Annotated in this window: 114 protein-coding genes (1 of these 114 cut by a window edge); 45 read left to right on the forward strand and 69 right to left on the reverse strand. The window is 69.0% G+C overall.

What is annotated here, in order from left to right; genetic code table 11:
* Positions 1-313 precede the first annotated feature (313 nt).
* The 3 genes from FNM00_RS11105 to cobT are packed head-to-tail and all read left to right on the forward strand — an operon-like array spanning position 314 to position 2,308.
* A complete protein-coding gene (locus tag FNM00_RS11105) occupies positions 314-526 on the forward strand; it encodes a CbtB domain-containing protein (RefSeq protein ID WP_143913612.1) in 213 nt (70 codons plus the stop codon).
* Between the two features lie 10 nt (positions 527-536).
* Positions 537-1,301 (forward strand): CbtA family protein, encoded by a 765-nt coding sequence (locus tag FNM00_RS11110; protein WP_143913613.1) that lies wholly within the window; start codon positions 537-539, stop codon positions 1,299-1,301.
* Entirely contained in the window at positions 1,298-2,308 is a 1,011-nt protein-coding gene (gene cobT, locus FNM00_RS11115; RefSeq protein ID WP_143913614.1) for a nicotinate-nucleotide--dimethylbenzimidazole phosphoribosyltransferase, read from the forward strand. Before FNM00_RS11110 ends, cobT begins: the two co-directional genes overlap by 4 nt.
* Positions 2,309-2,449: 141 nt before the next feature.
* Here the strand turns inward: cobT and FNM00_RS11120 are convergent, their stop codons facing one another.
* Positions 2,450-2,965 (reverse strand): bifunctional adenosylcobinamide kinase/adenosylcobinamide-phosphate guanylyltransferase, encoded by a 516-nt coding sequence (locus FNM00_RS11120; RefSeq protein ID WP_143913615.1) that lies wholly within the window; start codon positions 2,963-2,965, stop codon positions 2,450-2,452.
* 29 nt (positions 2,966-2,994) lie between these two features.
* Between FNM00_RS11120 and FNM00_RS11125 the strand changes: the two genes are divergently transcribed.
* Positions 2,995-3,927 (forward strand): cobalamin biosynthesis protein, encoded by a 933-nt coding sequence (locus FNM00_RS11125; protein WP_143913727.1) that lies wholly within the window; start codon positions 2,995-2,997, stop codon positions 3,925-3,927.
* A gap of 80 nt (positions 3,928-4,007) precedes the next feature.
* On the opposite strand, the gene FNM00_RS18835 is transcribed toward FNM00_RS11125, so the two are convergent.
* Positions 4,008-4,160 carry a hypothetical protein gene (locus FNM00_RS18835; RefSeq protein WP_185973099.1) on the reverse strand — a complete coding sequence of 51 codons (153 nt, stop codon included), beginning with the start codon at positions 4,158-4,160 and terminating at the stop codon, positions 4,008-4,010.
* Between the two features lie 103 nt (positions 4,161-4,263).
* Positions 4,264-5,394: a Gfo/Idh/MocA family protein gene (locus FNM00_RS11130; protein ID WP_143913616.1), complete on the reverse strand. Its 1,131-nt coding sequence runs from the start codon at positions 5,392-5,394 to the stop codon at positions 4,264-4,266.
* A 215-nt stretch (positions 5,395-5,609) separates the two neighbouring features.
* On the opposite strand from FNM00_RS11130, the gene FNM00_RS11135 reads away from it, so the two are divergent.
* Positions 5,610-7,502 carry an acyl-CoA dehydrogenase family protein gene (locus FNM00_RS11135; RefSeq protein WP_143913617.1) on the forward strand — a complete coding sequence of 631 codons (1,893 nt, stop codon included), beginning with the start codon at positions 5,610-5,612 and terminating at the stop codon, positions 7,500-7,502.
* A 107-nt stretch (positions 7,503-7,609) separates the two neighbouring features.
* Here FNM00_RS11135 and trhO read toward each other — a convergent pair whose 3' ends face one another.
* On the reverse strand, positions 7,610-8,497 hold the full coding sequence (gene trhO / locus FNM00_RS11140) for an oxygen-dependent tRNA uridine(34) hydroxylase TrhO (protein WP_143913618.1): 888 nt from the start codon (positions 8,495-8,497) through the stop codon (positions 7,610-7,612).
* A 130-nt stretch (positions 8,498-8,627) separates the two neighbouring features.
* On the opposite strand from trhO, the gene FNM00_RS11145 reads away from it, so the two are divergent.
* Together FNM00_RS11145 and FNM00_RS11150 are read left to right on the forward strand one after the other, a co-directional pair.
* On the forward strand, positions 8,628-9,185 hold the full coding sequence (locus FNM00_RS11145; protein ID WP_143913619.1) for a hypothetical protein: 558 nt from the start codon (positions 8,628-8,630) through the stop codon (positions 9,183-9,185).
* Positions 9,186-9,225: 40 nt separating this feature from the next.
* Positions 9,226-10,623 (forward strand): amidase, encoded by a 1,398-nt coding sequence (locus FNM00_RS11150; protein WP_143913620.1) that lies wholly within the window; start codon positions 9,226-9,228, stop codon positions 10,621-10,623.
* 130 nt (positions 10,624-10,753) lie between these two features.
* Here FNM00_RS11150 and map read toward each other — a convergent pair whose 3' ends face one another.
* From map to FNM00_RS11195, 9 genes are all read right to left on the reverse strand, one after another.
* Positions 10,754-11,524, reverse strand: coding sequence for a type I methionyl aminopeptidase (map, locus tag FNM00_RS11155; RefSeq protein ID WP_143913621.1), 771 nt, complete (start codon positions 11,522-11,524; stop codon positions 10,754-10,756).
* 113 nt (positions 11,525-11,637) lie between these two features.
* Complete coding sequence (locus FNM00_RS11160) at positions 11,638-12,423, reverse strand: SDR family oxidoreductase (protein ID WP_143913622.1); 786 nt, start codon at positions 12,421-12,423, stop codon at positions 11,638-11,640.
* A 76-nt stretch (positions 12,424-12,499) separates the two neighbouring features.
* Positions 12,500-13,717, reverse strand: coding sequence for an acyl-CoA dehydrogenase family protein (locus FNM00_RS11165; protein ID WP_143913623.1), 1,218 nt, complete (start codon positions 13,715-13,717; stop codon positions 12,500-12,502).
* A gap of 4 nt (positions 13,718-13,721) precedes the next feature.
* Complete coding sequence (locus tag FNM00_RS11170) at positions 13,722-14,186, reverse strand: MaoC family dehydratase (protein ID WP_143913624.1); 465 nt, start codon at positions 14,184-14,186, stop codon at positions 13,722-13,724.
* A gap of 238 nt (positions 14,187-14,424) precedes the next feature.
* On the reverse strand, positions 14,425-16,911 hold the full coding sequence (locus tag FNM00_RS11175) for a DEAD/DEAH box helicase (RefSeq protein WP_143913625.1): 2,487 nt from the start codon (positions 16,909-16,911) through the stop codon (positions 14,425-14,427).
* Between the two features lie 23 nt (positions 16,912-16,934).
* Positions 16,935-18,509 carry an ABC transporter permease gene (locus FNM00_RS11180; RefSeq protein WP_143913626.1) on the reverse strand — a complete coding sequence of 525 codons (1,575 nt, stop codon included), beginning with the start codon at positions 18,507-18,509 and terminating at the stop codon, positions 16,935-16,937.
* On the reverse strand, positions 18,506-19,414 hold the full coding sequence (locus FNM00_RS11185; RefSeq protein ID WP_143913627.1) for an ABC transporter ATP-binding protein: 909 nt from the start codon (positions 19,412-19,414) through the stop codon (positions 18,506-18,508). Before FNM00_RS11185 ends, FNM00_RS11180 begins: the two co-directional genes overlap by 4 nt.
* Before the next feature lie 14 nt (positions 19,415-19,428).
* The gene (locus FNM00_RS11190; RefSeq protein WP_143913628.1) at positions 19,429-20,091 is read right to left on the reverse strand and encodes a TetR/AcrR family transcriptional regulator; all 663 of its coding nucleotides are present in this window, start codon (positions 20,089-20,091) and stop codon (positions 19,429-19,431) included.
* Positions 20,092-20,175: 84 nt separating this feature from the next.
* The gene (locus tag FNM00_RS11195; RefSeq protein WP_221933694.1) at positions 20,176-21,882 is read right to left on the reverse strand and encodes a BCCT family transporter; all 1,707 of its coding nucleotides are present in this window, start codon (positions 21,880-21,882) and stop codon (positions 20,176-20,178) included.
* A 217-nt stretch (positions 21,883-22,099) separates the two neighbouring features.
* Here FNM00_RS11195 and FNM00_RS11200 point away from each other — a divergent pair, with 217 nt between their 5' ends.
* The 3 genes from FNM00_RS11200 to FNM00_RS11210 are packed head-to-tail and all read left to right on the forward strand — an operon-like array spanning position 22,100 to position 23,752.
* On the forward strand, positions 22,100-22,387 hold the full coding sequence (locus FNM00_RS11200) for a hypothetical protein (RefSeq protein ID WP_143913629.1): 288 nt from the start codon (positions 22,100-22,102) through the stop codon (positions 22,385-22,387).
* A 44-nt stretch (positions 22,388-22,431) separates the two neighbouring features.
* The gene (locus tag FNM00_RS11205) at positions 22,432-22,770 is read left to right on the forward strand and encodes a PadR family transcriptional regulator (RefSeq protein ID WP_143913630.1); all 339 of its coding nucleotides are present in this window, start codon (positions 22,432-22,434) and stop codon (positions 22,768-22,770) included.
* A 1-nt stretch (position 22,771) separates the two neighbouring features.
* Entirely contained in the window at positions 22,772-23,752 is a 981-nt protein-coding gene (locus FNM00_RS11210; RefSeq protein ID WP_143913631.1) for a permease prefix domain 1-containing protein, read from the forward strand.
* On the opposite strand, the gene FNM00_RS11215 is transcribed toward FNM00_RS11210, so the two are convergent.
* The 6 genes from FNM00_RS11215 to clpB all read right to left on the reverse strand — a co-directional run bounded on the left by FNM00_RS11215 (position 23,728) and on the right by clpB (position 30,804).
* On the reverse strand, positions 23,728-23,997 hold the full coding sequence (locus tag FNM00_RS11215) for a DUF2516 family protein (protein WP_143913632.1): 270 nt from the start codon (positions 23,995-23,997) through the stop codon (positions 23,728-23,730). The genes FNM00_RS11210 and FNM00_RS11215 overlap by 25 nt on opposite strands.
* Positions 23,998-24,079: 82 nt before the next feature.
* Positions 24,080-25,033, reverse strand: a complete 954-nt coding sequence (locus FNM00_RS18840) for a hypothetical protein (RefSeq protein WP_185973100.1) — start codon at positions 25,031-25,033, stop codon at positions 24,080-24,082.
* Positions 25,030-25,437, reverse strand: coding sequence for a helix-turn-helix domain-containing protein (locus tag FNM00_RS11225; protein ID WP_143913634.1), 408 nt, complete (start codon positions 25,435-25,437; stop codon positions 25,030-25,032). Before FNM00_RS11225 ends, FNM00_RS18840 begins: the two co-directional genes overlap by 4 nt.
* Positions 25,438-25,578: 141 nt before the next feature.
* Positions 25,579-26,970, reverse strand: coding sequence for an NAD(P)/FAD-dependent oxidoreductase (locus tag FNM00_RS11230; RefSeq protein ID WP_143913635.1), 1,392 nt, complete (start codon positions 26,968-26,970; stop codon positions 25,579-25,581).
* A 62-nt stretch (positions 26,971-27,032) separates the two neighbouring features.
* On the reverse strand, positions 27,033-28,031 hold the full coding sequence (locus tag FNM00_RS11235; protein ID WP_143913636.1) for a hypothetical protein: 999 nt from the start codon (positions 28,029-28,031) through the stop codon (positions 27,033-27,035).
* Between the two features lie 178 nt (positions 28,032-28,209).
* The gene (gene clpB / locus FNM00_RS11240) at positions 28,210-30,804 is read right to left on the reverse strand and encodes an ATP-dependent chaperone ClpB (RefSeq protein WP_143913637.1); all 2,595 of its coding nucleotides are present in this window, start codon (positions 30,802-30,804) and stop codon (positions 28,210-28,212) included.
* A gap of 189 nt (positions 30,805-30,993) precedes the next feature.
* Between clpB and FNM00_RS11245 the strand changes: the two genes are divergently transcribed.
* From FNM00_RS11245 to FNM00_RS11280, 8 genes are all read left to right on the forward strand, one after another.
* Entirely contained in the window at positions 30,994-31,611 is a 618-nt protein-coding gene (locus tag FNM00_RS11245) for a hypothetical protein (protein WP_143913638.1), read from the forward strand.
* A gap of 75 nt (positions 31,612-31,686) precedes the next feature.
* The gene (locus FNM00_RS11250; RefSeq protein ID WP_143913639.1) at positions 31,687-31,992 is read left to right on the forward strand and encodes a transcriptional regulator; all 306 of its coding nucleotides are present in this window, start codon (positions 31,687-31,689) and stop codon (positions 31,990-31,992) included.
* The gene (locus tag FNM00_RS11255; protein WP_143913640.1) at positions 31,989-32,885 is read left to right on the forward strand and encodes an ABC transporter ATP-binding protein; all 897 of its coding nucleotides are present in this window, start codon (positions 31,989-31,991) and stop codon (positions 32,883-32,885) included. Before FNM00_RS11250 ends, FNM00_RS11255 begins: the two co-directional genes overlap by 4 nt.
* The gene (locus tag FNM00_RS11260) at positions 32,882-33,643 is read left to right on the forward strand and encodes an ABC transporter permease (RefSeq protein ID WP_143913641.1); all 762 of its coding nucleotides are present in this window, start codon (positions 32,882-32,884) and stop codon (positions 33,641-33,643) included. The genes FNM00_RS11255 and FNM00_RS11260 overlap by 4 nt, the downstream gene beginning before the upstream one ends.
* 125 nt (positions 33,644-33,768) lie before the next feature.
* Positions 33,769-34,692, forward strand: coding sequence for an ATP-binding cassette domain-containing protein (locus FNM00_RS11265; RefSeq protein WP_143913642.1), 924 nt, complete (start codon positions 33,769-33,771; stop codon positions 34,690-34,692).
* Entirely contained in the window at positions 34,689-35,483 is a 795-nt protein-coding gene (locus FNM00_RS11270; RefSeq protein ID WP_143913643.1) for an ABC transporter permease, read from the forward strand. Before FNM00_RS11265 ends, FNM00_RS11270 begins: the two co-directional genes overlap by 4 nt.
* A complete protein-coding gene (locus FNM00_RS11275; protein ID WP_143913644.1) occupies positions 35,480-36,268 on the forward strand; it encodes an ABC transporter permease in 789 nt (262 codons plus the stop codon). Before FNM00_RS11270 ends, FNM00_RS11275 begins: the two co-directional genes overlap by 4 nt.
* 9 nt (positions 36,269-36,277) lie before the next feature.
* Positions 36,278-36,778 carry a hypothetical protein gene (locus FNM00_RS11280; protein ID WP_143913645.1) on the forward strand — a complete coding sequence of 167 codons (501 nt, stop codon included), beginning with the start codon at positions 36,278-36,280 and terminating at the stop codon, positions 36,776-36,778.
* A gap of 237 nt (positions 36,779-37,015) precedes the next feature.
* Here the strand turns inward: FNM00_RS11280 and FNM00_RS11285 are convergent, their stop codons facing one another.
* The 9 genes from FNM00_RS11285 to FNM00_RS11325 form a co-directional block, all read right to left on the reverse strand.
* Entirely contained in the window at positions 37,016-38,554 is a 1,539-nt protein-coding gene (locus FNM00_RS11285) for a PTS ascorbate transporter subunit IIC (RefSeq protein WP_143913646.1), read from the reverse strand.
* A 13-nt stretch (positions 38,555-38,567) separates the two neighbouring features.
* The gene (locus FNM00_RS11290) at positions 38,568-39,347 is read right to left on the reverse strand and encodes a PTS sugar transporter subunit IIAB (RefSeq protein WP_143913647.1); all 780 of its coding nucleotides are present in this window, start codon (positions 39,345-39,347) and stop codon (positions 38,568-38,570) included.
* Between the two features lie 63 nt (positions 39,348-39,410).
* A complete protein-coding gene (locus FNM00_RS11295; RefSeq protein WP_143913648.1) occupies positions 39,411-40,037 on the reverse strand; it encodes a class I SAM-dependent methyltransferase in 627 nt (208 codons plus the stop codon).
* A 79-nt stretch (positions 40,038-40,116) separates the two neighbouring features.
* On the reverse strand, positions 40,117-41,175 hold the full coding sequence (locus FNM00_RS11300) for a prenyltransferase/squalene oxidase repeat-containing protein (protein ID WP_246065162.1): 1,059 nt from the start codon (positions 41,173-41,175) through the stop codon (positions 40,117-40,119).
* Positions 41,176-41,177: 2 nt separating this feature from the next.
* A complete protein-coding gene (locus FNM00_RS11305) occupies positions 41,178-41,891 on the reverse strand; it encodes a class I SAM-dependent methyltransferase (protein WP_143913650.1) in 714 nt (237 codons plus the stop codon).
* Positions 41,878-43,134, reverse strand: a complete 1,257-nt coding sequence (locus tag FNM00_RS11310; RefSeq protein WP_143913651.1) for a glycosyltransferase family 4 protein — start codon at positions 43,132-43,134, stop codon at positions 41,878-41,880. The genes FNM00_RS11305 and FNM00_RS11310 overlap by 14 nt, the downstream gene beginning before the upstream one ends.
* 215 nt (positions 43,135-43,349) lie before the next feature.
* Positions 43,350-44,852: an FAD-dependent oxidoreductase gene (locus FNM00_RS11315; protein ID WP_143913652.1), complete on the reverse strand. Its 1,503-nt coding sequence runs from the start codon at positions 44,850-44,852 to the stop codon at positions 43,350-43,352.
* Complete coding sequence (locus FNM00_RS11320) at positions 44,849-45,682, reverse strand: FAD:protein FMN transferase (RefSeq protein ID WP_143913653.1); 834 nt, start codon at positions 45,680-45,682, stop codon at positions 44,849-44,851. The genes FNM00_RS11315 and FNM00_RS11320 overlap by 4 nt, the downstream gene beginning before the upstream one ends.
* A 3-nt stretch (positions 45,683-45,685) precedes the next feature.
* Entirely contained in the window at positions 45,686-46,132 is a 447-nt protein-coding gene (locus FNM00_RS11325; RefSeq protein WP_143913654.1) for an FMN-binding protein, read from the reverse strand.
* 262 nt (positions 46,133-46,394) lie between these two features.
* Here FNM00_RS11325 and FNM00_RS11330 point away from each other — a divergent pair, with 262 nt between their 5' ends.
* Positions 46,395-47,108, forward strand: a complete 714-nt coding sequence (locus FNM00_RS11330) for a VIT1/CCC1 transporter family protein (protein WP_143913655.1) — start codon at positions 46,395-46,397, stop codon at positions 47,106-47,108.
* A gap of 190 nt (positions 47,109-47,298) precedes the next feature.
* Positions 47,299-48,660 (forward strand): FAD-dependent oxidoreductase, encoded by a 1,362-nt coding sequence (locus FNM00_RS11335; RefSeq protein ID WP_143913656.1) that lies wholly within the window; start codon positions 47,299-47,301, stop codon positions 48,658-48,660.
* 191 nt (positions 48,661-48,851) lie between these two features.
* Here the strand turns inward: FNM00_RS11335 and FNM00_RS11340 are convergent, their stop codons facing one another.
* The 10 genes from FNM00_RS11340 to FNM00_RS11380 form a co-directional block, all read right to left on the reverse strand.
* The gene (locus tag FNM00_RS11340) at positions 48,852-50,858 is read right to left on the reverse strand and encodes a transketolase family protein (protein WP_143913657.1); all 2,007 of its coding nucleotides are present in this window, start codon (positions 50,856-50,858) and stop codon (positions 48,852-48,854) included.
* Complete coding sequence (locus FNM00_RS11345; RefSeq protein WP_185973101.1) at positions 50,855-51,835, reverse strand: transketolase family protein; 981 nt, start codon at positions 51,833-51,835, stop codon at positions 50,855-50,857. The genes FNM00_RS11340 and FNM00_RS11345 overlap by 4 nt, the downstream gene beginning before the upstream one ends.
* Positions 51,836-51,840: 5 nt before the next feature.
* Positions 51,841-52,650 carry a transketolase gene (locus tag FNM00_RS11350; RefSeq protein WP_221933695.1) on the reverse strand — a complete coding sequence of 270 codons (810 nt, stop codon included), beginning with the start codon at positions 52,648-52,650 and terminating at the stop codon, positions 51,841-51,843.
* Entirely contained in the window at positions 52,647-54,026 is a 1,380-nt protein-coding gene (locus FNM00_RS11355; RefSeq protein ID WP_143913659.1) for a PTS ascorbate transporter subunit IIC, read from the reverse strand. Before FNM00_RS11355 ends, FNM00_RS11350 begins: the two co-directional genes overlap by 4 nt.
* Positions 54,027-54,065: 39 nt before the next feature.
* The gene (locus FNM00_RS11360) at positions 54,066-54,359 is read right to left on the reverse strand and encodes a PTS sugar transporter subunit IIB (RefSeq protein ID WP_143913660.1); all 294 of its coding nucleotides are present in this window, start codon (positions 54,357-54,359) and stop codon (positions 54,066-54,068) included.
* 1 nt (position 54,360) lies between these two features.
* Positions 54,361-54,822 carry a PTS sugar transporter subunit IIA gene (locus FNM00_RS11365; protein WP_185973102.1) on the reverse strand — a complete coding sequence of 154 codons (462 nt, stop codon included), beginning with the start codon at positions 54,820-54,822 and terminating at the stop codon, positions 54,361-54,363.
* Between the two features lie 79 nt (positions 54,823-54,901).
* Entirely contained in the window at positions 54,902-55,639 is a 738-nt protein-coding gene (locus FNM00_RS11370) for a GntR family transcriptional regulator (protein WP_221933696.1), read from the reverse strand.
* Positions 55,640-55,990: 351 nt separating this feature from the next.
* Complete coding sequence (locus tag FNM00_RS19230; RefSeq protein ID WP_246065156.1) at positions 55,991-56,380, reverse strand: dienelactone hydrolase family protein; 390 nt, start codon at positions 56,378-56,380, stop codon at positions 55,991-55,993.
* A gap of 162 nt (positions 56,381-56,542) precedes the next feature.
* Positions 56,543-56,728, reverse strand: a complete 186-nt coding sequence (locus tag FNM00_RS19235; RefSeq protein WP_246065157.1) for a hypothetical protein — start codon at positions 56,726-56,728, stop codon at positions 56,543-56,545.
* Positions 56,729-56,894: 166 nt separating this feature from the next.
* Positions 56,895-57,284 carry a hypothetical protein gene (locus FNM00_RS11380; RefSeq protein ID WP_143913663.1) on the reverse strand — a complete coding sequence of 130 codons (390 nt, stop codon included), beginning with the start codon at positions 57,282-57,284 and terminating at the stop codon, positions 56,895-56,897.
* A 105-nt stretch (positions 57,285-57,389) separates the two neighbouring features.
* Between FNM00_RS11380 and FNM00_RS11385 the strand changes: the two genes are divergently transcribed.
* A complete protein-coding gene (locus tag FNM00_RS11385; protein ID WP_143913664.1) occupies positions 57,390-58,250 on the forward strand; it encodes a 3-hydroxybutyryl-CoA dehydrogenase in 861 nt (286 codons plus the stop codon).
* A 2-nt stretch (positions 58,251-58,252) separates the two neighbouring features.
* On the forward strand, positions 58,253-58,828 hold the full coding sequence (locus FNM00_RS11390) for a GNAT family N-acetyltransferase (RefSeq protein ID WP_143913730.1): 576 nt from the start codon (positions 58,253-58,255) through the stop codon (positions 58,826-58,828).
* Positions 58,829-59,035: 207 nt separating this feature from the next.
* Here the strand turns inward: FNM00_RS11390 and FNM00_RS11395 are convergent, their stop codons facing one another.
* Complete coding sequence (locus tag FNM00_RS11395) at positions 59,036-59,527, reverse strand: SRPBCC family protein (protein WP_143913665.1); 492 nt, start codon at positions 59,525-59,527, stop codon at positions 59,036-59,038.
* A 156-nt stretch (positions 59,528-59,683) separates the two neighbouring features.
* On the opposite strand from FNM00_RS11395, the gene FNM00_RS11400 reads away from it, so the two are divergent.
* Complete coding sequence (locus FNM00_RS11400; RefSeq protein ID WP_143913666.1) at positions 59,684-61,204, forward strand: AMP-binding protein; 1,521 nt, start codon at positions 59,684-59,686, stop codon at positions 61,202-61,204.
* A gap of 9 nt (positions 61,205-61,213) precedes the next feature.
* On the opposite strand, the gene FNM00_RS11405 is transcribed toward FNM00_RS11400, so the two are convergent.
* Complete coding sequence (locus FNM00_RS11405; protein WP_143913667.1) at positions 61,214-61,579, reverse strand: type II toxin-antitoxin system death-on-curing family toxin; 366 nt, start codon at positions 61,577-61,579, stop codon at positions 61,214-61,216.
* Entirely contained in the window at positions 61,576-61,773 is a 198-nt protein-coding gene (locus tag FNM00_RS11410; protein WP_246065158.1) for a CopG family transcriptional regulator, read from the reverse strand. Before FNM00_RS11410 ends, FNM00_RS11405 begins: the two co-directional genes overlap by 4 nt.
* Before the next feature lie 50 nt (positions 61,774-61,823).
* On the opposite strand from FNM00_RS11410, the gene FNM00_RS11415 reads away from it, so the two are divergent.
* Complete coding sequence (locus FNM00_RS11415) at positions 61,824-62,924, forward strand: serine hydrolase domain-containing protein (protein WP_143913669.1); 1,101 nt, start codon at positions 61,824-61,826, stop codon at positions 62,922-62,924.
* Between the two features lie 10 nt (positions 62,925-62,934).
* Here FNM00_RS11415 and FNM00_RS11420 read toward each other — a convergent pair whose 3' ends face one another.
* From FNM00_RS11420 to FNM00_RS11450, 7 genes are read right to left on the reverse strand one after another with little or no spacing between them, the layout of a single operon-like run.
* Complete coding sequence (locus FNM00_RS11420) at positions 62,935-64,308, reverse strand: FAD-dependent oxidoreductase (RefSeq protein ID WP_246065159.1); 1,374 nt, start codon at positions 64,306-64,308, stop codon at positions 62,935-62,937.
* Positions 64,305-64,934, reverse strand: a complete 630-nt coding sequence (locus tag FNM00_RS11425; protein WP_143913670.1) for an aspartate/glutamate racemase family protein — start codon at positions 64,932-64,934, stop codon at positions 64,305-64,307. The genes FNM00_RS11420 and FNM00_RS11425 overlap by 4 nt, the downstream gene beginning before the upstream one ends.
* A gap of 25 nt (positions 64,935-64,959) precedes the next feature.
* Complete coding sequence (locus FNM00_RS11430; RefSeq protein WP_143913671.1) at positions 64,960-65,664, reverse strand: ABC transporter ATP-binding protein; 705 nt, start codon at positions 65,662-65,664, stop codon at positions 64,960-64,962.
* A complete protein-coding gene (locus tag FNM00_RS11435) occupies positions 65,661-66,395 on the reverse strand; it encodes an ABC transporter ATP-binding protein (RefSeq protein ID WP_143913672.1) in 735 nt (244 codons plus the stop codon). The genes FNM00_RS11430 and FNM00_RS11435 overlap by 4 nt, the downstream gene beginning before the upstream one ends.
* On the reverse strand, positions 66,392-67,450 hold the full coding sequence (locus tag FNM00_RS11440; protein ID WP_143913673.1) for a branched-chain amino acid ABC transporter permease: 1,059 nt from the start codon (positions 67,448-67,450) through the stop codon (positions 66,392-66,394). Before FNM00_RS11440 ends, FNM00_RS11435 begins: the two co-directional genes overlap by 4 nt.
* Positions 67,447-68,445: a branched-chain amino acid ABC transporter permease gene (locus FNM00_RS11445; protein WP_143913674.1), complete on the reverse strand. Its 999-nt coding sequence runs from the start codon at positions 68,443-68,445 to the stop codon at positions 67,447-67,449. Before FNM00_RS11445 ends, FNM00_RS11440 begins: the two co-directional genes overlap by 4 nt.
* 42 nt (positions 68,446-68,487) lie before the next feature.
* Positions 68,488-69,699, reverse strand: a complete 1,212-nt coding sequence (locus FNM00_RS11450) for an ABC transporter substrate-binding protein (RefSeq protein WP_143913675.1) — start codon at positions 69,697-69,699, stop codon at positions 68,488-68,490.
* 209 nt (positions 69,700-69,908) lie between these two features.
* Between FNM00_RS11450 and FNM00_RS11455 the strand changes: the two genes are divergently transcribed.
* Positions 69,909-70,691 carry an IclR family transcriptional regulator gene (locus FNM00_RS11455; RefSeq protein WP_143913676.1) on the forward strand — a complete coding sequence of 261 codons (783 nt, stop codon included), beginning with the start codon at positions 69,909-69,911 and terminating at the stop codon, positions 70,689-70,691.
* A 3-nt stretch (positions 70,692-70,694) separates the two neighbouring features.
* Positions 70,695-71,576: an HpcH/HpaI aldolase/citrate lyase family protein gene (locus FNM00_RS11460; RefSeq protein ID WP_143913677.1), complete on the forward strand. Its 882-nt coding sequence runs from the start codon at positions 70,695-70,697 to the stop codon at positions 71,574-71,576.
* 55 nt (positions 71,577-71,631) lie between these two features.
* Here the strand turns inward: FNM00_RS11460 and FNM00_RS11465 are convergent, their stop codons facing one another.
* From FNM00_RS11465 to FNM00_RS11480, 4 genes are all read right to left on the reverse strand, one after another.
* Positions 71,632-73,098 carry a dihydroorotase gene (locus tag FNM00_RS11465; protein WP_143913678.1) on the reverse strand — a complete coding sequence of 489 codons (1,467 nt, stop codon included), beginning with the start codon at positions 73,096-73,098 and terminating at the stop codon, positions 71,632-71,634.
* 42 nt (positions 73,099-73,140) lie between these two features.
* Entirely contained in the window at positions 73,141-74,556 is a 1,416-nt protein-coding gene (locus FNM00_RS11470) for an MmgE/PrpD family protein (protein WP_143913679.1), read from the reverse strand.
* Between the two features lie 162 nt (positions 74,557-74,718).
* Positions 74,719-75,546 (reverse strand): cyclase family protein, encoded by an 828-nt coding sequence (locus tag FNM00_RS11475; RefSeq protein WP_143913680.1) that lies wholly within the window; start codon positions 75,544-75,546, stop codon positions 74,719-74,721.
* Positions 75,543-76,751 (reverse strand): CaiB/BaiF CoA transferase family protein, encoded by a 1,209-nt coding sequence (locus tag FNM00_RS11480; RefSeq protein WP_281281113.1) that lies wholly within the window; start codon positions 76,749-76,751, stop codon positions 75,543-75,545. The genes FNM00_RS11475 and FNM00_RS11480 overlap by 4 nt, the downstream gene beginning before the upstream one ends.
* Before the next feature lie 182 nt (positions 76,752-76,933).
* On the opposite strand from FNM00_RS11480, the gene FNM00_RS11485 reads away from it, so the two are divergent.
* Positions 76,934-78,232 carry an MmgE/PrpD family protein gene (locus FNM00_RS11485; RefSeq protein ID WP_185973103.1) on the forward strand — a complete coding sequence of 433 codons (1,299 nt, stop codon included), beginning with the start codon at positions 76,934-76,936 and terminating at the stop codon, positions 78,230-78,232.
* A 27-nt stretch (positions 78,233-78,259) separates the two neighbouring features.
* Here FNM00_RS11485 and FNM00_RS11490 read toward each other — a convergent pair whose 3' ends face one another.
* On the reverse strand, positions 78,260-78,946 hold the full coding sequence (locus FNM00_RS11490) for a TetR/AcrR family transcriptional regulator (protein WP_143913683.1): 687 nt from the start codon (positions 78,944-78,946) through the stop codon (positions 78,260-78,262).
* A gap of 104 nt (positions 78,947-79,050) precedes the next feature.
* Here FNM00_RS11490 and FNM00_RS11495 point away from each other — a divergent pair, with 104 nt between their 5' ends.
* Positions 79,051-79,995, forward strand: a complete 945-nt coding sequence (locus FNM00_RS11495) for an NAD-dependent epimerase/dehydratase family protein (protein WP_143913684.1) — start codon at positions 79,051-79,053, stop codon at positions 79,993-79,995.
* A 146-nt stretch (positions 79,996-80,141) separates the two neighbouring features.
* Here FNM00_RS11495 and ppc read toward each other — a convergent pair whose 3' ends face one another.
* The gene (gene ppc, locus FNM00_RS11500; protein ID WP_143913685.1) at positions 80,142-82,928 is read right to left on the reverse strand and encodes a phosphoenolpyruvate carboxylase; all 2,787 of its coding nucleotides are present in this window, start codon (positions 82,926-82,928) and stop codon (positions 80,142-80,144) included.
* 25 nt (positions 82,929-82,953) lie between these two features.
* A complete protein-coding gene (locus FNM00_RS11505; protein WP_143913686.1) occupies positions 82,954-83,892 on the reverse strand; it encodes an alpha/beta hydrolase fold domain-containing protein in 939 nt (312 codons plus the stop codon).
* 119 nt (positions 83,893-84,011) lie between these two features.
* Between FNM00_RS11505 and FNM00_RS11510 the strand changes: the two genes are divergently transcribed.
* From FNM00_RS11510 to FNM00_RS11535, 6 genes are all read left to right on the forward strand, one after another.
* Entirely contained in the window at positions 84,012-84,245 is a 234-nt protein-coding gene (locus FNM00_RS11510; RefSeq protein ID WP_143913687.1) for a hypothetical protein, read from the forward strand.
* Positions 84,223-84,444 (forward strand): hypothetical protein, encoded by a 222-nt coding sequence (locus FNM00_RS11515; protein ID WP_143913688.1) that lies wholly within the window; start codon positions 84,223-84,225, stop codon positions 84,442-84,444. The genes FNM00_RS11510 and FNM00_RS11515 overlap by 23 nt, the downstream gene beginning before the upstream one ends.
* A 116-nt stretch (positions 84,445-84,560) precedes the next feature.
* Positions 84,561-85,334 carry a (Fe-S)-binding protein gene (locus tag FNM00_RS11520; RefSeq protein WP_143913689.1) on the forward strand — a complete coding sequence of 258 codons (774 nt, stop codon included), beginning with the start codon at positions 84,561-84,563 and terminating at the stop codon, positions 85,332-85,334.
* A gap of 71 nt (positions 85,335-85,405) precedes the next feature.
* Positions 85,406-86,869, forward strand: a complete 1,464-nt coding sequence (locus FNM00_RS11525) for a LutB/LldF family L-lactate oxidation iron-sulfur protein (RefSeq protein WP_185973111.1) — start codon at positions 85,406-85,408, stop codon at positions 86,867-86,869.
* Positions 86,866-87,489, forward strand: coding sequence for a LutC/YkgG family protein (locus FNM00_RS11530; RefSeq protein ID WP_143913691.1), 624 nt, complete (start codon positions 86,866-86,868; stop codon positions 87,487-87,489). Before FNM00_RS11525 ends, FNM00_RS11530 begins: the two co-directional genes overlap by 4 nt.
* A gap of 135 nt (positions 87,490-87,624) precedes the next feature.
* A complete protein-coding gene (locus FNM00_RS11535; protein ID WP_143913692.1) occupies positions 87,625-88,560 on the forward strand; it encodes a TauD/TfdA dioxygenase family protein in 936 nt (311 codons plus the stop codon).
* A gap of 8 nt (positions 88,561-88,568) precedes the next feature.
* On the opposite strand, the gene FNM00_RS11540 is transcribed toward FNM00_RS11535, so the two are convergent.
* Complete coding sequence (locus tag FNM00_RS11540) at positions 88,569-89,441, reverse strand: adenylate/guanylate cyclase domain-containing protein (protein ID WP_143913693.1); 873 nt, start codon at positions 89,439-89,441, stop codon at positions 88,569-88,571.
* Positions 89,442-89,589: 148 nt separating this feature from the next.
* On the opposite strand from FNM00_RS11540, the gene FNM00_RS11545 reads away from it, so the two are divergent.
* Positions 89,590-90,294 carry a DUF3800 domain-containing protein gene (locus FNM00_RS11545; RefSeq protein ID WP_143913694.1) on the forward strand — a complete coding sequence of 235 codons (705 nt, stop codon included), beginning with the start codon at positions 89,590-89,592 and terminating at the stop codon, positions 90,292-90,294.
* A 123-nt stretch (positions 90,295-90,417) separates the two neighbouring features.
* On the opposite strand, the gene FNM00_RS11550 is transcribed toward FNM00_RS11545, so the two are convergent.
* Positions 90,418-90,891 (reverse strand): DUF4188 domain-containing protein, encoded by a 474-nt coding sequence (locus tag FNM00_RS11550; RefSeq protein WP_143913695.1) that lies wholly within the window; start codon positions 90,889-90,891, stop codon positions 90,418-90,420.
* Between the two features lie 58 nt (positions 90,892-90,949).
* Here FNM00_RS11550 and FNM00_RS11555 point away from each other — a divergent pair, with 58 nt between their 5' ends.
* Positions 90,950-91,525, forward strand: coding sequence for a TetR/AcrR family transcriptional regulator (locus tag FNM00_RS11555; RefSeq protein WP_143913696.1), 576 nt, complete (start codon positions 90,950-90,952; stop codon positions 91,523-91,525).
* A gap of 41 nt (positions 91,526-91,566) precedes the next feature.
* Here FNM00_RS11555 and FNM00_RS11560 read toward each other — a convergent pair whose 3' ends face one another.
* The 5 genes from FNM00_RS11560 to FNM00_RS11580 form a co-directional block, all read right to left on the reverse strand.
* Complete coding sequence (locus FNM00_RS11560) at positions 91,567-91,941, reverse strand: heat shock protein transcriptional repressor HspR (RefSeq protein WP_143913697.1); 375 nt, start codon at positions 91,939-91,941, stop codon at positions 91,567-91,569.
* Positions 91,942-91,947: 6 nt separating this feature from the next.
* Positions 91,948-93,102: a molecular chaperone DnaJ gene (gene dnaJ / locus FNM00_RS11565; protein WP_143913698.1), complete on the reverse strand. Its 1,155-nt coding sequence runs from the start codon at positions 93,100-93,102 to the stop codon at positions 91,948-91,950.
* 29 nt (positions 93,103-93,131) lie between these two features.
* Positions 93,132-93,719 carry a nucleotide exchange factor GrpE gene (gene grpE / locus FNM00_RS11570; RefSeq protein ID WP_143913699.1) on the reverse strand — a complete coding sequence of 196 codons (588 nt, stop codon included), beginning with the start codon at positions 93,717-93,719 and terminating at the stop codon, positions 93,132-93,134.
* Entirely contained in the window at positions 93,716-95,557 is a 1,842-nt protein-coding gene (gene dnaK / locus FNM00_RS11575; RefSeq protein ID WP_143913700.1) for a molecular chaperone DnaK, read from the reverse strand. The genes grpE and dnaK overlap by 4 nt, the downstream gene beginning before the upstream one ends.
* A gap of 267 nt (positions 95,558-95,824) precedes the next feature.
* Positions 95,825-97,498 carry a cation:proton antiporter gene (locus FNM00_RS11580; protein ID WP_143913701.1) on the reverse strand — a complete coding sequence of 558 codons (1,674 nt, stop codon included), beginning with the start codon at positions 97,496-97,498 and terminating at the stop codon, positions 95,825-95,827.
* 187 nt (positions 97,499-97,685) lie between these two features.
* Between FNM00_RS11580 and FNM00_RS11585 the strand changes: the two genes are divergently transcribed.
* Genes FNM00_RS11585 through FNM00_RS11600 form a run of 4 tightly spaced genes read left to right on the forward strand, consistent with a single transcriptional unit; the run spans position 97,686 to position 100,503 of the window.
* Positions 97,686-98,666: a hypothetical protein gene (locus FNM00_RS11585; RefSeq protein WP_185973104.1), complete on the forward strand. Its 981-nt coding sequence runs from the start codon at positions 97,686-97,688 to the stop codon at positions 98,664-98,666.
* Complete coding sequence (locus FNM00_RS11590; RefSeq protein WP_143913703.1) at positions 98,663-99,343, forward strand: hypothetical protein; 681 nt, start codon at positions 98,663-98,665, stop codon at positions 99,341-99,343. Before FNM00_RS11585 ends, FNM00_RS11590 begins: the two co-directional genes overlap by 4 nt.
* Positions 99,327-99,932: a TetR/AcrR family transcriptional regulator gene (locus tag FNM00_RS11595; RefSeq protein ID WP_143913704.1), complete on the forward strand. Its 606-nt coding sequence runs from the start codon at positions 99,327-99,329 to the stop codon at positions 99,930-99,932. Before FNM00_RS11590 ends, FNM00_RS11595 begins: the two co-directional genes overlap by 17 nt.
* Before the next feature lie 43 nt (positions 99,933-99,975).
* Positions 99,976-100,503: a dihydrofolate reductase family protein gene (locus tag FNM00_RS11600; RefSeq protein ID WP_221933697.1), complete on the forward strand. Its 528-nt coding sequence runs from the start codon at positions 99,976-99,978 to the stop codon at positions 100,501-100,503.
* A gap of 285 nt (positions 100,504-100,788) precedes the next feature.
* On the opposite strand, the gene FNM00_RS19420 is transcribed toward FNM00_RS11600, so the two are convergent.
* Positions 100,789-101,277: a MarR family winged helix-turn-helix transcriptional regulator gene (locus tag FNM00_RS19420; RefSeq protein WP_185973105.1), complete on the reverse strand. Its 489-nt coding sequence runs from the start codon at positions 101,275-101,277 to the stop codon at positions 100,789-100,791.
* Positions 101,278-101,367: 90 nt separating this feature from the next.
* On the opposite strand from FNM00_RS19420, the gene icmF reads away from it, so the two are divergent.
* The 4 genes from icmF (at position 101,368) to FNM00_RS11625 (ending at position 106,381) form a co-directional block, all read left to right on the forward strand.
* Positions 101,368-104,556, forward strand: a complete 3,189-nt coding sequence (gene icmF, locus FNM00_RS11610; RefSeq protein WP_143913706.1) for a fused isobutyryl-CoA mutase/GTPase IcmF — start codon at positions 101,368-101,370, stop codon at positions 104,554-104,556.
* An 89-nt stretch (positions 104,557-104,645) separates the two neighbouring features.
* The gene (locus tag FNM00_RS11615) at positions 104,646-105,089 is read left to right on the forward strand and encodes a hypothetical protein (protein ID WP_143913707.1); all 444 of its coding nucleotides are present in this window, start codon (positions 104,646-104,648) and stop codon (positions 105,087-105,089) included.
* Positions 105,090-105,220: 131 nt separating this feature from the next.
* Positions 105,221-105,718 carry an acyl-CoA thioesterase gene (locus FNM00_RS11620; protein WP_143913708.1) on the forward strand — a complete coding sequence of 166 codons (498 nt, stop codon included), beginning with the start codon at positions 105,221-105,223 and terminating at the stop codon, positions 105,716-105,718.
* 177 nt (positions 105,719-105,895) lie between these two features.
* The gene (locus FNM00_RS11625) at positions 105,896-106,381 is read left to right on the forward strand and encodes a flavin reductase family protein (protein ID WP_185973106.1); all 486 of its coding nucleotides are present in this window, start codon (positions 105,896-105,898) and stop codon (positions 106,379-106,381) included.
* A 95-nt stretch (positions 106,382-106,476) separates the two neighbouring features.
* Here the strand turns inward: FNM00_RS11625 and FNM00_RS11630 are convergent, their stop codons facing one another.
* From FNM00_RS11630 to FNM00_RS11655, 6 genes are all read right to left on the reverse strand, one after another.
* Entirely contained in the window at positions 106,477-107,205 is a 729-nt protein-coding gene (locus tag FNM00_RS11630) for an amino acid ABC transporter ATP-binding protein (RefSeq protein WP_143913710.1), read from the reverse strand.
* 1 nt (position 107,206) lies between these two features.
* On the reverse strand, positions 107,207-108,067 hold the full coding sequence (locus tag FNM00_RS11635; protein ID WP_143913711.1) for an amino acid ABC transporter permease: 861 nt from the start codon (positions 108,065-108,067) through the stop codon (positions 107,207-107,209).
* Positions 108,064-108,939, reverse strand: a complete 876-nt coding sequence (locus FNM00_RS11640) for an ABC transporter substrate-binding protein (RefSeq protein ID WP_143913712.1) — start codon at positions 108,937-108,939, stop codon at positions 108,064-108,066. Before FNM00_RS11640 ends, FNM00_RS11635 begins: the two co-directional genes overlap by 4 nt.
* A gap of 218 nt (positions 108,940-109,157) precedes the next feature.
* A complete protein-coding gene (menB, locus tag FNM00_RS11645) occupies positions 109,158-109,988 on the reverse strand; it encodes a 1,4-dihydroxy-2-naphthoyl-CoA synthase (protein WP_143913713.1) in 831 nt (276 codons plus the stop codon).
* Between the two features lie 10 nt (positions 109,989-109,998).
* Complete coding sequence (locus tag FNM00_RS11650; RefSeq protein ID WP_221933698.1) at positions 109,999-111,318, reverse strand: heparan-alpha-glucosaminide N-acetyltransferase domain-containing protein; 1,320 nt, start codon at positions 111,316-111,318, stop codon at positions 109,999-110,001.
* Positions 111,319-111,385: 67 nt separating this feature from the next.
* Positions 111,386-112,009 carry a LysE family translocator gene (locus tag FNM00_RS11655; protein WP_143913714.1) on the reverse strand — a complete coding sequence of 208 codons (624 nt, stop codon included), beginning with the start codon at positions 112,007-112,009 and terminating at the stop codon, positions 111,386-111,388.
* A 129-nt stretch (positions 112,010-112,138) separates the two neighbouring features.
* Between FNM00_RS11655 and FNM00_RS11660 the strand changes: the two genes are divergently transcribed.
* Positions 112,139-112,468: the beginning of a helical backbone metal receptor gene (locus FNM00_RS11660; protein ID WP_143913715.1), read on the forward strand. Its footprint extends 420 nt past the window's final position; 330 of the gene's 750 nt are visible here — the first part of the coding sequence; it begins with the start codon at positions 112,139-112,141; its stop codon lies off the right edge, out of view.

Below are 112,468 nucleotides of genomic sequence, written 5' to 3' on the forward strand. Positions count from 1 at the left end.
CCGCGGCGGTGGATCGTCAACGTCATGACAGCTGGATGACGTTGACGATCCACCGCCGCGACCTCTGAACCGAGCAGTGCGGTCAGTAAACGCCCGCCCTGTCCTCCGCTATGACCCACGCCTCATCGGCTCCCTGGACGGATCTCTACCCAGATACGTGCCGGTGGCCTACGATGAGCGAGTCCGTGCTGCGGAAGACCGGTGAGAATCCGGCGCAGTCGCGCTACTGTGACACCTCCTCGAGGTGGAGCCAGACCCAACGCGCGGACATCCATCCGTTCGATGGGGACGCAGGTATCCCCGAGGAGGTTCCATGAGCCAGTCCGTCGTGCCCGCATCCGCGGCCACCCCCACACCCCTGTCATTGCGCCAGATCGCCCCGTGGGCGCTCTTCAGCCTTCTGCTCGCTGTCGTGGTGCTCTACTTCGTCGGCGCGGAGCAGGGCGCCTTCGCCCTCCTGTCCGGCGACTCCGTGCACGAATGGGTGCACGACGGCCGTCATCTGCTCGGCTTCCCCTGCCACTGAGGGGCCGACGATGACTGACGCACGCACCTTCCTGATCCATGGCCTCATCGCCGGGCTGCTGGCCGGCATCGCGGCCTTCGCCGTCGCCGCCACCCTCGGCGAGCCGCCCATCGACGCCGCCATCGCCGTCGAAGAGGCCCAATCCGAGCAGTCCCACGACCACGCCGGGGACGAAGCGGCCGACGGCCACTCCCATGACGACGAGGAGGGTGGCATCACCCGGGGCCAGCAGGCCGGACCTGGCCTGGCCACCGCGACCATCGCCCTGAGCACCGTGATCGGCGGAGCCGTCGGCATCGGTGCCGCCGTCGCCGCGGGACGCATCGGTCGGATCGGCATCGTCGGCTCGACCACCCTCGTGGCCGCGGTCGGCTTCGTCTCCTTCGCGCTGGTGCCCTGGATCGCCTACCCGCCGAACCCCCCGGCCACCGGCAGCGGCGACACGATCGGCGAGCGCACCGCCATGTACTTCTCCTTCGTGATCGTCTCGGTCGTGGCCGCGTACGGGGCTGTGGCGCTGGCGCGGACACTCGCCCGTCGCGGCTCGCTGTGGGTGGCAGTGGTGCTTCCCGCCGTGGGATACATCGCGGTGGTCGCGCTGGCCTTCGCGGTGCTCGGGCCGATCGACGAGGTGCCCGATGAGTTCCCCGCCAACACGCTGTTCTCCTTCCGCATGGGGGCACTGGCGACACAGGCCACGCTCTGGGCCGTCCTGACGATCGCGCTCACCGGCCTGATCCAGCGCACCACGAGTCGCAAGGCGGTGGCGGCATGACCGTCGCTCCTCCGTCCCCGGCGGCGCGTGCGGCTGCCCGCGAGCATGTCGACGCCCTCGCCGTGCCGCGGGGCGCGCTCGGCCAGCTGGCGGAGCTCGGTGTGTGGCTGGCGAGCGTGCAGGACCGCGTGCCGCCAGCGCCTCCGAAGCATGTCCACGCGGTGGTCTTCGCCGGCGACCACGGTGTCGCGGAGCATGCCGTGTCGGCGTATCCCCGCGAGATCACGCCGATGATGGTGCGCGCCTTCGTCGCCGGCACGGCCGGGGTGGCGGTGCTCGCACGTCAGCACGACGTGCGATTGCGGGTCCTCGACATCGCGGTCGATGCCGATCTCTCCGATCTCGGCGTGGACTCCTATAAGGTGCGCCGGAGCAGCCGGCCACTGCATCTGGAGGATGCGCTCAGCGCCGACGAGCTGGAACAGAGCCTCGCGGCGGGACGGACGGTCGCGGCGGAGGAGATCGCCGCCGGCGCGGAACTGCTCATCAGCGGCGACATGGGCATCGGGAACACCACCCCGGCCGCCGCGCTGATCGCGGCGGCGCTCGGCTTGCCCGCCGAGGAGGTGGCCGGGCGCGGCACCGGTGTGGACGATGAGGGCTTGGCGCACAAGACCGAGGTGATCGACACCGCGTTGCGCCGCGTCGGCCATGTCGACGATCCGCACGCGCTGCTCGCCGCACTCGGGTCGGCCGATATCGCGGCGTCCGCCGGCTTCATGGCAGCTGCGGCGGAGTCGGGTGTGCCGGTGGTCGTGGACGGACTCATCGCCGTCGCCGCCGGCCTGCTCGCCGATCGTCTCAGCCCCGGCGCGAGCGCGTGGTTCGTCGCCGGCCACCGGTCGACCGAGCCCGCGCAGTCGCTCGCGCTGGACAAGCTCGGTCTCGTGCCCGTCCTCGACCTCGGGCTGCGGCTCGGCGAGGGCAGTGGCGCGGTGGCCGCGGTGCCGCTGCTGCGCTCGGCGGCCCTGCTCATGAACGAGGTCGCCCGCCTCGATGAGCTGTGACCCTCCCCGCCCCGACGCAGGATGTGACTCCACGGTCGTCCCCACGACCCTAGCGTCACATCGTCGGTCCGGGCACGACGGAGGATGTGACTCGGCGGTCGCCATGGCAACCGCGGAGTCACATCCTGCGTCCCCGGCGAGTCAGAGGGTCAGGGTGCGGCCGGAGATCACGAGGGTGACGTCATCGCAGATCGTGGCGAAGCGCTGGTTGGTCCAGCCGAGCGCATCGCGGAAGACCCGACCGGATCGATGCTCGGGCACCACCCCCAGGCCGACCTCGTTGGTCACCAGCACGAGGTCGCCGAGATGACGCTCCGCCGCCGCGACCGCCGCGTCCAGCGCCTCTCCGAAGGGCTGCTGCCAGTCGCGACGCTCCCACAGCTCGAGATCGTCGAATCTCGCCGTCAGCCAGGTGCCCAGGCAGTCGACGAGCGCGGCGCCGGACACCCCGGCGAGAGCGCGCGGCAGGTCGGTGTCCTCGATTGTGGTCCAGCTCGCGGGCCGGCGGCTCCGATGCTCGGCGATGCGGTCGGCCCAGTCGCCATCGTCGTAACGCGGTCCGGGAGCGATGTAGGCGACCTCGGGCGCATCGGCGAGCAGCGATTCGGCGTGCGCCGACTTGCCCGAGCGCACGCCACCGGTCACGAGGGTCCTCATGGATCGTCAGCGTACTGGCGGTGGCTGCGATGATCGCGCGGGCGGCCGGCCTGCTCACCGGCTACGCGCTCGACCGGGTGCTCGGCGATCCACGTCGCTGGCACCCGGTGGCGGGCTTCGGGCGCACGGCAGCCGCTCTCGAACGCCGCCTCTACGCCGACTCCGTGCCCCGGGGCACGGTCCATGTCGCCGTGCTCGTGGGCGGCGCGGCCCTCGTCGGCGCGCTGGGCGAACGCGGCAACCGATTCCTCAGCACGACGATCGCGACGTGGGCCGTGCTCGGCGGTCGATCGCTCGATCACGAGGCATCGGTCATCGCGAGGCTCCTCGCCGACGACGACCTCCCCGGTGCCCGGCAGCGCCTCACGCACCTCGTCGGGCGCGACCCGTCGACTCTCGACGAGGGGGAGGTGGCGCGCGCCGTGGTCGAGTCGGTCGCCGAGAACACCTCCGATGCTGTCGTCGCACCGTTGTTCTGGGGTGCCGTGGCCGGAGTCCCCGGGCTCCTCGGCTACCGTGCCGCCAACACCCTCGACGCCATGGTGGGGCACCGCAACCCCCGGTACGAGCGCTTCGGCAAGCCCGCGGCGCGGCTGGACGACGCCGCCAACCTGCTTCCCGCGCGGCTCGCGGCAGCGCTCGCGGTGGCCGCCGGACCCGATCGGCGCGGGGCGCGTCGTGCCTGGCGAGACGACGCCGCGGGCCATCCGAGTCCCAACGCGGGGCCGGTCGAGTCGGCCTTCGCCGGTGCGCTGGGGGTTCGGCTCGGCGGCACCAATGTGTATGGAGAACGGGTCGAGCGCCGCCCGGTCATGGGCGACGGACGCCCGGTCACGCCGGCCGACATCGGTCCGGCTCGCCGGCTCGCCGCTCACGTCGGTCTCGGCGCGGCGCTCACCGCCGCCGCGGTCGCCCTGCTGCCACGCTGGCACCGGCGATCCTCGCCCGTGGGCGGTGCCTAGGCGTCCGTTCGCCATCGGCAGTCGGACGCTGACTCACCGCCCTGTCGGTAGGAACGGACGCCTACTCACCGCTCGGCGGGTCAGTCATCGTCATCGTCGTCGTCGAGTTGGTCCATGACGACGCCGAGGATCACCCCGAAGGCCGGCCCCACGGCGATCCAGAAGGCATCGCCGGTGATGGCGAAGATCGTCGTACCGATTCCGGCACCGATGGCGATCCCCACTCCGAGCATGCCGCGACGATAACAGTCCTCAGCATGGGTCGAAGGCGGAGACGAGACGCTGACCAGCGGGCCCTGGGAGTCGCCCTGCGCCTCGGAATTCGACGAGGCTCGCTCAGACGAGATCGTCGATGACGACGGTCCGCCGGAGGTCGTTGCTGCGAACCACGGCATCGAGCACACCTTGCACGCGCAGCCCGTCCGCGAAGGACGGAGACGGGTCGCGCTCCTCGGCGATCGCCTGCACGAACTCAGCCGCCTGGATGGTGAAGGTCGTGTCCCAGCCGAGCACGTGCCCCGGAGGCCACCAGGCGAAGAGATAGGGATGATCGGCCTCCGTGACGAGCGTGCGCCGCGGCCCCTTCCCCTCGTCGACCCACAGCTCGTTGAGGCGTTCGAGATCGAAGGACAGCGCGCCCCGGGATCCGTAGATCTCCAGCGACTGTCCGTTCTTGCGACCGAATGCCATCCGGCTGACCTCGATACTCGCCTCGGCGCCATCGCTCAATCCGAGCCACGCCCACGCGACATCGTCGACCGTCACCTCCTCGGGACCGTCCTCGCCGAGTCTCGATGCGACGAAGGTCCGCAATTGGCCGGTCACGCGCTGCACCTCTTGACCCAGGAGGAATCGCAGGAGATCGACGAGGTGGGAGCCGAGATCGCCCAGAACCCCTGACCCGGCCTGCTCCTGGCGCAGACGCCAGGTCATCGGGGCCCGCTCGTCGGCGAGCCAGTCCTGCAGATAGGCCGCGCGAACCTCCCGCACCTCTCCGATGGCCCCCTCGGCGATGAGTTCGCGAGCGAGCGCGAGCGCCGGGACCCGACGGTAGTTGAAGGCGACCATGGAGCGCACGCCGTCACGCTGCGCCGTGGCAGCGGCGGCGGCGAGGCCGCGTGCCTCATCGAGGGTGTTGGCGAGGGGCTTCTCCAGCAGCACATGCTTGCCGGCGGCGAGGGCGGCGAGGGCGATCTCCTCGTGGAGATGGCCGGGCGTGCAGATATCGACGATGTCCACGTCATCGCGTTCGAGGACCGCACGCCAGTCGGTGGCCGACTCCTGCCAGCCGTACTGGCGAGCTGCGGCATCCACCCGCTCGCGATCGCGCCCGACGATCACCCGCTGGGAGACCGCCGGCCCTCCCGGGTAGAAGGCGCTGATATTGCGCCAGCCATTCGAGTGGGCTTTGCCCATGAAGGAGTAGCCGATGACGGCGATGCCGAGTTCAGGTGATGCGGAGTCCATCGAGTCCCCCGATGCGTGAGAGGTGGTGTCGCGCGAGCTCCAATCCGACGTGGAGGTACGCCAGCAACCCTATCGGCGACTCGTGAGGTTGCTCGGCTACCGCCAGTCCTGGGGTGAGGTTGACCAGGTACCGCCGCCTGCGGGGTGTGGTCGATGGTGCACCGTCACTGGGTGATCGAGCTGCCGGGCAGTCGCCGCGCCGCTAGCGTGGGAGCATGACCTCCCCCCAGGCACTGCGTGAGTCCCTCGACGGCAAATGGCGCCATGTGCGTGAGCAGAGCCGCACCGAGCTCGCCGCGATGGACCTCGCCTACGACCACTCGCTCTCCCTGCACGAGGCTCGCGAACGGGTGCTCGGTCAGCTGAAGCAGCTCGTCGACACCGGCACCCCCGCCGCCGGCTTCCGTACCGAGAACGGGGGCACCGGGGACCCCGGCGGAGCAGTCACCGGCATCGAGATGCTCGCGCAGTTCGATCTCTCGCTCATGGTGAAGGCCGGAGTGCAGTGGGGCCTGTTCGGTGGAGCGATCGAGAACCTCGGCACCGAGCGCCACCACGCGATGATCCCGGGCATCATCGACCTCTCCCTGCTCGGCTGCTTCGCCATGACCGAGACCGGCCACGGCAGCGACGTGCAGAGTCTCGAGACCACAGCCACCTACGACCCGTCGACCGACGAGTTCGTGGTCCACTCTCCCACGCCGGGGTCTCGCAAGGACTACATCGGCGGGGCTGCCGAGCACGCGCGGGTCGCGGCGGTCTTCGCCCGCCTCATCACCCTCGGTGAGGATCATGGCGTGCACTGCTTCGTGGTGCCGATCCGCGACCAGAACGGCGACGACCTGACCGGCGTCACCACCTCGGACTGCGGCCACAAGGGCGGTCTCGGCGGGGTCGACAACGGCCGGATCATGTTCGACCAGGTCCGCATCCCGCGAGAGAACCTGCTCGACCGCTACGCCCAGGTCGACGACCAAGGCACGTACTCCTCGCTCATCGAGAGCCAGGGAGCGCGGTTCTTCACGATGATCGGCACGCTCGTGCGCGGCCGGGTCAGCGTCGGCGGCTCGGCGAGCGCGGCGACCGAGGTCGCGCTCAGCATCGCCGGTCGCTACGCGCTGCTGCGCCGGCAGTTCTCCGGGCCGTCCGGCGAGGTCGTCCTGATGGACTACCGCGTGCACCAGCGTCGGCTGCTTCCGCTGATCGCCCGGTCGTACGCCTTCCGCTTCGCGCAGAACCAGCTGGTCGCGCGCATGCACCGTATCCAGACCGAGAGCGATCCCGATCCGATCGCCCAGCGCGAGCTGGAGAGTCGCGCCGCCGGTCTCAAGGCGATGCAGACCGAGCACGCCACGCGCGCGATCCAGGAAGCTCGGGAGGCCTGCGGCGGAGCGGGCTACCTCGCGGAGAACCGGCTCACGACGCTCAAGGCTGACACCGACGTCTTCACGACCTTCGAGGGCGACAACCACGTGCTGCTGCAGCTGGTGGCCAAGGAGATGCTCACCTCCTATGCCAAGGAGGTCGACGGCCTCGATCCCCTCGGCATGGTGCGCTTCGCCGCCGCTTCGATGGCCGACATCGTCAAGGAGCGCACCGCGGCGGGCAATCTCATCCAACGGCTCATCGACGCCCGTCCGGGAGCTGACGAGGAGCACGACCTGCTCGACCGGGGCACCCAGCTCAGCCTGTTCGAGGATCGTGAGCAGCACGTCATCGAGACCGCCGCGCGCCGGCTCCAGAATGCTGACAACGCCGACCCGGCCGAGGCCTTCGAGATGTTCAACAACGCCCAGGACCATGTCCTGAAGATCGGCCGCGTGCACATCGAACGCGTGGTGCTGGAGGCCTTCACCGCCGGCATCGCCCGCTGCGAGGACGAGGAGATCGCCGACCTGCTCCGCGACATGTGCTCGCTCTACGCGCTGAGCGTCATCGAGGACGACAAGGCCTGGTTCATGGAGCACAACCGGCTCAGCGACGATCGCGCCAAGGCCGTGACGGCGGAGATCAACAATCTGCTCACCAAACTGCGTCCGCACACCGAGCTGCTGATCGAGGGCTTCGGCGTCCCCGAGGACACCCTCGACGCCGCCATGCTCGGCTGATCGCCCGAGGGCGGTGACCTACGCACCCCTCAGCCTCGGGAGGGGTGACCTACGCACCTCTCAGCGCGAGTGAGAGGTGCGTAGGTCACCGCTCCGGATCGCGGGGATCAGGCCGCGTGGGTGGCGCAGGCGAGGCCGAGGTCGGCACAGGTGTCGCAGCGGGCGAACTGCGCGACACAGGCGATATCCGAGCAGTCGCGGGCGGTATTGGTCGGCCGATCGCAGCGATCGCAGCGGCCGACCAGGGCCGTGTGATCGGAGAAGTCGGTGGCACCCCGCCCGTCGAAGACGTACATCGAGCCCTCCCACAGACCGTCGTCGCCGAAGGTCTCGCCATAGCGGGCGATGCCGCCGTCGAGCTGATAGACCTCGCGAAAGCCGCGCTTCCTCATCAAGGGCGTCAGCACCTCACAGCGGATGCCTCCGGTGCAGTAGGTGACGACGGGCTTGTCTTTGAGGTGGTCGTAGGCTCCCGAGTCCAGCAGCCCGAGGAACTCGCGTGTGGTGTCGACCGGCGGGCGCACGGCATCGCGGAACCGGCCGATCTCGGACTCGATCCGGTTGCGACCGTCGAAGAACACGACCTCCTCGCGTTCCACGAGCTCGTGTAGCTGCTCGGGCGTGAGCTTGGTACCGCCGTCGACCACTCCCTCACCGTCGACCTCGACCTCACCGGGGGCACCGAAGGCGACGAGCTCGTCGCGGACCTTGACGCTGAGCTTGGGGAACAGGGCCGTGGTGCCGTCGGGCAGCGCCTCCCCCGCGCTCCACTTGATATCGGCATCCTTGAACGGTGCGTAGGAGCGCAGGCCGCGCACGTACTTCTTGAGCTCCACGACGTCTCCGCCGAGCGTCCCGTTGATGCCGTGCGGCGACACGATGACCCGCCCACGCAGACCGAGCGACTCCGCGAGCGTGTGCTGCCACAGGCGGATCGCCTCGGGATCGGCGAGCGGCGCGAACGCGTAGTACAGGATCACCTTCGGGGTAGCCACCGCACGATTGTAGGGCGCACCCCCTCGGCGGAGTCTCGCGCGGATCCGAGCATGCGCACATGGAGCGATGTCCGAGGAGCAGGCGGCGTCCGTCGCACCCGAGCGCATCCCCTGAAGCGTCCTCGTCGCCGTGGTCCTGGCGTGGTTCGGACTCTGGTACCTGACTCCCGGTCTACTCAGCGACGGCGCAGGCCGTCTCGTCACCGATGACGCGGCCCTCTCGACGCTGTTCGAGATAGTGCTCGCGCTCATGCTCGCCATCGGCCTGGTACTGAGCCACCGCGGCTATAGCCGCGAGCTCTTCGCTCGCTCGCGGACGTGTTGGTTCTACGCCCTCCCGATCGCGACGGTGATCGCCCTGCCGTTCCACTATGGACTGGAGCTTCCGGTCACGCTGTACCTGTTCTGGATGACCGTCTCGGTGCTCTGGCAGGACTATCTCACCTTCGGTCTGCTGCAGAAATACCTCGCGGAGAGGCTCACGACCTCGAGGGCGCTGATCGTCAGCGCGGTGATCTTCTGGGCAGGACACGCGATCTTCCTGCCCGACGCCTTCGCCCCGGCACAAGGTCTCCCGAGCCTGGCGATCCTCGCGCTCGGTCTGGTGTTGGCCTCGCTCCGCATCTGGCTCACGACCCTGCACGTCATCCTGGCCCTGCACCTCACGTTCTACTTCGTCTTCGCCTGAGGTGGCCGCGGCAGGGCCGGCTACTGCCTACCCTGGGAGCATGACGGAGCTGCACGACCTGGACGCCCACGAGCAAGCGGCGCTGCTGCGCGACCGGGAGATCACGAGCGCAGAACTCGTGCGACATCACCTCGACCGCATCGACGCGCACAACGACGAGCTCGGCGCGTTCATCACCGTGACCGCGGACCAGGCGATCGAGGCCGCGGGCCGCGCCGACACGCTTCTGACGGCCGGCGACGCCCCGCCCTTCTGCGGAGTTCCGACAGCGATCAAGGACCTCACCGCCACCGCCGGCATCCGCACGACGCTAGGGTCCCGGCTCCTCGCCGAGCAGATCCCCGAGACCGATGCCCACGTCGTCACCCGCGCGCGCGACGCCGGGTTCATCAGTCTCGGCAAGACCAACACCCCCGAGTTCGGGTTGTCGTCCTTCACCGACAACGATCTGATCGGTCCTGCCCTCACGCCCTGGGACACCACCCGGAACGCCGGCGGTTCGAGCGGGGGCGCGGCCGCGGCGGTCAGCGCCCGGATGGTGCCGCTGGCCCTCGGCAGCGACGGCGGCGGCTCGATCCGCATTCCCGCCAGCAGTTGCGGCATCTTCGGCTTCAAGCCGAGCCGTGGCGTGGTCGGTGTGGGGCCCGACGGGGTGCAGTGGAACGGACTGGCCATCGACGGCGCCCTCAGCCGCACGGTCCGCGACGCCGCGGCGCTCCTCGACATCATCGCCGGGCCGATGCCAGGCGACTCGCGCGTCGCCCCCCCACCCACCGTGTCCTATCGCGAACAAGCCCGGCACGAGCCGGGGCGTCTGCGCATCGCGCGGTGGAGCTCGCCGTACCTGGACTTCGCCGCGTCGTCTCCCGAGGTGATCGCCGCATGGGAGCGGGCCGGCGCGCTGCTCTCGGCGGCGGGGCACGAGATCGTCGATATCGACAACCCCTGGACGCCGGAACTCGAGCCGCAGTTCAACATCGTGTGGTCGGCCGGCATGGCCGCTGCTCCGATCCCCGCGGAGGCCGAGCCGCTCCTACGTCCGACGACCCGTTATTGGCGGGAGCGCGGGGGCCGGGCGAGTGCCCCCGAGTTGGCGGCCGCGCTCGGCTTCCTGGAGCTCACCACCCGGGCCACGCTGGCATCGTTGGAGCAGTTCGATCTCTTCCTCACCCCGACACTCGCGCTGCCGCCGCAACCGACCGAGTGGTTCACCGGGCCCGAGGACCCGATGGACATCCATCATCGCGAGCTGCTCTACACGCCGTTCACCGCGCTGATGAACATGAGCGGGCAGCCCGCGGCGAGCCTTCCGGTCCATGTCTCGGACGAAGGACTGCCGATCGGTGCGATGCTCGCGGCGCACCCCGGCCGCGACGGCCTTCTGCTCGCGGTCTGCGCTCAGCTCCAGCACGCCTTCCGCACCGACCCGGGACGGTAGACCATCAACCTCATCCCCGCGTGAGCGGTAGACCATCAACCTCATCGGGTGGGCATAACGTTCATGGCGCACCGCCAGGTGAAGCCGGGGCCGCGAAGGGTTGATGGCGTACCGCCACCGCGGCGAGGGATCAGTCGCGGGCGGTCATGATGATGGGATCGCCATCGGTGATGGCGATGGTGTGCTCCGAATGCGCGCCACGCGAGCCATCGGCACTGCGGATCGTCCAGCCGTCCGGATCCATGACGATCTCATCGGTGCTCGTCAGCAGCCAGGGCTCGATCGCGATGACGAGGCCGGGCTTGAGCGGGAAGCCACGCCCGGGCCGAGCGTCATTGGGCACGTGGGGGTCACCGTGCATCGTGCGTCCGACGCCGTGCCCACCGAACTGCGTGTTGACGGTGTACCCGGCCTCCCGGGCGATCTCACCGATGGCGTGCCCGATATCACCGATCTTCTTGCCCGGACGCGCGATCTCGATCGCGGCGGCGAGCGCTCGCTGCGTGGTGTCGATGAGCCGCAGATCCTCATCGCGGGGCGTGCCGACGACGACGCTGACGGCCGAGTCGCTCACCCAGCCGTCGACGCTCACGGCGAAGTCGAGGCTGAGGAGGTCGCCGTCCTTGAGCTTGTACGGGTGGGGCAGCCCGTGCAGGACGGCATCGTTCACCGAGGTGCAGAGCACCTTGCCGAAGGGGCCCCGGCCGAAGGACGGGGCGTAGTCGATGTAGCAGGACTCCGCGCCGCGATCCTTGATCATCTGATGCGCGAGGTCGTTCAGGTCGAGCAGGTCGACCCCGACATCCGCGGCCTCGGTGAGCGCGGTCAGCACCTCGCCGACGAAGCGCCCGGCGGGCCGCATCTCGTCCAGCTGGGCAGGGGTCAACAACTCGATCGCCATGACCCCACCCTCGAACCCCCCCCGAACCCGTTGAGTGTGACGTTCGGACGGCAGTTTCGATGATTCTGCCGTCCGAACGTCACACTCAACGGGTATCCGCCCCGGGTTGGAGGTCAGGACTCGAGGGAGGTGCGGTAACGCTGCATGCCCGAGAGCCAGCGATCCGGATCCGAGGCCTTCTGCGCGTACATCTTCGCCACATCGGTATGCGGCAACGCGAGGAAGCGCTTGGCGTCGATGGCATCGAGCAGCACCTGCGCGACGTCATCGGCCTCCATCACCTCGCCCGCCGTCGCGACGGCCTTGTGCCCCAGGCGGGCATCGCCGTCGTCGTGGGTCTGTCCACCCTCGACCATCGGCGTACGCACCCCCATCGGGCACAGGCAGCACACCTGAACGCCCCGATCGCCGTACGTGGCAGCGAGCCATTCGGCGAAGCCGACCGCCGCGTGCTTGCTCACCGAATAGGTCGGCGAGCCGAGCTGCGTCAGCAGGCCCGCCGCCGACGCGGTCACCGCGAAGATCCCACCGTCGCCATCGACCCATCGCGGCACGAGGGCTCGCGCGGCGCGCACATGCGCCATGGTGTTGACCTGCAGGGACGTCGCCCAGTCGTCCTCGGAGGACTCGAGACCGAAGCCGCGGAAGACACCCGCATTGGCGACGTACATGTCGACCCCGCCCATCTCGAGATCGGCGAGTGCCACGAGTGCCTCGATGCCGTCATCGGTGGCCACATCCGCGGCCAGGTGCGGCTGACCGAGGTCGGCGGCCGCCTCGGCGAGCCGCCGCTCGTCGCGGTCGGCGAGCACGACCCGGTCGCCGCGAGCCACGAGGGCTCGCGCGACGGCCAGCCCGATGCCTCCGGCAGCGCCCGTGACGATCGCCCGCCTGCTCATGCCGGCACCTGCCAGAAGAATGCACGATAGGGCGATGCCGACATGAGATGCTCCTTCGTTCGCTCGCTCCGCTCGCTCATCGGTACTTCTTCAGCTCGGCGCGGGCGAGGGAGTTCTTGTGTACCTCGTCGGGTCCGTCGGCGAAGCGCAGCGTGCGGATGCCGGCGAACATCTCCGCGAGCGGGAAGTCCTGGCTGAGACCACCGGCACCGTGCACCTGGATCGCCTTGTCGAGGATCCACTCGACGGTCTGCGGCGTGGCGATCTTGATCGCCTGGATCTCGGTGTGCGCGCCCTTGTTGCCCACGGTGTCCATGAGCCACGCGGTCTTGAGCGTCAGCAGACGCAGCTGCTCCAGCTTGACCCGCGACTCGGCGATCCAGTCGCGCACCACGCCCTGGTCTGCGATCGGCTTGCCGAAGGCGACCCGCTCGCTGGCACGCTCGCACATCATCTGCACGGCGCGTTCGGCCACGCCGATCGAACGCATGCAGTGATGGATGCGACCCGGTCCGAGGCGGGCCTGCGCGACGGCGAAGCCCTCGCCCTCGTTGCCGATGAGGTTGCTCGCCGGCACCCGGACATCGGTGAAGCGCAGCTCGGCGTGACCACCGTGGTCGCGGTCGTGGAAGCCCATGACGTGCATGCCGCGCACGACCTCGAGCCCGGGGGTGTCACGAGGCACGAGGATCATCGACTGCTGGCGGTGGCGCTCGGCGGTCGGGTCCGTCTTGCCCATGACGATGAAGACCTTGCAGTTCGGGTTCATCGCCCCGGTGATCCACCACTTGCGGCCGTTGATGACGTACTCGTCACCGTCGCGGACGATCGACAGCTCGATATTGGTGGCGTCCGAGGAGGCGACATCGGGCTCGGTCATCGCGAAGGCCGAGCGGATCTCACCCGCGAGCAGCGGCTCGAGCCACTGCTTCTTCTGCTCGTCGGTGCCGAACATGCTCAGCACCTCCATGTTGCCGGTGTCCGGCGCGGCGCAGTTGATCGCCGGGGGCGCGAGCTGGATGCTGCGTCCGGAGATCTCGGCGAGCGGGGCGTACTGCAGGTTGGTCAGGCCGCCCTGGTCGGGATGCCCGGCGAGGAAGAAGTTCCACAGACCGCGCTTCTTCGCCTCGGCCTTGAGATCCTCGATGACCGGCGGGATCTCCCAGCTGTCCTCGGCATAGTTGCGTTGGATCTGCTCGTGCGCGGTGGGCTCGGCCGGGTAGACGACCTCGTCCATGAACGCGTTCATGCGCTCCATGAGGTCGCGGGTGGTGGCGTCGAAGGCGAATTCCATGGTCTCAGTTCCCTTCCGCGGCCATGACGTAGACGACCTCGGCGATACAGGCCGGCTTGTCGACGCCCTCGATCTCGATGACGAAGGTGATGACGGCCTGGGTGCCGATCGCGATATCGGAGGTCTCCTTGAGCGTTCCGGTCGCCCGCACGCGCGAGTCGACCGGGACGGGGTGCGGGAAGCGCACCTTGTTGGTGCCGTAGTTGACGCCCATCGCCAGGCCCTTGACGTCGTAGATCTGGCTGGCGAGCGCGGGCAGCAGCGAGAGGGTGAGATAGCCGTGCGCGATCGGAGTGCCGAACGGGCCCTTCGCGGCACGCTCGGGGTCGACGTGGATCCACTGGTGATCGCCTGTTGCGTCGGCGAAGGTGTTGATCTGCTGCTGGCTCACGGTGAGCCAGTCGCTGGTGCCGAGCTCCTCGCCGGCAGCCGCCTTGAACTCGTCGAGACTCTCGAACACGCGGGGCATGGTGACTCCTTCGCCACAGATTAACTAAGCGCTTGCTTAGAACGAACGCTAGCCGATCCCCGGTGTCGCTGGCTACCCCGCGCTGCCCTACCGCCTCGTGGACGGCGGTCGGCACCGGCGCGGTGTCAGGGCCGGTGCCGGTGAGTAGGCGTCCTTTCCGGACGACGTTCGGGCGCTCACGCACCGACACGTCTGGAAAAGGGGCGCCTACTCACCGCCCACGGAGCGGAGGGGTGAGTCAGGGGGCGAAGGGGCCGACGGCGGTGACGGCGAGCACGGCCTCCCCGGCCTCGTCGCTGGCCGCGAGGTCGACCTCGGCCGAGAAGCCCCAGTCGTGATCGCCCTCGGGATCATCGAAGGTCTGACGCACGAGCCATCGCCCCGGCTCGGTCTGCACCCGGAAGTACACCGGTCCGCGGGCGCCGGGTCCGGTGCCGAGGTCGTCGTACTCGGCGAAGTAGTCCCCCATCGCGTCCTCCCAGCCCACGTCCGGGTCGAGGTCGGCGAGCGCATCCCAGCGGCGCAGCGCCGCGAGCTCCACCCGGCGGAAGGCCGCATTGCGGACGAGCACCCGGAAGGCGCGCTCGTTGCGGGTGACCGGCCTGGGCATCTCCACACCCTCGGCCTGCGATCGCACGGCCTCGGGATCCTCCCCGCCGGCCACCAGCGCCTCCCACTCGTCGAGCAGGCTGGAGTCGGTCTGTCGCACCAGCTCACCGAGCCAGGCCACGAGATCCGCGAGCTCCTCGTCGACGACACCGGGAGGCACCGTGCGCACGAGCGCGCGATAGGCATCCGACAGGTAACGCAGAACGACCCCCTCCGAACGCGCGAGACCGTAGTCGGCGATCAGCTCGGCGAAGGTCATGGCGCGCTCGGCCATCTCGCGCACGACCGACTTGGGACGCAGCTCGTGCTCTCCCACCCACGGATGCCCGCCGCGGTAGGTCTCATAGGCGGGGTCCAGCAGATCGCGCAGCGGCTGCGGGTGCTCGACCTCCTCCAGCAGCTCCATCCGCTCCTCGTACTCGACCCCGTCGGCCTTGAGCTCGGCCACCGCCTCACCGCGAGCACGAAATCGCTGCGCCGAGATGATCGGCCGCGGATCCTCGAGCGTCGCCTCGATGATCGAGACGACATCGAGCGCATAGGTGGGCGACGTGCGCTCCAGCAGCTCGAAGCAGGCGACGGCGAAGGGCGAGAGCGGCTGGTTGAGCGCGAAGTTGTCCGGCAGCTCGACGGTCAGCGCGAGCCCGCCCTCGACGCGTTCCACGACGCCCCCGGCGAGCAGCGCCTCGATGATGCCGGCGGCCTCCCGGCGCAGCTTCTCCTTGCCGTCCTCGGACTCGTCGCTCTCGGCGATCAGGCGCTCGACGGCCTCCTCGGTGTCGCCGGGCCGGGCCAGCAGATCCAGCACCATCGAGTGCGTCATGCGCATCCGGGAGACCAGCGGCTCGGGGGTGCCGTGCACGAGCCGCTCGAAGGTGCTGTCGTTCCAGGAGACGAAGCCCTCGGGGGCCTTCTTGCGCTGCACCTTGCGGCGCTTCTTGGGATCGTCGCCCGCCTTGGCGAGGGCCTTGAGGTTCTCGATCTCGTGCTCGGGGGCCTCGACGACGACATAGCCGACGGTGTCGTATCCCGCCCGGCCCGCGCGCCCCGCGATCTGCTGGAACTCGCGCACCTGCAAGGTGCGCTGGCGGACGCCGTCGAACTTGCTCAGCCCGCTGAACAGGACGGTGCGGATCGGCACGTTGATGCCCACGCCGAGGGTGTCGGTGCCGCAGACGACCTTGAGCAGACCGCGCTGCGCGAGTGTCTCCACGAGACGTCGATAGCGAGGCAGCATGCCCGCGTGGTGCACGCCGATGCCCATGCGCACGAGACGCGACAGGGTCTTGCCGAAGCCGGAGCGGAAGCGGAAGTCGCCGATCGCCTCGGCGATCTCGTCGCGTTCCTCGCGCGATGCGACCTTGACGCTCGTCAGCGCCTGGGCGCGTTCGAGTGCCGCCGCCTGGGTGAAGTGCACGACGTAGACGGGCGCCTGGCCCGAGGACACGAGCTCTTCGATGGTCTCCTGGATCGGCGTCGTCACGTACTCGCTGACCAACGGCACCGGGCGTTCGGCCGCCGAGACGACGGCGGTCGCGCGGCCGGTGCGGCGGGCGAGCTCGGCCTCCAACCGAGTCGTGTCGCCGAGCGTGGCCGACATGAGCAGGAACTGGGCGCGCGGCAGCTCCAGCAGCGGCACCTGCCACGCCCAGCCTCGGTCGGGGTCGGCGTAGTAGTGGAACTCGTCCATGATGACGACGCCGATATCGGCATCGGCGCCGTCGCGCAGCGCCATATTGGCGAGCACCTCGGCGGTGGCGCAGATGATCGGCGCATCGGCGTTGACCGCGGCGTCGCCGGTGACCATGCCGACATCGTCGGCGCCGAAGATCTCGCACAGATCGAAGAACTTCTCGCTGACGAGCGCCTTGATCGGCGCGGTGTAGACGGCGCACTCGTCGCGCGCGAGGGCCGCGGCCATCGCGGCGGTGGCGACGAGGCTCTTGCCCGATCCGGTCGGGGTGGTGAGGATGACATTCGAGCCGCTGACCAGTTCCAGGATCGCCTCGTCCTGCGCCGGATAGAGCGCGATGCCGCGACTCTCGACCCAGGTGCCGAAGGCCTCGTAGACGGCGTCCTCGTCGAAGGTGCGGGGCAGGACGTCGGACAGGCGCATGCACCCAGTCTTCCAGGCGTCGTTCAGCCCAGGTCACGCCGGCGCAGGGCCGCGGCGCCCGTGCCGAGCAGCACGGCGGCGATCGCGGCGAGGACGACGACCGGGGTCCACGCGAAAGGCTCGGCCGGCAGCAGCGGAATGTGCTGATAGGGCGAGACGTCCAGGAGCCAGCCGGGCAGCTGGAGGGTACGGCCGACGATCATCGCGAACACGCAGAAGCCGAGCGCGGCCCAGCCCAGCGGCGCCCAGCGGCGGCCGAGACCGTACAGGGTCCATGTCACACCGAGCAGCACCAGCACCGGCAGCGCGTAGATGCCGACCGCGCCGGTGAACCGCGGGATCTGAGATGCGTCGCCGGTCACCAGCAGGTAGCCCAGCCCCATACCGAACCCACCGATGAGGGCACCGGCCACCCCTGCTGCCATCGCGATGGCCAGATGCCCCAGCGCCCAGCGCCCACGCGGCAGCGCCGTCGAGAGCACGAGCTCGGCTCGGCCGGCGTCTTCCTCGGCTCTGGCGTGGAGGGCCGCGGCGATCGCCGGACCGGCCGCGCCGAGCCCGACCATGAGCGCGACGGTGCCGTAGAGCTGATCGGTGAAGGCACCCGACCCGCCGGCCACGAGCAGGTCGCGCGCGAGCCCCTCGTCACCCACGAGTCCCTCGACATCGTCGCCAATGGTTCCCATCGCGAGGCCGACGAGCGCGAGGGCACCGAGCCAGCCGAGGACACCGGGTCGCTGGAGCCGCCAGGCAAGCCCCCAGCCACCGGCGCCGAGCGACCGCGAGGCACTCGACGGCCCGGGTCTGGCAGCACGAAGACCCGAGCCGATGTCGCGGCGGCCGAGGAGAGCGAATGCGACGACCCCCAGCACAGCGGCCGACCCGACGAGGAGCACCGCGGGCCACCAGCGCTCGCCGGAGAACGCGCGCATCGCCTGGCCCCAGCCGAGCGGCGAGGCCCACGACAGTCCGTTGCCGGCGACATCGCCGATCGCCCGCAGCACATAGGAGCCGCCCAGCGCGATCCCGACCGCGCCGTAGACGGCTCGTGTCGACGAGGTGATCTGAGCGGCCACCAGGGTGAGCGCGCCGAAGAACAGCCCGGCACCGGCCGCGCCCACGCCGAGGGCGACCGACCCCTTCCACGGCAGCATCGTCGACAGTGTCGCCGCGACGACCGCACCTGCCGCCACGCAGGCGAGGACCGCGACGAGACCGGCGGCGAGCAGTGGCGTCCGCCGGCCGATCGCACTCGCCCTGATGAGCTCGTCCCGGCCGCTCTCCTCCTCCGCGCGCGTATGGCGACCGATGAGGAACATCGCCATGAGACCGGTCAGGATCATGCCGAAGGCGCCCGCCTGCCAGGCCGTCTGACCACCGATGGTGTCGAGGGCGCGCGCCGGTCCCGCCATCGCAATGAAGGCGGCGTTCCCCTGCATCGCGGCGGCGGCCTCGTCCAGCTCGCCCTGCGTGGGATAGCTCGCCTCCGTCCCCCAGGCCTGCGACCAGTAGAAGACGGCGATGCCCGCGACCCACCACAGCAGCATCCACCGGTCACGACGCAGATGCAGCCGCAGCAGCGCTCCCCCACCGGTCATCTCGCGACCTCGGGATCGTCGCCATAGTGCCGCAGGAACAGTTCTTCGAGGGTCGGCGGCGTGCTCGTGAGCGTGCGGATACCGCCGCGGCCGAGCACCTCGACGACCGCGCCGATGCGGTCGCTGTCGGCCTGCAGCCGCACCCGATGTCCTTCGATGTCGAGATCGTTGACGCCGGGCAGCCCTCGCAGGTCGTCGGGGACGCGATCGAGCTCGGCGTGAATCGAGGTCCGGGTCAGGTGGCGCAGCTCGGCGAGCGTGCCCGACTCGACCGTGCGCCCTCCCCGCACGATGCTGACCCGGTCGCACAGGCGCTCGACCTCGGCGAGGATGTGACTGCTCAACAGCACGGCTCCGCCGCCGGCACGGAACTCCTCGACGAGATCGCCGAAGTGCGCCTCCATGAGCGGGTCGAGACCGGAGGTCGGCTCGTCGAGCAGCAGGAGCTCCACCGGACTCGCGAAGGCCGCGACGAGGGCGACCTTCTGCCGATTTCCCTTGGAATAGGTGCGCGCCTTCTTGGCCGGGTCGAGCTCGAGCCTCTCGATGGCCTCAGCGCGGCGGCCCGCGTCGAGGCCGCCGCGCAGCCGGCCGAGCTGATCGATGATCTCCCCGCCCGTGAGATTGGGCCACAGCGAGACATCGCCGGGCACGTAGGCGAGTCGACGGTGCAGGCGTGCCGCGTCCTTCCAGGGGTCACCGTCCAACAGGCGCACCGTCCCGGTGTCCGCACGCAACAGTCCGAGAAGGACACGCAGCGTGGTGGACTTGCCGGCTCCGTTGGGGCCGAGGAAACCGTGCACCTCACCCCTCGCCACATGCAGATCGAGGCCGTCGAGCGCGCGGACGGAGCCGAAGGTCTTGACGAGACCGTCGATCTGCACCGCTGGGGAGGTATCGGTCATGGTGGGAGCTCCTGTCACTCAGCGGGAGACCGGTCGGGGACCGTGAGCAGGTAGTCGTCGAGCAACCGGCTCGTCGTGAACACCCCTTGGGTGTAGAGCTCGAGCATGGGCAGGTAACTGGTGCTCATGAACTCGCGCACGAGCGCGGAGAGGTCGGCGGGGTCGGCCGGTGGGCGCAGCTGGATCTCCAGGAGCAGCGCGCCCATCGCCGACAGGGTCAGGTAGCGAGCCCGCGCCGGCTCGTCGCGGCTCGGGTGCAGCAGGCCGGCCCGGACACCGTCGGCGCAGTAGGCGACGGCATCGGCGACCAGGTGCTCGATGAACGTGGCCGCGACGGGCCCACCGTCCTGCAGCGAACGCACGATATAGCCGAGCAACGGCCCCTGCTCGTCAGCCGCGGCGAACCGATGCAGCAGGCTCTTTCCCGCGGTCACCTCACGAATCGACTGCTGCTTGGTCTCCCGGATAATCGCCAATACCTGGCTGTCGCAGGCCTCGCGCAGCGCCTGCTTGGAGCCGAAGTGATGGATGACCAGTCCAGCGCTCACGCCCGCCTCGGTCGCGATGGACCGCACCGAGGCGCCGAACCCGTCGCGAGCGAAGCACAGGATCGCGGCATCGCGCAGACGGGCGCGACTCGTCTTGTCGGCATCCTCCACGGGCCCTGTTGAACGCATGATCAATAGCCTAAACACACGTTCAGTCGATGGCAAGGGAGTCCGGCGGGCCTGGATGCCAGACTCCCCTGCCGATCGGAATCGTCAGCGTCTGCGGTGCTTGTGATGCGAATCCGGCGGCGCCTCGTGGTCCTCGAGCTCGTCATCGGATCCGGACTCGATGCCCTCTACGACGAGCGCGAACTCGCCGTCATGACGCTCCTCGCCGGCGATGACCGCGGACTCCATCACCTCCTGCGCGGTACGGCGACGACGGATGAGCGTGTCCCGTTGCAGGTCCTTCACGAGGGAGAAGCACAACAGCACCATCACCAGCACGAACGGCACCGAGGCGACGATCGTGATGTTCTGCAAGCCGGTCAGGGCATCGTCGCCGCCGATCACCAGCATGATCGCCGCGACCGCCCCGGTGAGCGCGCCCCAGAAGATGACCGTCCGCCGGCTCGGCTCGATGTCGCCACGCTCGCTCAGCGTGCCCATGACGAGCGAGGCGGCGTCGGCGCCGGAGACGAAGAAGATGGCCACCAGGACCATGACGAGCACCGCCATGACCGAGGCCAGCGGGTAGTGGTGCAGCAGGTCGAAGAGCGCCTCGTCGGAGTTCACGATGCCGTTGCCCGGCACCATGTCGCCGTCGACGCGCTGCCGGTCGATCGCCGCCCCGCCGAAGATCGCGAACCACACGAGGCTGACGAGCGATGGCACCAGCAGCACACCGGTGACGAACTGGCGGATCGTGCGGCCCCGGCTGATCCGGGCGATGAACATGCCGACGAACGGCGTCCAGGAGATCCACCAGGCCCAATAGAAGATGGTCCACGCCGACAGCCACTCCTGCATGGCCTCATCGCCGCTCGCGTCGGTCCGGGCGGCCATGTCGACGAACTGCGAGAGGTAGTCGCCGAGGGAGGTCGGCAGCAGGTTCAGGATGAAGAGCGTCGGGCCGACCACGAAGATGAAGACCGCCAGGATGACGGCGAGGACCATGTTGGTGTTCGCCAGCCACTGGATACCGCGCGCGACGCCCGACACCGCGGAGATGATGAAGCAGATCGTCAGGACGACGATGATGAGCACGAGGGTGACCTTGCCGACCGAGTCGACCCAGCCGTTGAAGCGCAGGCCGGCCCCGATCTGCAGGGCGCCGAGTCCGAGCGACGCCGCCGAGCCGAAGAGGGTCGCGAAGATCGCGAGGATGTCGATGACGCGCCCCGCCGGCCCCGCGGCCGCCCGCTTGCCGAACAGCGGAATGAACGCCGCGCTCACGAGCTGTCGACGTTTACGACGGAAGGTGCCGTAGGCGATGGCCAGCCCGACGACCGCGTAGATCGCCCAGGGATGGAGCGCCCAGTGGAACATGGTGGTGGCCATCGCGACCTGCAGGGCTTCGGCCGACTCGGCCTCCGCGGTGCCCGGGGGCGGATCGGCGTAGTGCGAGAGCGGTTCGGCGACAGCGAAGAACATCAGTCCGATACCCATGCCGGCGCTGAACATCATCGCGATCCACGAGATGGTGCGGAACTCCGGCTCCTCGTCATCGTCACCGAGCGGGATCTTGCCGAACTTGCCGGCCGCGAGCCAGAGCACGAAGACGACGAAGAAGCTCGCCGCCAGCACGAAGAACCATCCGCCGTGGGAGATGACCCAGGCCTCGGCGCTGCCTGATGCCGATGCCAGGCCGGGCGTACTGACGAGGCCCCAGATCACGAAACCCAGCGCGAAGGCGCCGGTGACCGTGAAGACCACGGGATCGATGCGTTGCCGCCACGTACGCGGCTTTTCAGTTTTCACGAAGACAAGGTAGACCCCTTCGGCGTCCTCCGCCCGCCGACTTCACCGCTGTACCGGGGAACCGATGGTGATGCGTCGTGGCTGCTCACGCCGCTGCAATGCATCGTCATCGGGGCGAACCCGCTCGAAACGCGATGCATTCGGGTCGCCATGGCAACCCCTACGCATCATCATCCGTCCGCTCCTGCCGCGCATCGCCGTCACTAGACTGCCCCGCATGAGCGCCTGGGATGAGATCGTCGAGCGGGTGGAGCGGCACATCGCGGGCGAACCGACCCCGCACGAGCACTGGGTCGGCCTCTGCGAGGCAGGTATCGCCGAGCGATCGATCGACCCGGAGCTGCGTCCGGCCGACACCGCCCGGTGGATCGCGGGCCTGCTCGCTGCGTATCAATCGATCCGTGTCGCCAGTGATGCCCCGCGCGACACCGATATCGCCGACCTGCTCATGATCCTCACGCGCTGGCTGCACCCAGCGAGACCCCGCGGTATCGCGACACGCTAGTATTCGATTGACTATAATGTGTAACACACACTATAGTGTGGGACATGGGCACCGATGAGACCGCTGTCGCGGGACACCTCCAGGAGCTGCGGCGCGGGACCGTCGTCCTCGCGTCACTCGCCGCGCTCCGCACGCCCGGTTACGGCTACGCACTGCTCGAGAGCCTCAACACCGCCGGGATCCACGTGGACGCCAATACCCTCTACCCGCTGCTGCGCCGCCTCGAGAAGCAGGGGCTGCTGACCAGCGAATGGAACACCGACGAGCCACGACCGCGGAAGTTCTACCGCACGAGCGCCGACGGCGAGAAGCTCGCCGCGACCCTGACGGCCGAATGGCACCGGCTCGACGCGAGCCTGCGCGATCTCACCGAGGAGAGCTGACATGACCGAACTGACCGACCGTTACGTCTTCGCCGCGACCCGATTCGTGGCAGACCAGGACGAGCGCGAGGAGCTCGATCGCGAGTTGCGCGAACGTATCGCCGACACCGTCGACGATCATCGCTCCGCGGGCCTGGGTCCCGACGAGGCCGAGGTCCGCGCCCTCACCGAGCTGGGCGATCCGCTGCGACTCTCCGCCGCCTATCGCGAACGCCCGATGTACCTGATCGGTCCGCGCTACTACTTCGCGTGGCAGCGGGTCATGGTGATCGCGCTGGCGACGGCACCGTGGGTCGTCGGCGTCATCGACCTCATCGTCGCGCTCAGCGAAGGCGAGCCCATCGGGACCGTCATCGCCGGCACGATCATCACCATCGTGATCGTCGCCCTGCACGTCGCCTTCTGGACCACCCTCGGTTTCGCCATAGCGGAGCGGGCGACGTCGCCCGACGACAGCCCCCACCTCTGGACCCCGGATCGCCTGCCACAGCTCCCCGAGAGCACCGGCCGCGGCAAGCTCGGCGATCTGATCGCGAGCCTCGTCTTCCTGGTGATCGTCGCGGGGCTGCTGGTCTGGCAGCAGTTCGGCTCGCTGGTGGTCGTCGATGGCGAGCGGATTCCGGTACTGGAACCCGCGCTGTGGCGCTCGTGGATCCCGGTGATGTTCCTGCTGCTCGCCCTCGAAGCGGTTCATGCGGTCTGGGTCTACCGCACCGGATGGACCTGGCCCGCCGCGATCGTGAATCTTCCGATCTCCCTCGTCTGGGGTGCGTTGCTCGGCTGGCTCTTCGTCTCCGATCGGCTACTCAATCCCGACTTCCTCGACCGCGTCGGCCTGACCCCGGATATCGTCGACCACTCGAAGCCCTATGTGCTGGCCGTCCTGGCGATCATCATCGCCTGGGAGATCGGGGACGGGCTCTACAAGGCGTATCGACAGAGGCCGGGCGCACCGGATCAGCGGCGGACCGACCGCAGCTGAGCCAGATACACCAGCGCGGCGACCGTGCCGGCGAGGTTGAGGAGCCCGAGCGGCGACCCGGAGAAGAACACGAACTGGGCCACGACGGCGAGGGCGAGGATGATCAGCCAGGCGTTCTTCTGCAGGCTCCCGGCGATCTCGAAGTCGACCTGGGGACGCCGCAGGCAGTCGATCAGCGCGAAGACCTTCACCGCGAACAGCACGACGGCCAGGGCGAGCTGGACATAGCCGAAGGCATCGAGCATGCGGCCCAGCGTACCGACCGGACCGAGAACGACGACGCCGGCACGATCCCCTGGAGGATCGTGCCGGCGTCGTCGTGACGGCTCAGGAGAGCTGCGAGTCCTGGGCCTCCGCCGGGGACGACGGGGTCGCCGGAGTCGACGCGGACGAGGGCGTGCTCGCCGAGGTCTTCTTGGCCGGAGCCGGGGTCGCCTTGCGCGGGGTGGTGTTCTGCCCGGCGGTCGTGGTCGACGAGGTCGACGAGGCCGCCTTCTTGGCGGTCGTCTTCTTCGCCGGAGCCTTCTTGGCGGTCGCCTTCTTGGCCGCCGGGGCGCTCTTCTTGGCCGGAGCGGACGTCTTCTTGGCGGCCGAGCCGGTGTTCGACGTCTTCGCCGGAGCCTTCTTGGCGGTCTTCTTCGCCGCCGTCGACGCGCTCGTGGACGAGGCCTTCTTCGCGGCGGTCTTCTTGGTCGCCGACGTCGTGGACGAGGCCTTCTTGGCCGTCGACTTCTTCGCCGGGGCCTTCTTGGCGGTCGACTTCTTCGGGGCGGTCGCCGCACGGGTCGCCGCGCTCGCGGACGTGGCGGCGGCAGGAGCCTCCTCCTTGACCTCCTCGACGACCTCGGCAGCCTTGCCGGTCAAGGCATCGGCCTTCTCCTGCAGCTCCTCGATGAGATCCTCGGCGCGGTCCTTGAGATCCTCGACGAGGTCCTCCGCACGGTCGCGGAAGTCGTCGACCGCTCCGCGCAGGTCCTCGACCGTCACATCGTCGACCTTGCCGCGCACGGCGGTCACCAGATCGTCGGCGCGCTCGCTCAGGTCGTCGACAGCGGCCTTGAGGTCGTCGACGGTCAGCCCCTTGGCCTTCGTGGCGAGGTCATCGCTCTTCTTGACCAGGTCCGCGTAGACGGCCGTGGCCGAGCCGACCGCGGCCTGAGCGAGACCCTCGGCCTTCTTCTGCAGGTCGGCGACGTCGAATCCCTTGAGGGTGGTGGGCAGGTTCTTGATGTCCTCGACGAGGGACTTCAACTGGGCGTTCAGGGCGTCAGCGATACTCATACGTCCTCCTTGGCGTGGGTGAGCTTCTCGGTCAGTTCGTCGCTCGTCGTGTCGGCGACCCCGACGAACGAACGGTAGATGTCCAGCAGGGCGGACCTCTGCCGCTCGGTCAGACGAGGGTCGAGGGCGATCGCGTCCTCGACCCTCCGCGGCCCGATGTCCTCGGTATCGAGGATCCCGGCCCGTACGTAGAGCGACTCGGCCGAGATGCGCAGCGCCTTCGCGATCTGCTGCAGCACATCCGCCGATGGCTTGCGCAGGCCCCGCTCGATCTGGCTGAGATACGGGTTCGAGACGTCCGCCAGCTCGGCGAGCTGACGCAAGGACATCTGGGCCTGCTGGCGCTGGGCACGCACGTAGTCGCCGAGAGAGTTCACGGCATCGGACATGCTCAGCTTCGCCATGTCTCCATGGTGCTAACAAAAGTTAGCGTTTGCAAGCTGGCAGCTAAGTGACCTCGGCCACGCCTCCCGGATGTGGCCGGTTGCGGCCCGTTTCACCGTCCCGGAACGGGCCACAGGTGGGCACAACCGGGACCGTGGAGGTCAGTGCTCGGGGGACTCCGTCGACGGGGCCTTCTTAGGCGCCCTCTTGGCGGCCTTCTTCGCCGCCTTCTTCGTGGCGCCCTGCGGCGTGGCCTCGATGACCCGCGGCTCGTGCGAGATCACATACGGGGTCTCGCCGACGATCGCATTGTGACTGCGCCACAGCAGGTACTTCAGGCTCAGATTGGTCATCGTGGCGAAACGGTTGCGGTTGCCGAGCAGCTGCTGCACGTGGATGGCCACCCAGATCAGCCACGCGATCCAGCCCTTGAGCCGGGGCAGGCCCTTGACCTGCGCGATCGCCGAGGCGCGGCCGATGGTGGCCATCGTGCCCTTGTCGAAATAGGAGAAGGGCTTCGGATCGTCCTTGCCGTCCACCTCGCGGCGGATCAGCTTGGCGACGTACTTGCCCTCCTGCAGGGCCGGCTGGGCCAGCTGCGGCAGCGGCTCATCGGGGTTGACCGCGATATCGCCGACCGCGAAGACATTGTGGAAGCCGCGCACCCGCTGTCGGTCGTCGACCTCGATACGGCCACCGCGCCCCTGCGGAACCCCCCACTCTCCGATCATCGAATGGGCCGTGATGCCCGATGCCCACACCACGATGCCGGCCTCGATGAACTCCTCGGTGCCATTGGTCTCCACCAGGACGCCGTCGGTGCGCACCTCCTTGACCGCGGTGCCGAGGCGCAGGTCGACCCCGCGCTTCTCCAGCGACTTCTTGGCATAGTCGCGCAGATTCGGGTGGAACGGCCCGAGGACGTGGGGCGCCATCTCCACCAGCGTGATGTGGATACGACTCTGATCCAGTTCCGGATAGGTCGTCGGCATGTCCTGATTGCGCATCTCGGCAAGAGCGCCGGCCGTCTCCACGCCCGTGGCGCCGCCGCCGACCACCACGACCCGCAGATCGCGGTCCTGGCCGTTGATCGCGGCATCCTCGAGATTGGCGAAGATCCGGTCGCGCAGGGCGAGCGCCTGCGACCGGCGGTACAGCGGCATCGAGAACTCCTCGGCCCCTGGAATGCCGAAGAAATTGGCTGTGACACCGACCGCGATGATCAGATAGTCGTACTTGACCGTGATGTTGCCGTCGAGCAGCATCGACTGCGCATCGTGATCCATCGCCACGACGGTGCCCTTCACGAAACGCACATTGTCCTGCTTGGCGCGCACAGCGCGCAGGAACCAGGTGATGTCGCCGGGATTCAGCGAGGCCGTGGCGACCTGGTACAGCAGCGGCTGGAAGGTGTTGTAGGTGTGCCGGTCGATGAGCGTGATGTCGACATCGGCGTCCTTGAGCTTCCGCACCGCCGCCAGGCCTCCGAATCCACCGCCGACGATGACGACATGAGGACGCTTCGAGGACGAAACCGGAGCCGAGGAGGACATGAGCCCAGACTAGTCCGGGACGGTAGGTGTCCGCCGGTCAGCGTGGGGGCCTGTGAGCCGCGCTACACGCCTCGGTACCAGGCTCGGGCCTCCTGGCGATGGGCCAGGACGATGACGACCACCGCAGCGGCCGTCCACGGCAGGCCGACGGGGAAGAACACGATGGATGCGGCGATCGTCAGCACGCAGACGACGACGAGCGCGATCCGCGCCACCGGCGAACGGTGCGCGAACGCCCACGCGGTGACGGCCATGCCCACCAGCGAGAGCAGCAGCCACCCGGCGGCACTCACCAGCATCAGCCGCATCAGGTCGTCGACCGTGAAACCACTCTCGGCGATCATGTCGCTGAGCATCCCCTGGTCCTGCCAGGCGCGCTCCACCTCCGCGCGGCCGCCGACGAAGACGGTCAGGAGCAGCAGGGCGGCCACACCGGCGACCATCACCGAGCCGATGCCGGTCACCAGCAGGGCCGCCGTCACCGGCTTCGGGCGAGCCGCCCGCGCGGACGGCGCGGGTGCCACGGATTGCGCGTAGCCCTGCTGCGCGGAAGGGCGCTGTTCCTGGACCGGCGGCGGAGTCTGGGACTGGGGTGCGGTCACGCTCGGGGCAGCGCCCAGCTCGACGGGAGGCTCCTCCCCGGCGAAGTACCGCCGGGACTCGCGCTGCCAGAGCATCCCGACGCACATCGCGGCCAGGAGCGCCGGGAGGATGCCCACCAGCCCCATGGTCACGAAGAGCAGAGCCGCCAGGCTGCACAGCACCGTCAGCCCGATCCGTGAGCCACGATCGCCCCGGAACGCGAAGATGGCGAACACCATGGTCGCGATGGTGCCGACGACCCCGACGAGCACCATCCAGCGCAGCCATTCCATCGTCGTGTCGACGCTCAGCGAGGTGGCCGACAGCGGCGGCTCCGCGAGCAACTGCTCGATCTGCTCCTGCATCTGGATCGAGCCCCAGCTGCCGAGCTGGCTGACCAGGATGATGAAGGCGAAGGCCGCGCCGCACCCCGCATACAGACAGGCGAGGGTCACGGAACGGGGACGAGGCGCGGCCATGCCCTCTATCGAACCAGATCGCCCCAGGGCAGCCCGCGTCCCCCGGTGAGCGGTGCCTCACGCACCCCTCACCGTCGCGGGCGGTGAGCGACGCACCCCTCAGCGGTGTCGAGAGGTGCGTAGGTCACCGCCCCGGGCGAGGATAGGTGCGTAGGTCACCGCCCCCGGTGCGATCGACTCAGCCCCGGACCGGGGCGACGCGGAGCTCGTCGGCGTCCTCGTCGCGGTCGACGGTGACCGTGTCGCCGTCGCGCACCTCGCCCGAGAGCAGCTCGCGCGCGAGCCGGTCGCCGATCGCCTGCTGCACCAGCCGGCGCAACGGGCGGGCACCGTACGCCGGATCCCAGCCGGTGAGGGCCAGCCACTCCTTGGCGGCATCGGACACCTCGAGGTTGATGCGGCGCGACTCCAGTCGCCGGGCCAGCGAATCCAACTGCAGATCGACGATCCGCGTGAGCTCCTCGGTGCCGAGCGCCTCGAACATGACCACTTCGTCGAGCCGGTTGAGGAACTCGGGCTTAAAGGACGCGCGCACGACGTTCATCACCGCATCGTTCTTGGCCTGATCGTCCAGCGACGGGTCCACGAGGAACTGCGAGCCCAGGTTCGACGTCAGGATCAAGATGACATTGCGGAAGTCCACCGTGCGGCCCTGGCCATCGGTCAGACGGCCATCGTCGAGCACCTGCAGGAGGATGTCGAAGACCTCCGGATGCGCCTTCTCGACCTCGTCGAGCAGCACGACCGAGTAGGGGCGCCGGCGTACGGCCTCGGTGAGCTGGCCGCCCTCGTCGTACCCGACATAGCCCGGAGGGGCGCCGACGAGCCGCGAGACGCTGTGCTTCTCGCCGTACTCGCTCATGTCGATGCGGATGATGGCGCGCTCGTCGTCGAACAGGAAGTCCGCGAGGCTCTTGGCGAGCTCGGTCTTGCCGACGCCCGTGGGACCGAGGAACAGGAACGATCCGGTCGGCCGGTCCGGGTCGGAGATCCCGGCCCGGGCTCGCCGCACCGCATCGGACACGGCGCGGACGGCGGCCTTCTGGCCGATGAGCCGCTTGCCGAGCTCGTCCTCCATGTGCAGGAGCTTCTCGGTCTCGCCCTCCAGCAGGCGCCCGGTGGGGATGCCCGTCCAGGACGCCACCACCTCGGCAATGTCGTCCGGCCCGACCTCCTCGTGCACCATCCGGTCGGCGGAGGCCGATGCCTCGGCCTGCTGGGCCGCGGCGAGCTGCTCCTCCATCTTGGGGAGCTCGCCGTAGGCCAGCCGCGCCGCGGTCTCGAAGTCGCCCTCGCGCTGGGCGCGGTCGGCGGCCGTGCGGACCTCGTCGATGCGCTCCTTGATCTCGCCGACGGCATTGAGGCTCTGCTTCTCGGACTCCCAGCGCTGCTCCAGGGCGCGCAGCTGCTCGGACTTGTCGGCCTTCTCGGCACGCAGCTTCGCGAGGCGCTCGACGCTGGCCTCGTCGGTCTCGTGCTCGAGATGCAGCTCTTCCATCGTGAGCCGGTCGACGGCACGACGCAGCTCATCGATCTCGACCGGGCTGGAGTCGATCTCCATCCGCAGCCGGCTCGATGCCTCGTCAATGAGGTCGATGGCCTTGTCCGGCAGCTGACGGCCCGGAATGTAGCGATGCGAGAGGGTCGCGGCGGCTACGAGCGCAGCGTCGGAGATCTCGACCTTGTGGTGCGCCTCGTACTTCTCCTTCAGGCCACGCAGGATCGCGATCGTGTCCTCGACGCTCGGCTCGCCGACGAAGACCTGCTGGAAGCGACGCTCGAGAGCCGGGTCCTTCTCGATCGACTCGCGGTACTCGTCGAGGGTCGTGGCACCGATCATGCGCAGCTCGCCGCGGGCCAGCATCGGCTTGAGCATGTTGCCGGCGTCCATCGCGCCCTCGCCGGTCGCGCCGGCGCCGACGACGGTGTGCAGCTCGTCGATGAACGTGACGATCTGCCCGTTCGACTCCTTGATCTCGTTCAGGACGCCCTTCAGGCGCTCCTCGAACTCACCGCGGTACTTCGCTCCGGCGACCATCGCGCCGAGGTCGAGGCTGACGAGCGTACGGCCACGCAGCGACTCGGGCACGTCGCCGTCGATGATGCGCTGGGCGAGACCCTCGACGACGGCCGTCTTGCCGACGCCGGGCTCGCCGATGAGGACGGGGTTGTTCTTGGTGCGGCGGCTGAGCACCTGCACGACACGACGGATCTCGGCATCGCGGCCGATGACGGGATCGAGCTTGCCGTCACGGGCCAGCGCCGTCAGATCGATGCCGTACTTCTCCAGCGCCTGGTAGGCGTCCTCGGCATCCTGACTGGTGACTTTCGCGCTACCGCGGACCGCGGAGAAGGCGTCCTTCAACGCCTCGGGGGTGACACCGTGGCGTGCGAGAACGGCCTGCGCCGGAGACTGCACGGTGGCGATGCCCACGACGATCGGCTCGGTCGAGATGAACTCGTCCCCGAGTGCATCGGCCTCGTCGATGGCGCGCTGCAGCACCTCATGGGTGGAGCGCGCGAGATTCGGATTCTGGACACTCGAACCGCTGGCCGAAGGCAGTAGCTCGATGCTCTGCTTCGTCTCAGCGAGAACGGTGCGCGGGTCGGCCCCCGCGGCCGCGACGAGCGGCCCGGCGGTGCCACCTTCCTGCTCGAGCAGCGCCGCGAGCAGATGTGCCGGTTCCACCGCGGGATTGCCCGCAGCGGCTGCCGACGACATGGCCGCAGCGAGCGCCTGCTGGCTGCGGGTCGTGAGTTTCGAAAGGTCCATCGACGACTCCCCTGGTGATAACGATGTCTACACGTAGAACAACCTTGCCAAAGTTGAGTCCATTCCGCTCAATTTTAACCGGCGACGTGGCATTCGTCACGCGTCCCGCCAATCGCCACTTGACGCAAACGACTTTGCCATGCAAACTGACTTTGCACGACAAACTAGTTGGCGATATCGGAGGTACCCATGGGTGAGGACGAGAAGTCACCGACCCCGGCGGAGAGCTGGGCCATCATCGACGCGCAACGCCGTCAGGTGCGCGAGAGTCTCAGCTCCGACGACCGGATGCTCTACGGCATCTGGGGCCTCGCCTGGGGAATCGGCTATGTCGCGATGTTCTTCACCGTCGGCCCCGAGGGCGAGCCCCATCTCCTCGGCGGCAGCATCTTCGGCGGCCTGATCGTCGCCGCCCTGGTCTTCACCGTGGTGCACTCCGAGCGCCGGGCCAGCGGGCTCGGCGGCGCCGGCGGCCGGATGAACGCCCGCCTCGGCACCGCCTGGGGTGCCTCCTTCGGCGCCTCCTTCTTCATCTACGGCGGGATGTTCTCCGCCGGCCTCGAGGGCGAAGGTGTCGGCGTGGTCGCCAACGGCCTGCCCTGCCTCGTCGTCGCCTGCCTGTTCATGGCCAGCGGTGCCGCCTGGAACGACACGCGTCAGTACCGGCTCGGTGTCTGGATCGCGGTCGTCGTGGCCATCGCCTCGGTGACCGGGGTCCCCTATCTGTACCTGGTGATGGCCGGCCTGGGCGGTGGCGGATTCCTCGTCGCGGCGCTCGCCGACTACCTCGACCGGCGGCGAGCATGAGCACCTCGACCGGGACCGAGATGTGCTCCCCATTCGTCAACCGGGAGCACATCTCGGTCCAGAGCGGGGGTCGCCATGAGTGAGCTGGATCCGGTCATCCATGCCCAGGCGCGGCTGCGGGTGGTGGCGTCCCTCGCCGCGATGCCGAACAACGCCAGCATCACCTTCCCGCGGCTGCAGAAGCTGCTCGAGATGACCGCGGGCAATCTCTCGACCCATCTGCGCAAGCTCGAGGACGCCGGCTACGTGCGGCAGTCCAAGACCATCGAGGGCCGAACCCCGGTGACCTATGTCGAGATCACCCCCACCGGACTCGCCGCCTTCGAGCGCTACACCGCACAGATCCGATCCCTCATCGACCCGACAGGAGAGAGCTCATGACCGTCACACCCCTCGTCGTCGCCGAGGACGTGAGCCGCTCATTCGGCGACGTGCTCGCCGTCGACCACGTCTCTGTGACCATCCGGCCCGGAGAGCTGGTCGGACTGCTCGGTCCGAACGGCGCCGGCAAGTCGGTGCTGATCTCCCTGCTGACCGGCCTGCGCAAGCCATCGAGCGGCACCGTGCGCATCGCCGGCGGCGATCCCCGGCAGCCCGCCACGCGCGTCGCGATCGGGGCGACCCCGCAGGAGACCGGTCTCCCCGCGACGATCAAGGTCAAGGAGGTGATCGAGTTCGTGTCGCGGCACTACCCCGACCCCCTCCCGGCCGAGAAGCTGCTGGATCGCTTCGGTCTCACCGACCTCGCCGGACGTCAGTGTGGTGCGCTGTCCGGGGGCCAGCAGCGCCGTCTCGCCGTGGCGCTCGCCATGGTGGGTCGGCCCGCGCTCGTCCTGCTGGACGAACCCACCACCGGTCTCGACATCGAGGCCCGGCACAGCCTGTGGAATGCCATCGAGGACTACCAGGCCGATGGCGGCACCGTGGTGATCACCAGCCACTACCTCGAGGAGATCCAGCGCCTCGCCCGACGGGTCATCGTGATCGACCACGGCCGCGTCCTCGTCGATGACACGACCCAGTCGGTCATCGACCGCGTCGATGTCGATCGGGTGAGCCTCCACAGCACCGATACCCGCCTCGACGATCTGCCCGGCGTCGTCAGCCTGGAACGCGACGGCGACCAGGTCACATTGCTGACGCGCGATGCCGACGCCCTGGTGCACCGGTTGTGCGCCGACGACGTCGACTTCTCGCGACTCCGCGTCGCCGGCGCCTCATTGGAGGACGCCTTCGCCCAACTCACCCGTTCCGACGCCAGGAGGACAGCATGAGCACGCCGTCGTCGTTGAGCATCACCCGCGCGCACGCGAAACTGAATCTGCTGGAGGTCCTCCGCGAGCCGATCGCGATCATCGGCACCACGGTGTTCCCCTCGCTGGCACTCCTGTTCTTCGTCGTGCCGCAACGAGAGATCGCCGACGAACGCATCGCCGCGACCGGTGCCGCCGCCCAGCTCGCCGCGCTCGGGGTGATGTCGGTCTGCCTGTTCACCTTCGGCGCCGGCATCGCCGAGGACCGCGCGCGCCCCTTCGACACCTACGTGCGCACGCTGGCCGCCGGCCCCTTCCCGCAGGTGATCGGCCGGCTGCGCACCGGCATCATCCTGTCGGTGCTCGGTCTCATCCCGATCTGCGTCATCGCGTTCTTCCTCACCGAGGCCCGGCTGGCCCCGGACCGGCTGCTGCTCACCCTCGGAGCGCTGCTCGCCGGAGCAGTGCCGATGCTCCTGATCGGCTTCGCCATCGGCTACTGGCTACGACAGAAGTCCGCGATCGCCGTCGCCCAGCTGCTGTTCTTCGGGCTCGCCTTCGGCGGAGGCATGTTCATCCCACCCGATGTCTTCCCGTCCTGGCTGGACACCATCTCCGGGCTGCTGCCGAGTCGCGCCGAGCGCGATCTCGTCGTCTGGGCGGTCGGCAGCGGCGATGTCGCGGTCCGCACGGTGCTCGTGCTCATCGGCTGGAGCGTCCTCGGCGCCGCCTTCACCCTGTGGGGCTTCCGCCGCGACGAGGGCCGGCGCTTCCGCTGACCCTCAGGGGACGCCCCGGGCTCGCGCCCACGAGGGGTCGACGGGGGGCGTCGACGACCCGTACCCTCTACTTAGGGAAGGCAATCCTTCCTTCACGGCGAGCTGTCGAGGCGAGGAGGGGCGTGGTGTCGGTCGTCGAGGTCGAGGGGCTGCGCAAGAGCTTCGGTGAGGTCGAGGCCCTCCGGGGGCTGAGCCTGGCCGCACACGAGGGCGAGATCCTGGGCGTGCTCGGTCCCAACGGGGCGGGCAAGACCACGATGATCAGCATCGTCACCACCCTCGTCCGCGCCGACGAGGGGACCGTCCGCGTCGACGGCATCGACGTACGGACCGATCCCGCGGCGGTACGGACCCGTATCGGTCTCACCGGCCAGTTCGCCGCGCTGGACGACAATCTGACCGCGCGCGAGAACCTCACGCTGTTCGGCCGGCTGCTGAAGCTCGGCCGCGCCGGCGCTCGCGAGCGGGCCGCCGAGCTCCTGGCCGAGTTCGATCTCCTGGACGCCGCCGACCGACGAGCCGGCACCTTCTCCGGTGGCATGCGGCGCCGACTGGACCTGGCCGCCTCGCTCATCGGCCGTCCGCGGGTGCTCTTCCTGGACGAGCCGACCACCGGCCTGGACCCGCGCAGCCGCAACTCGCTGTGGGCGATCGTGCGGCGACTGCGGGCGGAGGGGACGACGATCGTGCTCACCACCCAGTACCTCGCGGAGGCCGAGGAGCTCGCCGACCGCATCGTCGTCATCGACCACGGCGAGGTCATCGCCGAGGGGACCGCGGACGACCTCAAACACCGGGTCACCGGCGCGGTCTGCCACGTCCGCGTGGACGAGGAGCTGATGCCCCGGGTCGAGGAACTGCTGTCATCGCGGTGGCAGGTCTCGCGGAGCGCCGAGGGCCTGGTGGTCCCCGCCGACGGCTCCGGCACGCTCGTCGAGGTGGTCCGGCTGCTGGACGCGCACGACATCCTCGTCGAAGACCTCGGGCTGCGCCGTCCCACCCTCGACGATGCCTTCCTGGCGTTGACCGGCCAGGCCACCGGCTCATGACCTCCACCGCCGACACGGGACGGGCGCGAGCCTCCTTCGCCACCGATGCGCTGAGCCTGACCGGCCGCCACGTCCGGCTGATGTCGCGCCGCCCGTCGTCCATGATCTCGGCGCTCGTGCTCCCGCTGGTCTTCGCCGGTCTCTTCCTCGCCGTGCTGGGGCGACCGATGGAACGTACCGGGGTCGACTACGTCCAGTACCTGGTTCCGGCCGTCGTGATCCAGGCGATGTTCTTCACCGCGATCTCCGCATCGATCTGGGCCGCCGAGGACGCCTCCGGGGGCATGATCGACCGGCTGCGCTCCATGCCGATCTCGCGAATGTCCCCGGTGTTCGGCCTGCTGGGCGGCGAGCTCACCCGGGCCGTGGCGAGCATCGCCGTGCTAATCGGTGCCGGCTATCTCGTCGGCTTCCGGTTCGAGCACGGCCCGCTGTGGGCCGTCGTCTTCGCGCTGATCGCCCTGGGATGGGCGGCCGCCGGATGCCTGGCCTATCTCGTGCTCGGCTTCGCGATCGCCAAGGTCGAGACGGTCCAGGTCGTCGGCGGTCTCATCTACTACCCGCTGCTGCTCGTCTCGAACCTGTTCGTCCCGGCCCGGGCCTTCCCCGACTGGCTCAGGCCGATCGTCGAGAACCAGCCGTTCTCCCGCATCGCCGACGCCCTGCGCGCGGTCTCGACGGACACCACCGCGGACCCCGCCGGGACCACGCTCCTGGCGGTCGGCTGGACCCTGGCGGTGATCGCCCTCTTCGCGGCCCTCGCTCCGCGGGCCTTCGGGAGGACCCCATGAGCACCGCACCGGCGACACCGCGCGCATCGGCCTGGGCCGACACCGCGATCCTGACCGGCCGAGGCCTGCTGCTGATGGCCCGATCTCCCGCGACGGTGACCATGACGGCCGCCTTCCCGGTGATCCTGCTCCTCCTGCTGTCGGTCTCCTTCGCCGAGATCGTCATGCCCGGCGGGAGCTATGCGGACTATGTGAACTACTCGGTGCCGTTGTTCGCGGCGATGGGCATCACCTTCGCGACCTTGTCGACCGCGAACGCCGTCCACGCCGATCGCATCGCGGGCTTCGACGACCGCCTGCGCACGCTGCCGCTGTCCCCGGTGGCTCCCCTCGCCGGGCGGATCATCGCCGACACGGCCCGCAATCTGGCGACCGTCGCGATCGTCACCGGCGTCGGGATGGCGCTGGGATTCCGCTTCGAGAACGGGCTCCTCGGCATCGTGGCGTACTTCGTCGTCCCACTCCTCTACGGATTCGGGCTGGCCTGGCTGATGGTCGCCGTTGCCCTGCACGCCGCCTCGGCCGAGTCGGCGAATGCCGCCCTCAACGCGCTGCTGCTCGTGCTGTCCTTCCTGTCCACGGGCTTCGTGCGGTTGGCAGACCTGCCGGGCTGGGCACAGCCGATCGCGAGCGCCAACCCGATCTCGCATGTAGTGGACGCGATGCGTGCCTTCGCCCACGGTGGCAGCGCCGGCGACCACCTGCTCGCGGTGGCGGCGTGGGCGGTCGGGCTGACGGCCGTCTTCGGGACCCTCGCGGTCAGGAGGTACGCGCGACGTGGCTGAGGGGCGACGGTGAGCGACTGGTGGATCCACCTGCTGGGGGTCGGCGGGCTCTCCCTGCTGGTGCCGACAACCGTGCTGCTGGCATCCCTTCGATGGGGATGGACGGCATTCGCCGAGGACTATCCGGCCGACGTGCGTGCCCGGCTGCCCGAGCCGAGCCGTGGTGAGGTACGTGCCGGCTGGGTGCTCGGACCGCTCTTCCTGGTGACGCTCCTGGCCGCCCTGCTGGTGACCACGGCGACGTGGCCGCCGGCGAGCGAGCGCTTCGCCTCGGCCTGGCTGATGGCCTTCGGCGTCACCGCGCTGTTCTGCCTGATCGACATGGTCGTCGTCGACTGGCTCGTGATCTGTGCCTGGCGTCCGAGCTGGGTGGTGGTGCGCGGCACCGAGGATGCCGAGGGCTGGGGCGACTACGCCTTCCACCTGCGTGCCCAGCTCTCCGTCAAAGGTCTGGCGGTGTTGATCGTGCTGCCCCTGCTCTTCGCGACGATCGTGTACCTCCTGCCCTGAGCCGTCCCTCCTGTCGGCCTCAGAACCCAGATGTGGCCAGCTGTGGCCCTTCTTTCAGGCGTGAATCGGGCCACAACTGGCCATATGTCGACAGCAGGTCGCCAGGAGTCCACATGACGGGACGATCTCGGCATCCGGATTCCTGGCACGAGACCCGCTGGTTATGGCCGGTTGTGGCCCGTTTCACCCGCCCCGACCGGGCCACAAGTGGCCAAAACTCGGGCCGGAGGCCGAGGGCTACTCGGGTGGGGGCGGGGGCGCGGGGGCTCCTGCTGGTGGGGCGATCTTGGGGTACGCCCCCGCCGTGCCTGTCGCCCCGGCCGCCGTCTCCTCCTCGCCACCGGCCGGCCGCTCGCGGCCGGCGGCCGGGTCCCAGCCGGTCTCGACCAGCTTCTTCTGCATGAGGATCGCACCGCCGAGGATCAGCAGGCCGATCACCGCGATGACGACGACACCACCGACCGAGCCGAGCTTGGCGCCGTAGCCGATCAGGATGCCGAACCAGCCGAAGTCCGTATCGCCGAAGGTCGTGTTCGCGGTACCGAAGGTGCCGAGCACCTGCAACAGCAGCGCGGGAAGGAAGGTGATGAGCAGGCCGTTGACGAAGCCGCCCGCCACGGCCCCGCGACGTCCGCCCGTCGCATTGCCGTACACGCCCGCGGCACCGCCGGTGAAGAAGTGCGGCACGAGGCCCGGCAGGATGAGCGCCAGCCCGAAGGCGGGGTTGAGCCAGACCGAGAGCACCGCCAGACCGAGCAGGCCGCCGACGAAGCTCGACAGGAAGCCGACGAGCACGGCGTTCTGCGCATAGGGGAAGACGATCGGCGCATCGAGCGCGGGGATCGCGCCGGGCACCACCTTGGCGGCGATGCCCTGGAAAGCCGGTACCAGCTCACCGAGGATCGTGCGGACGCCGAACAGGATGACCGCCACCGCCACGCCGAACTGCAGCCCCTGCGTAACGCCGAGCATCAGGAAATTGCCGATATCGCTCGCCCCGCCGAAGGCATCGAAGGCCTCTTCCTGGCCGACGCGCGCCAGGGCGAGGAGCGAGACGACGACGTACATGAGCACCATCGACAGCGCGGTCGCGACCATCGAGTCGCGCAGGAAGCGCAGCGACTCGGGGAGCTTCATGTCCTCGGTGGACTTGCTGCTCTTGCCGACGAGCCGTCCCGTCGCCCCCGCCGCGATGTAGCCGGCGGTGCCGAAGTGACCGATCGCGATGCTGTCGTCGCCGGTGATGCGTCGGGTCCACGGATGCGCGAAAGCCGGCAACGACACCATCAGGATGCCGAGCAGGGCGCCTCCGAGGATCACCACGAGCGGTCCGGTGTAGTCGGCCGATGCCAGCACGATGGTGATGAGCGTGGCCATGAAGAGGATGTGATGGCCGGTCAGGAAGACATAGCTGAGCGGCGTGAACCGTGCCAGCAGGAGACTCACCGCGAAGCCGAGGATCATCAGCCAGGCCACCTGCGCCCCGTATTCGGCCTGGGCGATGCCGGCGATGGCCTCATTGGTGGGGATGACGCCCTGCGCACCCGCGGCGCTCTGAATGAGCGCGCCGAGCGGATCGAGGGACGCCACCACGAGCGTGGCGCCGGCGCCGATCAGCAGGAAGCCGAGCGTCGCCTTCATCGCCCCGCCGACCACCTGACCGGTGGACTTGCGCAACGCGACGAGGCCGACGGCGGTGATGATGCCGATGAGGAATGCGGGAACGCTGAGGATCTCGTTGACGAGGAACTCCGCTATGGCGACCAGCCAGTCCATGGGTCTCTCCTGATCAGACGTCGTACAGCTCGCGCATCGCCGCGTCGAGCTCGGTGGTGCTGGTGAAGTTGTCGATGACCTTGACCGGGATGCCGACATCGCCGAGGGTCCGGGCGATCTCCCCGGAGGTGAGGATGAGGTCGGCGTCCTTGGCCTTGCCGCGCGCCGAGATCGTGTCAGTGGCCTCGACCGTCAGGTACGGCGACCAGCCCCAGCGGTCCAAGACCTGCTCGAGGGTGTTCTTGAGGAACAGGCTCGTACCGAGGCCGTTGCCGCAGACCGTCAGGATGAGATTGCGCGACGATGCCGCGTCCGAGTGCTCGGCGTGGGCCGGCGCCTCCTCGGTGTCGCCGGCGATCGCCGCCTTCACCTCGGCGGGCGTGGCCGCGGCATCGAGGGCGGCCTTGGTGGACGGATCGCCGATGACCTTGGCGAGCTGCGCCATCGCCTGGGTGTGGGCATCCTCGTCCTTGGCGGCGAGCGCCACGACGAGGGTGACGGGATCGTTGCTGGGATGGCCGAACTCGACGGGCTCGGCGAGCCGCACCCACGACAGGCCCGTACGGTGCACCGCCTCGGACGGACGCGCGTGGGCGAAGGCGAAGCCCGGAGCGATGAGGATGTACGGTCCGTTCTCCGTGACATTGTCGATCATCGACTGCGTATAGGGAGCATCGGCGACGCCCGTGTGTTCCAGCAGTCGTCCGGCGGCCGTGACGGCCTCCTGCCAGTCGGCGGCGCGGACGTCGAGGCCGATGGCCTCGTCACTCAGCAGTTCGACGAGAGCGGACATGCTCCGACGGTACCCCGCCACGAACCGGAGCGTCTCGGCGCGAGAGCCGGAATCGGCTCGGTCTCACTGACGGGTGAGGACGCGCAGGCTGCCGGTGACCGAGGATTCGACGAAGCCGTCCTCGAGCGCCCGCAGGTAGATGCGGTAGGGAGCCTGGCCGCCGTCGGCGGGATCGGGGAAGACGTCGTGGATCACGAGCACACCGCCCGGACGCACCCGCGGCGCCCAGCCCGCGTAGTCGGCCTGAGCGGCCTCATCGGTGTGGCCGCCATCGATGAACACGACGTCGACGGGGGTCCGCCAGAAGGCGCTCACCGTCGACGAGCGACCCACGATCGGCACGACCACGTCCTCCAATCCCGCCTCGAACAGCGCCCGGCGCAGGCTCGGCAGGGTGTCGAAGGCCCCGGTGGCGGGGTCGACGAGATCGGTGTCGTGGTACTCCCACCCGACCTGGTGCTCCTCGGATCCTCGGTGGTGGTCGACGGTGACGAGGGTTGCCCCCGCCTCACGAGCGACGTGCCCGAGATGGATCGTGGACTTGCCGCAGTAGGTGCCGATCTCGACGAGCACGCCGCCGGGAGTGGCGTGCTCGGAAGCGGCCCGACGCAGGGCCGCGGCTTCGTCATCGGGCAGGAATCCCTTGACCTCGGCGGCGATCCTGGCCAGCTCGACGGGCAGCTCGCTCATACCGCTCCCACCGAGGTCTCGATATGCTCCCTCGTTCCTCGGGAACTACTCGACCGCCGAGAGGGTGCGAGAAGATCGGTCATCGGACGGACTCCTGACAGGAACACGAGACCAGCCAGTCGGTGCGCACATGACGCAGCGGATGGAACAGGTCGTGGGCGGGGGTGACGGCCGACAGCGCATCGGCGGCCAGGATGACGGTGGCACTCGTCCAGGTGGTGCGCTCGACGGGCCAGCGCACGCCATCGGAGTAGACCAGGCCCGTCCAGTAGGAGCCGTCGTCATCGCGCAGATGCTGCATCTCGCTGAAGACCCGCAGAGCGGCATCGCGCCGGCCCATCGCCTCCAGCGCGAGCACCAGCTCGCACGACTCGCCGCCGGTCACCCAGGGATTGACGGTGACGCAACGGGCACCGAGGCCCGGCACCACGAACTCGTCCCATCGCTCGTCGATCCGCTCCTGGGCGGCCTCGTGCATGAGCGAGCCGCCGAGCACCGGGTAGTACCAGTCCATCGAGTGCCGGGGCTTGGGGGTGAACCAGTCGGGGTGGACCCGCAGCGCGTGGTCGATGCGAGCGACCGCGAGCTCCCAGTCCGGGCGCTGATGACCCCATACGCGCGCGAGGTCGAGGGCGCACCGCAGGCTGAAGGCGATCGAGGCGTTGCCCGTCACCAGGGCTTGGTCGGACAGATCGCCGTCCTCACCGCGCGACCAGGCCACGAGGCCCGACGGCAGGCGCATCGACAGGACGCACTCCATCGCCCGGTCGATCACGGCCCAGAACCGCTCCAGGTCGCCGGTCGGATCCATCGCCCAGAGATGCCTGACCCCCGCCGCGATATAGGCGCAGAAGTTGGCATCGGTGGCGGCGTCCTCGATAGTGTCGTCGACATACCGCGTCGCCCACGAGCCATCGGGACGCTGGGCGCCCGCCAGCCAGTCGAAGGCCGCGACGGCCTCACGGCGACGTCCCGCCGCGGACAGCCCCATCGCCGCCTGGACGTGATCCCACGGATCGCTGTGGCCCCCGGGGTACCAGGCGATCTGGCCCGAGGGGTGTTGCGCCTCGATGATCGTGCCCGCCGTCTGCCCGACCTGCTCGGCCGACAGCACGCCGGGGACGTGCGGCAGCGGCATCGTCACAGCGGCTTGGTGAAGTAGAGGGCGACGCTCTTGCCGATGAGCGGGTTCAGCACCTTCTCCGCGATCCGAGTGGCGGCCGGAGCCTTCATCATGTCCCACACCAGCAGCTGGTGGTAACCGCGCACGAGGGGGTGCTGATCGCGCTGAACCCCGACGGCGCACTTGATCCACCAGAACGGCGAGTGCAGCGCGTGCGCGTGGTGCTGGTGAGTGAAGACGAGACCCGCAGCCTCGAGCTTGGCACGCAGCTCGTCGGCCTTGTAGATCCGGATGTGGCCGCCCTCGTTGGCGTGATACTCGTCCGACAGCGCCCAGCAGACCCGCTCGGGCAGCCACCGCGGGACGGTGACCGCGAGCGTGCCGCCGGGGGCGAGGATGCGGACGAGCTCGCTGATCGCCTGGACGTCCTCCGGGACATGCTCGAGGATCTCCGAGGCGAGGACGGTGTCGAACGAGGCATCGTCGTACGGCAGGTCCAGGATGGAGGCCACGACGGTCTCGCCGGTGCCGCCCGCGGGGACCTCGCCCTCGGCGGCCATAGCCTCGAACATGTCCTGCACGCCCTTGAGCTCGACCTCGTCGAGGTCGAGGGCCGTGACCCGCGCACCCCGGCGCAGCGCCTCGAAGGAGTGCCGACCGGCACCGGCGCCCGCATCGATGAAACGGGTGCCGCGCCCGACGCGCAGGCGATCGAAGTCAACGGTCAGCATCGGTCTCCACCTCTGTATCGGACAGTCTCTCGACCCGCGCGATCTCGCGCTCGTAGGCCTCTACGGTGGCACGAGCCACCGACACCCAGCTGAAACGCTCCACAGCCCGCTCGCGCCCGGCGCGCGAGTAGTGCGCGCGACGCTCGGGAGAGTCGAACAGGGCACCGATCTGCTCGACGAGCGCCTCGACATCGCCGGGCTCGACGAGCACGCCGGCGTCGCCGACCACCTCGGGCAGCGCGCCAGCTCGGCTGGCGACCACCGGAGTGCCGCAGGACATCGCCTCGACCGTCGGCAGGGAGAACCCCTCGTACAACGACGGCACCGCCATGACCTCGGCTGAGGCCATGAGCTCGGCGAGCTGCTCGTCGGAGATGCCGCTGTGTATGGTCACGGCGTGCTCGATCCCCAACTCACGCAGCCGCGCGACGGTGGAGCGCTCGACCGGGGAGACCAGATGCAGGGTCACGTGCTCGTGCTCGGTGCGCAGCTTGGCGATCGCGTCGAGCAGGTGCGGCACGCCCTTCAGCGGCTTGTCCGCGCTCGCGACCGCGACGACACGGCCGGGGATGCGGGCTCCGCGCGGCGCGAAGAGATCGGTGTCGACGCCCAGCGGGATGACCGTCATGCGATCCGGGTCGATGCCGAAGTCGTGGGCGGTGTCCGCGGCGGAGATACTCGAGACGCCGAGGATCGACGGCAGGCGGCGGGCCACACGCGCCTGCATCCGCACGAAGCGGTACCAGCGACGGGTCGTGATCTGCTTGCGCAGGGGCGCGGCCGCGATGTCCAGTCGTCGATCCTTGCTGATGGGGTGATGGATCGTGGTGACCAGCGGGACCCCGCGGCGCACCAGCGACAGCAGCCCGTAGCCGAGGCTCTGGTTGTCGTGGACGATGTCGAAGTCGGCGGCACGGGGGCCGAAGAGGCGGCGGATCCGCAGGCTGAACGTCAGGGGCTCGGGGAAGGCCGCGGTGATCATCTGCGCGTATTCGAGCCCGTCGATCCAGTCGCGGAACTCCCGGGGGTGGGGTGTGCGGAAGGGGTCGTCCTCGCGGTAGAGGTCGAGGCTCGGCACCTTCTCGAGCCGGACCCGCGGATCGAGCTGTTCGGGATAGGGCTGCCCGGAGAAGACCGTGACCTCGTGGCCGAGCTCGGCGAGCCCCCAGCTGAGGTGGCGGACGTAGACGCCCTGGCCGCCGCTGTGGGTCTTGGTGCGGTAGGACAGCAGAGCGATCCGCATGTGGTCCCTCCTCACACCTCGCGTACCGAACGGTAACCCATAGTGACAGGTCCACTGTCACGGTCGAGCCGCACCTCCCCGGCCGGGGCGGTGCGTGAGCGTCCATCGGCGGCGTGGGACGGTGGATCAGCGTCCATCCATAGAGGAGCGATGGACGCCTACTCACCGGGCCGCCCTCACGAATGGACGCCTACTCACCGCCCCAATCGGCGGGATCAGTAGCCGAGGAAGCGGTCGGTGCGGATACGGCGTACCCGTCCGCGCAGTTCCCGACGCACCGCGTCGACGGAGGCCGGTGATCCCGAGACGTAGACGACCCGCTCCGCGAGATCGGGCACCAGGGCGACCAGCTCGTCCCATCCCGGCAGGTCCCCGCTGACCACGTGCGACTCCAGACCCAGCGCGGCGATCTCCTCGGCATAGGGCTGCACCTCACCCGCACGCACGTGATGGACCAGCCGCATATCGCGTTCCGATCCGTCGGCCCGTAGCTGACTCATGAACGGCGTGACCCCGATGCCACTGGCGATCAGCAACACTCCCTCGCCCGGATCGCGAGGCAGCAGGAAGTCGCCGCTCACCCCGGTGGCGGCGAGGCGCGTCCCCGCCGGCAGCGCCGCCAAGGTCTTCTTGAAACTCGAGGCGTCCTCCGGTTCTCGTATCGCGACGCAGACCTCGGGCCCTGGGGGCGAGGCAATGCTCAACGCCCTCCGCGCTCCGCGCGAGTCCGCGCGACCGTGCGGCACATGCAGCTCCAGGTACTGGCCCGGGGTGAAACGCACGGGCCGGTCGGCATCGAAGCGATACTCGTAGACGCCGCTGCCGAGAGGACGGCGCTCACGCAGGGTGAGGCCGACGCGGCCGCGTTGACCGAGCGCGAAGGCCGCCAGCCCGGTCACCACGAGGGTCAGCTCGTAGGTGCTCTCGAAAGGGCCGACGGAGATGGTCGACCCGAAGGCGGCGAAGGACCACATCGGATAGGAGAAGACGACACCGGCCACCGCTGCCATCGCCCACTGCTGCGCGCGACGAGGCGGCAGCGTCAGCGGCTCGCTCAGCATGAAACCGGCGAAGAAGACCAGCGGGTAAGCCGAGAACGCCTGCCGTACCGCGGTACCGAGATCCGTGCCGAAGGCCGTCAGGCCCCACACCGTCAACGGCGCGGCCACGAGCACGAAGATCAGACCGATGTCCAGCCGGCCGGTGCGATAGAGCACCAGCAGCGCGCCGACGACGGCGACGGGCAGCAGGATCTCGCTCGCGGCCCACCACGTCGTATAGGGGATGGTGCCGATCCCGGTCGCCCAGGCGAGCAGCATCGCCAGCACCACGCCCGCGGCGGCCGGGTTGACGACGTGTCGGCGACGCACCGCGATGAGGTACTTCGAGGCCTGTGCCAGTACCGCGATCAGCGCGAGCCACCCGAGCGTGGCCGGCTCAGTGCTGGGCCAGTACAGGAACCACAGCAGCAAGGCCGTGATGATCGCGGAGTCGGCGTGCGGCGCGGCACCGGCCAGGCGGCCGATCGCCTCATTGGCGACCACCGAGGACGCGACGAGCACGACGAGGGTCAGCAGCATCGCCGACAGGCCGAAGATCCCCGGGTCGAGCCAGCCGGCGGCCGCCGCGACCAGAGCCCAGGCGGCGAGGATGCCCAGGACGCCGATCATCAATCGGTACATCGTGAAGCGGCCGAGCAGGCGTTCGAGTGCGGTCATCGAAAGATCTCCCCGGGCAGTCCGGCGGCACGGATGCGCTGGGATCGGTCGATCACCGCGCACCCCACGCCCGGGAACTCCTCGACGACGCGTTCGGGAGCCGCGAAGAAGAGAGCGGTCGCGAGGCCGTCGGCCAGCGCTGCGGAGGGCGCAACCGCCCAGGTGGCGACGATCCCGGACTCGGGCCGGCCGGTGCGGGCGTCGAGGACATGGTGCAGATCCTCGCCCCAGGCTCGACGATTGGTGGCCGAGGCGGCGACCCCGTGCCCCGGCGGCAGCTCGATGATGCCGACGGCTCGGGACGGGTCGGCCGGGTGCTCCATCGCTACGCGCAACGGACCCGGGCCGCGGTGCACGATGTCACCGCTCGCGTCGACCGTCACGGGCGCTCCGATGAGATCGGCGACGAGATCGGCCAGATACCCCTTGCCGACGGCGCCGATATCGAGGACGACCGGCTGTCCGGTCTCCACCGTCGATCCGTCGCGACTCGCCTCCGGCCAGCGGAACGCGGGAATCGCCTCACCGCTCGCCGTCAGCGTGTAGTCGGCGTCGTAGCCGAGCCGCTCCAGGCTCGCGCCGACCGCAGGACTGACCGCCCCCTCGGTGAGCGCGTAGAGCCGGTCGTAGAGGTCGAGGATGGCGGGTGCGTGCTCCCCCAGGTCGGCGCGACCGTCCGAACGGAGCCTGGCCGCCTGGGAGTCCTCGCGAAATCGCGACCAGGTGCGGTCGAAGTCGTCGACGAGGGCCGATACCGCGGCTCGATCGATATCGGCAGCCGCGTCGACCCGCCACCGGGTGCCGATCGCGTCGAAGGCCCAGGTGTGCACCGGTCAGGCCCGGGCGTCGTCGGTGATCTGCGCGATCGCGTCGTTGAAGCCGCCGCTGGTGAGCGATGACCCGGAGACCTTGGAGACGTCGAGCTCGGTGATCTTCTTGCCCACGACCTCGGCGTCGATGCCGCTCTCGAACTTGCCCTGGAACTGCTCGGAGTTGCCGCCCTCGGCGTTGCCGTCGACATCGAGGTCCGTGATGGTGCCATCGGCCTCGAGGGTCAGGTCCACGTCGACCGACTGCGTACCGCCCGGGGTCTGATAGCTGCCGGTGGCCTCGTAGTCGCCCGGGGTGAAGCTGCCGGACTCGGCGCCATCGGCGCTGTCGGCGGGTGACGAGGGGGCCGTGGTGGGCTCGACGCGCTCCGCTTCGGAGCCGCAGGCGGCGGTGAAGAGGGCAGCGGATGCCGCCGCGGTGAGGACGGCTGTTCGGGCGGTGCGGCGCATGGTGACTCCTCGTGAGACTGATTGCGTCGTCAATCAGAACGGTAGGCAGGCCCCTCAAGACGCCGCTGGTGATCTGCTGAGCTTTCGCTGTGAGGACCGACGGCGCGGCAGCATCGGAGGGGCGGTGACCTACGCACCCCTCGAGGTCGGCGAGCGGTGCGTATCCACCGGCGACGTCCCTCGGGCCCGCTGCTCACGGAGGATGTGCTGTCGAGGTTGCTATAGCGACCTCGACAGCACATCCTCCGTCTAGGCTTTCGGCATGAGCGCGACGCACCCGGGCGAGCCCCACGACTCCGGCCGACGCGCACAGCGACTCAACTGGCTGAGGGCGGGAGTCCTCGGCGCCAACGACGGCATCGTCTCCGTGGCTGCCGTGGTGGTCGGCGTGGCGAGCGCCACCACCGGCACGGGGGCGATCGTCACGGCGGGAACCGCGGCCGTCGTCGGCGGTGCCCTGTCGATGGCCCTCGGCGAGTACGTCTCCGTCAGCAGTCAGCGCGACAGCGAGCGCGCCATGATCGTCAAGGAGACATCGGAGCTGGCCGACTTCCCCGACGAGGAGCTCGACGAGCTGACCGAGCTCCTGTCCCGCCGAGGCTTGCAGCCCCAGACCGCCGCGCAGGTCGCCCGCGAGCTGACGGAGCACGATGCGCTCGAGGCGCATCTGGCCGTGGAGCTCGGCATCGACGCCGACGACCTGGTCAACCCCTGGCACGCGGCGATCTCCTCGGCGATCGCCTTCACCCTCGGCGCGGCGCTGCCGATGGCGGCCATCGTGCTGCCGCCCGAGCCCTGGCGCGTCCCGGCGACTTTCATCGCCGTGCTGATCGCCCTCGCGCTGACGGGAGTCACCAGCGCGACGATCGGCGGGGCACCGCGTGCGCGAGCCGCGCTGCGACTGGTCATCGGCGGTGCGCTCGCGCTGACGGCCACGTCGCTGATCGGCAACCTCCTGGGCACCACCGTCGGCTGAGCTCCCGGAAACCCGTTGAGCGTGGGGGCACCTCCCACACTCAACGAGGACGGGGAGGCGGTCACTCGGTGGGGAACGGCGAACGGCGGCGACGGATTTCACATCGCGGACAGGTTCTGGAGGTTGTGGTCACCGCGTTAGGCTGGCCTAAGGCCCACTGGGCAGTTTTGTCGTGTATTCCAGGAGTGACATGAGCAGGAAGTTGCGGGTCGCCGTCGTCGGCGCCGGTCCGGCCGGCGTCTACGCCGCCGACATCCTCACCAAGAACGAGGACGTCGACGCGACGGTGGACCTCATCGACCGCGATCCCACCCCCTTCGGCCTGATCCGCTACGGCGTCGCGCCGGACCACCCGCGGATCAAGGAAATCGTCAAGGCGCTCAAGCGCGTCATGGCCAATCCCGATATCCGCTTCTTCGGCAATGTGGCCTTCGGCGACGACATCAAGCTGGAGGATCTGCGGCAGTTCTACGACGCCGTCGTCTTCGCGACCGGCGCCCGCCGCGACCGCGAGCTCGACATCCCCGGCATCGACCTCGACGGCTCCTACGGTGCCGCGGACTTCGTCTACTGGTACGACGGCCACCCCGATGTGGCGCGCGACTGGGACTTCCAGCCGCACGCCAAGGAGGTCGCGGTGCTCGGCGTCGGCAATGTCGGCCTCGACGTCAGCCGCATCCTGGCCAAGACGGCCGAGGAGCTGCTCGTCACCGAGATCCCCGAGAACGTCTACGAGGGCCTGAAGAAGAACGCCACCACCGATGTCCACGTGTTCGCGCGGCGCGGCCCGGCGCAGGTCAAGTTCACGCCGATGGAGCTGCGCGAGCTGAGCCACAGCCCGAATATCGATGTCATCGTGCACCCGGAGGGCTTCGAGTTCGACGAGGGCTCGATGGAGGCGCTCAAGGCCGCCAAGAGCCAGAAACTCGTCGTCGACGTGCTGACCAAGTACCTGGCCACCGAGCCCAGCGGGGCGCCGCACCGCATCCACATTCACTTCTGCCAGAGCCCCGTCGAGGTGCTCGGCGAGGATGGCAAGGTCGTGGGTCTGCGCACCGAGATCACCGAACTCGACGGCACCGGCAATGTCCGCGGCACGGGCGAGTTCAAGGACTGGCCGATCCAGGCGGTCTACCGGGCGATCGGGTACTACTCCGATGTGCTCGCGGGCCTGCCCTTCGACGCGGCGGCCGGCGTGGTACCCAATGACGGCGGCCACGCCATCGACCTCGACGGCTCCCCGATCCCCGGGGTCTACGTCACCGGGTGGATCAAGCGCGGGCCGGTGGGCCTCATCGGACACACCAAGTCCGATGCGGCGCAGACCATCGGCATGCTGGTCGACGATATCGACGCCCTCGAGGCTCCCGAGCACGCCGAGCCCGAGGCCTTCGACCGCTACCTCGACTCGCGCGGTCTGGAGTACACGACGTGGGAGGGCTGGGAGAAGCTCGACGCCCACGAGCTCGGACTCGGCGAGGCGCACGAGACCGAGCGCGAGCGCGTCAAGGTCGTGCCCCGCGAGGACATGGTCCGCATCGCCCGCGCCTGACCGTCGCGCACACGCAACGGCCCGCCTCCCCTCCGGGAGGTGGGCCGTTCTGTGTCCTGTCCCCGCGCCGTCGGCGGTAGACCATCAACGTTATCGAGGCTCGATTCGGTTGATGACCTACCGCCGACGAATGGGAAGGGTTGATGGCCTACCGCCACCGAGGTGAGCGCCGGGACCGAGGCGGGGACGCGTCAGCCGCGGAGGGCAGCGACCACGTTCGCGACGGTCAGCCCGACCTCGGCCTGCACATCCTCGGCATCGCCGGAGGCGCCGAAGCGGTCCACCGTGACGAATCCGGCGCCGCGGCCCACCACCTCGGCCCAGCCGAAGGACGACGCCGCCTCCACGACCACCGCGCGGATGCCCGGAGGGAGGAGGGCATCGCGCTCGGCGGCCGGACGCGCCAGGAACCACTCCCGGCACGGCATCGACACCACGCGCACGGCGATCTCGTCCGCGATCGAGCGGGCCGCCTCCACCGCGAGCGCCACCTCGCTGCCGGTCGCCACGACGACCACCTCGGGCTCGGCCTCCGGCTCGAGGACGGCGTAGGCACCGGCGCGGACCCCGGCCTCCACCACGACATCGTCGGCGTCCAGCACCGGCACGTTCTGACGCGCCAGGACCAGGCCCATCGGCCTCGTCCGGCGCTCGGCGGCCAGGCGCCAGGCGACCGCGGTCTCCTTGGCATCGGCCGGGCGCACGACATCGAGCCCCGGCATCGCCCGCAAGGACGCGAGGTGCTCGATCGGCTGATGGGTCGGCCCGTCAGCCCCGAGGGCGACGGAGTCGTGGGTCCAGACATAGGTCACCGGCAACCCCATGAGCGCCGCCAGGCGGATCGCGCCGCGCATGTAGTCGCTGAACACCAAAAAGGTGCCGACATAGGGCAGCGAGCCGCCCGCGAGGGCGATGCCGTTCGCGATCGCGGCCATCGCGTGCTCGCGGACGCCGAAGTGCACGATGCGGCCGTCACGGCTCTCGGGGAGGAACGACGCCTCGCCGGGGATCGTGGTCTTGTTGCTGTCGCCGAGATCGGCCGAGCCACCCCACAGCTGCGGCAGTTGCGGGGCCAGGGCGGCGAGGCAGGCACCGGACGCGGAACGCGTCGCCACGGACGTCCCGGCCTCGAAGGCCGGCAGCTCGACGGTCCCCGGGGCGCCGACAACCCGGTCCCACTCACCCGCCCGCTCGGGCTCACGCTCACGCCAGCGCGCGTCGAGCTCGTCCCAGGCGCGATGCATCCGCGCCCCCTCCTCGCGGCGGTCGGCCCGCGCGCGGACCTCGTCGCTCACCACGAAGGTGGCCGCGGGATCGAGGCCGAGGGCGGTCTTGGTAGCGGCGGCCTCGTCGCCTCCGAGGGGTGAGCCATGGGCTCCGGGCGTGTTGATGGCGTTCGGCGCCGGCCAGGCGATCTGCGATCGCAACACGATGATGGAGGGCCGCGCCGTCTCATCGCGCGCCGCGGTCATGGCCGCGTCCAGCGCGGCGACGTCGATATCGCCGTCCTCGGCGAGGCCGACGTGCTGGACGTGCCAGCCCTGGGCCTCGAAGCGCGCGGCGATGTCCTCACCGGTGGTCAGCGAGGTCTCGCCCTCGATCTGGATGCGGTTGTCGTCGAAGACGACGTTCAGCGCGCCCAGCTCATGGCGTCCGGCGAGCGCTCCGGCCTCATAGGAGATGCCCTCCTGCAGATCACCGTCACTGCACAGCACCCAGACGGCACGATCGAAGGGAGACTCTCCCGCCGGCGCCTCCGGGTCGAAGAGGGCCCGCTGCCGGGCGAAGCCCATGGCCATCCCGACGGAGGAGGCGAGACCCTGTCCGAGCGGCCCGGTGGTCATCTCGACGCCCACCGTATGCCCGTACTCGGGATGCCCGGCCGTCCGGCTGCCGATCCTGCGGAAGCTGCGCAGGTCGTCGAGGGTCAGGTCGTAACCGCTCAGGTACAGCTGCACGTACTGCAGGATGCTCGCGTGTCCGCAGGACAACACGAAGCGGTCCCGTCCGGCCCACTGCGGGTCGGCCGGGTCGTGGCGTAGGTGCCGTCCGTACAGCAGCTGCGCCACCGGGGTGAGCGCCAGCGCGGTGCCCGGGTGGCCGGAGCCGGCCCGTTCGACGGCGTCGATGCTCAGGCCGCGCGCGGTCGTGACGACCTCCGTGTCGAGCAGCGGCGAGGTCGTGGACGTGATGGTCATCGAGCGGTTCCTCCGAGGGGTGGTGTGGACAGCCACGCGGCGATGCGCGCGGCGACGGCGTCGGGCGTCAGGCCGAAGGCCTCACGCATCTCGTCGCCGGTGGCGGACATGCCGAACACATCGGGGGTGCCGATGCGCTCGACGTGAGCACCCTGGGGGCCGACGACGCCGCAGACGGCGTCCCCGAGCCCCCCGATGACGCTGTGGTTCTCGACGGTGACGACGAGCTCGCAGCCGGACGCCGCCGCACGGATCCCGTCCGCGTCGAGCGGCTTGAGCGACGGGAGGTGGACGACGCGCGCGCCGATCCCACGGCCGGCCAGGGCGTCGGCGGCATCGCGACCGAGCGACGCGGTCGATCCCTCCGTCACGATCAGCGCCCGGCCACCATGGTCGGCGATCACCTCGTGTCCGCCCGGAGCGAACTCGGCGTCGGGGTCGTAGAGCTGCGCGACAGGGTGCCGGCCCACCCGGATGTAGACCGGGTGCTCGCGCTGACGCACCGCCCAGGCGATCGCGTTCGCGGTCTGGGCCGAGTCGGCGGGGGTCAGGACGAGGAGCTCGGGGATCGCGCGCGCCAGCGCGAGATCCTCCAGGCACTGGTGGGTGCCGCCGTCCGGCCCCATGTCGACGCCCGGGTGTGTGCCGATCACGACCACCGGCGCACCGGCATAGGCCGCTTGTCGCAGCTGGGTCCAGGGCAGTGCGAGCGCGAACATCGCCATCGACACGAACACCGGCCGGACGCCCGTGTACGAGAGTCCGGTGGCGACCCCCATCGCATTCTGCTCAGCCACGCCGAGCTGCACGAGGCGGTCCGGATGCGCGTCCTCGACGGGGCCCAAACGGGTCGACAGGCCGAGATCGCCATCGAGGACGACGACGTCCTCACCCGCCTCGATGAGCTCGACCAGGGTCGATCCGATCATCTCGCGTGGAGCCCGCAGGTCTCCGTATACATCGGTCTTCGCCGCCATGTCGCCTACCCTTCGCCGATCTCGTCGAGTGCCCGGCGCAGTTCGTCGTCGTCGAGGCCGCGCGAGTGCCATTCGCGGACGTTCTCCATGAAGGAGACGCCGTGTCCCTTGACCGTGCGCGCGACGACCGCGCCGGGTCGCGGGTCGGCGCGCACCTCGTCGAGCGCCGCGCCGAAGGCGATCGGATCGTGGCCGTCGGCCTCGACCGTCGCCCACCCGAAGCTCTCGAGCTTCGCGGCCAGCGGCTCCAGCCCCATGATCCGGCCGACCGGGCCGTGCTGGGTGAGGCCGTTGGCGTCGACCACCACGGTCAGATCGCCGATGCCGTGGTGTGCGGCGGCCATGAGCGCCTCCCACGACTGGCCCTCGTGCAGATCGCCTTCGCCGGCCACGGCCCAGACGTGAAGTCCCGAGTCGCGTCGGCGTTCACCCATGGCGATGCCGAGGGCGACGGAGAGGCCCTGCCCCAGGTGCCCGGTCGATACCTGGACACCGGGGGTCTTGCGACGATCCGGGTGTCCCTGCAGACGCGAACCCAGGTGCCGATAGCTGGCCAGCTCGGACTCGTCCAGATCGCCCAGCTCGACGAGCATGGCGTAGAGGGCCGGAACCGCGTGGCCCTTGGCGAGCACCAGCCAGTCGCGGAGGTCCGGATCGCCGGTGAAGCGACCCTTGTCGAGCATGATGACGGCGAGCAGGTCGATGACCGACAGCGAGCCCCCCGGGTGCCCGGCCTGCGCGTCGTGGATCATTCGCAGGATGCGGCCACGCAGCGCGGGTAGTCGCGCGGAGGCCTCGCTGCTCAGTACTGTCACTGCTCGGCCCCCTCGGTGGCCACCGCGCGACGCGACTTCTCACGACGGTCGATGCCGAAGACGACCGCCGCGATCGCGGCGACGACCGCGAACGTGATGGCGATGCCGACGCCGGTGCCGAGCTGCAGGACCTGGTAGAGCGGCCAGCCCACGGCGGTGAAGTCGGTCTCGGGGAAGGACGAGCCCTGCAGGCCGACGCTGTCCATGATCGGGTAGATCAGCTGCGGGCCGAGCGAGATGAGCACGCCGACGATCGCCGAGCCCGTCACAGCGCCCTTCCAGCCGCCGGTGGCGTTGCCGAAGACCGCTGCCGTGCCGCCGATGAAGAAGTACGGGATGGCGACGGGGATGATGACGGTCCAGCCGAGGCCGATGTAGAGGCCCATCATGACCAGGCCGGCCGCGTACGACGTGAGGAAGCCCACGATGACGGCGGTCGGGGCATAGGGGAAGACCGCCGGGCAGTCGAGTGCCGGGCGGACCCCGGGGACGACCTTCTCGGAGATGCCGAGGAAGGCCGGGACGATCTCGCCGAGGAACATCCGCACACCGGTGATGATGATGTAGACGGCGGCCGCGAAGGTGAGCGCCTGGATGAGCGGGAAGACCAGCCAGTTGGTGCCGCCGGCCAGCTCATCGGTCACGCCCTTGCCGGCCGCGACGGTCGCGATGTAGAAGAACACCACCATGGTCAGCGCGATCGAGGCCACGTAGTCGCGGAAGAAGCCGAGGCTCTTGGGCAGCTTGATGTTCTCGGTGCTCTTGGCCGGGTCGCCGACCTTGCCGCCGAGCCAGGAGCTGAAGGCGTAGCCGATCGTGACGTAGTGGCCGATGCCGATGTCGTCGGTCCCGGTCACCTTCGGCATCGCATTGCGGCAGAGCCACGGGAAGAAGGCGGCGAAGAAGCCGAGCAGCAGACCGCCCACCACGACGGTGACCAGATCGGATGCACCCGAGGCGGACAACACGATCGCCAGGATCGCGGAGAAGAAGAGATTGTGCTGACCCGTGAGGAAGACGTACTTCATCGGGGTGAGACGGGCGACCAGCAGGTTGGCCAGCAGGCCGATCACCATGATGATCGCGGTCTGTGTGCCGAAGCTGGTCAGCGCGAGGGCGGTGACGCCCTCGGAGATCGGCAACACGCCGTCGATGCCGAAGCCCTCGGAGAAGAGGGTCTGGAAGTTGCCGAGCGTGGCCACCGCGGCCGCCGCACCGACACCGAAGATCAAGAACCCGACGATGGTCTTGACCGTGCCTGCGAAGACGTCGGGGAACGCCTTCTTCTGCAATACCAGGCCGACCAGCGCGAACAGGCCGACCAGGAACGCCGCGTCACCGAGGATATCGGTGACGATCACCTTGAGGATGTCCATCCTTCTGCCTTTCTACGACTCCCGCAGCGGTGGGAGTGCTCAGTCCTCACCGTCGTTCTTGGACGCGAGGTACTCCTCGAGGGCGGAGGCGATCTCGGCCTTGTCGAGGATGTTCTTGATGCCGATGACGGTCGCCGGCACATTGGTGAGCGTGGGGGCCAGATCGAGGCCGGCCACGATGACATCGGCCCCGGAGGAGCGCGCGCCCGAGGCGAGGTCCGAGCTGACGTCGAAGGGAAGCTTCTGCGCGCCGACCACCTGGTCGACCATCATCTTGAGGATCATCGAGCTCCCCATGCCCGTGCCGCAGACGACCAGCAGTTTCTCGTTCATGTCAGTTCTCCTCGGTGAGATGGGCGACGACGTCACGCAGCTCGCCGCTGGTGCGCGCGGCAGCGATCCGATCGACGGCGTCGGGGTGGGTGAAGATGGCGCCGATGGCGCCGAGTAGGTCGAGATGGCCGGTCGCGTCGACCGCGGTCAGGCCGAGGGCGACCCGGACGGGGTCATTGGTGGAGTGGCCGAACTCGATCGGCGTCCGTGGGGTGACCAGGACGAGGCCGGGGGCGCGAGCCCCCTCCTCGGGGCGCGCGTGGAGCAGCGCCAGTCCGGGGGCGATGACGAGGTAGGGGCCGTTGGTCTCGACATTGCGGATCATCGCGCCGGTGTAGGACGGTTCGGCGACATCGGCATCGACCAGAAGCTCGCCGACGGTCTCGGTGAGCTCTCGCCAGTCCTTCGCGGCGGCGCCCAGGACGATGCCGTCCTCGGGGAGGAGATCGAGCAACTCAGTCATGACGGCACCCGCCAGAGAACAACCACACGATACGCGGGCGCCGCCATGACGGACCCCATCGTTCCCTCGCTCCGCTCGGTCATGACAGCTCCTTGCCGCTCTGGGAGACCACTTCGAACTCCACCTGGTTGACATCGGGACGAAGACGCGAGAAACCGAACAGCAGCGGATCACCGCCCGGATCGAAGACGGTCGACTCGACGACCAGCAGCGGCGAGTCGGCGGGCACGTCGAGCCGCTCGGCCTCGTCGGCATCCGCCTCCCCGATCGAGACCGCGAGCCGGGCCCGGGCGAGCTCGACGCCGAGCTCGCGCCGCAGGAACTCATAGAGCGAGCCCGTGTTGAAGTCGTTGTCGGCGACCGCCGCGAACCGCTCAGCCGGCAGGAAGGTGTGCACGATGTGGTTCGGGGCGCCGTCGACGGTGCGGAGCCGCACGAGCTCGACGAGGGACGATGCGGGAGGCAGGTCCAGCAACTCGGCGATGCGGGGCGGGGCCGCGATGACGCGCTGGGTCAGGACCTCGCTGCCGACCTCGTGCCCCCGCTCGGCCATCTCGCTGTAGAAGCCGCCGATGCGGTGGTTGAAGCTCTCGCTGTAGCGGTGCGGATGCATCGGCTGCGAGACGAAGGTGCCGCGTCCCTGTTCGCGTACCAGCAGGTCCTGGTCGACCAGACCGTCGATCGCCTTGCGCAGGGTGATGCGGCTGGCACCGTATTCCTCGCACAGAACGTGCTCGGGGGGCAGCGGATCACCGACGCTCATGGACTCGATGCGTCGGCGCAAGTGGTCCCGGATCTCCAGGTACTTGATGGCCAATGTAATACCAATCTAAGACATCATAACGACATGACATCTGGAGGGTAGCATCAGCGTGTCCCCCGTCACAAGGGTGAGTCGGGGTGACCTTCGATCAGCGATGCAACTCGCGATGAGGGCAGCGGTGACCGTAACGCAGCCGAAGGGGGCTCCCCCGAGTTCCTGCTCCTCGACGAGACCGCGGATCCGGAAACCGTGCTGCCCTTCAGCAACGGCGGATCCGTACCCTTCTCCTGCACCGTGACCGTCGACAGCCTCAGCCCGACGGATGACGCGGCGGTCGTGGTGGCCATCGGCCTCGACGGCGACGCCGATGACACCGCCCAGGAACGCGAGACGCCGCGGCCCCGCTCAGCCCAGGTGCCGCGCGAAGAAGCGCGCCGCGTCGTCTCCCGCGAACCGGGGGACGCCCGTATGTCCGCCCAGATTGGCGTACAGCGTCTTCTCCCTGGAGCCGAAGGCATCGAACAGGTCCAGGGCGGCCTGTCGGTCGTTCCCCTCGTCGTCCCACTGCAGCAGGACGTGCAGGGGGATGGTGACCCGACGAGCCTCCTCGATGATGGAACGGGGCACGAAGCTCCCGGCGAACAGGCCCGCGGCCGCGATACGCGGCTCGAGGACCGCCAGACGAGTGGCGATGGCGATCACCCCGCCGGAGAATCCGACGGGTCCCCTGAGCTCGGGCAGGTTCAACAGGTCGTCCAAGGCGGACCGCCATTCCGGGACCGCCTGTTCGACCAACGGGAGGATCAGGCGATCGACGACCTCCTCGCTCGGCCGCTCGCCCTCAGCGAGGGCCTGCCGCAGATCGGCGCGTGCCTGGGTCGTCGGCGCCGAGGCAGGACGCTCCCCGCTGCCGGGAAGCTCGATCGTCGCGGCGGCGAATCCCTCCGCGACCGAGCCTCAAGCCCGGTCCACCAGTCGTGGGTACAGCTGCCTCAGCCCACCGGGATGGCCCACCAGGATGAGCGGGACCGGCTCCGAGGCCGAGGCCCCCGGAGGCGTCCAGACGATTCCCGGGATCTCCCCCAGGGAGAAGGTCCGTTCGATGATGCCGGCGTCGAGGCGCCGTTCGGAGGCGATGTGCATGGTCGTGTCTTTCGGGAGTGCGTCTGAGCGGCGCTCCCGGACGGCCTATAGTCCGACCGTGACCTCCACGAGGAGCGCCCACGTCGATCCGTGCATGGGTATCCCTCCTCGTGGTGTGGTTCGGAGGTGAAAGCCTACCGGCGGCCGCGGCGGCGGACCACCGTGATCAGCTCGCCCCGGTCGCGATCCGGATGACGGTGACCCGGCAGGTCGGTTCCTCGCCGTTCGGCGGTATCTCCGCGATATCGAAGGTCGCCGACTCGCCCGGCTGCACCTGGTCGAGCAGCGTCGACTTCGCGTTGCCGGCGTCGCTGTCCGCGACGAGCACCGTGACCTGGTAGCTCTCCGAAGTCTCCTCGCCGTTGGCGATCACACCGGTCGCCGACCACTGACCCTCCTCGTCGGCCTGGCAGGTGAAGCTGGTCAGCGCTCCCATGTCGGGCTCGCCCTCGGCGAGCCCGGACTCAGCGCTCTCGGTGGGCTCACTGGGCCGGGGTTGCGGGTCCTCGCCGCTGCACCCGGCGAGCACGACCGCCACCATCAGACCAGCCGTCATCGCCCTCACACGTCGCACCGTCCCATCCCATCACGAGGCCCTCTGCCGGCCGGTCATCCCGCGCCGTAGAATCGAACATGAGGATTCCCTCATCTAAGGAGTGGCATGACGATCGAACGTATGGGTGTCATCGGCGGCGGGCTGATGGGCTCGGGCATCGCCGAGGTGAACGCGCGAGCAGGACTCGATGTCGTTCTCGTGGAGATCTCCGACGAGGCGGCCGACGCTGCCCGTGGACGCATCGAGGGCTCGCTGCGCAAGGCCGAGCAGCGGGGCAAGATCACCGCCGACGACCTGGCCACGACCCTGAACCGTATCCATCCGACCTCCGACCTGGGAGCTCTCGCGGACCGTCAGCTCGTCGTCGAGGCCGCCAGCGAGAACGAGCAGGTCAAGCTCGACCTCTTCACCAAGGTCGGCTCGATCCTCGACGACGACGATGCGATCCTCGCCTCCAACACCTCGTCGATCCCGATCGTCAAGCTCGGAGCCGTCTCCGGCCGCGCCAACCACGTCATGGGCGTGCACTTCTTCAACCCCGCGCCGGTCATGAAGCTCGTCGAGCTGATCCCCTCGCTCACCACGGCGCCCGCGACGCTGGACCGGATGCGCTCCTACGTCACCGACAGCCTCGGCAAGCGCCCGATCGACGCGACCGACCGCGCGGGCTTCATCGTCAACTCGCTCCTCGTGCCCTATCTGCTCTCGGCGATCCGCATGTACGAGGCGGGATACGCCTCGGCCGAGGACATCGACCAGGGCATGGTGCTGGGCTGCGGTCACCCGATGGGACCCCTGGCGCTGAGCGATCTCATCGGCCTCGACACGATCCAGGCGATCGGCGAGTCGATGTACGAGGAGTTCAAGGAGCCCCTCTACTCCCCGCCGCCGCTGCTGGACCGGATGGTCGACGCCGGCCTGCTGGGCAAGAAGTCGGGCCAGGGCTTCTATCCCTACGACTCGTGACGGTGACCGGCCTGGCCGATCTCGCCTGGCCGGTCCGCACGCCGCGGCTGTCGTTGCGTCCCCTCACCGTCGACGACGGCGACGCCCTGTGGCGTTATCGGCAGTCCGGTGAGGTCGTCCGCTGGACCGGCCGGGCGCCGGGCAGCCGTGAGGAACTGACCCGCGACTTCCTGAACGACGACCACCTGGCCTCGGCCCTCGCGGTCGAGCATCAGGACGAGGTGATCGGCGACCTCACGATCGGGGTCGAGGACGCCTCCGGTCAGCGCGACCTCGCCGAGCAGGTGACACGCCGCCAGGCCTGGCTGGCCTGGAGCATCGACCCCGAGCGCCAGGGGCGGGGATTCGGCACGGAGGCGGGCACTGCACTGGTCGAGATCTGTTTCGAGTCGCTCGGCCTGCACCGGGTCCACGCCCAGTGCTTCGCCCTCAACACCGCGTCCTGGCGCCTGATGGAGCGCCTCGGCATGCGTCGAGAGTCCCACCAGGTGCGCAGCAGCCTGCACCGCGAGCTCGGCTGGAGCGATGTGTACGGTTACGCGCTCCTCGCCGACGAATGGCGAACCTGGCACAGCTGACGATCCCGCCCGACCCTCGGGCGGTGAGTGGTCAACCGCCATCGGCCGCGCCGCATGGTTCACCACGCACCGCCATCCGTCACCACATGATCGCGGTGAACCATCAACCAGCACCCCCACCCCGACGGTTGACTACCCACCGACCCCGGCCGAAGCCCCACCGCGGTGAGTGGTCAACCACCGCCCGCGACCGAGGTTGACCACTCACTACCCCGACGCGAACCGCGCCAGGAGCCGGCGCAGGCCACGGACCAGCGGTGTCCAACGGACCGGCGCCGCTCCGCCGCCGACCTCGGCGAGCGCCTTGGCGAGACTGTCCTCGATGAGCGCATCGTGGAGCGGACGAAACAACAGCGGCCAGGACACCCGGGCCATCGCGTGGGTGCGCATCGCCAGCGTGTGCCGCAGGACGCTGCCGCCGGTGTCGCCCCGGACGGTGAACTCGTGGAAGCCCTCGAAACTGGCCGGCGCGGTGAAGGCGAACCGGACCCACTGACCGGGAACATGGTGCGCCACCTCGTACCGGATCGGACCGTGGCCGCCGGCCGCCCCCGGGGCGAGACCGCGATCGAGCCGCATCGCCGGCCAACTCTCATCGGGCCACAGCCGATCGTCCTCGCTCGCGAGGGTGTCGAGAAGGGCACCGACGACCGATGGAGGCACGGGCAGCCGCCGCTCATGGACATTGAGCACGGCCATCGTCAGCTCCTCGTCCTCGACATCGGCGAGATCGCGGTCACGCTATCACCGAGGGCAGGACACGGAGCGGAACCGACTGCGGATGTGGTGCTACCGCACGAGTGCTTCAATGCAGTGAGACCCGTCACACGACCCGTCGTCGCCAAAGGAGCACTCATGAAGGTCCCGTTCAGTGTCCGCGACTTCCTCGATCGCGCGTACACGGTCTACCCCGACCGGGTCGCGGTCGTCGACGAGCCGAACCAGACCGCGCCCTCGTGGGGCGAGCTGACGTATCGCGATGTGATGCGGTTGGCGCGCTCGCAGGCCGCGACCCTCGACGAGCTCGGCATCGAGCGGGGCGCCCGGGTCGCCTGCGTGTCCCACAACGCCGCCCGCCTGCTCGTCTCGTTCTTCGGCGTCTCGGCGTGGGGCCGCATCCTCGTGCCGGTCAACTTCCGCCTCGCCCCCGCGGAGGTCCAGTACATCGTCGAGCACAGCGGTGCCGAGGTCGTGATGCTCGACCCCGACCTCGCGCACCTGGCCGAGGCGATCGACGCGCCGCACATCTTCGTGCTGGGCGAGGACGACGAGAAGATCTGGTCGAGCACCGCCGAACCCGAGCCGTGGGCGCCCGACGAGGACGCGACGGCCACGATCAACTACACCTCGGGCACCACGGCCCGGCCCAAGGGCGTGCAGTTGACCCATCGCGCGCTGTGGACGAATGCCACCGTCTTCGGGTGGCAGTCCTCCGTGAACGATCGCGATGTCTACCTGCACACGCTGCCGATGTTCCACTGCAACGGCTGGGGCCAGGTCTACGCGGTCACCGGCATGGGCGGGCGTCACATCGTGCTCCGCCAGATCGACGGTACGGAGATCCTGAGGCGGATCGAGCAGCACGGCGTGACCTTCCTGTGCTGCGCGCCGGCGGTGCTCTCGGCGGTCCTCGATGCGCTGAAGGACTGGGACGGCCCGACCGGACGAGACCGTGTCCGCTGCGTCGTGGCCGGCGCGCCACCACCCACCCGCACGATCGAGCGGGTCCGCGAGGAGCTCGGGTGGGAGTTCATCCAGATCTACGGGCTCACCGAGACCGCTCCCCTGCTGACGATGAGCCGGATGCGCGAGGAGTGGGAGGATGAAGAGCCCACCGAACAAGCTCGCCTCCTCGGCCGTGCCGGGGCCCCCGCCCTCTCCACGCAGATCATGGTGAACGACTCCGGCGAGATCCTCGCCCGCTCCAATACCGTGCTCGAGGGGTACTGGGACAACCCCGAGGCGAGTGCCGAGTCGCTCGCGGACGGCTGGTTCCATACGGGCGACGGTGGCACCTATGAGGACGGCCAGGTGACGATCCTCGACCGCAAGAAGGACGTCATCGTCTCCGGTGGCGAGAACGTATCGTCGATCGAGGTCGAGGATGCTCTCGCCTCGCACCCGGCCGTCCGTGAGGTCGCCGTCATCGGCATCCCCGATGACAAATGGGGCGAGCTCGTCACCGCGCTCGTGGTGATCGAGGGCGAGGTCACCGATGATGAGCTGAAGGCCCATGCCCGCGAGCGGCTGGCCGGCTACAAGGTGCCGAAACGCGTCGAGTTCCGCGAGGAGCTGGCCCGCACCGCGACCGGCAAGCTGCAGAAGTTCAAGCTGCGCCAGGAGTTCTGGTCCGGTCGCAACCGCACGGTCAACTGACCTGACGTCTCATGACCAATCCCGAAGGAGGTCGGCCGATGCCTCGGCGGCGACCCGTCCCTCTGCAACCCCGATCACCATGTCGTAGGCAGGGTCGTCCGGAGCATCGACATCGCAGCCGTTGACGCCGAGGAAGACGACAGTGGCGAGCCAGCCCAAACGCTTGTTCCCGTCGACGAGCGGGTGGTTCCTGACGATCGACTCCAGCAGCACGGCAGCTTTGAGATGTACCCCTTCATATGCGTCCTCGCCGTAGAGAGACGTCCGCGGCCGATACGCAGCCGAATCCAGGAGCCCGAGGTCCCGTACGGGCCCGACGGCGAGATCGGTCGCCAGATCCAGCAGATCGGTGAGGGTGAGATAGACGACCGTCATCGACCGAGGCGATCGAGGAGGTCGGCGTAGCGAGCTCTCGCCGAAGCCGACAGCTCCGCGACCCGCTCTCGGTGCCCCCGACGCTCAGCCGCTTCGAGGATCGCGCGCACCGCAGCCTCCTGCTTGCTGACGCCCAGGGTGTCCGCGAGCTCGATGAGGGCGCGGTTCTGCTCGTCCGTCAATCGAAGAGTCATGGCCATAGACTCATGATACCGCACTGATACCACATGGGAGGAATCGAGCGATGAGCACTGAAGGAGTCCGCGAGCTGATCGAACGGACGGCAAGGGAGCAGACATTGCCAGGCGCGGTCTGGGTGACGATCCGCGAAGGCCGAACGGCCGTGGACGCCGTCGGCCACGAGCCCGACAGCGTCTTCCGCATCGCCTCGCTCACCAAGCCGCTCGTCGCGATGCTGACACTGTGCCTGGCCGATCGAGGCGTTCTCGCGCTGGACGACCGGATCGATCGCTGGTTGCCCGAGCTGTCCGGACGACGGGTGCTGCGGGCCCTGGGCTCCGACCTAGACGACACGGTGCCCGTCCGCCGGGCTCTCACGGTGCACGACCTGCTGACGATGGGGATGGGCTTCGGCTGGCATCCGGCCTTCGACGGCAGCCAGCCGCTCCAGCGGGCGATCACCGATCATGGCCTCGGGCCGAGCGCCTTCGCCCCGGCGATGGACCCCGCCACCTGGCTCGAGCAGGTCGGAGCACTGCCGATGATCCATCAGCCCGGCGAGGGGTGGCTCTACGACTCGTCCCACACGGCGCTCGGCATCTTGCTGGAGCGTACCGGTGGCGCCGACCTCGATGCGCTGCTCGCCGAGCACGTCACGGGGCCGCTAGGCATGGGCGAGACGACCTACACCCTGGACGAGCGGACGCTGCCGCGACTCCCGGCGCTCCTCACCGGCGACCCGCCCACGATCGAGCGTCCGGCCGGCGACCCGGAGGCGAACATCACGCCGGCGATCCGCGGCGGAGCGACCGGCCTCTTCTCGACCGCCGCTGATCTGACCCGACTGGCCCTCGCGTTCCTCGGAGAGGACACCGGACTGCCCGGAGGGGTGATCGACGCGATGCGCCAGGACCACCGTGCACCGGGTCAACGCGCGATGAGCGAGCTCTTCCTCGAGCCCGGCACCGGATGGGGCTATGGCGTGAGCGTCGACGTGCGGCCGCGGTACGGATCGACCGATCGCTTCGGCTGGTCCGGCGGCACGGGCACGACCCTGTTCGCCGATCCGCGCCGCCGCACGGCGGGCATCCTGCTCACCCAGGTGGGCTTCGACGCCGAGTTCATGTCGCCGCTCCTCAAACGCTTCTGGCAGCTCACCGCCTGAGAACGGGTCCTCAGGGGTGACGGGTCGCGGCGGCGTCGTTCGCGGCGAGATACGACAAACCGAAGGCCGAGAGCAGGCCATTGCCGGCGAGATAGCCGCCCGCTCCGTGGCCGGAGATCCCCACGGCCGCACCCCCGGCGGCGTAGAGGCCGGGGATCGACGTGCCATCGGCCCTCGTCACCCTCGCCTGCGCGTCCACCCGCAAGCCTCCCTGCGTGTGGAAGAGCGCCGGCTTCACGAACACCGCCCCGAAGGGCGGGGTGAGAGGCGTGGACCAGGTCCGTCGGCCGAAGGGATCCTCCGCGCCGTCCCCGCCGGCCCTCGCCTGCTCCACGGTCTCGCCCAGGCCCCGCCGGTCGACGCCGATCGCGTCCGCGAGCTCGTCGACGGTCGAGGCCCAGCGCACGCCGCCCGATGACACCACATCGCGGTAATCCTGGAACTCCAGGCACGCCTCATGGATGCGCTCGTCCAGCACGATCCACGCCTCGCCGTCCTGCGCGTTCTCCAGCACCTGCGCGGCGTACTCCGAATACCCCGTGGTCTCGTCGCCGAAGCGGCAACCGGTGCGGTCGACGAGGAAGCCTCCGTGCATGACGGTGGCCCAGCCCGCGAGGGTCGCGGCGGGCATCGCCAAGGCGGCGTGGCCTTGATACGCGTCCAGGAATCCCGTCGCGGCGCCCAGCCGCTCGCCGATCCGCAGCGCGTCACCCGTGGAGCCTTCGCTGCCGTGGTAGATCGCCTCGCTGATCTCGGGAATGTGGCGGCCGACGAGACCGGCATCCGCTCCGAATCCATTCGTCGCCAGCACCACGGCCCGTGTCGGGATCCGCTCGGAACCGCCGGGACCCTCGATCGTGACCGCCTCGACTCCGTCGGGGCCGACCGCGACATCGGTCAGCCGCGCCGGGACCAGCAGGTCGATCAGCTCGGACTCGCGCACCCGCCGCAGCAGGTGCTGCAACAAGGCCCGTCCCGCACGTCCCTCGATGGAATGACAGCGCTGCACCGAGTGACCCGGGTAGTGGAAATCGGTCACCAGGGTCAGCGGCACCCGCAGGCTGTCGGCCATCCACTCCACCAGCGGTGCGCTCACCTCCGCCAACGCCCGGGTGACGACCGGATCGGCCTCGCCGCGAGTCTTGGCCTGCACATCGCCGACGAACGTGTCGACGGAATCCTCGATGCCCTCCTCACGCTGCCAGCGGCTCCCAACTCCCGGGATCATGGCCGTCGACATCGACGTGTTGTTGCCCGCGGCGAAGTGCTCGTTGCGCTCGACGACGAGGACCGACAGTCCCAGCTCCGCCGCACGGAGCGCTGCCACCAGACCGCCGCCGGCCCCCGCGACGACGAGGTCAGGGCCTTCGGCCTCCATGGTCATGCGGCGACCTCCGGCAGCATCGCGATCATGCGGAGCGCCACCGCGGTCGGGTCGACCAGCGCGGCCGACTGGCCGGTGGTCGTCACATCGACCGCCGAGCAGGCGTTGATGACCGCCTGGACTCCCAGGGAGCCCATCGTCTTCTCGACCGCCGCCGCCCAGATCTCGTCCTTCGCGATGTCCTCGACCGACAGGTGCATGACCGCGGTCGGCGCGGCCGGGACGCCGTAGACCCCGAGTCGGCGATCCAGTTCCGCGGCGATCGCGGCGGTGCGCGCCACCGCGCCCACGGTCAGCCCCAGCCCGCGCAGGTAGTGCGCGGTCGCCCGGCCGATGCCGTAGACCGGCAGCGGCAGGGCATCGGCGTGGTCGACCACCGGATCCAGGACGCAGTCGGGAAGGAATCCGTCGAATCCGGCCGGATCGACCGAGGCGAAGTAGCGGATCATCGCCTCCTCGGACGCCGTGATCGCCGCAGCGTCCTCCAAAGCCGTCGGCGCCGCAGTACCGATATTCCGCAGCTCGATCGACAGACCCGGCGGACACAGCCGGTCGTAGCGCGCCTGTCGGCGACCTACTTCCTCGTCGCTCACATCGATAGGTGTGACCGCCAGCAGGCGCATCATCGTGCTCCTCTCACGTGTCCCGGCCCTACAGGCCGAGATAGGCGTCGCGGACCCGAGAGTCCTCCAGCAGATCCCCTCCGGTGCCCTCCAGGACGATCGACCCGTTCTCGATCACATACGCACGATCGGAGATGCCGAGGGCCTGCTTGGCGTTCTGCTCCACCACGAGCACCGACACCCCGGTCTCCCGGATCGCGCTGATCGCGGCAAGCACCTGATGGGCCAGATTCGGGGCGAGACCCACCGAGGGCTCGTCCAGCGTCAGGCAACGCGGCCGGGCCATCATGGCGCGGCCGATCGCCAGCATCTGCTGCTGACCGCCGGACATCGTGTCCGCGCGCTGGGCTCGACGCTCGGCCAGGATCGGGAACAGGTCGAAGACCTCGTCCAAGGAGCCCTTGATCGACGCGTGCGGTTGCGTGTACGCGCCCATCTCGAGGTTCTCGGCGACGTTGAGGTTGCCGAAGAGCGCCCGGTCCTGCGGCACATGGACCAGACCTGCCTTGACGATCTGGTCCGCGCGCAGCGACCCCATGTCGCGGCCCTCGAACTGGATCGATCCCTTGGACGGCGACAGGATGCCGGCGAGAGCCCGCAGGGTGGTGGTCTTGCCCGCACCGTTGGCGCCGATCAGCGAGACGATCTCCCCCTCGCCGACGTGCAGATTCAGGCCGTGGAGGATCTCCAGCTTCCGATAGCCGGCGTGCAGATCGTTGACTGTCAGAATCACGCGTAGTCCTCTCCCAGGTAGGCCTCGACCACGACTGGATCCTCGGTGACCTCGCGCGGATCCCCGAGCGCCAGTTGGGCGCCCTCGTGCATCACCAGCAGTCGTTCGGAGAGGGCCAGGACCGCCGCCATGATGTGCTCGATGAACATCACGGTCAGTCCCTCGCCGTGCAGTGTCCGCAGCAGCTCGATCATCGGGGCACGCTCGGCCGGCACCAGCCCGGCCAGCACCTCGTCGAGCAGGATCACCTGCGGGTCGAGGGCGAGCGCTCGGGCCAGCTCGAGTCGCTTCAAGGCTGCGGTCGGCAGGCTCGCCGGCATGGCGGTGGCATAGCGTCCGAGCTGCACGCGCTCGATCACGTCGAGGGCCTTGTGCCGGGCGGCATGCGGGGCGGGCGTGTGCTGGTGGGTCGCGATCATGACATTCTCGAGCACGTTCATGCTCTCGAAGGGACGCATCAGCTGGAAGGTCCTGACCAGCCCGGCCTTCGCCACCCGGTCCGCCGGCCACCCGGTGATGTCGGTGCCGTCGAAGACGATCCGGCCCTCCGTCGGCCGCTGCTCCCCCGCGATCAACGAGAAGAGTGTCGTCTTGCCGGCGCCGTTCGGCCCCACGATCCCCAGGAACTCGTGTTCGGCGACCTCGATGCCGATGTCGTCCACCGCGGTCAGGCCGGCGAATCGCTTGGTCAGGCCCTCGATCGACAACAGGCTCGTGCCTCGCTCGCTCACTGGTTCTTCCTCTCGGTGATCTTGTCCTTGAGAGTCCCGTAGATGCCCTTGCGCATGAAGAGCACGATGACGATGAGCAGGACGGCGTAGACCGCGACATCCAGTCCCGAGACTCCCTGGAGGAACTCCAGATAGGACGGCGGGTCGCGCAGCAGCTCCTTGATGTACTCCGCGAGCGGGCCCACGATCAGCGCACCGACGAGCGGACCCCAGATGGTGCCGATGCCGCCGAGCACCGCGGGGACGATCGCCTGCACCGAGACGTGGGTGCCGAAGGCCTGCTCGGGGCCCACGAAGAAGTAGTACTGCGCGTAGTAGGCGCCGGCGATGGCGGTCACGGCACAGCTGAGCATCACGGCCACCAGACGCGTGCGCATGACATTGATGCCCAGCGAGGCGGCCGCCACCTCGTCATCGCGCGCGGCCTGGACGTACCGCCCGGGTCGCGAGCGGGCATAGAGGATGGTGATGCCCAGCGCGATCACCAGCAGGCCGCTCGGAATCCAGACGTACCAGTCGTTGCCCTGGCGGAACTGCATGTGCCAGAAGGACTCCTCGCCCAGGATGGGCAGGCTCAACCCGTCGGTCTTGTTGAGGAACTCCAGGTTCTGCGCCAGGAGCAGGAACATCTGCGCGAAGGCGAAGGTGGCCAGCGCGAAGTAGGCTCCCGCCAGCTTGTACCGCAGGCAGAGGAAGGCGATGAAGGTGCCGATCGCCGCCGCGAACACCGCCCCGATGATCATCGCGATCCATGGGGAGAGCTCGTACTCGATCACCAGATAGGCATTGGTGTAGGCACCGACACCGAAGAAGGCGGCGTGGCCGAAGCTGAACAGCCCGCCGAATCCGCTCATCAGGTTCCAGCCGACGCCCATGATCGCGAAGATCAAGGTGAGCACGAGGATGGACTCGATCCGCTCGTTGACGACCAGCGGGAGCACGGCGAGCACGACCGCCAGGACGCCCAGCGTGATGAGCGAGTTGCGCAGGTCCGTGTCCCGCAGCCGGGGATCGTCGGCTGCCACGCGCGGCAGCTCGGTCTCTGTCTGCTTCATGGGCGAACTCCGAACAATCCTTGGGGACGGAACAACAGCACCAGCACGAAGACCACGAAGACGAGGAGCAGTGCCCCGGTCCCCGGCAGGTACAGCGCGCCGATGGTCTGCACCAGCCCGATGATCAGACCGCCGGTGATCGCTCCCACCACCGAGCCGAGGCCGCCGAGCACGACGATGACGAAGGCGAGCACGGTGAAGCTCTCACCGACCGTCGGGGTCAGGCTCGTGAACGGAGCGGTCAGACCGCCGGCGACGGCGACACAGGCAGCACCGATGCCGAAGGTCATCGCGTACACCCGGCCGACATTGACGCCGACGAGCGCCGCACCCTGCGCATTCGACGCGACGGAGCGGATCGACATGCCGAAGGAGGTCCGCCGCAGCAGCAGCGTCAGCAGCGCCGCGACGAGGAGCGCCCCGAAGAACGCGATCAGCCGCTCATAGGTCGCCACGGCGCCGAACACCCGCAGCGACCCGTCGACCGATCCGGGGACCGACACCGGGCGTCCGCCGAAGACCATCAGCAGCGTGTTGACGATCAGCAGCTGCAGCCCGAGCGTGATCAGCAACGGTCCCTCATGGCTGCCCTCCGTGGTGAGCTTGTTCAGCAGCAGCCGTTGGACGAGGAAGCCGAAGCCGAACATGAGCGGCACCGCGATGAGCGTGGAGAGGTACACCGGGATGCCGGCGCTCGTCGTCAGCGCGTACACGAAGTACAGGGCCAGCGTCAGCATCGCGCCGTGGGCGAAGTTCACCACGCCCAGCACGCCGAAGATCAGCGTGAGGCCGATCGAGACGAGCGCGTACACACCTCCCAGCAGCAGTCCGCTGACGATCGACTGGGTCACGAGGCCGGAGTCTCGGTTGCCGAAGAGATAGATCGCTGCCAGCGCGAGGATCACGATCCCCGCTGCCAGGAGCGGCGATCGAGCCTGCTGTCGCCAGGGACTCGCGGCCGAGGTCGATTCGGCCGCGTTCGCGTGCTGCGGCATGGGTGGTGGCCCTTTCGAAGTGGTGGGGGGAAGGACGGCGGATCAGCGCGTCGGGAAGGTCAGATCGGCCGTCTTGAACTCCTCGGGGAAGACCTGCTGGATCTGGCCGTCGGCGATCTGGGTGACGATGACGGTGGCGTTCTCGTTCTCCCCGTTCTCACCGAAGGTGATCGGTCCGTCGAAGGCGAGCAGCGGATCGTCGACCTCGATATCGGCGATCGCGTCGCGGACGGCGCCCGGGTCGGTGTCGCAGCTTTCCTGCAGGGCCTCGGCGATGACCTCGACGGCCTGGTAGGACAGCACGGCGGCCGTCTCCATGGGCTCGCCGGCCTCTTCCTCGAAGCGCGACCGGATGTCCTCGACCCGCTCGTTCTGCATGTTGTAGTGATAGTTCGCGCTGAGGATGCCGTCGCCGGCCGTACCCGCATCGCCCGGGAACGAGGTGTTGTCGAAGGCGCCGTTGGCGATGCCGTAGACATCGACCTCCGAGCCCAGCTGCTGGAGCGCCGAGGCGATCAGGAGGCTGTCGGGGTAGTACCCGGTGACCACGACGATGTCGGGATCGCTGGACAGCGCACGCGAGACGACCTGGGTGGCGTCGGAGAAGTTGGCGGCGGCGTAGGTGACCTCGTTGACGTCGATGCCGTCCGCGGCCGCCTTCTCCTCGAAGGCGCTGAACACGCTCTCGCCGAAGGCCCCCTCGATGTGGATATAGGAGACCGTCGACAGTTCCTCGCCCGCCTCCTCGAAGATGCCCTCGAGGGCCGTGGCGCCGTCCTCGCCCATGCTCGAGGCATTGGGCTGGATGCGGAAGGAGTTCTGGTAGCCCTGTTCGAGGATCGCGTCGTCGACGGCGACGTCGATCACCAGCGGCACACCGGCGCGCTCGGCGACCGAGGCGACATTCTGGGTCACATCGCTCTGGTAGGTGCCGATGAGGGCGACGGCTCCGCTGTCGACGAGGCGCTGCGCCTCGGTCTGACCCGTCGCGGCCGTGCCCTGGCTGTCACCGGTCGAGAGGGAGAGCTGCGCTCCGTCGAGGCATTCGATGCCGCCGGCCTCGTTGATGTCCTCGACGGCCAGCTTGGCTCCCGCGCTCATCAAGGCACCTTCGCCGGCGAGGGCACCCGTCAGCGGGTGGACGGCGCCGATGACGATCTCCTCGTCTCCGCCACCGCCACCGCCGCCCGAGCAGGCGGCGAGGACGACGCAACTGGCCACCGCGGCTGATGCGAGGCTGAGCTTCTTCTGCATGGTTGTGCCTTTCCAGCCCGGGGAGACCGGGTTTCTCCTAGCGAAACAACGATTGCGCTTGGCTGACGGCCCTGGCGTGTTGACGATCACACCTGACGTCACGCGAGACAGTATTACACGTTCTTCGTGGAGCTATCCAGAGCCCTTGCGAACCTTTTACACGTTCGATACAGTTTCTCTCAGCGGAACACACCGACGAAGGAGCTCGCATGTCAGCACGTTCGAGGACCTCATCAGGTACCTCAGGTGGTACCGAATCGGCCGACCGCGTCGCCGACGTGCTTCTGCTCTTCGCCCAGCGCGATCGACCCCTCGGCGTCACCGAGATCGCCCAGAACCTCGATCTGAGCAAGGCCGTGGTCCACCGCATCCTGCAATCGCTGACTTCTCGCTCCCTCACCTGGGTGGTCCCCGGCGAGTCGACCTATGTGCTGGGTCCCGCCGCGACCACGCTCAGCACCCGCGCGTGGAGTCAGATCGACCTGCGATCCCTTGCCGCGCCCATGTTGCGGCGCCTGCGCGACGACACCCAGGAGACCACGACCCTGTCGGTGCTCATCGGCATGCAGAGGCTCTACCTCGACCAATACGAGAGCCCTCGGGAGATCAAGATGGTCGTGCAGCTGGGGTCCCAGCACGCGCTGCATTCGGGGGCGTCGAGCCGCGCGATCCTCGCCTTCCTCCCCGATGCCGTCATCGACCGTGTCATCGCCCAGCTGGTCGAGGCGCGCCCCGAGGTCGACGAGCAGGAGTTCCGGGAGAACCTCGCCCAGGTACGCGAGCAGGGATTCGCCGCATCGGTCAACGAGCGCGGCACCGGGTCGGCCTCCATCGCCGCTCCCTTCTTCGACATGAGCGGCCATGTGCTCGGCTCCATCAGCGCCTCGGGGCCCGCGACCCATTACGGCGTCGAGTCGCACCCCGAGGACGTGCCCCGCGTGCTCGCGGCGGCCCGTGCGATCAGCTCCAAACTCGCCGGACGGGGTCGCTGACCGGTGTCCGATCCCCTCCGCTCCTCCACGCTCGCCCGGTCCTTCCTCTACGTCCCGGCGGACCAGCCCGCACTCTTCGACAAGGCCAGCCGCGGTCCCGCCGATGCGATCATCCTCGACCTCGAGGATGCCGTGCCCCTTCCCGCCAAGGACGAGGCTCGCGCCGCGCTCAGCACCTGGCTGTCCGAACCGTCCGACCCGTCGGCGGCCGAGACCTGGGTCCGGGTCGATCCGGAGAACGCGTCGGCCGACCTGGAAGCAGCCGTGCACCCGGGCCTCAGCGGGATCTTCGTGGCCAAGTGCACCGCCGAGACCGTACGGGAGATCGGCGACCAGCTCAACGAGCGGGAACATCGGCTGGGACTCGCCGCCGGGCGGATCCGCATGATCGGTCTCATCGAGAGTGCCGCGGCCCTGCGCGATCTGACCACGATCGCGCAATCGCCCCGCGTGACCACGTTCGCCGTCGGGGAGGTCGACCTGCTGGCGGACCTGCGCATCGAGCGACGCCCCGACACGGCGCCAGTGATCGACGGGCTGCGGACCAGCATCGTCGTGGCCTGCGCAGCCGCCGGACTCACCGCGCCCGTAGCCCCCACCTCGACGGACTATCGCGATCTGGCGACCTTCCGGGCCACCACCCATGCGCTCTCGGGAATCGGCTTCCGCTCCAGGACGGCCATCCACCCCGCCCAGGTGCCGGTCATCCACGACGTCCTGACCCCGTCGCCGGAGGCCGTGGAGAGCGCCCGGGCCGTCGTGGACCGCTTCGAGCGGGCCAGCGGCGGAGTCACCACCGACGACCGGGGGCGGCTGATCGACGCCGCAGTGGTGCGCGGAGCCCGCGAGATCCTGGCTCGATCGGCCCACGCAACCTCGCACTGACGCCACGGGAACGTCGGCGGGGAATCGGATCACCGGTCCCCGCCGACGTCTTCGTTCAGGACGAGGCCGCGGTCCGGCGCACGTACTGCCCCTGCGGCTCGCCGACGATGTGCTCGTCGCGCAGCACCGCCTGCCCGCGCAGGAAGGTGTCGGTCACCTTGGCGGTGAGACCGAATCCCTCGAAGGGCGTGTACTCCTGCGTGGACAGCGAGTCGTCCGCGCGCACCGTGTACTCGACATCGTCGTCGACCAGCACGAAGTCGGCGTCCAGCCCGACCTGCAGGTCTCCCTTGCCGGTCAGGCCGAAACGCTCGGCCGGGACCTGGGCGGTGAGCTCGGCGATCCGGTTGTAGCTGAGACCGCGCTTGCGTCCCTCGCTGATCAGCCCGGGCAGCAGGTACTCCGCGCCGCCGAAACCGGACTTGGCCACGAAGACATCGTCGCGCGGCTCGCCGAACTTGGCCTCCTCACGGCAGCAGGCGTGGTCTGAGCAGACCCAGGACACATGGCCGGCCAGCAGGTGCTCCCAGAGCGCCTCGACATCATCGGCCGACCGCAGCGGCGGATTGACCTTGCCGCCGAGGTTCGCTGTCTCATAGGTCGCCAGCAGGTGGCCGATCGTGACCTCACGGCGGAAGTTGATGTGCGGGAAGGTCTGCTGCATCATCATCGCCGCCTCGATGGCCTTGCGCGAGGTGAGATGGAGCAGATTGATATTCGGCAGCTCGGTCTCGTGCGCCAGGTACGAGGCGATCGTGATCGCCAGACCCTCCGAGTGCGGCGGCCGCGACGCGCTGTACGCCTCGAGCCCGCTCAGCTTGCCCTCCTGCTCGACCAGCTTGGTGTAGGCCGACATGATCTCGGGTGTCTCACAGTGCAGCGACAGCGACAGCCGGTCCTTGTCCTGCGGGAACTGCTCGCGCGCCCTCTGCAGTCCGCGCATGATGAACTCGAAGTGGGCGATGTTGTAGGTCTGATCCTCCGGGATCATCAGGAAGTCACGCTGGCTCGACGAGCGTCCGTGCAGCCCGTGACTGCCGTAGAACATGAAGATCTTGAACGAGGCGACACCGTGCTCCTCGATCAGCTCGGGGATCTCGTCGATGTGCTCGGCCAGGATCGGCGCCAGGTGGAAGGCGTAGTCGATGTACGCCCGTCCATCGGTCCTCTCCAGCACCTCGGGGAAGACCTCGCGATAGGGGCCGGTGCGGTTCAGATAGTAGGCGCCGGTGCGGATATAGCTCAGGCTGGTGGTCACGCCGCCCTGGGCCGAGGCGCGGCTCTCGCTCCCGGCGTCCTCGCCGAGCTCGTTGTAGATGCCCCAGTGCTGGTGCGCGTCGACGACACCCGGGAAGACGTACCTGCCGGAGCCGTCGACGGTCTCCGCGGCGCGCTCGGGCGCGATGTTCTCCTCGAAGGCGGCGAACACACCGTCCTTCACCGCGATGTCGAGACGTTCGGGAGCCGGCTGTCCGGCACGCACGACGAGGGCATTCTTGACGACCACATCAAACTCGGTCATGGAGGGGGTTCCTTTCGCAGATCTGTCGGTTGGCGATTCGGCTCATGTCGCATCCACGCGCGTGAGCGGCTCGAGGAGGACGCCGAGATCGGCATGGGTATCGAGGGTCTGTGCCGCGGCGGCGAGCGCATCGACCGCCGATTCGTCCAGGCCACGGGACGCGTTGTCGCGGAACTTGCGGGTGAGCTCCTCGAAACTGAGCGGACGCTGCGGCCCGCCTCGGGTGGTCAGCACCTCCTCGACCACGCTGCCACCATCCCGCAGACGGGCGGTGAGGACAGCCGGGAACTGACGCGGGAAGATCTCAGTGCAACGCGCATCGGCGACGACCTTCACCTTGGCCATGATCGCCCGGCGCGCGTCGTCGCGGGCCAGCTCATCGGTGTAGTCGTCGAGTCCGGCGCCCAGGCCTCCGCCGCCGAGCAGACCGACCGCGACCGCATACGGCCCGCTGAACTGCGCCATATAGCCGGTCTCGGGATTCTGCTTGACCTCCAGCGGCTCGCCGATCGTGCGCAGGTTCGGCGCGGGGACTCCGAGCTCGAAGGAGGCGACATCGTCGGCGACGATGCCCCGGTTCCGCAGGGCCATCGCAGCGTCGACGGCCGCGTGCGTGAAGTGATTGGCGGGGTAGGGCTTGAAGAAGATGCCGGGCACCGCCCACTCGCTGCCCAGGCCCGCGACGACGGCCTTCTCATCGACCGAGCCATGTAGCCACGCCTGGAAGAAGCCGAAGCGTCCCTCCAGCACCGTCGGGGGCCCCGTGAGCCCGTGCCGGACGAGATCGGCCGCCGAGACCGCGGCGTGCGCCGCCCACCCGCAGTGGATGCGCTTGACGGTCCCCCCGGTGCGGTTCGCCTCGATGATCCCGGAGGACATCGACGCCGCGACGCCGAGCACATGGCGCACGGCACCCGCGTCCCCGCCGAGGAGGGCCGCGGCGACCGCACCGCCCATGGCGCCGCAGATCGAGGTCGCGTGCTGACCATGCTCGAAGAAGATGGAGTTGCCCGCCTCTTCGTCGTAGCCCGCCATTCCGAGGCGTACGCACACCTCCAGCCCGACGGCGATCGCCCGGATCACCTCGGCGCCGGTGGCGCCGACGCGCTCGCCCGCGGCGAGCGCTGCGGGCACCACCGCCGCACTCGGATGGAGCACGGAAGGCAGGTGGGTGTCGTCATAGTCGAGCGAGTGCGCGAGCACGCCGTTGACGAAGGCCGCCAGCGGCGCCGGCAGACGGGTGGGCACGCCCACCGCTGCCGCCACGGGCGAACCTCCCTGCTCGATCGCCCAGGCGCGCGAGGCCCGGCTGGTGTCCAAAGGGGCCGCGGCGACGGCGATGCCGAGCGTGTCCAGGATGCGCATCTTGACGCTCTCCACGACATCGGCCGGCAGATCCTCATAGCGTGTCCCGTGGGCGAACTCGGCCAGCTCCTCAGCCAGAGTGCGCTCGCTCATGTCGCCACCGCCTGAAAGAAAAGCACGATAGGCCGACGGCGACATGAGATAAACCCAATCGTTCGCTCGCTGCGCTCGCTCATGTCGCCACCGCCTGAAAGAAAAGCACGATAGGCCGACGGCGACATGAGATAAACCCAATCGTTCGCTCGCTGCGCTCGCTCATGTCGCCACCGCCTGCGCCGAGGTGAGCGCGAGCGGACGCACGGGCGAACCCGTCGCCCCGAAGATGTTGAGTGGCGCCAGCACGAAGGTGAAGACATACGCGGAGGCGTCCCGCAGCGGCTCCAGGTCCATGGCCTCGATGATGTAGATCCCCGACTCGACCAACAGGACCCGGTGAGCGGGGAGCAGCGCGTGGCCGCCCTGGGGCGCGAGCCGCTCGAAGGCGATGGTGTCGGCGCCGACGGCATGCGGAGCCCGGTCGGCCAGCCACCGTCCACCCGCCTCTCCGACACCGGGGACTCCCGTCTCCTTGCCGACATAGGCCGCACCCTCGCTGAAGCGGCGCCCCCAGCCGCTGCGGACCAGGATCACATCGCCCGGCTCAGGGCTCACACCCTGGCGCGCGGCCGTCGCCTCGAGATCCTCGACGGTGATCTCGTAGCCACCGTCGAGGATGTCGACCCCGTGATACGAGGCCACGTCCAGCATCAGCCCCCGGCGCACCATCGGCGCGATCGTGTGGACACCGTGCTCGACGTACTTGCCGTCGACCAGGGCATCCTCGACGGCGAGCCCGCCGTGCAGCTTGCCCTCATGGGACACGTGCGCCAGCGCGTCGATGTGGGTGCCGACATGCGTGCCCATGCTCAACATGTCATTGGCGGCGCTTCCGCCGTCGCTGCGCCGCATATCGCCATGGCGACGCGGGAACGAGTGCCAGAAGTGGGGATGGTTGGGTGATTGCGGCATGCCCACCGTGAGCTGGCGTCCGAGATCGAGGACCTCGACTCCTTCACGGACGGCGGCGAGCAATGCGTCGGTCATCGAATGGCCCTTTCCTCGCGGAGCGCGTTGATCTCATCGTTGCTGTAGCCGAGCTCGGCCAGGACGGCATCGGTATCGTGGCCGATCTCGCGGCCGGTGAAGCGGATGCCACCGGGGGTCTCGCTCATGCGCCACAGCAGGTTGTGCTGCAGCACCGTGCCGAGGTCCTCGTCGGGGACCTCGGTCAACATCTGGGTCTCGCGGACATGGGGGTCCTCGACCAGGTCCCGCGCGTCGTAGACCGCCGCGATGGCCGCGCCGGCCTCGGTGAAGGCCTCGATCACCTCATCGCGACTGCGCTGCGCGATCCACGATCCGACATAGTCGTCGAGCAGGTCGACATGACGGGCGCGACCGTCGCCGCTGGCGAACCAGGGCTCGTCGATGACCTCGGGATGGCCGACGAGCGTGAGTACCCGCTCGGCGATCTTCTGCGCACTGGTCGAGATGGCCACCCAGTCGCCGTCGGCGGTCTGGTAGGTGTTGCGCGGGGCGTTATTGGTCGACCGGTTGCCGTGACGCTGCTCGATGATCCCGAGCTGCTCGTAGACGGTGGGAGCGGGGCCGACGGCCGTCATGATCGGTTCGAGGATGTTGATGTCGATGACCTGGCCGCGGCCGGTGCGCTCGCGATGCCACAGGGCCATCATCGCCGCCGAGGACGCGCTGATCCCGCAGATGCTGTCCGCCAGTCCGAAGGCCGGAAGGGTCGGCGGGCCGTCGGCCGCGCCCGTCAGGTGCGCGAAGCCGCTCATCGCCTCGGCCAAGGTGCCGAACCCCGCGCGTCGCGAGTACGGTCCGGTCTGGCCGAAGCCGGTGATCCGCACGATGACGAGCCGCGGGTTGATCTCATGGAGCTCCTCCGGTCCGATGCCCCACTTCTCCAGCGTGCCCGGACGGAAGTTCTCGATCAGGACGTCCGCGGTGGTGGCGAGCTCGCGGAAGACATCGCCTCGACGTGAGAGGTCGAGGGTGATCGTGCGCTTGTTGCGGCTGATCTCCTTCCACCACAGCGGGATGCCGTCCTTGCTCTTTCCGTGCCCGCGCATGCTGTCCCCGCGTTCGGGATGCTCGACCTTGACGACCTCCGCACCGTGATCACCCAGGATCTGCGCGCAGAGAGGACCCGCGAGAATCGTCGCGGCGTCGATCACTCGCAGCCCCTCAAGAGCACCTGACGTTTCTCTGAACGAAACACTACTCACTCGGGCGACCTTACCGTGACCTGCGTCGCAACGGAAGAGGCGGTTCGCCATAGCCCTATATTTGCCTAACAAACACAGAGATAACCGCGACGGAGATGTTGACCGCCGGGAATCATAGTGCGACCATCAGGGCTATGGACGCCTCTCAAGCGTTTCCCTCAGCGGAACATACGCAGAGCGCCGTGAGTGCCCTGGCGGAGATGGCCGTCGCCCTGCGCCGCACCGGCCCAGAGCCGGCCCTCACCGACCGCGCCCGGCTTCTGCTGACCGATCTCGTCGGCGTCACAGTGGCCGGACTGCGGACCCGGGAGATCACCGCGCTGCGAGAGACCGCCACCTCCACTCACCGCGATATCGGCGACGACCTGCTCGTGTCGGCGATCGCCGCCTGCATGCTCGAGCTCGACGAAGGCAACAAGTACGCCACCGGACACCCTGCGGCGCACGTCGTCTTCGCGGCACTCGCCTCGTGTGGCCCGGAGACGACCGGAGACGAGCTCGTCACCGCGATCATCGCCGGATACGAGATCGCCGCGCGCTTCGGCTACGCGACCCGGCGCGATCCGCGCTGGCACACCCACGGCCACTGGGGCGCCACCGGCGCCGCCGCGGCAGCGACACTGCTGCGCGGCGGCGACGCACCCCAGGTGGCAGCGGCCATCGATGCGGTCGGAGGACTTCTGCAGGTAACCCCGTGGTCCACCGTGCTGACGGGAGACTTCACGCGCAATCTGTGGATCGCCCGGGCCAACAGCGCGGGCCTCGACGCGGCGCGGCTGGCCATGGCGGGACTTGTCGAGAACCAGGGGTCCGTCCACCACTCTCTGGGGGAGATCGTCGGCGAGCTCCATCCCGCCTTCTTGACCGAGGATCTCGGACGCCGCTGGCTGGTTCACGAGGGCTATCTCAAGCTGCATTCCTGCTGTTCCTATACCCACGCCGCCGTCGACCTCGCCCTCGCCCTCCGCGAGCGCTGGGAGGACCCCGCCGACATCGCGGAGGTACACGTCGCCATCCACTCGCTCGCCGCACCGCTCTTCCAGCGGCACCCGCACAATCGACTGTCGGCGATGTTCTCACTGCCCTTCGTCGTCAGCACCGCGGTGGTCAGCGGGCGCGTCACCCCCGATGTCATGGACCCGGCGTCGCCGGCCTTCGCCAGTGCCGAGACCTTCAGCGGGCGCGTCACGGTCGAGGCCCGCAGCGACCTCGACGCCGAGTTGCCGCATCGACGCATCGCGGAGGTCGAGCTGATCGGCGTCGACGGGACCGTCGTGTCGGCCGCGCAGTCCAATCCCGTCGGGGACACGGCCCACCTGCCGCTCGATACCGATGCCGTCCTCGAGAAGCTGGGCGGCCTCATCGGCCCGACGGACGCGCAGCTCGTGCGCCGTGTCATCGATCAGCTGCCCGGCGCCACGCCGGCATGCGCGACCCTGGAGCAGCTGCGACCAGTGTGGGGTTGCCTGCCGATCGGCTGATCTCAGCTCACCCCGCTGAACCGAGGTTCAGGACAGGCCGGTGCCTGCGGCGAGTGCCTCCATCTGCGCCTCGAACAAGGCTGAGGGCGCCGCGAATGTGTCGGTGCCGTACTGGCCGAAGATCTCGAAGCTGACGGCGCCGAAGATGCCCGTCCAGGCGATCGTCGCCGCCACGAGCTGAGCGTCCTCCAGCGGCGAGCCGTACTCCTCTCGGATGCGTGAGAGATCGGCACCGAGATCCGGGTCGATCGTGAGCGCGGCGGCCGCGAACCGGCCCGTGCGCGCCGCGTCGTCGAAGAGCCTCAACAACGCGACGATCACCCGCGTGCCCGGCCCGGTGGTGCGCTCCCCGGGTGCCTCGTAGCCGGGGACGGGCGTGCCGAAGACGAGCGCATAACGGGACGGCTCGGCGATGGCCCAGGACCGCACGGCGCGTGCCGCGGCCATGAACCTCTCGCGCGGGTCCTCGCCGGACGCCGCGATCCCCGCCTCGACCGCATCGCCCAGCTCGTCATAGGCGTCGACGATCAACAGCGTCAACAGCTCGTCGCGACTCGCGACATAGCGGTAGACCGCCGACGACACGACCCCGAGGTCGCGGGCGATCGCCCGTAACGAGAGTGCGGTGGGACCCGCCGCCGCGAGGTGCTCGCGGCCGATGCGGACGATATCGCGCATCGTCTGCTCACGGGCCCGCTGCCGTGGTGTGCTCATGGCCTCATCGTAGGGCACCAGACGTTTTTGTGAGCAGTGCTCTTGATTTCCTCGTGGTCATCCGCGATGATCAAACAGAGAGCACTGCTCACAGTTTGGAGATCATGATGACCACCCACCTCGTCGTCGGCGCCGGACCCATCGGCTCGACCCTCGCCCTCTATCTCGCCGAACGCGGCGATCACGTCCGCCTCCTCACCCGCTCGGGATCGGGTCCCGAGCATCCCGGCATCGAACGGCGGGCCGGTGACGCGGGCGCCGCGGCCGAGCTGTGGTCCGCGATCGACGGCGCGGCGGCCGTCCACTGGTGCCTGCACGCCTCGCGCTATCGCGCGGACACCTGGAGGGCCGAGCTGCCGGGGCTGGAGTCGGGCGTACTCCGCGCGGCGTCATCCGCGGACATCCCGGTGATCTTCGCTGAGAGCCTCTACGCACTCGACTCCGGAGAGCAGCCGTTCACCTCCGCCTCGCCCTTCGTACCGGGCTCGGCCAAGGGCGAGGTGCGCGTCGAGTTGTTGCGCGCCCGCGAGCACGCGAGGGCCAGGACGGTCAGCGTCGCCGCCTCGGACTACTTCGGGCCATTCGCTCGTGCCAATGCCCACGCCGGCGAGCGGATGATCGTGCCGATCCTGCGCGGCCGGACAGTGCGGCCCCTCGGAGCCGTCGACCAGCCGCATTCCTTCACCTACCTGCCCGATCTCGCCACGGCGATGGCACGCGCGGCGGACGACACCGCGATCGACGGGCTGGTCATGGCCCCCACCGCTCCCCCGATCACGCAGCGCGACCTGATCGCAGAGTACGCGCGGGCCGCGGACGTGCACGCGCCGAGAGTCCGCCCGATTCCCGGAGGACTGTTGCGATGGGCCGGTCGGCTCCATCGCGACAGTGCCGAACTCGCCGAGATGCTGCACCAGTGGGAACAGCCCTATGTCATGGACAGCCGCTCCGACGAGACACGGCTGGGCGTCACACCGACCCCGCTGGAGGACGCCGCCGCCGCGACCATCGCCTGGTGGCGCGCGGCGGCCGACACCCAGTCGCGGTAGCGGTACCTGGTCAACCTCATCGGCCGCACGCCCCGGGGCGAGCGGTACTCCATCAACCTCACCGGACACCCATGACGTTGACCAGCTACCGCCACTCGGGAGGTGAGGTTGACCAGCTACCGCCGCCCACCGAGCCGGCGTGAGGGTCAGCCGGTGTTGCGGAGGCCGCCGGCGATGCCGTTGATGGTCTGCAGGAGGGCCAGACGCATGTCGTCGTCGAGGGAGTCGGGGTCTTCCCGGACGCGCGCGAGCAGACCCACCTGGGCGAAGGAGATCGGCTGCAGGTAGGCGTCGCGCACGTCGAGGGTGCGCCGCAGTTCCGGCTGGTGTTCGAGCAGCGCGCCCTCGCCGGTCACCCGCAACACCTCCGCCAGCGTGCTCTCGTGCTCGGCGCGGACGAGGTCGAAGACATGCGTGAGCTCGTCGGGCACCAGCGCCTCGACATAGCGCTCGGCGATCCGCAGGTCCGTCTTGGTCAGCGTCATCTCGACATTGGAGATGAAGGTGCGGAAGAACTGCCACTCGCGGTACATCTCGTCGAGCACCTCGCCGTGCCCGGCCTCGCGAGCCGCGCGCAATCCACTGCCGACACCGAACCAGCCCGGCACGATCTGCCGGGTCTGCGTCCAGCCGAAGACCCAGGGGATCGCCCGCAGACCCGAGATGTCGCCACCGGAGTCCGGCCGACGCGCGGGACGCGAGCCGATGTTCAGCTCGCCGAGCTGGTCGACCGGTGTCGCGGAGAGGAAATAGTCGAACAGCCCCGGATCCTCGACGAGGCCGCGGTAGGACGTGTACGCCGCGTCGCTGACGAGGGTCATCACCTCGTCCCACGCCTCCAGCTGGCCTGGACGATGCCGCGACTCCAGGTGCAGGGTCGAGGCCTCGAGGACCGCCGCGAGGGAGAGCTCCAGGTTCTCGTGCGCGAGCTTGGGCAGCGCGTACTTGTCGCTGATGACCTCGCCCTGCTCCGTGAACTTGATGTCGCCGGTGAGCACGCCCCACGGCTGGGCGAGGATCGCGTCGTACGTAGGGCCTCCACCTCGCCCGACCGTGCCCCCGCGTCCGTGGAAGAGCCGCAGCCGCACCCCGTGCTTCTGCGCGACATCGCGCAGACTGCGCTGCGCCCGGTGCAGTTCCCACTGCGAGGTGGTGACGCCACCCTCCTTGTTGGAGTCCGAGTATCCGAGCATGACCTCCTGGACATCGTCGCGCAGCCGCACGATCTCGCGGTAGGCCTCGTCGCTGAGGAGATCGTCGAGCACATCGCCCGCCCGCCGGATCTCCTCGATGGTCTCCAGCAGCGGCACGAAGTCCAGCCGCGAGAACGGCTCGACACCCGGGCCGCCGACGAGGTCGACGAGTCCGGCCTGCCGGGCGAGCACGGCAGGAGCGAGCACGTCATCGGCGCCGCGGGCCATCGAGACGATGTACGACTCGACGACCTCCTCGCCGAAGGTCGACTTGAGGTCGCGGACCGCGTCGAAGACGCCGAAGGTCCGTGCTCCCCACTCGTCGAGTGCCGGCGGTGTCGGGCTGAGGGGCCGGCGCGCGAGCAGCTCGGTGGACAGCAGAGCCGTGCGCTCGGGACGGTCGAGGTCCTCGTAGTCCCGGTCCTGCTCCCCCAGCCGGTCGACCATGAGGCCGATCGCGTGATGATGCGCGTCGGCGTGCTCGCGGATATCGAGCGTGGCCAGGTGCAGGCCGACCAGTGAGATCTGGCGGATCGCATCGGCGAGCATCCGATCGGCGATGAGCTCGCCGCCATGGGCACGCAGCGACCGGTCCACGATGAACAGATCGTCGAGCAGCTCGTCGCGATTCGCGTAGTCCCAGCCGGGCCGGTGGTGTTGCGCCTGCGCGATCCGCGACGCCGTGTTCTGCATCTTGAGGCGCATACACGACAGTTTCAGGCGGTACGGCTCGGCCGCGTTGACCACCAGCAGCCGCGGGTCGAGATCGGGCAGGTGCTCGCGGTCGGCCTCCAGCGATTCCAGCAGCTCGTCGCTGACGCCGGCGAGCTCGTCGGACGGGGAGAGCTCGCGGATCAGCACGTCCAGCTGTTCGATGACGATGCGCGACGCGATCCGGTGATGGAGGTCGAGCACGTCGCGGGTCACCTGCGGCGTGACATTCGGATTGCCGTCACGGTCGCCGCCGATCCACGAGCCGAAGCTGAACGGGGCCCGCGTGGGTGCGAGCTCGACCCCGTGCTCACGCAGCATGTCGTCGAGCTCGCGGCTGAGGGCGGGCATCGCCTCGTCGAGGATCTGCTGCAGATAGAAGACCATGTGCCGGGCCTCGTCGAGCGGCGTCGGGCGGGTCCGGCGCACGGCATCGGTCTGCCAGACGAGGTCGATGAGCTGCGCGAGGTCGGCGTCCTGACGCCTCCGCTTGCGGCTCTCCGGGTCGGAGGGGTCGGACAGGATGTCGGCGATGCGGCGCAGCTTGGTCAGCACGGTGCGACGGCTGACCTCGGTCGGGTGCGCGGTGAAGACGGTGCGCGCGTGCAGTCGGTCGATGCCGTCGCGCAGCCCCTCAGCCCCTTGCTCGTCGACGATGTCGGTGATCGCGCGGGCCAGCCAGCCGTCCTCCTCAGGCCGCGAGGCGAAGCCACGGACGCGCGCCACCTGCTCGGCGACATTGGCGAGACTGAAGTAGACGCTGAACGCCCGCACGAGCTGGCCGAGCGTCGCCGGCGGGGCATCTCGCAGCAGTTCGCGGATGGTCTGTGCCGATGCGTCACGCTCGGTGTCGTCCTCGCTCTCCTCGACCACCTTCGCATGGGCCCGCACCTGCTCGACCAGGTCGAAGAGCTCCTCGCCCTCGAGGCGTTTGAGCGTCTCACCGAGCAGGTCGACGACCCGCCGGACATCGTGGCGCATCGCATCGTCGATGGAACTGGCGATCGCGTCGAACTCACTGGCGGTCATGTCATCGAGCCTAGGACGCGGCTCGTCATCGTGTCGCGATGGACCGCAACCGGCGGACCAGCCAGCGCCGCGTGCGCCGTCCCTCCGGCACGGCACGCGTCATCCACACATGGAACATCGCGCAGACCTCGTGAACATCGACCGCGGCTCCGGCCGCCCGCGCCCTTGCGAAGAAGTCGTCGATGGCGGGCCGCAGGATGTCCCGGTCGCCGATGAGCACGTCGATACGCGGCAACCCTTCGAGCCGGCCGCGGACGGGCGAGACGAGGGGATCCGCCGGGTCGCGGGCCCCGGCCCACCATCGGCCGGCCGCGCGAAGACCACTCTCGGCAAGCATCGGGTCGTTGCTCTCCACCTGCGCGACGGCGGGATCGGCGAGGGTGGCATCGAGCCAAGGACAGAGGCAGACGACGCGACGAGGTGGCCTGAGACCGCGATCGCGCGCCAGCATCGCGATCTCCACGGCGAGCGCGCCCCCGGCCGAGTCACCCATCACCACGACCGGGAGGCCGGACTCCGACCGATAGAGATCCAGCAGCCGGGGAAGGACGTCATCGGCATGGGCCTCGGGAGCGAGCGGGTAGAAGGGCACGATCACCTCGGCGGGCACCCTGCTCAACGCCCGTACGAGGCGCCAGTAGTCGGCGGTCAACGGGTGGACGTATCCGCCACCGTGCAGGTACAGCACACGGAGCCGGGGCCGGCGCCGCCGTGGCCTCAGCCTCCAGACGGTCATGCCGTCACGCTGCTCGGCCCACCCCGACAGTCGTCGTCGAGTCCACCAGGTGGGCGGAGCGTCACCGTGATCCTGCAGCTCGAGGGCCTGCCGGCGTGTGCGCTCGACACCGCTGAACGCCTCGCTGTCGCGGCGGATCCGCATGCCGAGCATGTAAAGGACCGTCCACGGATGACGCCGCCGCGACTCGCGTTCCCACGAAACCGTCGTCTCCTTCTTCTCGTCCACCGGGTCACCTCCGCTCCGACACGCTAGCCCGTCCCGCCCGTGTCGGCCTGCCGCTCAACCGGTGACGGTAGTCCGGATCTATGCGAGGGTGGAACTCACCGCCGACTGAAGGAGCCTCAGTGCCCCACCACCCCCGGATTCGTGCCGCCACGCCCTCTCTCCTCGGCGCCACCCTCCTCGCAGCCTGTGGCAGCGAGCCCACGACCTGTGGCATCGCGGACATCGCCGAGCGCGAGCCGGAAGCGCTCGCTCAGCTGCCCGAGGAAGCACAGGGGTCCGTACGCGATGCCTATCTCTTGCACGAGCAGGACGACTATGCCTTCTACGCCGGTGATCCCATATCCCATCGATGAACAGGCCGACATCTGCCTGGTCATCAGCTCGGGCGGCGAGCTGATGAGCATCGCGTGCAGCGTCGGCTCGGTGGAGACGACCGTGGGGACCGAGATCCGGGCGGCCTACGACACGGGCGGTGATGTCGCCGGTGTCGCCGCCCATCTGGAGGCCGTCGACGAGTGCCTCGCCGTCCGCACCAACGATCTCGCCGGCTGACGTGCGCCGGGCCGGCTAGCCGGCACCACCCTCACCGGACCCGCGCGAGGACCCCGTCTCCGTTCCTTCGATGCCGCAGTCGAGCACGCCGGAGCACGCCGTGCGAGAGTCGGGACATGAGCACCACGTCGCCCGTGGCGGCCACCGGATTGAGGGTCGCGTTGTTCGCCACGTGCTTCAACGATCTGATGTGGCCCGAGACGCCCAAAGCCGTGGTGCGGCTGCTGCGCCGGCTGGGCGTCGAGGTCGAGTTCCCCGTAGAGCAGACCTGCTGCGGGCAGATGTTCACCAACACGGGCTATCTCGACGAGGCGGAGCCGGCCGTGCGGACCTTCGTGCGGGCCTTCGACTCCTACGACGCGATCATCGCTCCGTCCGGCTCGTGCGTCGGGTCGGTCCGGCATCAGCATCGGGACATCGCCCGGCGCGCGGACGATGATCGGCTCCTGGACCGCGTCGAGGCGCTCTCCCCGCGCACCTACGAGCTGAGCGAGTTCATCGTCGACGTGCTCGGAGTGAGCGATGTCGGCGCCTACTTCCCGCACCGGGTCACCTACCACCCGACCTGCCACTCGCTGCGCATGCTCCGCGTAGGCGACAAGCCGCTCCAACTGCTGCGGGCGGTCAAGGGCATCGACCTCGTGGAGCTGCCCGCGGCCGACCAGTGCTGCGGCTTCGGCGGCACCTTCGCGATGAAGAATGCCGACACGTCCATCGCGATGGGCGCCGACAAGTCACGACACGTCCGCGACACCGGCGCCGAGGTGCTCGCGGCGGGCGACAACTCCTGTCTGGCCCACATCGGCGGCCTGCTGTCACGCGAGCGCTCCGGCATCCGGATCATGCACCTGGCCGAGATCCTGGCATCGACCGAGGAGGACCCGTCATGAGAGAGCGAACCACGGGCACCAGGCAGGCCGACGGGCATCCCCATGTCGGCATCACCACGACCTTCCTCGGCATGCCCACCTTCCAGGAAGCCGCGCGCGTCTCCCTCACCGACACCGTGCAGCGCCGCAACCTCGCCCACGCCACTGGCGTGATCCGCGAGAAGCGTGCCGCGGTGGTCGGCGAGCTCGACAACTGGGAGCAACTGCGCCTGGCCGCTGAGGCGATCAAGAACCGCGCCTTGTTCTCGCTCGACGAGTACCTGGTGGAGTTCGAGGAGCGGGCGACCGCCGCCGGCGCCACGGTGCACTGGGCCCGTGACGCGGCCGAGGCCAATCGCATCGTCGTCGACCTCGCGCGGGCGAAGCAGGCCCGCGAGGTCGTCAAGGTCAAATCGATGGCCACGCAGGAGATCGAGCTCAACGAGGCATTGCAGGCCGCGGGCATCGACGCGTGGGAGACCGATCTGGCCGAGCTCATCGTGCAGCTCGGCGACGACTGGCCGAGCCACATCCTGGTGCCGGCGATCCACCGCAACCGCTCCGAGGTGCGCGAGATCTTCCTGCGCGAGATGAAGAAGGTGGGCCGGCCCGCCCCCGAGGACCTCACCGACGACCCGCCGCGGCTCGCGGAAGCGGCCCGGCTGCACCTGCGGGAGAAGTTCCTGCGCGCGGACTTCGCGGTCTCGGGCGCCAATTTCGCGATCGCCGAGACCGGCAGCCTCGTGGTGGTGGAGTCCGAGGGCAACGGCCGGATGTGCCTGTCGCTGCCGAGGACGCTGGTCTCGGTCGTCGGCATCGAGAAGGTCGTGCCGTCCTGGCGCGACCTGGAGGTGATGCTGCAGGTTCTGCCGCGCAGCAGCACCGGGGAGCGGGAGAATCCCTACACCTCGATCTGGACCGGCGGCGCGGAGGGCGACGGCCCCCAGGACGTGCATATCGTGCTGCTCGACAACGGCCGCACGAATGTCCTCGCCGACCAGGTCGGCCGCGCGGCGTTGCGCTGCATCCGCTGCTCGGCCTGTCTCAACGTGTGCCCGGTCTACGAGCGCGCGGGCGGGCACGCCTATGGCTCGATCTATCCCGGCCCGATCGGGGCCGTCCTCACCCCGCAGCTGCGCGGCACCTCCAGCGAGATCGACCAGTCGCTACCGTATGCGTCCAGCCTGTGCGGGGCGTGCTTCGACGCGTGCCCGGTGCGCATCGACATCCCGTCGCTGCTCGTACACCTGCGCACCCGCGTCGTCGAAGAGCACCGCGGCGGGGTGCCGAAGCCGGAGGCCCTGGCCATGAAGGCGGCCGGCTGGATGTTCGCGGACCACCGGCGCTACGAGGCGGCCGAGAAGATCGCGTCGACGGGCGGGAAGGCACTGCGCAGCCCACTGCTCGGGCGCAAGGAGGTGCTGCGCCAGCTTCCGCCGCCGTTGAATGCCTGGAGCGGCGCCCGCGACGCCCCCGTCCCGCCGTCCGAGTCCTTCCGGTCCTGGTGGAAGCGCACCGATGGCGGCCGGCTTGGGCCGAGCGAGGAGAGAGAATGAGCGCGCGCGACGAGATCCTGGGCCGGGTCCGCTCGGCGCTGGCCGATCGACCCGAGCTACCCGAGGTGCCGTGGGAGTACGGCCGGCCCGTGAGCACCGGCGACCTCGACCTCGTCGACCGCTTCGTCGAGCGGGTCACCGACTACCGAGCTCGTGTCGATGTCGTCGATCGCGACGAGGCTGGTGACGCGATCGCCACCGCCCTCGGCGACGCGCGGCATGTCGTCGGCGACCGGACGCTGCGCGAATCGTGGCCCAGCGACGCTGAGGTCGAGTGGCTCGACGCCGCGGACCTCACCTCCACCGAGCTGGACCGGGTCGATGCCGTCGTCACCACCGCGACGATCGGCATCGCGAACACCGGCACGCTCGTGCTCGACCACGGGCGCGGACAGGGACGCCGGGCGGCCTCCCTCGTTCCGGACGTCCACGTGTGCCTCGTCTCCGCCGACCAGATCGTCAGCGACGTGCCCGAGGCGGTCGCCAGGATCACCGAGCTCGGCGCTCAGACCCACCCGCTCACCTGGATCAGCGGCCCGAGCGCCACGAGCGATATCGAGCTGAGCCGTGTCGAGGGCGTCCACGGGCCTCGCACCCTCCACGTCATCGTCGTGCGTTGAGCCGACCCGCTGCCTGATCCGAGGGCGGAGTATCCCCCCTCGAAGGCCGGTCGGGGACCAGTCTCGGTCAGTGAGCAGAGCCCGCGGACCGCGATCGCAGACGCACCCTGGGGGGAGGCAACGATCGGAGGCAGCATGACCATCACGGCACCGACCCGTCGGGTCACCTACCGGCATCTGGACGTGCGCCGCGTCGGCGAGCACATCGGGGCCGTCGTCGAGGGCGTCGACCTGACCAGTCCCCTGCCGGCGACGATCGCCGCCGAGTTCCGGCGGGCCGTGCTCGAGCACAAGGTCGTCTTCGTGCGCGGTCAACCCGGACTCGACGATCTCGCGCACTACGAGTTCGCGGCCGGCCTCGGGACCCCGACGGCCCCTCATCCGACCGTCCGCGGCGACGCGAACGCCGTGTTGCCGATCGACTCCTCCCACGGCAAGGCGAACGCGTGGCACACCGATGTCACCTTCGTGGATCGGGTGCCGGCCATCAGCGTGCTCCGGGCCGTGACCCTCCCCTCGTTCGGCGGCACCACGACCTGGGCCAACACCGCGCGCGCCTACGCGACATTGCATCCGGCGGTGCAGGCGATGGCCGAACGGCTGTGGGCGGTGCACACCAATCTCTACGACTACGCCGCCGACCACGACGAGCGGCGCATCGGCGGCATCGACGTCAAAGAGCAGGCGTATCGCGACGAGTTCGGCTCCGATGTGTTCGAGACCGAGCACCCCGTCGTCCGTGTCCATCCCGAGACCGGCGAGCGCACGCTACTGCTCGGTCAGTTCGTCAAGCGGATCGTGGGTCTGAGCACCCGCGACTCCAGTGCCCTGTTCGAGCTGCTGCAGCGCCAGGTCACCACGCTCGAGAACACGGTGCGGTGGGATTGGCGACCCGGCGATGTCGCTGTCTGGGACAACCGGGCGACGCAGCACTACGCGGTCGCCGACTATGCCGGGGAGCGCCGCGTCATGCGCCGCATCACGGTCGCCGGCGATGTGCCGATGAGCGTGGACGGGGTGACGTCCACGGTGCGGCGAGGTGACGCGACGGGGTATTCCCCGGCCGCCTGAACCGGGCCTCAGCCGCGGCGCGGGCGAGACAGCCTGGGACGTCGAGACCGAGCATCCTCCTCGTGGTCGTCGACCACCTCGTCGACGAGCCAGAGCGTCTGCGGGCCGGCGAAGCCCTTGAGCGTGGCCTCCCGGGGTTCGGAGAAGACGAACTCGGTCGAGTCGAGCAGAGCCTCACGCAGCTCATCGGAGACCAAGGTCTCGCCACCACCGGCCTGAGCGGCCACCCTCGCCGCCAGGGCGACGTTGCGGCCGAAGAAGTCGCCGTCTCGGGCGACCACCACACCACGGTGCACCCCGATGCGCACGGAGATCGGGGTCGATCGCAGCCGGCCCCGCGCGGAGGCCAGCCCGCGATGGATCTCCCAGCCGGCCCGCAGGGCATCCGCCGGATGGCGGAAGACGACCATGAAGCCGTCGCCCTGACTCTTCACCACGCGTCCGCGACGCCGGGCGATGACGGCCCGTGCCAGCTTGTCGTGCTCGGCGAGCAGACCGACCCAGGCGCGGTCCCCGAGCCGCACGTTGAGCTCGGTCGATCCTTCGATATCGGAGAAGAGGACGGTGACGGTGCCATCGGGCGCGGTGACCTCGGCGATCGCGGCACGGCTCTCGGCCGCCCATCGGGTCAGATCCTCGATCGAGCTGGTGACCAGCGACGTCACACCGTGCTCGCGCACATGGGCCGCCGACTGCGCCACGACCCGCGCGGCCCGGCCCGCGACCCGCAGAGCCTTCGGTGATCGCGGCGCGGTCCGCTGCTGCGTTGCCTCCAGGCGAACCACCTGCGCACGTGAGCGGCGAAGCGCGAGCAGGCACCCACCGAGGGCGGCCGTCAGGAGGACGACGGCCGTCGCCAGCACCATCTCCAGAACGCTCACGGAGGCATCGTCGCACGAGAACCCGCCAGCGCGGGTGCCGATGTCGATACGCGTGCGCCCATCCGATCGTCCCTGTGGACAACCGTCCGCATCTCGTCTCGGACGACTACGGTGCGGCTATGTGCTCCTATGAGGCCGGAGGATCACGGTGCCTGATCCCCTGAGCCGTCTGGCCTATGTGGACGACTCGGGCCATCAAGCCACCGGGCTCGTCGTCTACGGCTGGGTCCATTTCTCGCCCGGCGCATGGTCACGAGTGTTGAGGACCTGGATCGACGTACGCCGGCGGTTGTGGCGAGAGTTCGGCGTCTCGGTGGACCGAGAGCTGCATTCCACGCACTACATCAACGGACGCGGACGGATCAGCACCAGACCCCCACGCCGACACGTGCACGAGGGCGTCGTCTACTGGCGTGATCTGGGACAAGACATCGCCGTGACACTGCTGCGCGAAGTCTCCTCGCTGGAGGGTGTGACCGCGGGTGCCGTCTATCGCCGTTGCGAGCCACACCCACGACAGGGATCGAAGATCCGGGTGTATCGCGAGCTCATCGAACTATGGGAGTGCGAACTCGCCGAACGACGCGAGTACGGCCTCGTTCTCGTCGACGGTGATGGCTCTGACGGCTCCTATCGAGCCGCGCACCGGAGGTTGCAGCTGGACCGTCGCAGGACCATCGAGGACGCCATCATGGTGGACTCGGCCCAGTCACAGCTCGTACAGCTGGCTGACCTGGTCGCCTGGTGCGCCTATGTGTCCGTCGAACGCCATCCGAGCCACGAGTACGCCTGGGAATGGTACGAGCGCTATCTCTCGGCCCGCGACCCCCACCGCGGACCACGGGAGGTCTGAAAACAGCTAGACCCCCTGCTCCACAATGCTGTGGGGGGGTCTGCATGGCAAGTATCGCACCACGCGCCCACTCTCACAAACGGCCTGTCCCCAGTGGTGCACGGACGACCACCATGGCGGCGTTCAGCGGCCGAGGCGCTGGCGTGCGGTGGCGGTACCGGGTCCGACCGGCACGTGCTCGGTGGCGCCGGCGAGCCCGAAGCGAGGCATGCCATTGTAGACGACCTCGAGGCTCGACGTCGGGACCTGATAGGTCTCGTGCCAGACACCGATATCGCCGGTCCCGCTCACCCGGCGCATGAAGTCCCGCCAGGGTCCGAGGTGCGGCGCTCCGGTGTCCGCGGCGAAGCGCTGGAGATGGTCGGGGCTCTCCCAATAGCTCAGCAGCATCGTCGTACGCCCGAACCATTGGTGGTAGCCGAGCAGGCCAGCCTCGGGGTGTCGTTCGAGGTGGATGAGCATGCGCGGCATCGCCACGGCAGTGCGCATCACCGCGGGAAGCTTCCACCACCGATTGGCCCGCATGCCGATGAGGAAGACCGTGACCGTGTCGGTCTGGGGAGCTGCCGTGTAGCGCCCGGGGAATACCTGACTCATGGAGAGAATCACCTTTCGTAACGTCGTTATAAAACGACGTTACGGCTAACCTGTCCCCATGGCAAGACCTGTGCTCCATGATGACGCCTTACGAGGACGACTCCTGGAGGTGACCGCGGAGGTGGTCGACCGAGTCGGACCGGCGGCGCTCTCGCTGAGATCCGTCGCTCGCGAGGCGGACACCTCGACCACCGCGATCTACGCACTGTTCGGCAGTAAGGCACAGCTCCTGGCTGCCCTACTCAATGAATCCTTCGCCTCGTTCGGCGCCGCCCAGGCCGAGGCCGCCGAGGAGGGACTCGCTGCCCTCGGCGTGGCCTATCGTCGGTGGGCCCTCGACCACCCGGCACGTTATCGCCTCATGTTCGGCGGCGCGCTGATGATGAGCGAGGAGTGCACCCCCGATCCGAAGTTGGCTTCCGCCTCGATGGCGCCGCTGCGCGAGGCCGTCGAACGCCTCCAGCGAGAGGGCACCTTCCGCCCGGAGGATCCGGCGACCGTGGCTGCGGTGATCTGGGCCCAGGTCCATGGCATGGTCAGCATCGAACTCGCGGGGGCGCTCCCCCACGAAGCCGATGCCGACGACCTGTACGCCGCCACCCTCGACGCGACCGTCCGCGCCTGGTCCACCTGACGGAGAGAAGCCAGAACCCGTGCAGTGTGGGTCACGAGTTCTCAGCGGCGGCGTTGCCAGAGGGCGATCTGGTGGTGGGCGATCACGGACGGGAGGTTCTGGGACTGTTGGGCCGTCGCCAGCTCGGCCTGCAGCTCGGCCACCCGCTCTTGTAGCGCCGCGACCTGATTCTCCAGCTCGATCACGCGCTTGACGCCCTCAAGCCCGAGGCCCTCGGCGGTGAGCCGCGCGACCTCGCGCAGCTGCTCGACATCGCGCAGCGAGTACCGACGACCGCCACCGGTGGTGCGGCCCGCGGCCACGATCCCGAGCCGGTCGTAGGTGCGCAGGGTCTGCGGATGCAGGCCCGAGAGCTCGGCTGCGACCGAGATGACGAAGACCTTGGCCTCAGGCCCCGGCGGTACGAACTCGTTCATCGCCGATCATCCCTTCACCGCGTCGAACAGCTTCGCACGCGGATCCTCGCTGCCACGGGCCACGCGATAGGACTCGACCGCGGCCCGTTGCTCCTCGCTGAGCTCACGCGGCACCTGGACCTCGATGGTCACCAGCAGGTCACCGCGTTCACCAGACTTCGTGGTGCCACCCTTGCCGCGGGCCCGGAAGGTACGTCCGGTGGGAGTGCCGGCCGGCACCTTGATCTTGACCGGCGGACCGTCCAAGGTCGGCACGCTGATCTGCGCCCCCAAGGCCGCTTCGTCGAAGGCGACCGGGACGGTGATCGTGAGGTCGCTGCCCTTGCGCCCGAACAGCGGGTGCTGCTCGACATGCACGACGAGGAACAGATCGCCATTGGGTGCTCCGGCGTCGCCCTTGCCGCCCTTGCCCTTGAGCTTGATCCGCTGACCGTCCTTGACCCCGGCCGGGACCTTGACCTGGATCGTGCGACTCGACGGGGCCCGTCCGCTGCCGCTGCAGGTCGCGCACGGATGCTCGACGATCAGCCCGCGGCCACGGCACTGCGAACAGGGCTCCGTCATCGCGAAGACGCCGCCGGACGTCCCCGTCTGCATGCCGCTGCCCTGACACTTCGGGCAGACCTTGGGCACCGTGCCCGGCTCGGCACCGGTGCCGTGACACGTCGGGCAGGCCTCGTCGCTCGTGAGCCGCAGCGGCAGGGTGGCTCCGTCGACCGACTGCTGGAACGTGATCGTGGCCTCGGACTCCAGGTCCTCACCGCGGCGCGGCTGCGGCTGGCGACGACGTCCGCCGCGACCTCCGCCGCCCCCGAAGATACCGCCGAGCAGATCGGACAGATCGAAGTCGTTCATCGTGGTGCCGCCACCACCACCGCCCGGGAAACCACCTCCCCCGCCGGGGAATCCGCCCTTGAACTGGCCGAACAACGAGCGCTGCTCGTCGTACTCCTTGCGCTTCTCGGCCGATCCCAGGACGCTGTACGCCTCGGAGACCTCCTTGAAGCGCTCCTCGGCGGCGGTGTCGCCCGGGTGGGAGTCGGGGTGATTGTCGCGCGCCAGCTTGCGGTAGGCCTTCTTGATATCAGCTGCCGAGGCATCCTTCTTGACGCCCAGCGTCTTGTAGTAATCCTTGGTCGCCCAGTCACTGGGGTTGCTCACGACTCACCCCTCCTCTCCATCCGTATCGATTACTGCTCGTCGTTCTCGTCGTCGTCGGCCTCGGCGGGCTGCTCGCCGGCCGGATCGACGACGCCGACGGTGGCCGCACGCACGACCCGGTCACCGACCTTGTAGCCGATGCGCATGACCTGCGCGACGCTCGTGGTGTCCACATCGGCCGATTCGCCGGCATGGAACACCGCCTCGTGCAGGGCCGGGTCGAAGGGCTCGCCCGGGGCACCGAAGGCCTCGAGCTCGTACTTGGCCACGGCGGCCTGCAGCGAGTCCGCGACGGCCTTGAAGCCACCGGTCAGCTCGCCGTGCTCCTCGGCTCGCCCGATATCGTCGAGCACCGTCAACAGCGCGGTGAGGACGTCCTCGCGGCCCTGCTTGCGCATGAGCTCGCGATCACGGTCCACCCGGCGCTTGTAGTTGACGTACTCGGCCTGCAGTCGCTGGAGGTCGAGCGTCCGCTCGGCGAGCTGACGCTCGACCGAGTCGTCCGCCCCGGCGGCCGGGGCCTCCCCCTCAGGAGAGGCCTCCGGCGCGCCCGCCGCCGCGACCTCGGGCTCGTCGACCGAGGGGTCGGACTGTCCGTGGTCGGGCTGTTCGGTCACTTCTGCTCACCCTCGTCTTCGTCGACGATCTCGGCCTCGACGACATCGTCGTCATCGCCCTCGGCGGTCGGGGCGTCGCCCGCGGCCTGCTGCTCGGCGGCAGCGGCGGCGTACATCGCCTCGCCCATCTTGGAGCTGGAGGCGCCGAGCTTGGTCACCGCCGCCGAGATGGCGTCGTTGTCCTCACCCTTCAGCGCCTCCTTGAGCGCCTCCAGGTCGGCATTGACCTCGGTCTTGACGTCGTCGCCGACCTTGTCGCCGTTCTCCTCGAGGAACTTCTCGGTGGAGTGGACGAGGGCCTCGGCCTGGTTGCGGGTCTCGACGGCCTCGCGGCGCTGACGATCCTCCTCGGCGTACTGCTCGGCGTCCTTGACCATCTTGTCGATCTCCTCCTTGGACAGCGCCGAGCCGCCCGTGATGGTCATCGACTGCTCCTTGCCGGTGCCGCGGTCCTTGGCCGACACGTTGACGATGCCGTTGGCATCGATGTCGAAGGTGACCTCGATCTGCGGGACACCGCGTGGCGCCGGGGGCAGCCCGGTGAGCTCGAAGGTGGCCAGCAGCTGGTTGCCGGCGGCCATCTCGCGCTCGCCCTGGTAGACCTGGATCGCCACGGACGGCTGATTGTCGTCGGCCGTGGTGAAGACCTCGCTGCGCTTGGTCGGGATCGTGGTGTTGCGCTCGATGAGCTTGGTCATCACGCCGCCCTTGGTCTCGATACCGAGGCTCAGCGGGGTGACGTCGAGCAGCAGCACGTCCTTGACCTCGCCCTTGAGGACGCCGGCCTGCAGGCTCGCGCCGATGGCGACGACCTCGTCGGGGTTGACGCCCTTGTTGGGCTCCTTGCCGTTGGTCATCTTCTTGACGAGCTCGCTGACGGCGGGCATACGGGTCGAGCCGCCGACGAGCACGACGCTGTCGATGTCGTCGACCTTGATCCCGGCATCGCGGATGACGTTGTTGAAGGGCGCCTTGGTGCGCTCGAGCAGATCGGACGTGATCTTCTCGAACTCCGCCCGGGTCAGCGTCTCGTCGAGGAACAGCGGGTTCTTGTCCGCGTCGACCGTGATGTACGGCAGGTTGATCGAGCTGCTCGACGAGCTCGAGAGCTCGATCTTGGCGCGCTCGGCGGCCTCGCGGATACGCGGCATGGCCATCTTGTCCTTGGACAGGTCGATGCCATTGCTGTTCTTGAACTTGGTGACGATCCAGTCGACGACCGCGTTGTCCCAGTCGTCGCCACCGAGGTGGTTGTCGCCGCTGGTGGCCTTGACCTCGATGACGCCGTCGCCGATCTCCAACAGCGATACGTCGAAGGTGCCGCCGCCGAGGTCGAAGACGAGGATCGTCTGGTCGTCGGCCTTGTCCAGGCCGTAGGCGAGAGCCGCCGCGGTGGGCTCGTTGATGATGCGCGAGACGTTGAGGCCCGCGATCTCACCGGCTTCCTTGGTGGCCTGGCGCTGGTGGTCGTTGAAGTAGGCGGGCACCGTGATGACGGCGTCCGTGACGGGTTCTCCGAGGTAGGCCTCGGCATCCCTCTTGAGCTTCTGCAGCACGAAGGCGCTGATCTGCTGGGCGTTGAAGGTCTTGTCGTCGATCTTCGTCGACCAGTCCGTGCCCATGTGGCGCTTGACCGACCGGATGGTGCGGTCGACATTGGTCACACCCTGACGCTTGGCGACCTCGCCGACCAAGACCTCGCCGTCCTTGGCGAAGGCGACGACCGACGGGGTGGTGCGGGCGCCCTCGGCGTTCGCGATGACGGTGGGTTCGCCACCTTCCAGCACGGCGACGACGGAGTTCGTCGTGCCGAGGTCGATACCGACTGCGCGAGCCATGTGATCTCCTCCTGAATGAGTCGTGGAATGCTTGAAAAACTGTGGGTCAACCGACTTGAGTCTAATCTTATCAACTTTGCTCAAGCGACCGTTGTTCCCCCTGGCGCCCGGGGCTGTGCGTGACTCCGCTCACAGGCCACCACCGCCTCGTGGGGCGGTGACTTACGCACCTCTCAAGACCGCCGAGACGTGCGTAAGCCACCGCTCACGCGAGTGAGACGTGCGTAGGTCACCGCCCACTCGGGTGGGCACAGGCAGGGCGGGGGCTCAGCCGTCCTCGTGATCGCGCAGCTCCAGACCGATCTGCTCGGCATCGAGGCGGTTCAGCTGCTCCTCGATGACCTGGGAGCTGAAGGTGCCCTGCTCGCTCAATCGCAGCAGCTCGGCACGATCGGAGTCGATGAGCGCGAGCCGCATCCGACGGACCTGGGCGATGTCGAAGGCGGGCTCGGCGCTCTCCTGCGCCTCCATCATCCGGCGCAGGCGCTCGATCATCGCATCATCGAGGACGCTGTCGTCGAGTCTCTCCTGTTCGTCCAGCCATGCGCGAGACGTGGTGCGCAGATGCGCTCGGAGCTCATCACGCTCGCGCTCGGTCGCACCGGGATCGCCGCCGCTCAGGCCGAGCCTGCCGACGAGCCACGGCAACGTACCACCCTGGATGATCAGCGTCCCGACGGCTACGACGAAGGCGATGAGGACCAGCAGCGAGCGCTGCGGGGTATCGGCCGGGAGGGTCTGCGCGGCAGCCAGGGTCACCGCACCGCGCATGCCGGCCCAGACGAGCACGACGGCCGCGCGACGACCGAACTGCGCCTCGGTGAAGTAGTCGATATCCGCGAGCTTCTGGTTCAGCACCCATCCCATCCGCTTCGAGCGCGGGTGGTCCGGTGCAGCGGCGACCCGACCCTGGGCCTCGTTGATCCGCTCGCGCAGCTCGGGGAAACGTCGCTGGCGGCGACTCATCCACCAGATCAGCGGGCCGACGAAGCCCGACCGGAGCACCAGGACCAGGGCCACCACGACCGAGGCGTAGACGAGCGCCTGCCAGGGGTTGCCGTGGTGGTCTTGCACGTCGCGCACGATCGCCTCGAGCTCGAGGCCGATCAAGAGGAACACGGCGCTCTCCAGCACGAACTCGAGCGTGCCCCAGACCGCCCGTTCGGTCGCTCGGTCCTGTGCGGTGAGCCGGCGCGGCGTCCCGTGCCCGGCCACCAGGCCGGCGACCACCGCGGCGACGAGCCCCGAGGCGTGCAGATGCTCGGCCGGGAGATAGGCCGCGAAGGGCGCCACGATGGTGATCGCGACACCGGCCGTGGGGTCACCGAGCTTGGCACGCACGGCGAGGTTGAGGTGGCCGACGACGAAGCCGATGACGACAGCGACCGCCACGGCGTAGAGGAAGTCGCCCACGACGCCCCAGAGCGACACGCTGGCTCCCGTCGCGGCGATGGCCGACCGCAACAGGACCAGCGCCGAGGCGTCGTTCAGCATGCTCTCGCCCTCGAGCACGGTCACGATGCGCGGCGAGACTCGGGCCTTGCGGACGATCGAGGTCGCCACCGCATCGGTGGGGCTGACGATGGCGCCGAGGGCGATGCCGGTCGCCAGACCGATACCGGGAATCAGCATCGAGATCACCCAGCCGATGACGACCGAGGAGATCACCACGAGCACCACGGAGAGGCCGGAAATCACCTTGAAGTCGCGGCGGAAGTCCATCGTGGGCACCCGCACCGCCGCCGCGTAGAGCAGTGGCGGGAGCACCACTCCGAGGATCCACTCCGGCTCGATCTCGATATCGGGCACTGCCGGGAGGAGGCTCACACCGATGCCGACCAACACCAGCACCAGGGGGGCCGCGACCCCGACACGTCCGGCGACCGCATGGACGGCCACGATCACCAGCAGCGCGACGACGACGATCAGCGTGAGTTCCACACCCCGACGCTACTCGCACCGCCTCTCTCGCGTCCGCTTTTCGCCACCCCTTGGCGGTGAGCTATCACGCACCCGAGGCCTGAAAGTGCGGGACAGCTCACCGCCCAGGCGAGCCGATCGTGGAAGTGCGGGACAGCTCACCGCCCAGGGGGTCGCGAGGGAGCGGGCCCAGAGCTATTCTTAGAACGTGCATTCCATGAAAGTGCGTACGCTCTGGCCGATCCTCGGCCTGCTCGTGCTCGCACCGATCTCAGCGGAGTACCTGAGCGGCTACCTCGGTCAGCGACTCGCCGATCTCCCGGGCATCGTGGTCAGCCTGGTGATCCTCGCGCCGCTCTACGGCGTGCCCGCACTGCTGATCCGCGAGTTCGCCCGGCGGACGGGTCGCGGCTGGCCGAGCATGATCGCCCTGGCGGCCGCCTTCGGCGTGGTCCAGGCGGCTCTGATCGATCGCTCCCTGTTCGACCCGGGCTACTTCGACGACTCGGACTTCTGGCAGGAACTGCCGACACCGTTCCTCGGCGTCGACATCAGCCAGCTGCTCGTCTTCGTCGTCGGACACGTCATCTGGAGCTTCTGCGCTCCGATCGCCATCGTCGAGTCCGCCAGCCCCCGCACCCGTGACCGTCCGTGGCTGACCTGGTGGGGAGCGGCGCTCGGCATCGTCGCCTACCTGCTGGCAGCCGCCGCCATCGCCACCGAGAGCTCCTATCTCCCGACACCCCTGGAGGCCGGCGCCGTCGCCATCGCGCTGATCGCCTGCGTCGCACTCGCCTGGCTCGCCCCTCGTCCCGGGCGGGAGCGATCCGGGGCTTCTCCGAGTCTCACCGTCACGGCGCTGACGGCACTGGCGCTCCTCGCTGTCTACTCCACCGCGTCAGCACCCGAGCCAGGACCGTGGGCATGGCCGAGTGTCGGCGTCGCCGCGATCGTGCTCCTGCTGATCGCCTGGCTGGCCAGCCGGTGGTCGTCACGGGCCGGATGGGATCAGCGCCATGTGGCCGTCGTCGCCAGCGCGCCGCTCATCGTCTACTCGCTGCAGACCTTCTTCCTGCCGCCGGCGGACGACCCGACTGCCAAGTACGCCACCAATGTCGTCCAGCTGATCGCCGTGATCGCACTCGCGGCATGGGGTATCCGTCGCGCCGAGCGCGGGGTGGCGGCATGAGCATCTGGACCCTGCGCGATCGCCGTCGTGACCTCGGCGCCGAGGACCTCGGGGGCGGTACCGTGCGCGTGACCTGTGACGGCGAGCTCGTCGAGGAGCGCAGCGCCGGAGCCTTCGATGACATCAAGGTCGGGCTCGGCACGGTCGACGACGAGATCGAACAGACCGTGCTCGTCGGCTTGAACGCACGTCGCGGCATCCGGCGGGTACGCCTCGTCGAACGCGCCGAGGGCACCCGTCCGGTGCGGACCGACTTCGTCCCGCCGGCGGGCACTCGCGCGCGGCGTCGCTACGACTGGCGTGAGACCCATCCGCGCCTCTTCGCCGCCCGCCATGTCGTGACGACCGGTCTCGGCATGCTCATCGGCCTACTGGGCATCGGTGCCGTCGTGAGCGCTTTCTTCCGTGGTCTTCTGCCGCGTATCGACTGGTCGTGGTTGCCCGATCTGCCCGATATCTCGCCGCCGGACTGGCTGCGCTACGTCGATCCGGTCTACTGGGTCTCGCGGCTGCTGCCGGACTGGGACTGGTTCGGCTGGCTGCCCGACCTGGATCTGTCCTGGTTGCAGTACGTCATGCCCTTCGTCGTCGCGGTGGTCGTCGGCCTGAGCGAGCTGGAGCGACGACGGAAGCGCAAGGACCGCGAGCGAGAGGACGAGGATGGCCCGTCGAGCTGACCCCGCCCTGCATGCACGACGGCGCGAGCAGATCGTCGCCGGCGCGGCACACGCCTTCGCCGAGAAGGGCTACGACGGGGCGACGGTCAAGGACATCTGCCGGGCCAGCGGACTCGGGTCCGGCACGATCTTCCACTACTTCGCCGACAAGCGCGCGATCCTCCACGGCATGCTGGAGATCGACCGCGACCAGACCATCGCCGACCTCCGGGCCATCGAGGACGACGATGCCCTGGCCGCCTTCTGGCGGGTGATCGACCGCGTCACCGGGGACCTGCGCGATCCTTTCGCCGGCCCGTTGGCGGTCGCTCTGCTCGGCCAGCTCTTGGTGGACCCCGTCGTCGGGCAGCTGCTCGGCGCCATCGACACCGTGGCGCATACCCTGCTGTCCGATCTGATCGCACGCCTACAGGCCGAGGGTCGCGCCGACCCGGACTGGGCGCCCGCCCACGCGGCCACGTGGGTGCAGTCGATCAGCGACAGTCTCTACCTGCGCTGCGGTGACGACGGGTTCGACGCGGACGCGGAGCTCGATCGACTGCGGATCGTCCTGGCACGCGCACTCGCCCTCTCCGACACCGGGAGCTGAACGCCGGAAGCCGGCTGGTGCCGCCCTGTGAGAGGCTACGGCGATGACGACCCTCTACTCCGCCACGATGTCCCTCGACGGCTTCATCGCGGGACCTGACTGCGACATGGGATGGCTGACCCCCTATCTCGGTGAGGACCTGAGCCCGGACGCCGACACGCTCGTGACCGAGGTCGGCTGCCTGCTGGTGGGCGGCCGGACACATCGAGGCGATGACCCGAATGCCGGCACGGACAGCGAAGGCGCGTTCGGCGGATCCTACGGCGGTCCCGCCGTCGTGCTGAGCCGAACTCTCGTCGATCCCGAGCCCGGCGTCGACCTCGTCACCGATGACGTGCGGACTGCCGTCGAACGGGCGACGGAGCTCGCCTCGGGTCGCTATGTGAACATCCTCGGCGCGGAGGCGGCGCGTAGCTGCCACGAGGCCGGCCTGCTCGACGAGATCCTCGTCTTCATCGCGCCGGTCCTCCTCGGCGACGGCACCCGGCTCTTCGAGCATCCCGGCGGGCAGGAGGTGCGTCTCGAGCGCAAGCCGGGCGCCGCGGCGCACTGGTACCGCGTGCTGCGCTGAACCCGCCATCGCGGGCGTGAGCTGGGCGGTGAGACAGCGTCCGTTCCCTAACGCCGAACGGACGCTGTCGCACCGCCCACTCCCGAGAACGGACGCCTACTCACCGATCGTCACCTCGAGACCGTCAGACGAGGCCGATGATGATCATCCAGTGCCAGCGTGCCCAGGGAAGACGGTCCATGCGGGCCGGCACCGTGGTCTCGATGCGCCCGAGTTCGACATCAGAACGAGCCATGACCTCCGGTCTACGCCTGTCCGGTCAGCTGCGCATGCCGAGACGTCGAGTCAGGTCCAGTCCGTCGAGCGCAGCACCCGCAGCACGTCATAGGCCTGATGTTGCTGACCCGACGTCAGCCCGTCGACGCCGAAGTCGATGGCGACGAGCGCCTCGGTGGCGTCGCGGAGCACAGCGCGCCCCTCCGGCGTCAAGGCGGCGAGCACCCGCCGGCGGTCGCTCTCGTCGACGGCCCGCGTCACGAGACCTTGTGCCACCAGCCGATCGATGGCATTGGTCACCGAGGTCGGATGCACCATGAGCCGTTCGCCGATCTTGCTCAGCGGCAGCGAGCCTGCTCGGCTGAAGGAGAGGAGCCGGAGCACCTCGTAGCGCGCGAAGGTGATGCCGAGCGGCTTCAGGACGGCCTCGAGCCGCGCGAGCACCAGCTGCTGGGCCCGCATGAGCGAGGTGACCAGGCGCATGGCCGTCGCATCGCCGACATGCTCCTCCCAGAGCTCACCGGCTCGCTCGATCGGGTCGAACTCCAGCGGCGCCATGCGCAGAAGCCTAACCGACCTGCCCACTGACTTTCATTTAGTAGGAAGTCCGACTATTTTATGACCTAGGAACTAGCCAGCGAGGTCAGCATGCACGTCCCCACCCATCCGGTTCGCTTCGTCACCGCCTCGGCCCTGTTCGACGGGCACGACGCGAGCATCAACATCATGCGCCGCATCCTGCAGAGCCAGGGCGCCGAAGTGATCCACCTCGGGCACAACCGCTCGGTCGCCGAGATCGTCGACGCGGCGGTCGAGGAGGACGTACAGGGCGTGGCCGTCAGCTCGTATCAGGGCGGACATGTCGAGTTCTTCGAGTATCTCGTGGAATCGCTGGCCGAACGAGGCGCGAGCGATGTGAGGGTCTACGGCGGGGGCGGGGGCGTCATCGTGCCCGAGGAGATCACCCGGCTGCGAGACGCCGGCGTGCACATCTTCTCCCCCGAGGACGGTCAGCGGCTCGGCCTCGCCGGCATGATCAACGAGCTCATCGCCGAATGCGATGTCGACCTGTGGGACCGTCACCGACCGGACCCCGCCGCCGTCATGGCGGGCGAACGGTCCGCCGTCGCGCGGGCCGTCTCCGGTGCCGAGGCCGGTCACCTCGAGGGCGACCTCGGCACCCGACTGCGGACCGCCGCGGCCGCCTCCTCGGCACCCGTCCTGGGCATCACGGGCACCGGCGGGTCCGGCAAGAGCTCGCTCACCGACGAGCTGGTCCGCCGGTTCCGCGTCGACCAGCAGGACAAGCTGCGGATCGGCGTCATCGCGGTCGACCCGACGCGGCGCAAGGGCGGCGGCGCTCTGCTGGGCGATCGCATCCGGATGAACGCGCTCGACGGTGACCGCGTCTACTTCCGCTCGCTCGCCACCCGCGGGGCACACGAGATCCCCGAAGGACTCGCCGACGCGATCGCGGTGCTGAAGGCCGCCGGGAACGACCTGGTCATCGTCGAGACTCCCGGTATCGGTCAAGGTGATGCGGGCATCCTGCCCTTCGTCGACCACTCGCTGTACGTCATGACTCCGGAGTTCGGCGCCGCCTCGCAGCTGGAGAAGATCGACATGCTCGACTTCGCCGATGTGGTCGCGATCAACAAGTTCGAGCGCCGTGGCGCCAAGGATGCGCTGCGCGACGTCGGCCGTCAGCTCGTGCGCAACCGCGAGGCCTTCGGGTCCAGGCCTGAGGACATGCCGGTGTTCGGCACGTCGGCGGCGACATTCAACGACGACGGCGTCACCGCGCTCTATCAGGCCGTGCGCGATCTCGTCGGCATCGAGCCTGGGGTACTGCCCCCCGTCTCGGTGCGTCATTCCGGCGACGAGGACCACGTCATGCCGCCCGACCGCGTGCGGTACCTGGCCGAGATCGCCGAGACCGTGCGCGGCTACCACGCGCGGACCACGGAGCTCGCCCGGCAGGCCGCCCGCGCCCAGCGCTTCCGCGAGGTCGCCGACGAGCTGGGTGAGACCTCGGTCGCCGCCGCAGCCGATCGCGCGGAGACCGAGCTCCCGGTCGAGGTCCGGGACCAGATCGCCACGTGGCCCACCGTCGTCGAGTCGTACTCCGGCGACGAGCAGGTCGTGGTGGTCCGGGACAAGGAGATCCATACCCAGCTCACCCGTGAGTCGCTGTCGGGTTCGAGCATCCCGCGGGTCGCCCTGCCCCGGTTCACCGACCACGGCGAGCTCGTGCGGTTCTGGCGGAACGAGAACCTGCCCGGCTTCTTCCCCTTCACCGCCGGCGTGTTCAAGTTCAAGCGCGACAACGAGGACCCGGCCCGCATGTTCGCCGGCGAAGGCGATCCGTTCCGCACCAACCGGCGCTTCAAGCTGTTGAGCGAGGGCCAGCCCGCTACCCGCCTGTCGACCGCCTTCGACTCGGTCACCTTGTACGGCCGGGATCCCGATCTGCGCCCGGACATCTACGGCAAGGTGGGCACCTCCGGCGTCTCGGTGGCCACCCTCGAGGACATGAAGGTGCTCTACGACGGCTTCGATCTGACGGCACCGACCACCAGCGTCTCGATGACCATCAACGGCCCCGCTCCCACGGTCCTCGCGTTCTTCCTCAACACCGTCATCGACCAGCAGATCGACGCCTTCCGCGAGCGCGAAGGCCGTGATCCCGACAGTGCCGAGCGCGAGGAGCTGCGCCGGGGTGCGTTGCAGACCGTCCGCGGCACCGTGCAGGCCGACATCCTCAAGGAGGACCAGGGCCAGAACACCTGCCTGTTCTCCACGGAGTTCAGCCTCAAGATGATGGGCGACATCCAGCAGTGGTTCATCGACGAGGGAGTGCGGAACTTCTACTCGGTGTCGATCTCCGGCTATCACATCGCCGAGGCCGGAGCGAACCCCATCAGCCAGCTCGCGTTCACCCTCGCCAACGGCTTCACCTATGTCGAGTCCTATCTCGCGCGGGGTATGGACATCGACGACTTCGCCCCCAATCTGTCGTTCTTCTTCAGCAACGGCATGGATCCCGAGTACTCGGTGCTCGGACGCGTCGCCCGGCGCATCTGGGCGGTGACGATGCGCGACAAGTACGGTGCCGCCGAGCGCAGCCAGAAGCTCAAGTACCACGTGCAGACCTCGGGCCGCTCGCTGCACGCGCAGGAGATGCACTTCAACGACATTCGCACCACGCTCCAGGCGCTCACCGCGATCTACGACAACGCCAACAGCCTGCACACCAATGCCTACGACGAGGCCGTCACGACCCCGAGTGCCGAATCGGTGCGCCGCGCCCTGGCGATCCAGCTCATCATCAACCGCGAGTGGGGGCTCGCGGTGAACGAGAATCCGCTGCAGGGCTCGTTCATCATCGACGAGCTCACCGACCTGGTCGAGGAGGCCGTGCTGCGCGAGTTCGATGCCATCAGCGAACGCGGTGGCGTGCTGGGAGCGATGGAGACGGGTTACCAGCGCGGCCGCATCCAGGACGAGTCGATGCTGTACGAGCAGCGCAAGCACGACGGCAGTCTTCCGATCATCGGCGTCAACACCTTCCGTCCCCAGTCCAGCGGTGAGGAACCGCCCACCGTGGAGCTCGCCCGTGCAACCGAGGAGGAGAAGCAGTCGCAGCTCGAACGTCTCGACGACTTCCAACGGACGCATCGCACCGAAGCCGAGGCGGCGCTGGCGCGGCTGAAGGATGCTGCCACCGGAGGCGAGAACGTCTTCGCGGTGTTGATGGACGCGGCACGAGTGTGCTCGCTGCAGCAGATCACCGATGCCTTCTTCGAGGTCGGTGGGCAGTACCGGCGCAACGCCTGACCCGTCTTTCTCACCGAGCGGAGCGGCCACGAGTGCGGTACGAAGGTGCGGAGGGTGAGAGCGGATCCACCCGTTGAAGGGAGCACCGCATGAAGACCATGATCTGGGTGGCGATCGCGATCGTCGCCGTCCTCGCCGTCGTCGCGATCGTCGCCTTCGTGCTGCGCAACAGCAGCCAGGCGAAGCAGCGCCGTGAAGAGGAGCAGCGTGAGCACCGCCGCATCCAGGCGGCCGACTTGCGCGAGAACGCGCGCGAGGGGCACGTCGAGGCGCACCGGGCGGAGGCGGAGGCCACCACGGCTCAGGCCGATGCCGAGCAGGCCCAGTTGGAGGCCGATCGCCTCGCCGCGCAGGCCGAGACCCTCGAGGCGGAGGCGTCGTCGACGCGCACGGCCGCCGACGACCAGTTGCGGCAGGCCGACGAGCTCGACCCCGACGGCCCGGTGGGCCCCGACCATGAGACTCAGAGGGCGCAGGATCCGGGCGTGGGCGACCCGCGGCATGCTCGCCGCGACACCCCGCCCCCTGCCTAGAGACCGCATGGACGCGGGTGGGTGAGTCCATCGTGACCACCCACCCGTCGCCTCGCCCCAGCGGGCCGCACGAGGACACCGCGAGCTCGGGTTTCACCTCTGGGTGGCGCATGAGCCGGTAGGGTCTTGCCGTGCCTTCCGCCACCTATGAGCAGATCTCTCTCCTGCCGCTGACCGCCGAGCACGTGGTCGGCCCCGAGCATCTCGATGTCAACGGCCATATGAACATCGGCCACTACTTCGCCTTCGGCGGACACGCGATGTGGGATCGCAACCGCCAGGACCTCGGGATGCCCGACTCCTACATCGCCGAGCGCGGACTCAGCACGTTCACTGCCGAGCAGCATCTGCGCTATCTGGCCGAGGCGGTCGAGGGCGACGAGATCGGCGTGCACGCGGTCGCCGTCGACGCCGGTGCCAAGGCCATCCACATGGCCGCTCTCATCACCAACCGAACACGCGGCCAGCTCGCCTGCGTCATGGAGAGCATCGCCGTCCACGTCGATTTCGGCACCCGGCGTCCCGTGCCCTTCCCCGACGATGTCGCCGCCCTGATAGCGGCGGCGATCGAAGGCGACTGTGTCGACATCGAGCTGCCGCTGAGCGGCGCGATCGCCATCCGCCGCTGAGCCGTCTAGCACAGATCCGGGACCGGCGGGCCACCTGACCACAGGGTGAGCAGCGCTCCGGCGAGGAGTCGAGCGGAGCACTGTTGCAGGCATGGCAACGACCGCTCCCCTCAACGGCGCCGTCCCCGCGAGCATCTCCGCCCTCCTCGGCTACGAAGGGGGTGTGGGGTCGTGACCGTGACCCGCACCGACCCCGCCTTGCAGACCGCCCTGCGGCGCGCCATGGCGAACATGACGACCGGCCTGTGCGTCGTGACGACCTCCTCGGGCGGAGGTCGCCCGCACGGCACGACGCTGAGCGGAGTGATGTCGCTGTCCATGGACCCACCGATGGTGCTGCTGTCCTTGTCGCGCACCTCGAGCCTGCTGGCCCGGTTGAGTCGGGGCGGGCAGTTCGGGGTCAATGTGCTGGCAGCCCATCACGATCAGATCGCACTGCGTTTCAGCAAGGACGTCCACGATCGGTTCGCCGATATCGCATGGGAGGACGCCGGAGCCCCGCGACTGCACGATGTCCACGCCTGGGTACTCGCGGACGTGGCGAGTCTCGTGCCCGCGGGCGACCACACGCTGGTGCTCGGCGATGTCGTGGAGGCCGAGGCCGCCGGCGGTCGGCCGCTCGCCTACTGGCAACGGACCTTCGGCACCCACCAGGCCTTCTGAGACCCTCCGGGTCCAGCTTTTGCCGGGTTGTGGCCCTCGGGAGGCTCCCCGAAGGGCCACAACCCGGCGAAAGTCGGGCGGCAGCCGGGCTCAGCTCACGCAGGCAGGTGACGGGCGAGGAACTCGCGCGTCCGGGCCTCCCGGGGCGCGGTGAAGATCTGCTCGGGTGTGCCCTCCTCGACGATGCGGCCATCGGCCAGGAAGACGATCCGGTCGGCCGACTCACGCGCGAAGGACATCTCGTGCGTCGCCATGACGATGGTGTGCCCGTCGGCGGCGAGGTCCTTCACGACATCGAGCACGTCGCCCACGAGCATCGGATCGAGCGCGGCGGTGACCTCGTCCAACAACAGCAGCTTCGGCTGCATCGCGACCGCGCGGATCAGCGCGACCCGCTGCTGCTGACCGCCCGACAGCGCATCGGGATAGGCCTTCGCCTTGCCGTCCAGGCCGATGCGGTCCAGCAACTCGTGCGCGCGTCGCTCGGCTTCCACCCGCTTCTGGCCCAGGACACGGCGTGGCCCGAGGGTCACATTGTCGAGCACCGACAGATGCGGGAAGAGGTTGTAGGACTGGAAGACGATGCCGATCGAGCGCCGGATCTCGTCGGGATCGATCGAGGGATCGGTGATCTCCCGGTCCTCCAGCCAGATATCGCCGTCATCGGTGATCTCCAGCAGGTCCAGGCACCGCAACAGCGTCGACTTGCCCGATCCCGAGGCCCCGATGAGGCACACGACCTCGCCGCGCGCGACGGACAGGTCGATCCCGTCGAGCACGACGTGCTCACCGTAGGCCTTGGTCACGTCCTGGATGCGCAGCATGTCAGATCCCGTTCTCGCGACGCAGCGATCGGATGGTCAGCCAGTCGGTGAACCGCGCGAGCGGGATCGTCACGACGATGAAGAAGACCGCCGCGACGCACAGCGACGTGAAGTTGAAGGTCGATGCCGAGTACACCTGAGCCGCGCGCAACGCCTCGACCAGTCCGATCGTCGACAGCAGCGCCGTGTCCTTCTGCAAGGAGACGAAGTCGTTGATGAGGGGAGGCGACACCCGGCGTACTGCCTGCGGCAGCACGATGTGCCGCAGCGTCTGGCGATAGCTCATACCGAGCGCCCGGCCACTGGCCCATTGCGTCGGGTGGATCGACAGCAGGCCGGCCCGCAACACCTCGGCCACGTACGCCCCGTAGCTCAGGGTCAGGGCGATGACGCCGAGCCAGAACAGGCTGGTCGGCATGCCGTTGAGATTCAGCGCCGGGACGCCGAAGCCGACCAGCAGCACGATCAACAGCGTCGGGATGCCGCGGAAGATGTCCGTGTAGAGCGCCGCGATGATCTTCAGCGGCATGAGCGCCGGCGAGGGGATGATCCGGATGACGGCCACCAACAGCGCGACGGCGAGCACGAGAAGCTCGATCGTCAGGAAGAGCCGGATGTTGAGCCAGAAGGCGTCCAGGATCTTGGGGAACGACTCTTTGGCGTGCCCCCAGTCGAAGTAGGTGACGCGCACCCGCTCCCACCCCGGGGCGTTGACCACGACCAGCGCCAACAGGCCGAGCACCACGATCGTCGACACCGCGGCGATCGTCGCCCTCCGGCGCGACTGGCGCGTGCGGTAGGCATTGCGTTCGAGCTGGCGGGCGCTGAGGACGCGGTCCGCCCCGGGTGGGGGCGAGGTCACTGCAGTTCAGGGACGTCGGCGGATTCCGAGAGCCACTGCGTCTCGATGTCGTCGAGCGTGCCGTTGTCCTTGAGCTCGGAGACGGCCGCGTCGAGGCACGGCTTCAGCTCGCTGTCCTTCTCCATCAGCAGGCCGAACTCCTCGGAGTCGCCGGTCTCGGGCTGGAACTGGCCGGCGATGGTCGAGCCCTCGATCTCCGCGGCGGTCAGGTAGAAGGCGCTCGGCAGGTCGGCCACGATGGCGTCGACCTGACCATTCTCGAGAGCCTGCGCCGCCTTGACGGTGTCGTCGTAGACGAGCGGGGCGGTGGACGGATCGATCTGGTCGATCGCGGTGAGCGAGGTGGTGCCGATCTGGGCGCCGAGCCGGGCGTCGGCGAACTCCTCGAGGCTGGTGGCACCGGCGAAGTCGGAGTCCTCGAGCGTGAGGATCGCCTGGGCGGCGGAATAGTAGGGCTCGGAGAAGTCGACGGCCTGCTCGCGGTCCTCGCTGATCGAGATCTGGTTGATGTCGAAGTCGAAGTCCTTGGCGCCGGGCTGGTACGAGGAGTTGAAGGGGACGACGATCCACTCGACGTCCTCGGCCGCGAAGCCGAGCTCCTCGGCGACCGCATAGGCCACCGCGGACTCGTATCCCTCGCCGTTGCTCGGGTCGTTGTCGGCGAACCACGGCTCGAAGGCGGGATCGTCGGTGGCGATGGTCAGGGTGCCGTCGTTCTTGACGGGCAGGCTGTCGACCGAGCACTCGCCCTCTCCGGGCGTGGCTGAGGCGGAGTCGTTGTCGTTGTCGTCGGCGGGCGAGCAGGCAGAGGCGAGCACGAGCACGAGCACGCCCGCGGCAGCCGACAGACCGAGGATTCGGGGGGAACGCATGGGCAATATTCTAGGGAAGACGTGCCTGTCGCCGACGCGTGGCCACATCAGCTCGGAGAACTGGCCCGAACGGACTAGCCGTGCGCGGGCCGGCGGTACACCATCAACCCCACCCTCGCGGCAGAGGTAGACCGTCAACCCCACCACGCCCCGATACGGTTGACCAGCTACCGCCACGACGCGGGTGGGGTTGATGGTCTACCGCCACCACGTGCGGCTCAGGGGCGGCGGGGGAACTGCGAGAAGTCCGGCGTGCGCTTCTCCTTGTAGGCGTCACGACCCTCCTGCGCCTCCGGCTGGCCGTAGAACAGCAGATTCGCGTCATGCGCGAGCTGCTGGATGCCGGCGTAGCCGTCCTCGGAAGCGTGGAAGCTCATCTTGGACAGTCGGATGGCCCACGGCGAGCGCTGCAGCATCTCGCGGCACCACTCCACGGCCGTCGCCTCGAGCTCGGCGAGGGGCACGACCGTGTTGATCAGCCCCATCTCGAGGGCCTCCTGTGCGTCGTACTGACGGCACAGGAACCAGATCTCCTTGGCCTTCTTCGGTCCGACGAGGTCGGAGAGGACGCTCGCGCCGTAGCCGCCGTCGAAGGAGCCGACCTTGGGACCCACCTGACCGAAGCGGGCGTTGTCGGCCGCGATGGTCAGATCGCAGACGAGGTGCAGCACGTGCCCGCCGCCGATCGCCCAGCCGGCGACCGCCGCCACGATCGGCTTGGGGGTGCGGCGCATCTGCACGTGCAGGTCGGTGACGTCGAAGCGGCCGGTCGCCCCCTCATCGGTCTTGTAGCCGGAGTCTCCGCGCACCCGCTGGTCGCCGCCGGAGCAGAAGGCCTTGTCGCCCTCGCCGGTGAGGATGATGGCGCCGATCGTCTCGTCCTCGCGCGCGACATTCAGCGCGTGGGAGATCTGCCGGATGGTCTGCGGCCGGAACGCATTGTGCACCTCGGGACGGCAGATCGTGATCTTGGCGATGCCGTCGCTCGTGGTCTCGTAGCGGATATCGGAGTAGTCCCCCGAGACGTTCCAGGTGGTCGCAGCACTCATGCCGCTCAGACTAGTCCGACCGGACACCCTCGACGCCGCGGGGCGCGGCCATCGCCCCGGCCGAGCGGCCCACCAGTCGCTCGAGCGGTCCCCGTCCCCAGAGGAGTGCCCACACGGTGGTGGCAACGAGCAGTCCGAGCGTGCTCCACCCCCACGTCGCATTGCTGTTGACGAATCCCATGGGCCCGCCACCGACCACGAGGATGATGACGATGTGCGCCGCATACGCGGTCAGTGGCATCGATCCGAGCGCGGCCAGCGGGATCAGCAGCCAGCGTCCGGGGCGGGCGAGCAGCAGGCACCCACCCAACGCCGCGAGCGCGAAGCCGCCCGAGCCGGCGATCTCCGGTATGCCTCCCGAATGAGGTTGCACCGAGATCGTGGACCAGAGGAGCGACTTCCACGGATCGGAGTCGCGCAGCTGCTCCCAGTACGAGAGCTCCTCCCACATCTCCTCGTCGACCGAGGACGAGCCGGTCTCCTCGGGATAGCAGCCGACCCACTCCTCCTCCACGTCGCAGACATAACCGTCGAGATCGACCTCGTCCGCGGGAACGCCCCAGGTCCCGTCTTCCAAGGAGGCGAAGCTCGAGGATGATGACCACGCGGAGTCTCCGGGCTCCCCGTCGACGATGTGCTCGGCGGCGGCCCCGAGTCCGTATCCGAGCGCGGCGAGGACCACACCAGCCAGGAGGCTGACCACCGCGATGCGCATCCGGTCGACCCCCAGCCGCCCCAGGCCAAGGCCGACGAGCACGAAGACGAGCCAGACGGTGATCGGGTAGACGCCCGACACGACGAGGTCGGTTCCCGGGCCGGTGGCGTAGAGCGACAGGAGCTGGATGGCGGCGAGGACGGGCGGACCGAGGAGCGCGAGTCCGGCTGCGGCGAGGAACAGCCGCCGTGGCGACCAGCGCAGCACCGGGATGGCCGCCACATAGAGCACGCCGTAGAACGTGAGGATGACGGCGACGCCGGTCCCGAGCAGCTCCAGGGCCACGCCGATGGCGAAGATCGCGGCACCGCGGCCGATGAGCCGTAGACGGACCCCGGGGAGCTCCTCGGGTGCGGGCGGGACCGTGCGACCGGTGACGAGTGCGATCGAGACCCCGGCGAGCACGGCGAAGAGAATCGCTGAGCGGCCGTGCACCACACCCGCCCACGTCTGAGGGTCGGACCACATCAGATCGGGGGTGCTGCCCATATGGGCCCCGATCATGCCGATCACGGCCAGCCCGCGGGCGATATCGAGTCCCATGACGCGGGGCGGACGGCCGAAGGAGACGAGCCGACCGACGAGGCGAGAACGCTGGGACGAGGCGATGGTCACCGCAGAAGGGTAGTGGATGACGCGACCGTCGAGATCGGCACGTTCGCCGCCATCGGCGACGATCTCCTCAACCGAGTAACGGCATCGCCATCCACACTGCGACCGCGCCGAGAACCGAGGCGAACAGGTAGTTCAGTCGTCGGGCGGCGCGCGGACTCCGAAACAGCGCTGCCAACCCGCGCCCGGCCATCGCCCAGACGACGAACGCGACGAGATTGTTCACAGTGAAGATGGTCGTGATGACCAAGGCCGTCGCCACATCGCCGCCGGGCGGCGACCACAGGAACCGGGTGAACATCACCACGACGATGTAGTACGCCTTCGGGTTGAGAAGCAGTACCGCCGCTCCTGTCCAGAAGCCGGGGCGCGGCGCGGCGAGAGACCCAGCTCGCGACGCCGCCGGGGACCGCGCGGCGAGGAGGAAGGTCCAGGACAGCCACGCCACGTACATGCTGCCGAGGAGGGCGAGCACGTCCACGACGATCGGATGTCGCACGACCGCGACGCCCATGCCGACACCGATCAGCGCGGTCACCAGGAAGGTCGCGACGTGATATCCGGCGAGCGCCCGAAGCGCGGCCCTCACACCTCGCATGGCTCCGATGGCGGCGAAGATCGCATTGCCCGGGCCGGGGCTGTATGCCAAGGGGAAGAGGAAGAGCACCAGCGCGGTGACATCGTCCGCACTCATGTCGACTCGCTCGTCGTCCGTGATGCCATAGGCGTGAGTCTTCGTGAAAGCCACCGCCGAAGCTGGCGGGATTCAGACCTCGTGACGCCTCCGAGTCGTCCGCTGGGCCACGCATTCTAGGCTGGAGCCATGCGTGACGACCTCGGAGCCGAGCTGATCACCCGCCGACCTGTGCGCCGTGTGGTCAGTCTGGTTCCGTCGCTCACCGAGGCCATGGCTGTGACCGAACCGGACGCGGTGGTCGGCGCGACGGACTGGTGCACGCACCCAGCCGGACTGGACGTCACGCGAGTCCGCGGCACCAAGAACCCCAACCTGGACCTGATCTCCTCGCTGCGTCCCGATCTCGTCGTCGCCAATCAGGAGGAGAACCGCGAGCTCGATGTCCAACGCCTGCGCGCCGAGGGGATCCCGGTCTGGGTCACGCACATCGAGACCCTCGACGAGGCCTTCTCCTCG

Origin of the sequence: Aeromicrobium piscarium (assembly GCF_007421815.1) — a bacterium.
Taxonomy (GTDB): domain Bacteria; phylum Actinomycetota; class Actinomycetes; order Propionibacteriales; family Nocardioidaceae; genus Aeromicrobium; species Aeromicrobium piscarium.

Bases quoted from the DNA above. Each gene is read 5' to 3' on its own strand.
- FNM00_RS11410 (WP_246065158.1), bottom strand. From the start codon at position 61,773: ATGACTCTTCGATTGACGGACGAGCAGAACCGCGCCCTCATCGAGCTC.
- FNM00_RS11560 (WP_143913697.1), bottom strand. From the start codon at position 91,941: ATGAACGAGTTCGTACCGCCGGGGCCTGAGGCCAAGGTCTTCGTCATC.
- FNM00_RS11450 (WP_143913675.1), bottom strand. From the start codon at position 69,699: ATGCAGAAGAAGCTCAGCCTCGCATCAGCCGCGGTGGCCAGTTGCGTC.
- FNM00_RS11550 (WP_143913695.1), bottom strand. From the start codon at position 90,891: ATGAGTCAGGTATTCCCCGGGCGCTACACGGCAGCTCCCCAGACCGAC.
- FNM00_RS11260 (WP_143913641.1), top strand. From the start codon at position 32,882: ATGAGCACGCCGTCGTCGTTGAGCATCACCCGCGCGCACGCGAAACTG.
- FNM00_RS18835 (WP_185973099.1), bottom strand. From the start codon at position 4,160: ATGCTCGGAGTGGGGATCGCCATCGGTGCCGGAATCGGTACGACGATC.
- FNM00_RS11330 (WP_143913655.1), top strand. From the start codon at position 46,395: ATGAGCGCGACGCACCCGGGCGAGCCCCACGACTCCGGCCGACGCGCA.
- dnaK (WP_143913700.1), bottom strand. From the start codon at position 95,557: ATGGCTCGCGCAGTCGGTATCGACCTCGGCACGACGAACTCCGTCGTC.
- icmF (WP_143913706.1), top strand. From the start codon at position 101,368: ATGCACGTCCCCACCCATCCGGTTCGCTTCGTCACCGCCTCGGCCCTG.
- FNM00_RS11295 (WP_143913648.1), bottom strand. From the start codon at position 40,037: ATGAGCGAGCTGCCCGTCGAGCTGGCCAGGATCGCCGCCGAGGTCAAG.
- FNM00_RS11250 (WP_143913639.1), top strand. From the start codon at position 31,687: ATGAGTGAGCTGGATCCGGTCATCCATGCCCAGGCGCGGCTGCGGGTG.
- FNM00_RS11110 (WP_143913613.1), top strand. From the start codon at position 537: ATGACTGACGCACGCACCTTCCTGATCCATGGCCTCATCGCCGGGCTG.
- FNM00_RS11325 (WP_143913654.1), bottom strand. From the start codon at position 46,132: ATGCGCCGCACCGCCCGAACAGCCGTCCTCACCGCGGCGGCATCCGCT.
- FNM00_RS11215 (WP_143913632.1), bottom strand. From the start codon at position 23,997: ATGCTCGATGCCTTCGGCTATGTCCAGCTCGCCCTGGCCGTCGTGCTG.
- FNM00_RS11530 (WP_143913691.1), top strand. From the start codon at position 86,866: ATGAGCGCGCGCGACGAGATCCTGGGCCGGGTCCGCTCGGCGCTGGCC.
- FNM00_RS11440 (WP_143913673.1), bottom strand. From the start codon at position 67,450: ATGAAGCAGACAGAGACCGAGCTGCCGCGCGTGGCAGCCGACGATCCC.
- FNM00_RS11170 (WP_143913624.1), bottom strand. From the start codon at position 14,186: ATGCCCCGCGTGTTCGAGAGTCTCGACGAGTTCAAGGCGGCTGCCGGC.
- FNM00_RS11615 (WP_143913707.1), top strand. From the start codon at position 104,646: ATGAAGACCATGATCTGGGTGGCGATCGCGATCGTCGCCGTCCTCGCC.
- FNM00_RS11555 (WP_143913696.1), top strand. From the start codon at position 90,950: ATGGCAAGACCTGTGCTCCATGATGACGCCTTACGAGGACGACTCCTG.
- FNM00_RS11455 (WP_143913676.1), top strand. From the start codon at position 69,909: ATGTCAGCACGTTCGAGGACCTCATCAGGTACCTCAGGTGGTACCGAA.
- FNM00_RS11355 (WP_143913659.1), bottom strand. From the start codon at position 54,026: ATGGACATCCTCAAGGTGATCGTCACCGATATCCTCGGTGACGCGGCG.
- FNM00_RS11600 (WP_221933697.1), top strand. From the start codon at position 99,976: ATGACGACCCTCTACTCCGCCACGATGTCCCTCGACGGCTTCATCGCG.
- FNM00_RS11185 (WP_143913627.1), bottom strand. From the start codon at position 19,414: ATGACCGATACCTCCCCAGCGGTGCAGATCGACGGTCTCGTCAAGACC.
- FNM00_RS11275 (WP_143913644.1), top strand. From the start codon at position 35,480: ATGAGCACCGCACCGGCGACACCGCGCGCATCGGCCTGGGCCGACACC.
- clpB (WP_143913637.1), bottom strand. From the start codon at position 30,804: ATGGACCTTTCGAAACTCACGACCCGCAGCCAGCAGGCGCTCGCTGCG.
- FNM00_RS11235 (WP_143913636.1), bottom strand. From the start codon at position 28,031: ATGGCCGCGCCTCGTCCCCGTTCCGTGACCCTCGCCTGTCTGTATGCG.
- FNM00_RS11160 (WP_143913622.1), bottom strand. From the start codon at position 12,423: ATGAGCAGGCGGGCGATCGTCACGGGCGCTGCCGGAGGCATCGGGCTG.
- FNM00_RS19420 (WP_185973105.1), bottom strand. From the start codon at position 101,277: ATGGCGCCGCTGGAGTTCGACCCGATCGAGCGAGCCGGTGAGCTCTGG.
- ppc (WP_143913685.1), bottom strand. From the start codon at position 82,928: ATGACCGCCAGTGAGTTCGACGCGATCGCCAGTTCCATCGACGATGCG.
- map (WP_143913621.1), bottom strand. From the start codon at position 11,524: ATGGCGATCGAGTTGTTGACCCCTGCCCAGCTGGACGAGATGCGGCCC.
- FNM00_RS11630 (WP_143913710.1), bottom strand. From the start codon at position 107,205: ATGCTGCGCATCCAGGACGTGACCAAGGCCTACGGTGAGCACGTCGTG.
- FNM00_RS19235 (WP_246065157.1), bottom strand. From the start codon at position 56,728: ATGCACATCGCCTCCGAACGGCGCCTCGACGCCGGCATCATCGAACGG.
- FNM00_RS11255 (WP_143913640.1), top strand. From the start codon at position 31,989: ATGACCGTCACACCCCTCGTCGTCGCCGAGGACGTGAGCCGCTCATTC.
- FNM00_RS11415 (WP_143913669.1), top strand. From the start codon at position 61,824: ATGAGCACTGAAGGAGTCCGCGAGCTGATCGAACGGACGGCAAGGGAG.
- FNM00_RS11315 (WP_143913652.1), bottom strand. From the start codon at position 44,852: ATGACCGCACTCGAACGCCTGCTCGGCCGCTTCACGATGTACCGATTG.
- FNM00_RS11305 (WP_143913650.1), bottom strand. From the start codon at position 41,891: ATGCTGACCGTTGACTTCGATCGCCTGCGCGTCGGGCGCGGCACCCGT.
- FNM00_RS11345 (WP_185973101.1), bottom strand. From the start codon at position 51,835: ATGGCGGCGAAGACCGATGTATACGGAGACCTGCGGGCTCCACGCGAG.
- FNM00_RS11395 (WP_143913665.1), bottom strand. From the start codon at position 59,527: ATGGCCGTGCTCAATGTCCATGAGCGGCGGCTGCCCGTGCCTCCATCG.
- FNM00_RS11490 (WP_143913683.1), bottom strand. From the start codon at position 78,946: ATGAGCACACCACGGCAGCGGGCCCGTGAGCAGACGATGCGCGATATC.
- FNM00_RS18840 (WP_185973100.1), bottom strand. From the start codon at position 25,033: ATGAGTATCGCTGACGCCCTGAACGCCCAGTTGAAGTCCCTCGTCGAG.
- FNM00_RS11340 (WP_143913657.1), bottom strand. From the start codon at position 50,858: ATGACCATCACGTCCACGACCTCGCCGCTGCTCGACACGGAGGTCGTC.
- menB (WP_143913713.1), bottom strand. From the start codon at position 109,988: ATGAGTGCTGCGACCACCTGGAACGTCTCGGGGGACTACTCCGATATC.
- FNM00_RS11425 (WP_143913670.1), bottom strand. From the start codon at position 64,934: ATGATGCGCCTGCTGGCGGTCACACCTATCGATGTGAGCGACGAGGAA.
- FNM00_RS11175 (WP_143913625.1), bottom strand. From the start codon at position 16,911: ATGCGCCTGTCCGACGTCCTGCCCCGCACCTTCGACGAGGACGCCGTC.
- FNM00_RS11310 (WP_143913651.1), bottom strand. From the start codon at position 43,134: ATGCGGATCGCTCTGCTGTCCTACCGCACCAAGACCCACAGCGGCGGC.
- FNM00_RS11655 (WP_143913714.1), bottom strand. From the start codon at position 112,009: ATGAGTGCGGACGATGTCACCGCGCTGGTGCTCTTCCTCTTCCCCTTG.
- FNM00_RS11130 (WP_143913616.1), bottom strand. From the start codon at position 5,394: ATGGACTCCGCATCACCTGAACTCGGCATCGCCGTCATCGGCTACTCC.
- FNM00_RS11495 (WP_143913684.1), top strand. From the start codon at position 79,051: ATGATGACCACCCACCTCGTCGTCGGCGCCGGACCCATCGGCTCGACC.
- FNM00_RS11385 (WP_143913664.1), top strand. From the start codon at position 57,390: ATGACGATCGAACGTATGGGTGTCATCGGCGGCGGGCTGATGGGCTCG.
- FNM00_RS11190 (WP_143913628.1), bottom strand. From the start codon at position 20,091: ATGCGTTCAACAGGGCCCGTGGAGGATGCCGACAAGACGAGTCGCGCC.
- FNM00_RS11120 (WP_143913615.1), bottom strand. From the start codon at position 2,965: ATGAGGACCCTCGTGACCGGTGGCGTGCGCTCGGGCAAGTCGGCGCAC.
- FNM00_RS11125 (WP_143913727.1), top strand. From the start codon at position 2,995: ATGATCGCGCGGGCGGCCGGCCTGCTCACCGGCTACGCGCTCGACCGG.
- cobT (WP_143913614.1), top strand. From the start codon at position 1,298: ATGACCGTCGCTCCTCCGTCCCCGGCGGCGCGTGCGGCTGCCCGCGAG.
- FNM00_RS11445 (WP_143913674.1), bottom strand. From the start codon at position 68,445: ATGCCGCAGCACGCGAACGCGGCCGAATCGACCTCGGCCGCGAGTCCC.
- FNM00_RS11180 (WP_143913626.1), bottom strand. From the start codon at position 18,509: ATGACCGGTGGGGGAGCGCTGCTGCGGCTGCATCTGCGTCGTGACCGG.
- FNM00_RS11405 (WP_143913667.1), bottom strand. From the start codon at position 61,579: ATGACGGTCGTCTATCTCACCCTCACCGATCTGCTGGATCTGGCGACC.
- FNM00_RS11590 (WP_143913703.1), top strand. From the start codon at position 98,663: ATGAGCATCTGGACCCTGCGCGATCGCCGTCGTGACCTCGGCGCCGAG.
- FNM00_RS11640 (WP_143913712.1), bottom strand. From the start codon at position 108,939: ATGCGTTCCCCCCGAATCCTCGGTCTGTCGGCTGCCGCGGGCGTGCTC.
- FNM00_RS11535 (WP_143913692.1), top strand. From the start codon at position 87,625: ATGACCATCACGGCACCGACCCGTCGGGTCACCTACCGGCATCTGGAC.
- FNM00_RS11165 (WP_143913623.1), bottom strand. From the start codon at position 13,717: ATGGAATTCGCCTTCGACGCCACCACCCGCGACCTCATGGAGCGCATG.
- FNM00_RS11210 (WP_143913631.1), top strand. From the start codon at position 22,772: ATGACCGAACTGACCGACCGTTACGTCTTCGCCGCGACCCGATTCGTG.
- FNM00_RS11300 (WP_246065162.1), bottom strand. From the start codon at position 41,175: ATGCCGCTGCCGCACGTCCCCGGCGTGCTGTCGGCCGAGCAGGTCGGG.
- FNM00_RS11105 (WP_143913612.1), top strand. From the start codon at position 314: ATGAGCCAGTCCGTCGTGCCCGCATCCGCGGCCACCCCCACACCCCTG.
- FNM00_RS11360 (WP_143913660.1), bottom strand. From the start codon at position 54,359: ATGAACGAGAAACTGCTGGTCGTCTGCGGCACGGGCATGGGGAGCTCG.
- FNM00_RS11595 (WP_143913704.1), top strand. From the start codon at position 99,327: ATGGCCCGTCGAGCTGACCCCGCCCTGCATGCACGACGGCGCGAGCAG.
- FNM00_RS11200 (WP_143913629.1), top strand. From the start codon at position 22,100: ATGAGCGCCTGGGATGAGATCGTCGAGCGGGTGGAGCGGCACATCGCG.
- FNM00_RS11420 (WP_246065159.1), bottom strand. From the start codon at position 64,308: ATGACCATGGAGGCCGAAGGCCCTGACCTCGTCGTCGCGGGGGCCGGC.
- FNM00_RS11285 (WP_143913646.1), bottom strand. From the start codon at position 38,554: ATGGACTGGCTGGTCGCCATAGCGGAGTTCCTCGTCAACGAGATCCTC.
- FNM00_RS11230 (WP_143913635.1), bottom strand. From the start codon at position 26,970: ATGTCCTCCTCGGCTCCGGTTTCGTCCTCGAAGCGTCCTCATGTCGTC.
- FNM00_RS11470 (WP_143913679.1), bottom strand. From the start codon at position 74,556: ATGAGCGAGCGCACTCTGGCTGAGGAGCTGGCCGAGTTCGCCCACGGG.
- FNM00_RS11380 (WP_143913663.1), bottom strand. From the start codon at position 57,284: ATGACGGCTGGTCTGATGGTGGCGGTCGTGCTCGCCGGGTGCAGCGGC.
- FNM00_RS11270 (WP_143913643.1), top strand. From the start codon at position 34,689: ATGACCTCCACCGCCGACACGGGACGGGCGCGAGCCTCCTTCGCCACC.
- FNM00_RS11365 (WP_185973102.1), bottom strand. From the start codon at position 54,822: ATGACTGAGTTGCTCGATCTCCTCCCCGAGGACGGCATCGTCCTGGGC.
- FNM00_RS11520 (WP_143913689.1), top strand. From the start codon at position 84,561: ATGAGCACCACGTCGCCCGTGGCGGCCACCGGATTGAGGGTCGCGTTG.
- FNM00_RS11335 (WP_143913656.1), top strand. From the start codon at position 47,299: ATGAGCAGGAAGTTGCGGGTCGCCGTCGTCGGCGCCGGTCCGGCCGGC.
- FNM00_RS11475 (WP_143913680.1), bottom strand. From the start codon at position 75,546: ATGACCGACGCATTGCTCGCCGCCGTCCGTGAAGGAGTCGAGGTCCTC.
- FNM00_RS11400 (WP_143913666.1), top strand. From the start codon at position 59,684: ATGAAGGTCCCGTTCAGTGTCCGCGACTTCCTCGATCGCGCGTACACG.
- FNM00_RS11525 (WP_185973111.1), top strand. From the start codon at position 85,406: ATGCCCACCTTCCAGGAAGCCGCGCGCGTCTCCCTCACCGACACCGTG.
- FNM00_RS11150 (WP_143913620.1), top strand. From the start codon at position 9,226: ATGACGGAGCTGCACGACCTGGACGCCCACGAGCAAGCGGCGCTGCTG.
- FNM00_RS11290 (WP_143913647.1), bottom strand. From the start codon at position 39,347: ATGTCCGCTCTCGTCGAACTGCTGAGTGACGAGGCCATCGGCCTCGAC.
- FNM00_RS11205 (WP_143913630.1), top strand. From the start codon at position 22,432: ATGGGCACCGATGAGACCGCTGTCGCGGGACACCTCCAGGAGCTGCGG.
- FNM00_RS11225 (WP_143913634.1), bottom strand. From the start codon at position 25,437: ATGGCGAAGCTGAGCATGTCCGATGCCGTGAACTCTCTCGGCGACTAC.
- FNM00_RS11465 (WP_143913678.1), bottom strand. From the start codon at position 73,098: ATGACCGAGTTTGATGTGGTCGTCAAGAATGCCCTCGTCGTGCGTGCC.
- FNM00_RS11135 (WP_143913617.1), top strand. From the start codon at position 5,610: ATGACCTCCCCCCAGGCACTGCGTGAGTCCCTCGACGGCAAATGGCGC.
- FNM00_RS11245 (WP_143913638.1), top strand. From the start codon at position 30,994: ATGGGTGAGGACGAGAAGTCACCGACCCCGGCGGAGAGCTGGGCCATC.